At 64.6% G+C, this 113,778-nt stretch carries 105 protein-coding genes, 1 tRNA gene, 1 other RNA gene and 2 pseudogenes (1 of these 109 running past the window's edge); 61 read left to right on the forward strand and 48 right to left on the reverse strand.

Annotation, left to right across the window (positions count from 1 at the left end; genetic code table 11):
• Positions 1-504, forward strand: partial view of an Mrp/NBP35 family ATP-binding protein gene (locus tag FJW07_RS01570; protein ID WP_140854001.1) — the end only. Its footprint begins 672 nt before the window's first position; only the last 504 of its 1,176 coding nucleotides appear in the window; the start codon falls outside the window, past its left edge; it ends in the stop codon at positions 502-504.
• A gap of 23 nt (positions 505-527) precedes the next feature.
• Here the strand turns inward: FJW07_RS01570 and FJW07_RS01575 are convergent, their stop codons facing one another.
• Entirely contained in the window at positions 528-977 is a 450-nt protein-coding gene (locus tag FJW07_RS01575) for a carbon monoxide dehydrogenase subunit G (protein WP_140658335.1), read from the reverse strand.
• Between the two features lie 150 nt (positions 978-1,127).
• Here FJW07_RS01575 and FJW07_RS01580 point away from each other — a divergent pair, with 150 nt between their 5' ends.
• Both FJW07_RS01580 and FJW07_RS01585 read left to right on the forward strand, forming a co-directional pair.
• Positions 1,128-2,933 (forward strand): IlvD/Edd family dehydratase, encoded by a 1,806-nt coding sequence (locus tag FJW07_RS01580; protein ID WP_140854003.1) that lies wholly within the window; start codon positions 1,128-1,130, stop codon positions 2,931-2,933.
• A 127-nt stretch (positions 2,934-3,060) separates the two neighbouring features.
• On the forward strand, positions 3,061-3,459 hold the full coding sequence (locus FJW07_RS01585) for a hypothetical protein (RefSeq protein WP_140854005.1): 399 nt from the start codon (positions 3,061-3,063) through the stop codon (positions 3,457-3,459).
• Between the two features lie 217 nt (positions 3,460-3,676).
• On the opposite strand, the gene FJW07_RS01590 is transcribed toward FJW07_RS01585, so the two are convergent.
• Together FJW07_RS01590 and FJW07_RS01595 are read right to left on the reverse strand one after the other, a co-directional pair.
• Entirely contained in the window at positions 3,677-5,266 is a 1,590-nt protein-coding gene (locus FJW07_RS01590) for a trimethylamine methyltransferase family protein (protein WP_140854007.1), read from the reverse strand.
• 218 nt (positions 5,267-5,484) lie between these two features.
• Positions 5,485-6,978 carry a PLP-dependent aminotransferase family protein gene (locus tag FJW07_RS01595; RefSeq protein WP_140647084.1) on the reverse strand — a complete coding sequence of 498 codons (1,494 nt, stop codon included), beginning with the start codon at positions 6,976-6,978 and terminating at the stop codon, positions 5,485-5,487.
• A gap of 411 nt (positions 6,979-7,389) precedes the next feature.
• On the opposite strand from FJW07_RS01595, the gene pgi reads away from it, so the two are divergent.
• Both pgi and FJW07_RS01605 read left to right on the forward strand, forming a co-directional pair.
• Positions 7,390-9,033 carry a glucose-6-phosphate isomerase gene (gene pgi / locus FJW07_RS01600; protein WP_140854008.1) on the forward strand — a complete coding sequence of 548 codons (1,644 nt, stop codon included), beginning with the start codon at positions 7,390-7,392 and terminating at the stop codon, positions 9,031-9,033.
• 5 nt (positions 9,034-9,038) lie between these two features.
• The gene (locus FJW07_RS01605; RefSeq protein WP_140647086.1) at positions 9,039-9,764 is read left to right on the forward strand and encodes an HAD family hydrolase; all 726 of its coding nucleotides are present in this window, start codon (positions 9,039-9,041) and stop codon (positions 9,762-9,764) included.
• Here the strand turns inward: FJW07_RS01605 and FJW07_RS01610 are convergent.
• The 3 genes from FJW07_RS01610 to FJW07_RS01620 form a co-directional block, all read right to left on the reverse strand.
• Entirely contained in the window at positions 9,761-10,396 is a 636-nt protein-coding gene (locus FJW07_RS01610) for a 50S ribosomal protein L11 methyltransferase (RefSeq protein ID WP_140782605.1), read from the reverse strand. The two genes, FJW07_RS01605 and FJW07_RS01610, sit on opposite strands and share 4 nt — an antisense overlap.
• Positions 10,397-10,467: 71 nt before the next feature.
• Positions 10,468-12,444, reverse strand: coding sequence for a long-chain fatty acid--CoA ligase (locus FJW07_RS01615; RefSeq protein ID WP_140854010.1), 1,977 nt, complete (start codon positions 12,442-12,444; stop codon positions 10,468-10,470).
• Between the two features lie 107 nt (positions 12,445-12,551).
• A complete protein-coding gene (locus tag FJW07_RS01620; RefSeq protein WP_140854012.1) occupies positions 12,552-12,776 on the reverse strand; it encodes a hypothetical protein in 225 nt (74 codons plus the stop codon).
• A 128-nt stretch (positions 12,777-12,904) separates the two neighbouring features.
• Between FJW07_RS01620 and FJW07_RS01625 the strand changes: the two genes are divergently transcribed.
• Genes FJW07_RS01625 through FJW07_RS01645 form a run of 5 tightly spaced genes read left to right on the forward strand, consistent with a single transcriptional unit; the run spans position 12,905 to position 18,162 of the window.
• The gene (locus tag FJW07_RS01625) at positions 12,905-14,503 is read left to right on the forward strand and encodes an ABC transporter substrate-binding protein (RefSeq protein WP_140854014.1); all 1,599 of its coding nucleotides are present in this window, start codon (positions 12,905-12,907) and stop codon (positions 14,501-14,503) included.
• Between the two features lie 50 nt (positions 14,504-14,553).
• Positions 14,554-15,561 carry an ABC transporter permease subunit gene (locus tag FJW07_RS01630; protein ID WP_140702611.1) on the forward strand — a complete coding sequence of 336 codons (1,008 nt, stop codon included), beginning with the start codon at positions 14,554-14,556 and terminating at the stop codon, positions 15,559-15,561.
• Positions 15,562-16,470: an ABC transporter permease subunit gene (locus FJW07_RS01635; protein ID WP_140647090.1), complete on the forward strand. Its 909-nt coding sequence runs from the start codon at positions 15,562-15,564 to the stop codon at positions 16,468-16,470.
• Entirely contained in the window at positions 16,470-17,321 is an 852-nt protein-coding gene (locus FJW07_RS01640) for an ABC transporter ATP-binding protein (RefSeq protein WP_140854016.1), read from the forward strand. Before FJW07_RS01635 ends, FJW07_RS01640 begins: the two co-directional genes overlap by 1 nt.
• A gap of 13 nt (positions 17,322-17,334) precedes the next feature.
• Positions 17,335-18,162 carry a dipeptide ABC transporter ATP-binding protein gene (locus tag FJW07_RS01645; protein WP_140854018.1) on the forward strand — a complete coding sequence of 276 codons (828 nt, stop codon included), beginning with the start codon at positions 17,335-17,337 and terminating at the stop codon, positions 18,160-18,162.
• A gap of 211 nt (positions 18,163-18,373) precedes the next feature.
• Here the strand turns inward: FJW07_RS01645 and FJW07_RS01650 are convergent, their stop codons facing one another.
• The 5 genes from FJW07_RS01650 to FJW07_RS01670 all read right to left on the reverse strand — a co-directional run bounded on the left by FJW07_RS01650 (position 18,374) and on the right by FJW07_RS01670 (position 23,637).
• Positions 18,374-19,663 carry a cysteine desulfurase-like protein gene (locus FJW07_RS01650; protein ID WP_140854020.1) on the reverse strand — a complete coding sequence of 430 codons (1,290 nt, stop codon included), beginning with the start codon at positions 19,661-19,663 and terminating at the stop codon, positions 18,374-18,376.
• Between the two features lie 42 nt (positions 19,664-19,705).
• Complete coding sequence (locus tag FJW07_RS01655) at positions 19,706-20,380, reverse strand: amino acid ABC transporter permease (protein WP_140647094.1); 675 nt, start codon at positions 20,378-20,380, stop codon at positions 19,706-19,708.
• Between the two features lie 187 nt (positions 20,381-20,567).
• On the reverse strand, positions 20,568-21,365 hold the full coding sequence (locus FJW07_RS01660) for an ABC transporter substrate-binding protein (RefSeq protein ID WP_140854022.1): 798 nt from the start codon (positions 21,363-21,365) through the stop codon (positions 20,568-20,570).
• An 89-nt stretch (positions 21,366-21,454) separates the two neighbouring features.
• Complete coding sequence (locus FJW07_RS01665; protein ID WP_140854024.1) at positions 21,455-22,654, reverse strand: pyridoxal phosphate-dependent aminotransferase; 1,200 nt, start codon at positions 22,652-22,654, stop codon at positions 21,455-21,457.
• 221 nt (positions 22,655-22,875) lie between these two features.
• Positions 22,876-23,637 (reverse strand): HpcH/HpaI aldolase/citrate lyase family protein, encoded by a 762-nt coding sequence (locus FJW07_RS01670; RefSeq protein ID WP_140854026.1) that lies wholly within the window; start codon positions 23,635-23,637, stop codon positions 22,876-22,878.
• 122 nt (positions 23,638-23,759) lie between these two features.
• Between FJW07_RS01670 and FJW07_RS01675 the strand changes: the two genes are divergently transcribed.
• A complete protein-coding gene (locus FJW07_RS01675) occupies positions 23,760-24,851 on the forward strand; it encodes an LLM class flavin-dependent oxidoreductase (RefSeq protein WP_140854028.1) in 1,092 nt (363 codons plus the stop codon).
• Here FJW07_RS01675 and FJW07_RS01680 read toward each other — a convergent pair whose 3' ends face one another.
• The 13 genes from FJW07_RS01680 to FJW07_RS01740 all read right to left on the reverse strand — a co-directional run bounded on the left by FJW07_RS01680 (position 24,852) and on the right by FJW07_RS01740 (position 38,741).
• Positions 24,852-25,247 (reverse strand): RidA family protein, encoded by a 396-nt coding sequence (locus FJW07_RS01680; RefSeq protein ID WP_140854030.1) that lies wholly within the window; start codon positions 25,245-25,247, stop codon positions 24,852-24,854.
• A 43-nt stretch (positions 25,248-25,290) separates the two neighbouring features.
• Entirely contained in the window at positions 25,291-26,439 is a 1,149-nt protein-coding gene (locus tag FJW07_RS01685; protein WP_140854032.1) for an acyl-CoA dehydrogenase family protein, read from the reverse strand.
• A 237-nt stretch (positions 26,440-26,676) separates the two neighbouring features.
• Positions 26,677-27,489, reverse strand: a complete 813-nt coding sequence (locus FJW07_RS01690; protein WP_140854034.1) for an enoyl-CoA hydratase family protein — start codon at positions 27,487-27,489, stop codon at positions 26,677-26,679.
• A complete protein-coding gene (locus tag FJW07_RS01695) occupies positions 27,486-27,950 on the reverse strand; it encodes a MarR family transcriptional regulator (protein WP_140658297.1) in 465 nt (154 codons plus the stop codon). The genes FJW07_RS01690 and FJW07_RS01695 overlap by 4 nt, the downstream gene beginning before the upstream one ends.
• Positions 27,944-28,717, reverse strand: a complete 774-nt coding sequence (locus FJW07_RS01700) for an SDR family NAD(P)-dependent oxidoreductase (protein ID WP_140854035.1) — start codon at positions 28,715-28,717, stop codon at positions 27,944-27,946. Before FJW07_RS01700 ends, FJW07_RS01695 begins: the two co-directional genes overlap by 7 nt.
• Positions 28,714-31,008 (reverse strand): bifunctional salicylyl-CoA 5-hydroxylase/oxidoreductase, encoded by a 2,295-nt coding sequence (locus FJW07_RS01705; protein ID WP_140854037.1) that lies wholly within the window; start codon positions 31,006-31,008, stop codon positions 28,714-28,716. Before FJW07_RS01705 ends, FJW07_RS01700 begins: the two co-directional genes overlap by 4 nt.
• Positions 31,009-31,198: 190 nt before the next feature.
• Positions 31,199-31,798: a VOC family protein gene (locus tag FJW07_RS01710; protein ID WP_246680625.1), complete on the reverse strand. Its 600-nt coding sequence runs from the start codon at positions 31,796-31,798 to the stop codon at positions 31,199-31,201.
• Positions 31,799-31,873: 75 nt separating this feature from the next.
• Positions 31,874-32,704 (reverse strand): ATP-binding cassette domain-containing protein, encoded by an 831-nt coding sequence (locus FJW07_RS01715; RefSeq protein WP_140854039.1) that lies wholly within the window; start codon positions 32,702-32,704, stop codon positions 31,874-31,876.
• Positions 32,697-33,575, reverse strand: a complete 879-nt coding sequence (locus tag FJW07_RS01720) for an ABC transporter ATP-binding protein (RefSeq protein WP_140854041.1) — start codon at positions 33,573-33,575, stop codon at positions 32,697-32,699. Before FJW07_RS01720 ends, FJW07_RS01715 begins: the two co-directional genes overlap by 8 nt.
• The gene (locus FJW07_RS01725; protein ID WP_140854043.1) at positions 33,572-34,420 is read right to left on the reverse strand and encodes an ABC transporter permease; all 849 of its coding nucleotides are present in this window, start codon (positions 34,418-34,420) and stop codon (positions 33,572-33,574) included. The genes FJW07_RS01720 and FJW07_RS01725 overlap by 4 nt, the downstream gene beginning before the upstream one ends.
• A complete protein-coding gene (locus FJW07_RS01730; RefSeq protein WP_140832449.1) occupies positions 34,413-35,420 on the reverse strand; it encodes an ABC transporter permease in 1,008 nt (335 codons plus the stop codon). The genes FJW07_RS01725 and FJW07_RS01730 overlap by 8 nt, the downstream gene beginning before the upstream one ends.
• A 70-nt stretch (positions 35,421-35,490) precedes the next feature.
• Positions 35,491-37,020: an ABC transporter substrate-binding protein gene (locus FJW07_RS01735; protein WP_140854045.1), complete on the reverse strand. Its 1,530-nt coding sequence runs from the start codon at positions 37,018-37,020 to the stop codon at positions 35,491-35,493.
• Positions 37,021-37,166: 146 nt separating this feature from the next.
• The gene (locus FJW07_RS01740; protein WP_140854047.1) at positions 37,167-38,741 is read right to left on the reverse strand and encodes an NAD(P)/FAD-dependent oxidoreductase; all 1,575 of its coding nucleotides are present in this window, start codon (positions 38,739-38,741) and stop codon (positions 37,167-37,169) included.
• 120 nt (positions 38,742-38,861) lie between these two features.
• On the opposite strand from FJW07_RS01740, the gene FJW07_RS01745 reads away from it, so the two are divergent.
• The 6 genes from FJW07_RS01745 to FJW07_RS01775 all read left to right on the forward strand — a co-directional run bounded on the left by FJW07_RS01745 (position 38,862) and on the right by FJW07_RS01775 (position 46,141).
• The gene (locus FJW07_RS01745) at positions 38,862-39,653 is read left to right on the forward strand and encodes a cyclase family protein (protein WP_140854049.1); all 792 of its coding nucleotides are present in this window, start codon (positions 38,862-38,864) and stop codon (positions 39,651-39,653) included.
• A 306-nt stretch (positions 39,654-39,959) separates the two neighbouring features.
• Positions 39,960-41,531 carry an NAD(P)/FAD-dependent oxidoreductase gene (locus FJW07_RS01755; protein ID WP_140854051.1) on the forward strand — a complete coding sequence of 524 codons (1,572 nt, stop codon included), beginning with the start codon at positions 39,960-39,962 and terminating at the stop codon, positions 41,529-41,531.
• The gene (locus FJW07_RS01760) at positions 41,531-42,013 is read left to right on the forward strand and encodes a MarR family transcriptional regulator (RefSeq protein WP_140786253.1); all 483 of its coding nucleotides are present in this window, start codon (positions 41,531-41,533) and stop codon (positions 42,011-42,013) included. Before FJW07_RS01755 ends, FJW07_RS01760 begins: the two co-directional genes overlap by 1 nt.
• 41 nt (positions 42,014-42,054) lie before the next feature.
• Complete coding sequence (locus tag FJW07_RS01765) at positions 42,055-44,208, forward strand: indolepyruvate ferredoxin oxidoreductase subunit alpha (RefSeq protein WP_140854053.1); 2,154 nt, start codon at positions 42,055-42,057, stop codon at positions 44,206-44,208.
• A complete protein-coding gene (locus FJW07_RS01770; RefSeq protein ID WP_140854055.1) occupies positions 44,201-45,787 on the forward strand; it encodes an indolepyruvate oxidoreductase subunit beta family protein in 1,587 nt (528 codons plus the stop codon). The genes FJW07_RS01765 and FJW07_RS01770 overlap by 8 nt, the downstream gene beginning before the upstream one ends.
• An 84-nt stretch (positions 45,788-45,871) precedes the next feature.
• A complete protein-coding gene (locus FJW07_RS01775) occupies positions 45,872-46,141 on the forward strand; it encodes a hypothetical protein (RefSeq protein WP_140854057.1) in 270 nt (89 codons plus the stop codon).
• Between the two features lie 350 nt (positions 46,142-46,491).
• Here the strand turns inward: FJW07_RS01775 and FJW07_RS01780 are convergent, their stop codons facing one another.
• The 9 genes from FJW07_RS01780 to FJW07_RS01820 all read right to left on the reverse strand — a co-directional run bounded on the left by FJW07_RS01780 (position 46,492) and on the right by FJW07_RS01820 (position 52,673).
• Entirely contained in the window at positions 46,492-47,682 is a 1,191-nt protein-coding gene (locus FJW07_RS01780; protein WP_140854418.1) for a DUF1501 domain-containing protein, read from the reverse strand.
• Between the two features lie 69 nt (positions 47,683-47,751).
• Positions 47,752-49,209, reverse strand: a complete 1,458-nt coding sequence (locus FJW07_RS01785) for a DUF1800 family protein (RefSeq protein WP_140854058.1) — start codon at positions 49,207-49,209, stop codon at positions 47,752-47,754.
• A 93-nt stretch (positions 49,210-49,302) separates the two neighbouring features.
• On the reverse strand, positions 49,303-49,590 hold the full coding sequence (locus tag FJW07_RS01790; protein WP_140854060.1) for a hypothetical protein: 288 nt from the start codon (positions 49,588-49,590) through the stop codon (positions 49,303-49,305).
• Positions 49,591-49,702: 112 nt separating this feature from the next.
• The gene (locus tag FJW07_RS01795; protein WP_140854062.1) at positions 49,703-50,149 is read right to left on the reverse strand and encodes a periplasmic heavy metal sensor; all 447 of its coding nucleotides are present in this window, start codon (positions 50,147-50,149) and stop codon (positions 49,703-49,705) included.
• Positions 50,146-50,595: a hypothetical protein gene (locus FJW07_RS01800; RefSeq protein WP_140658262.1), complete on the reverse strand. Its 450-nt coding sequence runs from the start codon at positions 50,593-50,595 to the stop codon at positions 50,146-50,148. Before FJW07_RS01800 ends, FJW07_RS01795 begins: the two co-directional genes overlap by 4 nt.
• Positions 50,596-50,669: 74 nt before the next feature.
• Positions 50,670-51,209, reverse strand: a complete 540-nt coding sequence (locus FJW07_RS01805) for an RNA polymerase sigma factor (RefSeq protein ID WP_140854064.1) — start codon at positions 51,207-51,209, stop codon at positions 50,670-50,672.
• 45 nt (positions 51,210-51,254) lie between these two features.
• The gene (locus FJW07_RS01810) at positions 51,255-51,698 is read right to left on the reverse strand and encodes an acid-shock protein (protein ID WP_140854066.1); all 444 of its coding nucleotides are present in this window, start codon (positions 51,696-51,698) and stop codon (positions 51,255-51,257) included.
• Positions 51,699-51,855: 157 nt separating this feature from the next.
• Positions 51,856-52,044, reverse strand: coding sequence for a DUF2158 domain-containing protein (locus tag FJW07_RS01815; protein ID WP_140648157.1), 189 nt, complete (start codon positions 52,042-52,044; stop codon positions 51,856-51,858).
• A 553-nt stretch (positions 52,045-52,597) separates the two neighbouring features.
• A tRNA-Thr gene (locus FJW07_RS01820) sits at positions 52,598-52,673 on the reverse strand.
• A gap of 338 nt (positions 52,674-53,011) precedes the next feature.
• Here FJW07_RS01820 and FJW07_RS01825 point away from each other — a divergent pair.
• A complete protein-coding gene (locus FJW07_RS01825) occupies positions 53,012-54,205 on the forward strand; it encodes a hypothetical protein (protein ID WP_181182531.1) in 1,194 nt (397 codons plus the stop codon).
• A gap of 48 nt (positions 54,206-54,253) precedes the next feature.
• Here the strand turns inward: FJW07_RS01825 and FJW07_RS01830 are convergent, their stop codons facing one another.
• Entirely contained in the window at positions 54,254-55,855 is a 1,602-nt protein-coding gene (locus FJW07_RS01830) for a cisplatin damage response ATP-dependent DNA ligase (protein WP_140854070.1), read from the reverse strand.
• Positions 55,856-56,096: 241 nt separating this feature from the next.
• Positions 56,097-57,107: a ligase-associated DNA damage response exonuclease gene (locus tag FJW07_RS01835; RefSeq protein ID WP_140854420.1), complete on the reverse strand. Its 1,011-nt coding sequence runs from the start codon at positions 57,105-57,107 to the stop codon at positions 56,097-56,099.
• Between the two features lie 230 nt (positions 57,108-57,337).
• Here FJW07_RS01835 and FJW07_RS01840 point away from each other — a divergent pair, with 230 nt between their 5' ends.
• Both FJW07_RS01840 and FJW07_RS01845 read left to right on the forward strand, forming a co-directional pair.
• Entirely contained in the window at positions 57,338-58,282 is a 945-nt protein-coding gene (locus FJW07_RS01840) for a methyltransferase domain-containing protein (RefSeq protein ID WP_140854071.1), read from the forward strand.
• Positions 58,283-58,356: 74 nt separating this feature from the next.
• Entirely contained in the window at positions 58,357-58,731 is a 375-nt protein-coding gene (locus tag FJW07_RS01845; protein ID WP_140854073.1) for a hypothetical protein, read from the forward strand.
• 216 nt (positions 58,732-58,947) lie between these two features.
• Here FJW07_RS01845 and FJW07_RS01855 read toward each other — a convergent pair whose 3' ends face one another.
• The 7 genes from FJW07_RS01855 to FJW07_RS01885 form a co-directional block, all read right to left on the reverse strand.
• Complete coding sequence (locus tag FJW07_RS01855; RefSeq protein ID WP_140854075.1) at positions 58,948-59,889, reverse strand: glyoxylate/hydroxypyruvate reductase A; 942 nt, start codon at positions 59,887-59,889, stop codon at positions 58,948-58,950.
• A 40-nt stretch (positions 59,890-59,929) separates the two neighbouring features.
• Positions 59,930-61,558, reverse strand: coding sequence for an ABC transporter ATP-binding protein (locus FJW07_RS01860; RefSeq protein ID WP_140854077.1), 1,629 nt, complete (start codon positions 61,556-61,558; stop codon positions 59,930-59,932).
• Positions 61,555-62,694, reverse strand: coding sequence for an ABC transporter permease (locus FJW07_RS01865; protein WP_140854079.1), 1,140 nt, complete (start codon positions 62,692-62,694; stop codon positions 61,555-61,557). The genes FJW07_RS01860 and FJW07_RS01865 overlap by 4 nt, the downstream gene beginning before the upstream one ends.
• The gene (locus FJW07_RS01870; RefSeq protein WP_140645383.1) at positions 62,694-63,788 is read right to left on the reverse strand and encodes a microcin C ABC transporter permease YejB; all 1,095 of its coding nucleotides are present in this window, start codon (positions 63,786-63,788) and stop codon (positions 62,694-62,696) included. Before FJW07_RS01870 ends, FJW07_RS01865 begins: the two co-directional genes overlap by 1 nt.
• A gap of 30 nt (positions 63,789-63,818) precedes the next feature.
• Complete coding sequence (locus FJW07_RS01875; protein ID WP_140854081.1) at positions 63,819-65,696, reverse strand: extracellular solute-binding protein; 1,878 nt, start codon at positions 65,694-65,696, stop codon at positions 63,819-63,821.
• Positions 65,696-67,576, reverse strand: coding sequence for an extracellular solute-binding protein (locus FJW07_RS01880; RefSeq protein ID WP_140854083.1), 1,881 nt, complete (start codon positions 67,574-67,576; stop codon positions 65,696-65,698). The genes FJW07_RS01875 and FJW07_RS01880 overlap by 1 nt, the downstream gene beginning before the upstream one ends.
• 157 nt (positions 67,577-67,733) lie before the next feature.
• On the reverse strand, positions 67,734-68,396 hold the full coding sequence (locus FJW07_RS01885; protein ID WP_140854085.1) for a cytochrome c family protein: 663 nt from the start codon (positions 68,394-68,396) through the stop codon (positions 67,734-67,736).
• Between the two features lie 192 nt (positions 68,397-68,588).
• Here FJW07_RS01885 and FJW07_RS01890 point away from each other — a divergent pair, with 192 nt between their 5' ends.
• The gene (locus FJW07_RS01890) at positions 68,589-69,317 is read left to right on the forward strand and encodes a 3-deoxy-manno-octulosonate cytidylyltransferase (RefSeq protein WP_140854087.1); all 729 of its coding nucleotides are present in this window, start codon (positions 68,589-68,591) and stop codon (positions 69,315-69,317) included.
• Between the two features lie 23 nt (positions 69,318-69,340).
• Positions 69,341-70,204 carry a prephenate dehydratase gene (locus FJW07_RS01895; protein ID WP_140702706.1) on the forward strand — a complete coding sequence of 288 codons (864 nt, stop codon included), beginning with the start codon at positions 69,341-69,343 and terminating at the stop codon, positions 70,202-70,204.
• 276 nt (positions 70,205-70,480) lie between these two features.
• Here FJW07_RS01895 and FJW07_RS01900 read toward each other — a convergent pair whose 3' ends face one another.
• Genes FJW07_RS01900 through FJW07_RS01910 form a run of 3 tightly spaced genes read right to left on the reverse strand, consistent with a single transcriptional unit; the run spans position 70,481 to position 72,207 of the window.
• Positions 70,481-70,783, reverse strand: a complete 303-nt coding sequence (locus FJW07_RS01900; RefSeq protein WP_140656134.1) for a Dabb family protein — start codon at positions 70,781-70,783, stop codon at positions 70,481-70,483.
• Positions 70,784-70,793: 10 nt separating this feature from the next.
• Positions 70,794-71,735 carry an NAD(+) diphosphatase gene (gene nudC / locus FJW07_RS01905; RefSeq protein ID WP_140854089.1) on the reverse strand — a complete coding sequence of 314 codons (942 nt, stop codon included), beginning with the start codon at positions 71,733-71,735 and terminating at the stop codon, positions 70,794-70,796.
• A gap of 52 nt (positions 71,736-71,787) precedes the next feature.
• A complete protein-coding gene (locus FJW07_RS01910; protein ID WP_140645375.1) occupies positions 71,788-72,207 on the reverse strand; it encodes an HIT family protein in 420 nt (139 codons plus the stop codon).
• A 187-nt stretch (positions 72,208-72,394) separates the two neighbouring features.
• Here FJW07_RS01910 and ffs point away from each other — a divergent pair.
• From ffs to FJW07_RS01975, 12 genes are all read left to right on the forward strand, one after another.
• Positions 72,395-72,491: signal recognition particle sRNA small type (ffs, locus tag FJW07_RS01915), an RNA gene on the forward strand.
• A gap of 106 nt (positions 72,492-72,597) precedes the next feature.
• Positions 72,598-74,412, forward strand: a complete 1,815-nt coding sequence (locus FJW07_RS01920; RefSeq protein ID WP_140854091.1) for a DNA polymerase III subunit gamma/tau — start codon at positions 72,598-72,600, stop codon at positions 74,410-74,412.
• A 22-nt stretch (positions 74,413-74,434) separates the two neighbouring features.
• Complete coding sequence (locus FJW07_RS01925) at positions 74,435-74,758, forward strand: YbaB/EbfC family nucleoid-associated protein (RefSeq protein WP_140702714.1); 324 nt, start codon at positions 74,435-74,437, stop codon at positions 74,756-74,758.
• 217 nt (positions 74,759-74,975) lie between these two features.
• Positions 74,976-75,962 carry a cell wall hydrolase gene (locus tag FJW07_RS01930; protein ID WP_140854093.1) on the forward strand — a complete coding sequence of 329 codons (987 nt, stop codon included), beginning with the start codon at positions 74,976-74,978 and terminating at the stop codon, positions 75,960-75,962.
• A gap of 90 nt (positions 75,963-76,052) precedes the next feature.
• Entirely contained in the window at positions 76,053-76,658 is a 606-nt protein-coding gene (recR, locus tag FJW07_RS01935; RefSeq protein ID WP_040985994.1) for a recombination mediator RecR, read from the forward strand.
• Positions 76,659-76,849: 191 nt separating this feature from the next.
• On the forward strand, positions 76,850-78,127 hold the full coding sequence (locus FJW07_RS01945; RefSeq protein ID WP_140854095.1) for a lytic murein transglycosylase: 1,278 nt from the start codon (positions 76,850-76,852) through the stop codon (positions 78,125-78,127).
• A 271-nt stretch (positions 78,128-78,398) separates the two neighbouring features.
• Entirely contained in the window at positions 78,399-80,033 is a 1,635-nt protein-coding gene (locus tag FJW07_RS01950; RefSeq protein ID WP_181182551.1) for an ABC transporter substrate-binding protein, read from the forward strand.
• An 18-nt stretch (positions 80,034-80,051) separates the two neighbouring features.
• Positions 80,052-81,119 carry an ABC transporter permease gene (locus FJW07_RS01955; RefSeq protein WP_140854099.1) on the forward strand — a complete coding sequence of 356 codons (1,068 nt, stop codon included), beginning with the start codon at positions 80,052-80,054 and terminating at the stop codon, positions 81,117-81,119.
• Positions 81,116-82,036, forward strand: a complete 921-nt coding sequence (gene nikC, locus FJW07_RS01960; RefSeq protein ID WP_140645368.1) for a nickel transporter permease — start codon at positions 81,116-81,118, stop codon at positions 82,034-82,036. The genes FJW07_RS01955 and nikC overlap by 4 nt, the downstream gene beginning before the upstream one ends.
• Positions 82,033-82,869, forward strand: a complete 837-nt coding sequence (locus FJW07_RS01965; protein ID WP_140702720.1) for an ABC transporter ATP-binding protein — start codon at positions 82,033-82,035, stop codon at positions 82,867-82,869. The genes nikC and FJW07_RS01965 overlap by 4 nt, the downstream gene beginning before the upstream one ends.
• On the forward strand, positions 82,866-83,612 hold the full coding sequence (locus tag FJW07_RS01970) for an ABC transporter ATP-binding protein (protein ID WP_140854101.1): 747 nt from the start codon (positions 82,866-82,868) through the stop codon (positions 83,610-83,612). Before FJW07_RS01965 ends, FJW07_RS01970 begins: the two co-directional genes overlap by 4 nt.
• Positions 83,613-83,788: 176 nt before the next feature.
• Positions 83,789-85,066 (forward strand): 4-aminobutyrate--2-oxoglutarate transaminase, encoded by a 1,278-nt coding sequence (locus FJW07_RS01975; RefSeq protein ID WP_140854103.1) that lies wholly within the window; start codon positions 83,789-83,791, stop codon positions 85,064-85,066.
• A 23-nt stretch (positions 85,067-85,089) separates the two neighbouring features.
• Here FJW07_RS01975 and FJW07_RS01980 read toward each other — a convergent pair whose 3' ends face one another.
• The 3 genes from FJW07_RS01980 to FJW07_RS01990 form a co-directional block, all read right to left on the reverse strand.
• Positions 85,090-85,401: a type II toxin-antitoxin system RelE/ParE family toxin gene (locus FJW07_RS01980; RefSeq protein WP_140854105.1), complete on the reverse strand. Its 312-nt coding sequence runs from the start codon at positions 85,399-85,401 to the stop codon at positions 85,090-85,092.
• Positions 85,401-85,658, reverse strand: coding sequence for a type II toxin-antitoxin system ParD family antitoxin (locus tag FJW07_RS01985; RefSeq protein ID WP_140645362.1), 258 nt, complete (start codon positions 85,656-85,658; stop codon positions 85,401-85,403). The genes FJW07_RS01980 and FJW07_RS01985 overlap by 1 nt, the downstream gene beginning before the upstream one ends.
• 128 nt (positions 85,659-85,786) lie before the next feature.
• The gene (locus FJW07_RS01990; RefSeq protein WP_140854107.1) at positions 85,787-87,040 is read right to left on the reverse strand and encodes an FAD-dependent oxidoreductase; all 1,254 of its coding nucleotides are present in this window, start codon (positions 87,038-87,040) and stop codon (positions 85,787-85,789) included.
• Positions 87,041-87,461: 421 nt separating this feature from the next.
• Between FJW07_RS01990 and FJW07_RS01995 the strand changes: the two genes are divergently transcribed.
• The 27 genes and pseudogenes from FJW07_RS01995 (at position 87,462) to corA (ending at position 113,751) form a co-directional block, all read left to right on the forward strand.
• Entirely contained in the window at positions 87,462-88,751 is a 1,290-nt protein-coding gene (locus tag FJW07_RS01995; protein WP_140854109.1) for an imelysin family protein, read from the forward strand.
• Between the two features lie 59 nt (positions 88,752-88,810).
• Complete coding sequence (locus FJW07_RS02000) at positions 88,811-89,122, forward strand: (2Fe-2S)-binding protein (protein WP_140645359.1); 312 nt, start codon at positions 88,811-88,813, stop codon at positions 89,120-89,122.
• Positions 89,088-89,573, forward strand: coding sequence for a bacterioferritin (bfr, locus tag FJW07_RS02005; protein WP_140645358.1), 486 nt, complete (start codon positions 89,088-89,090; stop codon positions 89,571-89,573). The genes FJW07_RS02000 and bfr overlap by 35 nt, the downstream gene beginning before the upstream one ends.
• A 12-nt stretch (positions 89,574-89,585) precedes the next feature.
• A complete protein-coding gene (locus tag FJW07_RS02010; protein WP_140854111.1) occupies positions 89,586-91,190 on the forward strand; it encodes a di-heme oxidoredictase family protein in 1,605 nt (534 codons plus the stop codon).
• On the forward strand, positions 91,190-92,269 hold the full coding sequence (locus tag FJW07_RS02015) for an imelysin family protein (RefSeq protein WP_140854113.1): 1,080 nt from the start codon (positions 91,190-91,192) through the stop codon (positions 92,267-92,269). Before FJW07_RS02010 ends, FJW07_RS02015 begins: the two co-directional genes overlap by 1 nt.
• A 3-nt stretch (positions 92,270-92,272) precedes the next feature.
• On the forward strand, positions 92,273-93,385 hold the full coding sequence (locus FJW07_RS02020) for a DUF1513 domain-containing protein (protein WP_140854114.1): 1,113 nt from the start codon (positions 92,273-92,275) through the stop codon (positions 93,383-93,385).
• 136 nt (positions 93,386-93,521) lie between these two features.
• Positions 93,522-94,211, forward strand: a complete 690-nt coding sequence (gene tsaB / locus FJW07_RS02025) for a tRNA (adenosine(37)-N6)-threonylcarbamoyltransferase complex dimerization subunit type 1 TsaB (RefSeq protein WP_140854116.1) — start codon at positions 93,522-93,524, stop codon at positions 94,209-94,211.
• Positions 94,211-94,705, forward strand: coding sequence for an N-acetyltransferase (locus FJW07_RS02030; RefSeq protein WP_140854118.1), 495 nt, complete (start codon positions 94,211-94,213; stop codon positions 94,703-94,705). The genes tsaB and FJW07_RS02030 overlap by 1 nt, the downstream gene beginning before the upstream one ends.
• A 27-nt stretch (positions 94,706-94,732) precedes the next feature.
• Positions 94,733-95,533 (forward strand): lysophospholipid acyltransferase family protein, encoded by an 801-nt coding sequence (locus FJW07_RS02035; RefSeq protein WP_140854120.1) that lies wholly within the window; start codon positions 94,733-94,735, stop codon positions 95,531-95,533.
• Positions 95,534-95,640: 107 nt separating this feature from the next.
• Complete coding sequence (gene miaB, locus FJW07_RS02040) at positions 95,641-97,050, forward strand: tRNA (N6-isopentenyl adenosine(37)-C2)-methylthiotransferase MiaB (RefSeq protein ID WP_140854122.1); 1,410 nt, start codon at positions 95,641-95,643, stop codon at positions 97,048-97,050.
• Positions 97,051-97,133: 83 nt separating this feature from the next.
• Positions 97,134-98,126, forward strand: coding sequence for a PhoH family protein (locus FJW07_RS02045; protein WP_226892268.1), 993 nt, complete (start codon positions 97,134-97,136; stop codon positions 98,124-98,126).
• 11 nt (positions 98,127-98,137) lie between these two features.
• Positions 98,138-98,635: an rRNA maturation RNase YbeY gene (gene ybeY, locus FJW07_RS02050; RefSeq protein ID WP_140782223.1), complete on the forward strand. Its 498-nt coding sequence runs from the start codon at positions 98,138-98,140 to the stop codon at positions 98,633-98,635.
• Between the two features lie 27 nt (positions 98,636-98,662).
• Positions 98,663-99,739 carry a hemolysin family protein gene (locus tag FJW07_RS02055; RefSeq protein ID WP_140854124.1) on the forward strand — a complete coding sequence of 359 codons (1,077 nt, stop codon included), beginning with the start codon at positions 98,663-98,665 and terminating at the stop codon, positions 99,737-99,739.
• 12 nt (positions 99,740-99,751) lie between these two features.
• Positions 99,752-100,222, forward strand: a complete 471-nt coding sequence (locus FJW07_RS02060) for a VOC family protein (RefSeq protein WP_140854126.1) — start codon at positions 99,752-99,754, stop codon at positions 100,220-100,222.
• A gap of 176 nt (positions 100,223-100,398) precedes the next feature.
• Entirely contained in the window at positions 100,399-101,988 is a 1,590-nt protein-coding gene (gene lnt, locus FJW07_RS02065) for an apolipoprotein N-acyltransferase (protein WP_140854127.1), read from the forward strand.
• A gap of 140 nt (positions 101,989-102,128) precedes the next feature.
• Positions 102,129-102,551, forward strand: coding sequence for a helix-turn-helix transcriptional regulator (locus FJW07_RS02070; RefSeq protein ID WP_140645345.1), 423 nt, complete (start codon positions 102,129-102,131; stop codon positions 102,549-102,551).
• 164 nt (positions 102,552-102,715) lie between these two features.
• Positions 102,716-103,981: a methionine adenosyltransferase gene (gene metK / locus FJW07_RS02075; protein WP_140645344.1), complete on the forward strand. Its 1,266-nt coding sequence runs from the start codon at positions 102,716-102,718 to the stop codon at positions 103,979-103,981.
• On the forward strand, positions 103,978-104,688 hold the full coding sequence (locus FJW07_RS02080; RefSeq protein ID WP_140854129.1) for a tRNA (guanine(46)-N(7))-methyltransferase TrmB: 711 nt from the start codon (positions 103,978-103,980) through the stop codon (positions 104,686-104,688). The genes metK and FJW07_RS02080 overlap by 4 nt, the downstream gene beginning before the upstream one ends.
• 60 nt (positions 104,689-104,748) lie before the next feature.
• Positions 104,749-105,046, forward strand: a pseudogene (locus FJW07_RS02085) (DUF1778 domain-containing protein).
• Between the two features lie 3 nt (positions 105,047-105,049).
• Positions 105,050-105,217, forward strand: a pseudogene (locus tag FJW07_RS31950) (N-acetyltransferase); the annotation flags it as partial.
• Between the two features lie 185 nt (positions 105,218-105,402).
• On the forward strand, positions 105,403-106,035 hold the full coding sequence (gene rimP / locus FJW07_RS02095; protein ID WP_140702753.1) for a ribosome maturation factor RimP: 633 nt from the start codon (positions 105,403-105,405) through the stop codon (positions 106,033-106,035).
• Positions 106,036-106,081: 46 nt separating this feature from the next.
• A complete protein-coding gene (nusA, locus tag FJW07_RS02100) occupies positions 106,082-107,677 on the forward strand; it encodes a transcription termination factor NusA (RefSeq protein WP_140645339.1) in 1,596 nt (531 codons plus the stop codon).
• A 38-nt stretch (positions 107,678-107,715) separates the two neighbouring features.
• A complete protein-coding gene (locus FJW07_RS02105) occupies positions 107,716-108,366 on the forward strand; it encodes an RNA-binding protein (RefSeq protein ID WP_140645338.1) in 651 nt (216 codons plus the stop codon).
• Positions 108,363-110,942, forward strand: coding sequence for a translation initiation factor IF-2 (infB, locus tag FJW07_RS02110; RefSeq protein ID WP_140854131.1), 2,580 nt, complete (start codon positions 108,363-108,365; stop codon positions 110,940-110,942). The genes FJW07_RS02105 and infB overlap by 4 nt, the downstream gene beginning before the upstream one ends.
• Positions 110,943-111,066: 124 nt before the next feature.
• Positions 111,067-111,483 (forward strand): 30S ribosome-binding factor RbfA, encoded by a 417-nt coding sequence (gene rbfA, locus FJW07_RS02115; protein ID WP_140656233.1) that lies wholly within the window; start codon positions 111,067-111,069, stop codon positions 111,481-111,483.
• The gene (gene truB, locus FJW07_RS02120; RefSeq protein WP_140854133.1) at positions 111,484-112,443 is read left to right on the forward strand and encodes a tRNA pseudouridine(55) synthase TruB; all 960 of its coding nucleotides are present in this window, start codon (positions 111,484-111,486) and stop codon (positions 112,441-112,443) included.
• Between the two features lie 213 nt (positions 112,444-112,656).
• The gene (gene corA / locus FJW07_RS02125) at positions 112,657-113,751 is read left to right on the forward strand and encodes a magnesium/cobalt transporter CorA (RefSeq protein WP_140854135.1); all 1,095 of its coding nucleotides are present in this window, start codon (positions 112,657-112,659) and stop codon (positions 113,749-113,751) included.
• Positions 113,752-113,778: the final 27 nt, after the last annotated feature.

Genomic DNA, 113,778 nt, shown 5'->3' on the forward strand with positions numbered 1-113,778 from the left:
CTGACGCAAATGCTGCGCGAGGTCGAGTGGGGCCCGCTCGACGTGCTGGTGGTCGACATGCCGCCCGGCACCGGCGACGCCCAGCTGACCATGGCACAGCAGGTGCCGCTCGCCGGCGCCGTCATCGTCTCGACGCCGCAGGACCTCGCCCTGATCGACGCCCGCAAGGGCCTCAACATGTTCAAGAAGGTCGACGTGCCGCTGCTCGGCATCGTCGAGAACATGAGCTATTTCCTCGCCCCGGACACGGGCAAGCGCTACGACATTTTCGGCCATGGCGGCGCGCGCCGCGAGGCTGAGCGCCTCGGCGTCACCTTCCTCGGCGAGGTGCCGCTGGAAATGGGCATTCGCGAAAGCTCGGACGCCGGCACCCCGGTCGTCGCCTCCAAGCCGGACGGCGCAGAGGCGAAGATCTATCGCGATATCGCATTAAAGGTCTGGGAAAGGGTCCAGGAGGAGCGCGGCGCTGCCGAGGCCGCCGTGCCGAGCATCGTGTTCGAATAACCCCCTTTCCCTTGAGGGGAGGGTCAGGCGCCGACCTTCTCGCCGAACGTCGAGAAGAACTGTCCCGCAAGCTTCTTCGATGTTGACTCGATCAGCCGGCTGCCGAGCTGCGCGATCTTGCCTCCGACCTCGGCCTTGGCTGCGTATTTGAGCACTGTCGAGTCCGCCCCGTCGGCGGTCAGCGTCACGTCGGCGCCGCCCTTGGCGAAGCCGGCGATGCCGCCCTTGCCTTCGCCCTGGATGGTATAGGAATGCGGCGGCTTGAGGTTCTTCAGCGTGACTTCGCCGTTGAAGGTCGCCTTGATCGGGCCGATCTTCAGCACCACGGTCGCCGCCATCTCGGTGTTCGAGGTCTTTTCCAGACTCTGGCAACCGGGAATCGCCACTTTCAGGATTTCCGGGTCGTTGAGGGCTTCCCACACTTTCCCGATGGGTGCGGCGATCCGCTCCTCGCCTTCGATCACCAAAGCCATCAAGACCTCCCGGATTGCTGATGCTGGTCGGTCGTAGCGCGCGGCCCGAAACAAGTCTATCGCACCAAAGTCCGGGTCCCGGCAGCGCCTGCCTCTTGCCTGCATGGACGCATTGTCCTATCGATTTGTCATACAAATACGGAGACCACCATGGCAGGCGCCCCCACCAGGAAGAAGAAATTTCGCTCGCAGGAGTGGTTCGACAATCCCGACAATCCAGGCATGACGGCGCTCTATCTCGAGCGTTACCTCAATTACGGCCTGACGCGCGCCGAGCTGATGTCGGGCAAGCCGCTGATCGGTATCGCGCAGACCGGTTCCGACCTTTCGCCCTGCAACCGGCATCACATCGAGCTTGCCAAGCGCGTGCGCGAAGGCATCGTCTCGATGGGCGGCATCCCGTTCGAGTTCCCGTGCCATCCGATCCAGGAGACCGGCAAGCGCCCCACCGCCGCGCTCGACCGCAACCTCGCCTATCTCAGCCTCGTCGAGGTGCTCTACGGCTATCCGCTTGATGGCGTCGTGCTCACCATCGGCTGCGACAAGACCACGCCTGCGCTTCTTATGGCTGCAGCGACCGTCAACATACCGGCGATCGCGCTGTCGGTCGGCCCGATGCTCAACGGCTGGCACAAGGGCAAGCGCACCGGCTCCGGCACGATCGTCTGGGAATCGCGCCAAAGGCTATCAGCCGGCGAGATCGACTATGACGAGTTCATGGACATCGTAGCCTCCTCGGCGCCGTCGACCGGCTATTGCAACACCATGGGCACCGCCACCACCATGAATTCGCTGGCCGAGGCGCTCGGCATGCAACTGCCGGGCTCCGCTGCCATTCCCGCGCCCTATCGCGAGCGCGGCCAGATCGCCTACGAGACCGGCAAGCGCATCGTCGACATGGTGCATGAGGACCTGAAGCCCTCCGACATCATGACGCGCGAGGCCTTCGAGAACGCCATCGTCGTCAACTCGGCCATCGGCGGCTCTACCAACGCGCCGATCCACCTCAACGCCATCGCACGCCATCTCGGCGTGCCGCTCGACAATGACGACTGGCAGAAGATCGGCCTCGACATCCCGCTCCTGGTCAACCTGCAGCCGACGGGCGAGTATCTCGGCGAGGACTATCACCATGCCGGCGGCGTGCCGGCGGTGGTGGCCGAGCTGATGAAGGCCGGGCGCCTGCCGCATCCCGATGCCATGACCGCCAACGGCAAGACCATCGGCGACAATTGCAGCAGCGCCGTCAACGAGAATTCCGACGTTATCCGCAGCGTCGACAAGCCGTTGAAGGCCAATGCCGGCTTCATCAACTTCAAGGGCAATCTGTTCGATTCGGCGATCATGAAGATGAGCGGCATCTCGCCGGAATTCCGCGAGCGCTATCTGTCTAACCCGAACGACCCTGAAGCCTTCGAGGGCAACGCCATGGTCTTCGACGGGCCGGAGGACTATCACGCCCGCATCGACGATCCGGCGCAGGGCATCGACGAGCACACCATCCTGTTCATGCGCGGCGCCGGTCCGGTCGGCTATCCGGGCGGCGCCGAGGTGGTCAACATGCAGCCGCCGGCCTACCTCATCAAGAAGGGCATCCACGCCCTTGCCTGCATCGGTGACGGCCGGCAGTCCGGCACGTCGGGCTCTCCGTCGATCCTGAACGCCTCGCCTGAAGCCGCGATCGGCGGCGGGCTGGCGCTTCTCAAGAGCGGCGACCGCGTCCGCATCGACCTGAAGAAGGGCACGGCCAATATCCTCGTCAGCGACGACGAGATCGCCAAGCGGCGCGCCGCGCTGCAGGCCAACGGCGGCTATCACTATCCCAAGCACCAGACGCCCTGGCAGGAGATCCAGCGTGGCATGGTCGACCAGTTCTCGGCCGGCATGGTGCTGAAGCCGGCGGTGAAGTACCAGGACGTCGCCCATACCAGCGGCGTGCCGCGCGACAATCACTGAATTTCCGGCTTGGTGAAATCAAGGGGCGGCTTGCGAAGCGCAGCCGCCCCTTTCTTGTGCCCTTGTTTCAGCCGCCCGGTGCATCCAGATAGGCGTCGTACAAGCTGGTTGAGGACACAGGATCATCATGGCCAGGCGGCGCTCTTCCCTCGGCTTTCTCGGCATGTTCGGTCGCTCCGGCGACTTGCGCCAGCTCGACGACGCGTTGCGCGCGGCCGACCTGCATCCGGCCTTGGTGCCGGAAGGAGTGAAGCTTACCATCGTCAATCTGATGAACGACCGCTGGCCCGATGAGCAGCCGGCAGGCGCCTATCAATCCGTGGCGCAGCTCTGCGGCTATTGCGTCGCCGGGCCGCAGGTGTTCGAGCAGGCCAACGGCCGCGAGCCGACAGTGGCGGTCGAGCGCCGCATCGAGGCGGCGCTGGAGGCCGGCGACAGTTTCGACGCGCAGATCGTGCTGATGACGCTGCACGCCAAGCTGATCAACGCCGAGGTCGTCGAGCGCTTTGGGCTCAGTGTGGAGTGAACCGCTGGGTGGGATGCGTCTGGATTCAGGTCAGGCCGAGTCGAAAAAGGTGTTTTTCGAGAACCGGAGCGGAGCGTACTTACGTACGTGAGCACCGGCCTACGCCAGCCGTAGCTTTAACTTCCGCGCCGCCGCCCATGAGTGCTTCGGCCGGCGAAGGCCGGAAGCACAGGAAGCCGCCATTTGCAGGCCGGCCTCACCGGAATATCAATGCGTCCTAGCCGCCCATCTTGTTGCGCGGCAGCTTGATCATCTCGCCGAAGCGCGCGCGCAATTTGTCGTCGAGCAGGCGCGAGACGTGGCGCGGGAAGCGCTCGGCAAGCACGCGCTTCTTCTCCGCGATCGCCCGCGACAGGATGTCGGGCCGGCCCTTTTCGTTCCATTCCTTGGGCGAGAAACGGTCGCCGACGGCGGGATAGAAATACTCGGTCTGCATCAGCTTCAGCGTCTGATCGTTGCCGAGATAGTGTCCGGGACCCTTCATGCAGACATCGGCGATGGTGTCGATCGACAGCGCCTCGTCGGTCACCTCGATGCCGCGCACGCAGCGCAGGCAATGGCCGAGCATGTCGTTGTCGATGATCAGGCTTTCCAGGCAGAAGCCGAGCAGCGAGGCATGCATGCCGGCTGACTCATAGACGAGATTGAGGCCGGCAAGACCGGCCATCACGTCGGTGATGCCTTTTTCATAACCAGACTGGATGTCGGGCAGTTTCGAATCCGTCATGCCGGCGGCCGAACCACCCGGCAGGTCGTAATATTGCGCCATCTGCGCGCAGGCCGCGGTCAGCACCGCCTGTTCGGCCGAGCCGCCGGACATGGCGCCGGTGCGGAGGTCGGAAACGAAGGGCCAGGTGCCGAAGATCGCCGGATGCCCGGGCTTGATGGCATTGACATAGACCAGGCCCATCAGCACTTCCACCACCGCCTGCACGACGGCTCCGGCAATCGCCGCCGGCGCGGTGGCGCCGGCTTGGCCGGCCGACAGAAGCAGGATCGGAATGCCGCCTTCGACGCAGGCCTCGAGCACGCCGCAGGCGTCCTCGGCGAACTTCATCGGCGGCACGACGAAGCAGTTCGAGTTCGACACGAACGGCCGCGCCCGGAAATTCTCCTCGCCGCCGGCGATCGCATAGAGCATTTCCAGCGCCGGCTTGACGTTCTCGCGCACGGTGAACGAGGTGCCGACATGCTTGGATGTCCCCATCACGCAGGCATAGAGCGTGTTGAAATCCATATCGAGCGGATCGGGAATGTCGCGCGGCACCATGGTGCGCTGGAAGAAATGGATGTTGTCGAGCCCGTCGACGAGACGGGCGGCGTCGTAGAGATCCTGCAGCAGCGATTCGCGGTATTCGCGCTTCTCGACGTCGACCAGATGCACCGCCGCGCCCGCCGTGCCGTAATGCACGCGTTTGCCCTGGATCAGCATGTCGTGCTTCGGATCCTGGCCGTGGAGGGTGAAGTTGCGCGCGGCCTTCTTGATCGTGTCCAGCACCAGCGCGCGCGGCAGCCGGATGCGGCCGTCATCGCCATAGGTGCCGCCGACCCGGGTCAGCGCTTCGATACAGGATGGGATGGCGTTGGCGAAGCCGACCGTCTCCAGGAGCGTCAGCACCGCTTCGTGGATGCGCTCGCGATCGTTCTGGCTCAATGGCCCGTAGCTGCCGCCCTCGAGGCCTGCCCGCACCGGCCGGATGTCGTCGGCTAAAGGCGCTGCCCGCATTGCACGACGCGCTTCGCGCCCGCCGGAACGCCGCGAACGCTGGTCCGACGACGCTTCCTGCTTCTCGAGAGCCACTGACATGGAAGCACTCCACCTTTTGTCTTAATCTGCGAAGCTGACGCGGCGGTTGGTCCACCATCGGCCTGCCTCGTCCCCTTCTGGCCCCGACTATGCCGTCGGCATTGGTGCAGCCTATGAGCCAGCCAATCCCGTCGAATATGCCAGATTTCTAAAGCGATAAGGGCGCCCAAACAAAAAGGGCCGGCGCAGCGCCGGCCCTTTTTGGAAGTCTGTGGCGGTCAGGCGGCCGCGGGCCTGCGGCCGGCGGCGGTGGCGAGTTCGCGGATGCCCGGCTCGATATGCTGCAGCGAGATCGAGGAGATGCCCAAGCGCATGAAACGAGAGGGCTTTTCGCTGCGGTCGAAGAACCGGTCGCCGGGTTCGATGATGACGCTGCGCGAAGCGGCGGCTTCGGCCAGGCCACGTGAATCGGTACCGCGCGGCCCTTCCAGCCAGAGCGATGTGCCGCCCGCCGAGTCGGTCGAGCGCCATTCTGGCAGAAAAGCGGAAATCGCATGGACCAGACGCTTGCGCCGTTCGTCGAAGGCGGTGGAAAGCCTGCGCACCAGCGCCTCGTGATGGCCGAGCGACAGGAACAGCGCAACGGCGCGCTGGTTATTCGCCGGCGGGTGTCTGAGCATGAAGCGGCGCAGCGCGCGAAGCTCGGCGATCAGCCCGGCCGAGGCCACGATGTAGCCAAGTCTGAGACCCGGAGCCAGCGTCTTCGACATCGAGCCGACATAGATGACGCGGCCGGAGCGATCGAGGCTCTTCAGCGCCTGCTGCGGCGCCTCGTCGAGCAGTTGGCTGTCATAGCCGTCCTCGATGATGATCTGGTTGTTGCGGTTGGCGCGCGCCAGAAGATCCTGCCGCCGCTCCGCCGACAATGGCACCATGGTCGGGCAGTGGTGGCTGGGCGTGACGAAGACGAAGCCGGAATCGCTGGGGATCGACGAGGTCACGATGCCCGACTGGTCGACCGGGACCGGCTGGATATCGGCGCCGGCCAGCCGGAAGATCGAGCGGGCATCGGGATAGCCGGGGTCTTCCATCGCCACTTTCGAGCCCTTGGTCATCAAGAGCGTGGCCAACATATAGAGCGCGTTCTGCGCCCCCAGCGTCACGATGATCTCGTCCGGATTGGCGAAGATGCCGCGCCGCGGCAAAAGCCTGGCCTGGATCTGCTCGATCAGCAGCGGATCGTCGCGGTCCACCATGTCGGACGCCCAGTTGCGGATCTCGAGCACCGCCAGCGCCATGCGGTTGCACTCGCGCCATTCGGCGGTCGGAAACAGCGCCGGATCGAACTGGCCGTAGACGAACGGATAGGAGGACTTGATCCAGTTGTCGTGCTTGGCCGGCGGCGGCATGTCGCTTGCGGCGATCTGCCGGCGCGCCTTCCAGTCGATCTCGTTCTGCTGGTCCGGCGCCTTCTGGTGCGGCTTGGCGGGAGTGGCCAGCACGTCCGGATTGACGAAATGGCCGCGCCGTTCGCGCGCGACCAGGAAGCCCTGGTCGACCAGCTGCTGGAAGGCGAGCACCACCGTGCCGCGGGCAACCCCAAGTTTTTCCGCGAGAATGCGGCAGGACGGCAGCGGCATCGAGGCGGCGATCTGTCGGTCGAGAATGGCCGCGACGATCGCTTGGCGGATCTGCGCCTGAAGGGTTTGGCCGGATTCAGCCGAAATCCGGAACAGGCCGGACCATATGGCCGTGTCATTGCGCTGTGGCATGGGAAATCTTCCTCGGATGGCCAGCTGTTTTCACTTGGCTGGACCAGTGGAGTGTATGGGTGGCATAAGGGGTTGCGCCAATCAATTTTTCTGATCGCTGGGATTTATGCCAGTGATCTATCAAGCGCGACGCGGAGCGTCGTCGCCACACGTTAAGGCGCGACGCGCAGCGTCGTCGTGGCATCACCCCAAGCGCGATGCGCAGCATCGTCGCCTCGCGATGCGCAGGATCGTCGCGGCGAAATTCCCGCCTCCTCACCGTCCAATATCACCTCTCATCAAAGCGTGACGAGGTGCGTCATCGCCACCGCTTGAACGAAATGGAAATCGGCTCGATAGAATGACGCGCCGACACGCGCCGGAAACATCCGGCCTGTTAAAATGGTTTAAAAACCCGCCAGGAGCCCGCCAGTGGATCAGTCAAGCTTCGACAAGCAGGTCGCCGCTCTGCGTGAGCAGCGCGCGGCGGCCAGGGGCACCATGCGCGAGGCCTTCGCCGCCGATCCCAAACGCTTCGAGACATTCTCCGCCACCGATGGCGATCTTCTGCTCGATTGGTCGAAATGCGCCGTCGACGCAAGCACGATGGCGATGCTGGAAAAGCTCGCGGGCGCGGCCGATCTCGCGGAACGCCGCGCCGCGATGTTCGAAGGCAAGAAGATCAACATCACCGAGAATCGTGCCGTGCTGCACACCGCGCTGCGCAACCTGACCGGCAAGAGCGTGATCGTCGACGGTCAGGACACCAAGGCCGACGTGATTGCCGTGCTCGACGCCATGGGCGCCTTTGCCGACGCCATCCGCTCCGGCAAGGCGCCTGGCGCCACCGGCAAGAAGATCACCGACATCGTCAACATTGGCATCGGCGGCTCGGACCTCGGCCCGGCGATGGTGACGCTGGCGCTAGCGCCCTACCATGATGGGCCGCGCGCGCATTACGTCTCCAATGTCGACGGCGCCCATATCCATGACACGCTGAAGGGCCTGTCTCCCGAAACGACTTTGTTCATCATCGCCTCCAAGACCTTCACCACGGTCGAGACGATGACGAATGCGCAGACGGCGCGCGATTGGGTGCAGAAGGCGCTTGGCAAGGAAGCGGTCGGCAAGCATTTCGCCGCTGTCTCGACCGCCCTCGACCTCGTGGCGAAGTTCGGCATCGAACAAGACCGCGTCTTCGGCTTCTGGGACTGGGTCGGCGGCCGCTACTCGGTCTGGAGCGCCATCGGCCTGCCGGTGATGATTTCCGTCGGCCCGCGCAATTTCCGCGCTTTCCTCGATGGCGCGCATGAGATGGACGAGCATTTCCGCACCGCGCCGATGCAAAAGAACCTGCCGGTGCTTTTGGGGCTCATCGGCTGGTGGCATCGCGTCGTCTGCAAATATCCGGCCCGTGCCGTCATTCCTTACGACCAGCGCCTGTCGCGCCTGCCGGCCTATCTGCAGCAGCTCGACATGGAATCGAACGGCAAGAGCGTCACGCTGGACGGCACCGCGGTCGCCACGCCGACCGGTCCGCTTGTCTGGGGCGAGCCCGGCACCAACGGCCAGCATGCCTTCTTCCAACTCCTGCATCAGGGCACCGACTTCATCCCGGTCGAGTTCCTCGCCGCCGCCATCGGTCACGAGCCTGAACTGAAGCACCAGCACGATCTGCTGCTCGCCAACTGCCTGGCGCAGTCGGAAGCCTTCATGAAGGGGCGAACGCTGGAAGAGGCGCGCGCGCAGATGCTGTCCAAGGGCATGAAGCCGGCCGACGTCGATCGCATTGCGCCGCACCGCGTCTTCTCGGGCAATCGCCCCTCGCTGACCATTCTCTATAGAAAGCTCGATCCGCGCACGCTGGGTCGGGTCATCGCGCTTTACGAGCATCGCGTCTTCGTCGAGGGCACGCTGTTCAACATCAATTCCTTCGACCAATGGGGTGTTGAGTTGGGCAAGGAATTGGCGACCGGCCTGCTGCCTGTCGTGGAGGGTAAGGAGACTGCCGCAAAGCGCGACGCCTCGACTGCCGGACTGGTGGGACATATCCACCAATTGCGTGGCGCGGAGTAAAAGGATTGGCGGATATCAAGGGAATATTGTTCGACAAGGACGGCACGCTTGTCGACTTCAACACAACCTGGCTCGGCGTCGCCGACTTCATGGCGATGGATGCCGCCGAGGGCGACCGCTGGAAAGCGGATAGGTTGCTTGCCGCCGCCGGCTTCGACTTCGTCACGAAACGCTTCAAGCCCGATTCGATCTTCGCTTCCGGTTCGAACATGGACGTCGTCGAGCTCTGGTTCCCGCGTCTGTCCGAGGAGGACCAGATGCACGCCGTTTCCCGCTTCAACGAGATCACTTCGGTGCAGGGGTCGGCCATGGCGGTCGCGCTGCCGGGCGTCATCGACTCGCTGCGGACACTGCACAAACGATCCTATCGGATGGGCGTTGCCACCAACGATTCGACCAGCGGCGCCGAAAGGACGCTCGCTACGCTGGGCATCGCGCAGCTCTTCGATGCTGCCTTCGGCTACGACGCCGTTGCCAATTCCAAGCCGGCGCCCGACACGGTCGTCGCTTTCTGCGACCTGACCGGGCTAAAACCGGGCGAGATCGCCATGGTCGGCGACAACCGCCATGACCTCGAAATGGCGCGCGCCGGCGGCTGCGGCCTGGCGGTGGGCGTTCTCTCCGGCACCGGCACGCGCGACTCGCTGGCGCCGATGGCGGACGTCGTTCTGGATTCGGTTGCCGACCTGCCTGATTTCCTGGCCGCGCGGGTGAACGTTCCGGCGGGCTAACCACGTTCCGCCACGAAAGCGAACACGGCGCTGGGCCTGGGCTCGCTGCCGCCGTTTCCGCCGACATCCGGCACCTGGTATTCGCCGAGCAGGCAAAGCCGTGGCCTGGGCAGCCAGGCGCGGCCGGGGTCGCCGACCAGCACGTCGATGCCGGCGGCGAGGCAGCGGTCGAGGAACGGCATCATCCGCTGCCCCACGTCCTGCGCGTAGAAGACGTCGCCCGCCAGCACCAGCTCGACCGCCGGCGGCGGACCGGTGGTAATGTCCTTGCCGACGATCTCGATGGCGACGCCATTTGCTTGCGCGTTGAGGCCGAGCGCCACAGCGCCGTTGCGGTCTATCTCTGCCGCGATCACCGCGCGCGCTCCGGCCTTTGCCGCCGCGATGCCGACCAGCCCCGAGCCGGCGCCGAGGTCGAGCACCCGTTTGCCGGCGACGATCGACGGACGGTCGAGGATATAGCGGGCCAGCACCGCGCCACCGGCCCAGGCATAGGCCCAATAGGGTGGCTGTGGCTCGGTCGCGTTTCCGTCGCTGTCGTCGTCCGGTTCGAGCAGCCGCCGCAGTCCGCTGCCGGGATGCGCCTGATGGAGCTGGACCTCCGGCACTGACGGCACCGGCGCCAGCCGCATGTTCGCCTTGATGAATTCCGCCGGATCGAGCCGCTCGCCTCGCTCACGTGTCTTGCCGGCGGAGTGATCGCTCAAGCCTGGTCCCGCAGCGCCCGCCGCAGGATCTTGCCGACCGGCGTCTTCGGCAGCTCGGTGCGGAACTCGATGAATCTCGGCCGCTTGTAGCCGGTCAGGTTCTCGCGGCAATAGGCCATCAGCGCCTCGACGGTGAGCGCTGGGTCCTTCTTCACCACGAACAATTTAGGCACTTCGCCGGAATGCTCGTCCGGCACGCCGATCGCCGCCACTTCGAGCACGCCCGGGTGATGCGCCACCACCTCTTCCAGTTCGTTGGGATAGACGTTGAAGCCGGAGACCAGGATCATGTCCTTCTTGCGGTCGACGATCTTGGTGTAGCCGCGCTCGTCCATGAAGCCCATGTCGCCGGATTTGAAGAAGCCGTCCTTGGTCATCACCTTGGCGGTCTCGTCGGGCCGGTTCCAGTAGCTGGCCATCACCTGCGGGCCGCGGATGCAGATCTCGCCCACTTCGCCGAGCGGCACGTTGTTGCCGTCGTCGTCGCGGATGGCGATTTCGGTCGAAGGCAGCGGCAGGCCGATCGTGCCGGTGAAGTCGCTGGAGCTGAACTTGTTGGCGGTCGCCACCGGCGAGGTTTCGGACAGACCGTAGCCTTCGCTTACCGGGCAGCCGGTCAGCGCCTTCCAGCGTTCGGCGACGCCCTTCTGCACCGCCATGCCGCCGCCCAGCGTCAGGATCAGCGGCTTGAAGTCGAGCTTGCGGAACTCCTCATTGTTGAGCAGCGCGTTGAACAACGTGTTGAGGCCGGGAAAGATGTGCATCGGGTATTTCGCCAGTTCCTTGACGAAGCCCGGAATGTCGCGCGGGTTGGGGATCAGCACGTTTTGCGCGCCCTGCTGCATGCCCATCAGCGCGTTCACCGTCAGCGCGAAGATGTGATAGAGCGGCAGCGCGCAGATGAAGTTGAGATGCGCCGGCTTGGGCTTCACCGTATAGGCGTCCTCCACCCAAAGCGAATTCTGCGCGACGTTCGAAAGCACGTTGCGATGCAGCAGCACAGCGCCCTTCGAGACGCCGGTGGTGCCGCCCGTATATTGCAGGAAGGCGATGTCGTCGCCTGAGACCGTGGGGGGCTTGAAGGCGATGGTCGCGCCGGTCTTGAGCACCGCGTTGAATTTGACATGGCCGGGCAGCGACCATGCCGGAACCATCTTCTTCACCCGCCGCACGACGAGGTTGACGATGGCGCCCTTGAGGCCGCCCAGCATGTCGCCCATCGCCGCGACGATGACATGCTTGACCGGCGTCCTGGCGATCACTGCCTGCAGCGTGCCGGCGAAGTTTTCGAGGATGACGATCGCCTGCGCGCCGGAATCCTTCAACTGATGCTCCAGCTCGCGCGGCGTGTAGAGCGGATTGACGTTCACCACCGTGTAGCCGGCGCGCAGGACGGCCATCATCGCCACCGGATATTGCAGCACGTTCGGCATCATCAGCGCCACGCGCGCGCCCTTCTCCAGGCCTCTCGCCTGCAGGTAGGCGCCGAACGCGGCCGACAGCCGCTCGAGCTCGGCGTAGGTCATCGACTTGCCCATGCACACGAAGGCCGGCTGCCCACCGAATTGCTTGCAGGCGCCGACCAGGAAGTCGCCGATGGACTTGTAGGGCAGGGCGCCGATCTCGGCCGGCATGTTCTTCGGATAGCTTTTCAGCCATGGCTTTTCCGGCAGGCCGACAGTGAGCTCGGTGATCGCTTTCGGCAGGCCTTTCGAGGCAGGTCTGGCGGTGGTCGGCTTGGCGGCCTCCGCTTTTGCGGTTGCCGGCTTGTCCACTTTCGCGGCTGCGGCCTTGGACTTTGCCGCTGCGGGTTTGCCGGTGGCTGGTTTCGCGGCGGACTTGGCGGGCGCAGGCTTTGCTGCCGCCTTTGCCTTCGGCGCGGCTGCGGCCTTCATAGCCTTGGGCGCATCGCTTCCGGCGGCGGCCTTGGCCCTTGCTTTCGCCGCGGCTGTCGTCTTGGCTGCTTTTGCCACCTGTCTCTCCCTGTCGCCTTCTATCCGGGCGCCCGCCTCCAAACGAAGCGTCCTCCTCGCCGGTTGCGGATTTTCCGGAAATCCCGCCCATCGTCTATGTATTGCCTCTATCGGCGACCGTGCAAGCCTTGCCCCAGCGGCAATGCGGGGAAAGATTTGCCGTCGAAACGCTGTGCTTCGATCGCCTTCCGCATCGTGCTCGGACGGAGGGCAATTCCAGGCAGCCATGCCTGACGCCGCCATTTCGAAAGGCGGCCGATCAATAAAAAATCGCCATCGTTAATAATGTCGTGAGCAGAAAAAACTGCTAATTTTTTCTGCATTTGGAGCAAAAGCTAGATTCTTTTCCCGCTTCCCATGGGGTACGCAAACGAGGTGTTCCAAAGGCGAAGAAACGGTGCTTATATGCGCCCTTCGCGAGCCTGATAGAGGGGCTTGAGAGAACATCAGGGAGTGCTCAATGAAAAAGACAATGACTTTTGCAGCCGCGTTGCTGGCTGCAAGCGTCCTCAGCGGCATGGCCAGTGCTAAGACGCTCGTTTATTGCTCGGAAGCGTCGCCGGCCAATTTCGATCCGGGTACGACGACCGGCGGTAACGACTTCGACGCGTCTTCGCGCACCGTCTATTCGCGACTGGTCGAATTCAAGCACGGTGGCACCGAGATCGAGCCTGGTCTGGCCGACAAGTGGGAAATTTCCGACGATGGCCTGGTCTATACTTTCCATCTGCATCCGGGTGTGAAGTTCCAGACCACCGACTATTTCAAGCCGACGCGCGACCTCAACGCCGACGACGTCGTCTTCTCCTTCGATCGCCAGTTCAACAAGGAGAATCCATGGAACGGCGACAAGTATCTGCCGAACCTCACCTGGGACTATTACACCGGCATGGACATGCCGAAATACGTCGCCAAGTGGGAGAAGGTCGACGACCTCACCGTCAAGCTGACGCTGACCGAGCCGAACGCGCCGATGCTGGCCAATCTCGGCATGGACTTCGCCTCGATCGTGTCGAAGGAATATGCCGACCAGCTGCAGAAGGACGGCAAGATGGCCGACTTCTCGACCAAGCCGATCGGCACCGGTCCGTTCCAGTTCGTCGACTACCAGCTGGATTCGGTCATCCGCTATGCGGCCAATCCCGACTACTTCAAGGGCAAGGAAAAGATCGAGGATCTCGTCTTCGCCATCACGCCTGACGCGACCGCCCGCATCCAGAAGGTGCTGGCTGGCGAATGCGACATCGCGCCCTATCCGAACCCGGCCGACATCGCCACCATCAAGGCCAACAAGGACGTGACCCTGATGGATCAGGCCGGCCTGAACATCGGCTACATGAGCTACAACACCACGATCCCGCCGCTCGACAAACCGGAAGTGCGTCATGCGCTCAACCAGGCGATCGACCGGGAAGCCCTGATCAAGTCGCTGTTCCAGGACGCCGGCGCCACACCGGCCGAGAACCTCATCCCGCCGACCATGTGGTCGTGGGACAAGGACGTGAAGACCGACGCCTACAATCCGGATGAGGCCAAGAAGGTGCTTGAGGCTGCCGGGCTGAAGGAAATCCAGCTCTGGGCTGCCGATCGCGTTCGTCCCTACAACCCGAACTTCCAGCGCGCGGCTGAGCTGATTCAGGCCGACTGGGCCAAGGTCGGCGTCAAGGCGAACATCGTCAACTACGAGTGGACGAAGTATCGCGAGGAAGGCAAGAAGAAGGACCGTCCCGGCGCCTTCCAGATCGGCTGGACCGGCGACAATGGCGATCCGGACAACTTCTTCGCCACTCTCTTCGCCTGCTCCGCCATCGGCGTGTCGAACTACTCCAGCTGGTGCGACAAGGACTTCGAGGACCTGATCCAGAAGGCCAAGAAGACCAGCGACCAGGCCGAGCGCACCAAGCTCTATGAGCAGGCGCAGGTGATCTTCGCCAAGGAAGCGCCCGCCTTCCTGCTGGCGCACAGCCAGGTCTATTCGGTCGTTCGCAACAACGTCACCGGCTACAAGATGGACCCGCTCGGCATTCACCGCTTCGACGGCGTTGACAAAGCCGAATAAGATTGCGAACGGGGCGGCGTAAACTTTAGCGCCGCCCCATTCCATTCAAGATGCTCCGATATCTTCTCAACAAAATCGCCCTCCTGATCCCGACCCTTGTCGGCATCACCATCTGCGCCTTCGCGTTCGTGCGGCTGCTGCCCGGCGACCCGATCCTCGCCATGGCCGGCGAGCATGGCGTCGCGCCCGCCCGCTATGAAGAGCTGAAGCAACAGTTCGGCTACAATCTGCCGATTTGGGAGCAATACGCTCGCTATGTCGGTGAGGTCGCCACCGGCGATTTCGGCGTCTCCATTTCCTCCAAGCGTCCGGTGCTCGAAGAGTTCAAGACACTCTTCCCGGCGACGCTGGAGCTGTCCTTCTTCGCCATGATCTTCGCCATGGTCCTCGGCATCCCGGCCGGCATCTTTGCCGCCGTCAAACGCGGCTCCTGGTTCGACCAGTCGCTGATGGGCACGGCGCTTGTCGGCTATTCCATGCCGATCTTCTGGTGGGGCCTACTGCTCATCATCTTCTTTTCCGGCTATCTCGGCTGGACGCCCGTCTCGGGCCGCATTGGCCTGCAGTTCTTCTTCAAGCCGATCACCGGCTTCATGACGATCGACACCTTGCTCTACGGCAAATGGGACGCCTTCCGCTCGGCGCTCAGCCATCTCGTCCTGCCGGCGATCGTGCTCGGCACCATTCCGCTGGCGGTGATCGCGCGCCAGACGCGATCGGCCATGCTGGAAGTGCTGGGCGAAGACTATGTCCGCACCGCGCGCGCCAAGGGCCTTTCGGCGGGCCGCGTCATCGGCGTGCATGCGCTGCGCAACGCGCTGATCCCGGTCGTCACCACCATCGGCCTGCAGGTCGGCACACTGCTCGCCGGCGCCATCCTCACCGAAACCATCTTCGCCTGGCCGGGCATCGGCAAGTGGATGGTCGATTCCATCTTCAAGCGCGACTATGTCGTCGTGCAATCGGGTCTGCTGTTGATCGCCCTCATCGTCATGGCGGTGAACCTCATCGTCGATGTGCTCTACGCCGTCATCAACCCACGCATCAGGGCGGCATAAATGAGCCAGACCGAAATCGCCCCGATGGCCGCCGGCAGCCCGGATCGCCTCACCGGCCTCAAGACCTTCTGGCACTATTTCTCGGTCAACCGCGGCGCCGTCATCGGCCTGTTCGTCTTCATCCTGTTGGTGCTGGCTGCCCTCTTCGCGCCGCTGCTCGCGCCCTATGCGCCCGACGTGCAGGACAAGACCGCGTTCCTGCGGCCTCCGGCCTGGCAGGATGGCGGCTCGACGCAATATCTGCTCGGCACCGACCCGGTCGGCCGCGACATCCTCTCGCGCCTGCTTTACGGCGCGCGCTTCTCGCTGCTGATCGGCGCGGTGGTGGTCACGCTGGCTCTCACCGGCGGCATCACGCTCGGCCTGCTGGCGGGCTATTTCCGCGGCTGGGTCGACGTCGCGATCATGCGCGTCATGGACCTGATCCTGGCCTTCCCGTCGCTGCTCTTGGCGCTGGTGCTGGTCACCATCCTCGGCCCCGGCCTGTTCAACGCCATGCTGGCGATCGCGCTCGTCCTGCAGCCGCATTTCGCCCGCCTGGTGCGCGCCGCCGTGATGGCCGAGAAGAGCCGCGAATATGTCGTGGCGGCCAAGGTCGCCGGCGCCGGACATATCAGGCTGATGCTTGCCACCATCCTGCCCAACTGCCTGGCGCCGCTGATCGTCCAGGGCACGCTGTCCTTCTCCAACGCCATCCTAGAAGCCGCAGCGCTCGGCTTCCTCGGCCTCGGCGCCCAGCCGCCGACGCCGGAATGGGGAACCATGCTTGCCTCGGCGCGTGAATTCATCCTGCGCGCCTGGTGGGTGGTGACCTTCCCCGGTCTCGCGATCCTCATCACCGTGCTTGCCATCAACCTGGTCGGCGACGGCCTGCGCGATGCGCTCGATCCCAAGCTCAGGAGGTCATGATGGCGCTGCTCGACATCCAGAACCTCGTCGTCGAATTCCAGACCGCGTCCGGCCCGTTCCGCGCCGTCGACGGCGTCTCGCTCCATGTCGACGAGCGCGAGGTGCTCGCCATCGTCGGCGAGTCCGGCTCCGGCAAGTCGGTGTCGATGCTGGCCGTCATGGGCCTGTTGCCTTGGACCGCCACCGTCACCGCCGACCGTATGACCTTCAACGGCCGCGATATGTTGAAAATGAGCCCGACCGATCGCCGCAAGATCATCGGCAAGGATATTGCCATGATCTTCCAGGAGCCGATCGCCAGCCTCAATCCCTGCTTCACCGTCGGCTTCCAGATCGAGGAAGTGCTGCGCTTCCACATGGGCATGGACAAGGCCCAGCGCCGGGCGCGCGCCATCGAGCTTTTCAAGCAGGTCGGCATTCCGGAACCGGAGCAGCGGCTCAATTCCTTCCCGCACCAGATGTCGGGCGGCCAGTGCCAGCGCGTCATGATCGCCATGGCGATCGCCTGCAACCCCAAGCTCCTGATCGCCGACGAGCCGACCACCGCGCTCGACGTCACCATCCAGAAGCAGATCCTCGATCTGCTGGTCTCGCTGCAGGCCAAATACGGCATGGGCCTGATCATGATCACCCACAATATGGGCGTGGTGGCCGAGACCGCCGACCGCGTCATCGTCCAGTACAAGGGCCGCAAGATGGAAGAGGCCGACGTGCTGTCGCTCTTTGAATCGCCTAAGAGCAACTACACCCGCGCGCTGCTCTCGGCGCTGCCGGAGAACGCCGTCGGCGACCGGCTGCCGACCGTCTCCGACATGCTGTTCGAGCCGGCGCCCCAGGGAGCTAGTACATGACCGGAGCCGGGGCATGACCAAGGTCGTCGAAGGCAAGGACATCAAGCGCGACTACCATGTCGGCGGCGGCCTGTTCCGCGGCGCGCGCACCGTGCACGCGGTCAAGGGCGTGTCCTTTAGCGTCGAGAAGGGCAAGACGCTTGCCATCGTCGGCGAGAGCGGCTGCGGCAAGTCCACGCTAGCCCGCATCATCACGCTGATCGATCCGGCCACCTCCGGAGAACTCTTCATCGACGGCAACAAGGTCGACATCGCCAGGGATGGCTTGTCGAAGGAAATGCGCCGCAAGGTGCAGATCGTGTTCCAGAATCCTTATGGCTCGCTCAACCCGCGCCAGAAGATCGGCGACGTGCTCGGCGAGCCGCTCTTGATCAACACCGACAAGCCGGCCGAAGAGCGGCGCGACCTGGCAATGAAGATGCTGAAGAAGGTCGGCCTCGGACCGGAGCATTACAACCGCTACCCGCACATGTTCTCCGGCGGCCAGCGCCAGCGCATCGCCATTGCCCGCGCGCTGATGCTGAACCCGAGCTTGCTGGTGCTGGACGAGCCGGTCTCGGCGCTCGACCTTTCGGTGCAGGCGCAGGTGCTGAACCTGCTCGCCGACCTGCAGGACGAGTTCCAGCTCACCTATGTCTTCATCAGCCACGACCTCTCGGTGGTGCGCTACATCGCCGACGACGTGATGGTGATGTATTTCGGCGAAGCGGTCGAATACGGCCCGCGCGACGAGGTCTTTTCCGACCCCAAGCACGCCTACACCAAGACGCTGTTCGCCGCGACGCCGCGCGCCGACATCGCGAGCATCAAGGCGAGGCTGGCGAAGAAGCAGGCGGCGTAAGCCCGCAGGTCGCCACCACAGAGGCGATAGCCCAGAGGTCGTCACGCCGCTCTAAGATCCATTCCGTTACCTCAGCCGAAGCGTGCAGCGGAGCAGAATTCTGCACCGCTGCAACACGTTGAAGTCACGGAATGGATCCTCGGGTCTGCGCCGCGTCGCTTCGCTCCTTGCTTCGCCCGTGGATGACGACCCCGAGCTAATTGCGCTCCGCCTACGACAACTTCGCAATAATCGCCCGCAGCGCCGCGCCGAATTTGTGCACTTCCTCCACCGTGTTGTAATGCACCAGCGAGGCGCGGATGGCGCCGCTGTCCATCGACAGGTTGAGGCGCTTCATCAGCCGCGGCGCGTACATGTGGCCGTCGCGGATGCCGATCTGCATCTCGGCCATTTCCTCTACGATCCGTTGCGGCGACAGCGTGCCGATGTTGAAGCAGAAGGTCGGCACGCGCTCATGGATGCGGGCCTCGTCGCCGACGCCGTAAATCGTCGCGCCGCAATCCTTCAGCGCCTTCAGCATCTCGCGCGCTAGCATCAGCTCGTAGTCGCGGATGGCGTTCATGCCGGCGACGATGTTGTCGCGGCGCGAGCGGTTGTTTTCGGGCAGGAAATTGCGGCCGATCGATTCCAGATAGCGCACCGCCGCGTCCATGCCGGACACATTCTCGTAGATGAAGGTGCCGGCCTCGACCTTGTAGGGCGGCTCGTCGGGGATGAAATCCTCGCGGAACGTCGGCAGCCGCTTCAGCGTTTCGAAGCGGCCCCACAGGAAACCCATATGCGGCGAGAAATTCTTGTAGCCGGAGCAGACGAGATAGTCGCAGCCCCAGGCCTGCACGTCCATCAGTCCGTGCGGCCCGTAATGCACGCAGTCGAGGAACACTTCGGCGCCTGCCGCATGCGCGATCCTGGCCACCGAGGCGACGTCGACGATCGAGCCGATCGAATGCGCCGTCACCGTGCAGGCGACGAGGCGCGTGCGCTCCGACACCAGCGGCTTGAGATCGTCGACATGCAGATTGCCGTCCTCGCGCATGCGCCACCATTTGAACTTGGCGCCGGCGGATTCCAGTGCCAGCCATGTGGCGATGTTGGCGTCATGGTCCATGTCGGTGACGACGATCTCGTCGCGTCCCCCAACCGCGTCATTGGAAAGCATCTGGCCGATGCCGAGGCTGACCAGGCGGATGAACGATGTGGCGTTCATGCCGAAGCAGATTTCGGACGGGCAGTAGGCATTGATCAGCAGCGCGACGCTTGTCCGCGCCTCGGCCACCGACTGGTCGACGGTGACGCTGCGGCCATAGCGGCCGCCGCGCTGCACATTGTGCGACACCAGATGGTTGGTCACCGCGTCGAGCACGCTTTGCGGGATCTGCGCGCCGGCGGCATTGTCCATGAAGATGAAGTCGCCGGCACGCTGCAGCGCCGGGAACATCGCCCGAATCTTTTCGACGGGGAACGCGGCGGCGTTCGCATTGTCTGTCTGATGCTTGTTCACGGGTAAGCTCCTGCGAAGGACTTGGATGGGGACTGGTTGGCGTCAGCGCGTCTTCTCTGTCTGGAAGCGGCGCTCGAGCAGGCTGACCAGGCGAACCATCGGCCAGAGGAAGATGAGATAGACGAGCGCCGCGCCGATCAGCGGTGACGGGTTCGCGTAGAGCGACTGTGCATTGGTCGCTTCCTTCAAGAGTTCCGGCAGCGCCACGGTCGAGGCGAGCGAAGTGTCCTTGAACATCGAGACGCAATTGCTGGTCATTGGCGGGATGACCACGCGGATGGCTTGCGGCAGCACCACTTTGCGCAGAGTGAGCATGAACGGCAGGCCGAGCGCCTGCGCCGCCTCGAACTGGCCCTTCGGAATGCTCTCGATGCCGGAGCGGAACACTTCGGCCGAATAAGCCGACATGATGATGGCGAATGCCGTCACGGCGGACGCCCAGGACGACAGGCGGATGCCGAGGAAAGGCAGCGCGTAATAGATCAAGATCAGCACGACCAGCACCGGCAAGGCGCGGAAGATGTCGGTGTAGCCGATGGCGAGCCAGCGCAGCGGTTTTGGCGCGTAGAGCCGCACCAGGCTGATCGCCAGCCCCATGACGATGCCGATGACGATGCTCATAATTCCGAGCAGCAGCGTGTTGAGGAAGCCGCGCAGCAGCGCCGGCAGGCTCGACGCGATGACGTCGGGATTGAAGAAGGTGTCGATCAGCGACATGGGGTGTTCCCGAACCGTGTCAGAGCAATTCCAGGAAAAGTGTGAAAACGGTTTTCCGTCCGGAATTGCGTAAAAACGAGGGTAGAGGCCCGAAACATCAGATCAGCTCTGCCCTGGGGTTCCGGGAGAAAGGAAACGAGCCGTGCGGGCCTCGAAAGCCGACACGGCTCGTTTTTCGTCAGTCCGCTCAGGCCTTGGGCAGCGGCATTTCCTTGACCGTCGAGGAGTCGGCCGGCGCGTCGGTTCCGAACCACTTCTTGTGGATGGCGGCCAGCGTGCCGTCCTTCTTCATCGCCGTCAGCGCGTCGTTCAGCTTGCCGAGCAGCGGATGGTCCTTGGTCATCATCAACCCGTACTGTTCGCCGGTCTTGATGCGCTGCTTGACGACGAGGTCCTTCATCTTCTGGAAGGAGTACTGCATGCCGGGGACGTCGCTGACGGCGGCGTCGACGCGGCCGGCGCTGAGGTCGAGCAGAAGGTTCTGCTGCGTGTCGTAGCCTTTCACGTCGCTGAAGCCGTCGGCTGCCTGGTGGTCCTTGACCCAGGTCTCGCCGGTCGAGCCGGATAGCACGCCGACGACCTTGCCCTTGAGATCTGCCTCGGCGTTGATCGCGCTGTCGGTCTTGGTGGCGATGCCCATGTCGGAATCATAATAGGGCTGCGTGAAGGACTGCGACTTCAGCCGCTCGGCCGTGATGGTGATCGAGGAGATGGCGACGTCGATGCGCTTCGAGGTGGTGGCCGCGAACAGCGCCTGGAAGCCGAGATCGGCGATGTCGGTGGTCATGCCGATGCGCTTGGCCGCCTCGTTGACGATGTCGACCTCGAAACCTTCGAAAGTGCCGCTCTCGTTCTTGTATTCGAAGGGCGGGTTGGTCGGGTAGGCGCCGACATTGAGCACATCGGCGGCATAAGCGGTGGCGGAGCCGGCGGCGATGCCGATGGCGGCGGCCAGAACAAGCAGGTTGCGACGCGTAAAGCTCATTTGGTTTCCCTCTGGGTCTTCCCTCTGGTTGTTGATCGGGCAGGGCTGACCCCGCACGGTTTCTTGCCGTCCCACCTCCCAGCGGGGCGTCAATTCATGGCGGCGACCATACGGGTGAGCGCGGTCGCTATCTGGTCGCGGTCGCGGCAGACGCACATTCTGAGGAATGCCGTTGCCGAGCTTCCGAAGAGATGGCCGGGCGCCAACCCGACGCGGGCCGTCTCCAGGATCCTGGCGCAGGCTTGCCGGGCGTCGTTTTCACCCTCAAGCGCAAAGAAGGCATACATGCCGCCGCGCGGTTTGGTCGGCAGGATGATGCCTGGGATTTGCGCCAGCCTGTCATAGGCAAGGTCGAGGCCAGTCCTGATCCGCCGTCTGATTTCCTCGACCAGCGGCTCGCCCTGCCGGATCGCCGCCACGGCGCCGGCCTGCATCGGGGCCGCGGTGCCGCTGTTGATATATTGCGTCATCGCGCCGAGCTGGTCGGCAACGCCTGAAGGATGGGTCAGCCAGCCGATGCGCCAGCCGGTCATCGCCCAGGCTTTCGAGAAGCTGTTGACCGACAGCACCCGGTCGCCGTCCTCGGCGATCTGCAGGATCGACGGCGCGACGTCGCCGTCGAAATAGAGCCGGCCATAGACCTCGTCGGAGATGATCCAGATACCGGTGCGCCGGCTGAAGTCGAGCAGCGCCTGCATCTCTTCGCACGTCGCCGTCCAGCCGGTCGGGTTGGACGGCGTCGACAGGAAGATGGCGCGGGTGCGCGCATCGCAGGTGGCGAACAGCCGGTCGAGGTCGAGCCGCCAGTCATCCTTGAAGTTGAGCGAGAACGGCCGCGGCTCGCCGCCGATCAGGTGGATGGCGTTGTGAATGTTCGGCCATTGCGGCGCGACATAGACGACGTTGGTGCCGGTATCGACCAGCAATTCGAGCGCAAGGTACAGCGCCTGCATGCCGCCCGGTGTCACCGTGGTCCGCGCGATCGGGATCGAGCGGCCATGGATGCGCGTCTGGTACTCCGACAGCGCCTCGTTCAGCGGGCCGTGCCCGCGCATGTTGGGAACGTAGAAGGTCAGGCCCTCGTCGAAAGCGGCCTTCGCCGCGTCGCGGATGAAGGCGGGCGTCACCATGTCGCCCTCGCCGTACCAGAGTGCGATGACATCGCCGAGCTCTCGCGCGCGAACCGCTAGGTTTGCGATGTTTTCCGTGTGCAGGTCGCGAATTTGCGCCCGCACGCCATCGAAAGCATAGCGCGCGCTGGACGACGACTGGGGCAACACAAACGACAAGGACTGAAACCCCCTTCCACCAACGATGGACCGACCGGAAAAGCCCCTCCGCCACGGCAGTCGCATCAGCTTCGGATGCTATCCAAAGCGCGGCGCTTTTCAAGGCAAAAGTTTTAAGCTTAAAAAGTTGGCTGGCCTGTCGCTTCGCCGATACGCTTTTGACCGCGATCGGCATTAGGCGTGTTGAGGCCAGACCGGCATCACCTGAATATCAACATGCCTTAGCCCAGTTCGGCGCGCGCGGCGGTGCAGTTGGCCGCGGCGCCGGCGCCAAGAAACATCGTGTCGCTAGCCAGCACGAAGAAGCTCGCGCCGATGGCTGTCCATCGGCCGACATTCTGCGGGCTGGCGCAAAATATGCCGGCGGTCCTGCCATGCGCCACCGCCGCGCCGATGATTGTCCTGATCGCCTGGGAGAGCTTGTCCGCGCCCGCCGGTCCGACGGCATCGATCGACACCGAGAGGTCGCCTGGGCCGACGAAGACAACATCGATGCCGTCGACGGCTGCGATCGCCTCGATATTGGCCAGCCCCTCGGCGGTCTCGACCTGAATGGCAACGACAATCCGCTCATTGGCGGCGGCAAGATATTCGGGAATGCGATAGCCGTAGCCGGTGGCCCGGCCGGGGCCGACACCGCGCTCGCCGAGCGGCGGATAGCGCGAGGCCTTGACCGCCATCGCCGCCTGGGCCGCTGTCGAGACGCGCGGGATCAGCACGCCTTGCGCGCCGCTGTCCAGCGCCGCCTGGATCGCTTCCGGCGCATGGCCGGGAACGCGCACCATGGTCGGCACGCGGTGCACGTCAGCCGCGCGCAGCATGGTCTCGATCGTCTCGCGCGAAATCTGCGCGTGCTCCCAGTCGATGCAGAGGAAATCGAGGCCGGACGACGCCATCACTTCGATGGCGACCGGATGGGGGATGGCGGCGAAGGACCCGATGAGGTTCGCCTTGCCGATGCATTTCTGGCGGAATTCGCTCATGCCTGTCCCCTTTTCGTGTTGCCCAATGCATATCCGCAAACTGCGGTGAGGCGAAGCTGTTTCAGGCTTGAAATATTTTTCTCCGAGCCTAGCGTGTGGGTCTTCCGCCACGAGTTCCGGACATGATCAAAGCGCATCCCCTGCACGGCCCGAACAGACTGAAGCTCGGCGTCTTTTCCACCAACGCCGATGGCGGGCTGGCCATCACCGATGTGCCGGAACGCTGGACGGCAAGCTGGCAGGATAATCTGACGGCGGCGCAGATCGCCGATCGCGCGGGCCTCGAATTCATGCTGCCGATCGCCCGCTGGCGCGGCTTCGGCGGCCGCAACAAGGTGCGCGAATTCTCCTTCGAGACCTTCACCTGGGCGGCGGCGCTTGCCGCCGCGACCGAACAGATCGGCTTGTTCATGACCGTGCATGTGCCGCTGGTGCATCCGCTCTATGCCGCCAAGGCGCTGGCGACGGTCGACCATATCAGCCAGGGCAGGGCGGGGCTCAACATCGTCTGCGGCTGGAACCCGAAGGAATTCGGCATGTTCGGGACGCCGCTGGTTGAAAAGGGTTATGACCAGGCAGCCGAGTGGATCGAGATACTTGAACGGCTTTATGCTTCAAGCGAGCCGCTCGACTATGAGGGCGCTTACTATCGGCTGAAGGAAGCGGTGAGCCGGCCGGCCAGCCTGCAGGCGCCGCGCCTAGTGACGATGAACGCCGCTTTCGGCGCACCGGGCCGGGATTTCGCCGCCGCCAGATGCGACTATCTTTTCACGACCTTCTCGGAGATGAGCGATGCCGGCAAGCATATAACCGATATCGGCGAGCGCGCCGCCAAGGTGGGCCGCGACGTAGGCGTCTACACCGTGGCGCATGTGGTCTGCCGCCCGACCATGGAGGAGGCGCAAGCCTATTACACGCGCTACGCCGTCACGATGGCCGATCACGAAGCGGTTGATGCCCATATGGCCGGCAAGAAGGAATTCTCGCAGTCGCATGATCCGCATGCCTATGACCGCTACCGCCAGCGTTTCGCCGGCGGCGCCGGCACCTATCCGCTGATCGGCACCCCGGAAACGATCGCCGCCGACATGGCGGCGATCGCCGCGCATGGCTACCAGGGCATCGCGCTGTCCTTCGTCAACTACACCCAGGAACTGCCCTATTTCTGCGACCACGTGCTGCCGTTGCTAAGGCAGGCGGGCCTTCGCCAGTAGCTACTCGGGTATCACCGCCGTCGCTTGAATCTCCACCTTGGCCCGGTCCTCGACCAGCGCCACCACCTGCATGGCGGCCATCGCCGGGAAATGCCGGCCGATCACGTCGCGATAGGCTCCGCCGATGCCTTTGAGGTTGCCGACATACTCGGCCTTGTCCGTGAAGTACCAGGTCATCGAGGTGATGTGCCGCGGCTCGCCACCGGCTTCGGCGAGCACGGCGACGACATTGGCGAGCGTCTGGCGCACCTGGCCGACGAAGTCGTCGGTCTCGAATTTGCACTCGGCGTTCCAGCCAACCTGGCCGCCGACGAACACCAGTCGTCCCTGTGCGGCAACGCCATTGGCGTAGCCGACCGGCTTGGCCCAGCCTTCGGGCTGCAGGATCGTATGCATGTCTGGCCTCCCCCTATTTCAAATTTGGTCCGCAAGCATCGCGTCACGCCCCGCCTATCACCTGCCTGGCGATCACCACCTTCTGCACATCCGAAGCGCCCTCATAGATGCGCAGCGCCCGGATCTCGCGATAGAGGCTCTCGACGATGTGGCCCTTGCGCACGCCGTCGCCGCCATGCAACTGCACCGCCTTGTCGATCACTTCCTGCGCCTTGTCGGTGGCGAACAGCTTGGCCATCGCCGCTTCGCGCGTCACCCGCGCGGCGCCCATGTCCTTGGTCCAGGCGGCGCGGTAAATGAGCAGCGCGGCGGCATCCACATCCAGCGCCATGTCGGCGAGGTGGCCCTGCACCATCTGCAATTCCGCCATCGGCGCGCCGAACAGCTTGCGTTCGGCCGCTCTGCTGACGCTCTCGTCCAGCGCGCGTCGTGCGAAGCCGAGTGCCGCCGCGCCCACCGTCGAGCGGAAGACGTCGAGCACCGACATGGCGATGCGAAAACCATCGCCGGGCTTGCCGACAAGCGCGGAAGCCGGGACGCGGGCATTGTCGAAGGAGAGCCGCGCCAGCGGGTGTGGCGCGATGACCTCGAGCCGCTCGGCGACGCTGAGCCCCTTCGCGTCGCTAGGCACGACGAAAGCGGAAATCCCTTTCGCGCCGGGCGCCTCGCCGGTGCGGGCAAACACGACATAGAGGTCTGCGATGCCGCCATTGGAGATCCAGGTCTTTTCGCCGGAAAGCACATAGTCGCCGCCGTCGCGGACAGCGGTCATCTCCATGTTGGCGACGTCCGATCCCGAGCGCGGCTCCGACAGCGCGAAAGCCGAGATCGCCCGACCGGCCCGCGTCTTTTCCAGCCAGCGCTGCTGCTCCGGCGTCCCGAACAGCGAGATCGCGCCAGTGCCCAGCCCCTGCATGGCGAAGGCGAAATCGGCGAGCCCATCATGGCGCGCCAGCGTCTCGCGTGTAATGCAGAGCGTGCGCACGTCGAGCGGTCCGGGGTTGGCGGGGTCGAGCGCCGTTGGTTTCAGCCAGCCATCGCGGCCGAGCTTCGCCACCAGCGCGCGGCAGGCTGCGTCGATGTCGTGATGATCGACAGGGAGATTTCGTTGGCACCAGGCTTCGAGACGCTCGGCGAGCTCGCGGTGGCGGTCCTCGAAGAAGGGCCAGTCGAGGAAGGAGCGGTCAGGCATTCTCGCCTCCCCAGTTCTGCGAGGTTTGCACTCTACGGCGCCCCCCTCTGTCCTGCCGGACATCTCCCCCACTCGGGGGGAGATTAGCAGCTTGGGCGCCGCCGCTATTCTTGCGAGGGTGGAGATTGGCGAAAGCGGACGCGACATCTGATCTCCCCCCTTGTGGGGGAGATGTCCGGCAGGACAGAGGGGGGCGCTGTCCCGCCAGCATGTCCTTGTTAAGCGGACACAACATCCTCAATTCCCCTCGAACACCGGCTTCTGCTTCGCCACGAACGCCTGATACGCCCGTTCGAAATCGCCGGTCTGCATGCAGATCGCCTGCGCCTGCGCTTCCGCCTCGATCGCCTGGTCGAGGCCCATCGACCATTCCTGGTTGAGCTGCGTCTTGGTGATGCCATGCGCGAAGGTCGGGCCGGCGACGATGCGCGCCGCCAAATCGAGCGCATCGGCTTCGAGCGCCGCCGGCTCGACCAGCCGGTTGTAGAACCCCCAGCGCTCGCCCTCGGTGGCGCTCATGGTGCGGCCGGTGTAGAGCAACTCGGCCGCGCGGCCCTGGCCGATGATGCGCGGCAGGATCGCGCAGGCGCCCATGTCGCAGCCGGCGAGGCCGACGCGGGTGAACAGGAAGGCGGTCTTTGCCTCCGGCGTGGCGATGCGGATGTCGGAGCTCATGGCGATGATCGCGCCGGCGCCGACGGCCACGCCGTCGACCGCGGAAATGATCGGCTTGCCGCAGTTCAGCATCGCCTTGACGAAGTCGCCGGTCATGCGCGTGAAGGCGAGCAGTTCCTTCATGTCCATCTTGACCAGCGGTCCGATGATGTCATGGACATCGCCGCCTGAGCAGAAATTGCCGCCATTGGGCAGGAACACGACGGCATTGACATCGTCGGCATAGACCAGGTCGCGAAATGTGTCGCGCAGCTCGGCATAGCTGTCGAAGGTGAGCGGGTTCTTGCGCTCGGGACGGTCGAGCCGAACCTTTACGACCTTACCTTCGACCTCCCAGAGGAAATGCTTCGGCTTGAGCTTGGCCATGGCGCTCATTCGCGTCCCTCCCAATTGCTGCGGAACGATTTCAGCATGCCGGCCAGCCGCCGCGCCTCGTCCTCGCTGACATTGCCGAGCAATTCGCCGACCCAGCTCTCATGTGCGGCGGCGATCGCGGCGAAAGATTTCGTGCCTTCCTCGGTCAGCCGTACCATGGAGGTGCGCCGGTCGCCATTGCGCCGCGCCCGCGTCACCAGCCCTTCCGAAACCAGCCGGTCGACAATGCCGGTGACATTGCCGTTCGACACCAGCAGGAAGCGCGACAGGTCGCTCATCAGCATGCCTTCCGGCACGCGGTAGAGCGCCGCCATCACGTCGAAGCGCGGCAGCGTCGTGTCGAACTCCTTCTTCAGCCGCTCGCGCAGCTCGGCCTCGATGGTGCGCGAGGCGCGCAGCAGGCGTATCCACAGCCGCAGCCTGTCCTTGCCCGGTCCGGCGGACGTAGGTCCAGCTACCATGTCTCACCTCCCGAGACCGAGATTGCCTGCCCGGTGATCGACCGCGCGGCGCCGCTGCACAGCCAAAGCACCGCCGCCGCGACTTCCTCCGGCTGGATGAAACGCCCTTGCGGGTTCGTCGCCGCGAGGCTCGCGCGCGCCTCATCGGTGGAACGTCCCGTCTTCTCGACGATGCGCTGGACGGATTCCTCAAGCATGTCGGTTTCGACGAAGCCCGGGCAGACGGCGTTGACGGTGACGCCGGATTTGGCTGTTTCGGCGGCCAAAGCCCGCATCAGCCCGACCACGCCGTGCTTGGCGGCGACGTAAGGCGCGACATAGGCATAGCCTTTGAGGCCCGCGGTCGAGGCGATGAAGACAATCCTGCCCTGTTTGCGCCCCAGCATTCCGGCGAGCGTCGGCTTCACAGTCAGGAAGGCGCCGGTGAGGTTGGTGTCCAGCGTGCGCTGCCAGTCGGTCAGCGAAGTCTTGTGCAGCGGCGCACTGCCCGCCATGCCGGCATTGGCGACGACGATGTCGAATGGTCCGCGCGTGGCTTCCGCCTTCTCGTGGAGAGCCGCCATGTCGGCTTCGTTCGTGACATCGGCGGCGGCAGCAAAGATGCGGTCGCTTTCCTTTGCGACCTCGGCAAGGGCAGCTTCGCGCCGCCCGCAGATGGTGACGGCCAAACCTTCTGCCGCCAGTGCCAGCGCGATGGCCTTGCCGACGCCGGAACCGCCGCCGGTGACCAGCGCGTGCTTGCCGGTGATTTCGCGCGCGGCGCTCATACTTTGAGCCCCGCAGCCGCTTCGCGCTCGGCCAGCCGGTAGATCTGGTCGCGTCCGGGCAGATAGGGATCGGGCCATTTGACGCCGCGATCGCCGAGCGTCACCGCCGCGTGCAGCGTCCAGTAGGGATCGGCAAGATGCGGCCTGGCCAGCGCCACCAGGTCGGCGCGACCGGCCATCAGGATGGAGTTGGCATGGTCGGGCTCATAGATGTTGCCGACCGCCATCGTCGCCATGCCGACCTCGTTGCGGATGCGGTCGGAAAACGGCGTCTGGAACATGCGGCCATAGACCGGCCTGGCGGCGATCGATGTCTGCCCGGCCGATACGTCGCAAAGATCGACGCCGGCCTCGTGCAGCATCTTCGCGATCTCGACCGCGTCCGAAGGCGTGACGCCTTCGATGCCGACCCAGTCATTGGCCGAAATGCGCATCGAAATCGGCTTTTCGGCCGGCCACACCGCGCGCACCGCATGGAAGATCTCCAGCGGATAGCGCATGCGGTTTTCCAGCGAGCCGCCATAGTCGTCGGTGCGGCGGTTGGTCAGCGGCGTGATGAAGGCCGACAGCAGGTAGCCGTGCGCGGCATGGATCTCCAGCATGTCGAAGCCGCAGCGCGCGGCCATCTGGGCCGAGGCGACGAACTGGTCGCGGACCAGATCCATGTCGGCGCGGTCCATCGCCTTCGGCACCTGGTTCTTCGGCGACCACGCGACGGCCGACGGCGCCATCACCGGCCAGTTGCCGGTAGCAAGCGGCACGTCCGTTCCCTCCCAGCCGACACGGGTCGAGCCCTTGGCGCCGGAATGGCCGATCTGGGCGCAGATCTTTGCTTCGGTCTCGGCATGGACGAAATCGACCAGCCGCTTCCAGGCGATCTCATGCTCCGGTTTGTAGAAGCCCGGGCATCCGGGCGTGATGCGTCCTTCCGGGCTGACGCAGGTCATCTCGATGTAAAGCAGGCCGGCGCCACCTTTGGCGCGCTCGGCATAGTGCGTAAAATGCCAGTCGGTCGGGCAGCCGTTGATCGCCTTGTACTGCGCCATCGGCGAAACGACGATGCGGTTGGCTAAAGTCATGTCGCGCAGCTTGAACGGCGCGAACATCGGCGCGCGGCGCAGGCTGTTGCCGCCGGCGCCGGCCTTGCGCTGGAACCATTCCTCGGCGCCCGCCAGCCATTCGGCATCGCGCAGGCGAAGGTTCTCGTGGCTGATGCGCTGCGAGCGGGTGAGCAGCGAATAGTTGAACTGAACTGGATCGAGGCCGAGATATCGTTCGACTTCCTCGAACCATTCAAGCGAATTGCGCGCCGCCGATTGCAGCTTCAGCACCTCGGTGCGCCGCGCATCCTCATATTTGCGGAAGGCCGCTTCGAGGTCCGGCTCGGACTCGACATAATCGGCGAGCGCCACCGCGCTCTCCAGCGCGAGCTTGGTGCCGGAGCCGATGGAGAAATGCGCCGAGGCCGCCGCATCGCCCATAAGCGCCAGGTTCTTGTAAGACCAGCGCTCGCACAGCACGCGCGGGAAATTGATCCAGGCCGAACCTCTGATGTGGTTGGCGTTGGTCATCAGCGGATGGCCGCCGAGATGCTTTGCAAAGATGCGCTCGCAGATCGCGATCGATTCCTGCTGCGTCATCTGGCCGAAACCGAACGCGGCCCAGGTCTCTTCGCTGCATTCGACGATGAAGGTCGCGGTCTCGCTGTCGAACTGGTAGGCATGCGCCCACACCCAGCCATGCTCCGTCTTCTCGAAGATGAAGGTGAAGGCGTCGTCGAATTTCTGCGTCGTGCCCAGCCACACGAACTTGCATTTGCGGGTGTCGATGTCTGGCTTGAAGACATCGGCGAAGGCCGCGCGCGATTTCGAGTTCAGCCCGTCGGCGGCGACCACCAGATCATGCGTTTCCATGAAGGGTTTCGGGTCGGAAATATCGGTCTCGAACATCATCTTGATGCCGAGCTCGCGGGCGCGCCGCTGCAGCAGGACCAAGAGCCGCTTGCGCCCGATGCCGCAGAAGCCATGGCCCGAGGACACCGTGCGCACACCGTCATGGATGACGGCAATGTCGTCCCAATAGGCGAAATGCTTCTTGATCCAGACGGCGCTGACCGGGTCGTTCCTGGTCAGGTTCTCCAGCGTCTCCGCCGACAGCACCACGCCCCATCCGAACGTGTCGTCGGCGCGGTTGCGCTCATAGAGCGTCACCTCGTGCGCGGCGTCGCGCAGCTTGAGCGAGATGGCAAAGTAGAGGCCGGCTGGTCCGCCGCCGAGAACCGCAACCTTCATGTCTTGCGATCTCCTCCAGAGCAATTCCGGGAAAAGTAGCGGTTTTCCGTCCGGAATTGCGTGAAACGCTCTAAGGCATCGGGAACGCCGGCAATGCCGGCGATCTCAATTTTCAGTATTGCGCCGCGCGGCATTTATTTCAAGCTTAAAGTTTCATAATTGAATGATCGCCGCCGGCGCGTTTGGTTCTTCACTTGGTCGGATCCTTCGGGCTCCACAACACTGTCTCGGCGCCCTTTTCATAGGCCATCCCATCCGGGTAGCTGATCGCCTCCAACTGCAGCCCCCAAGGCGCCTGGAAATAGAGGATGGTCTGGCCGGCCGCCGGCCCTTCCTTGACCGGGAGCGGTCCCATCCTGGTCTTCACTCCCTTGGCCTCCAGATAGGCCTTCGCGGCGGCGACGTCGTCGACATAGAAGGCGATGTGGAAGCCGCCGATGTCGCTGTTCTTCGGCGTCAGGTCCTTCTGGTCGGGCGCCGTGTATTTGAACAGCTCTATGTTCGAGCCATAGCCGCAGCGTACCATGGTGATCTCCTCGATCACCGCCTTCGGATCGACGCCGAGCACGTCCTGCATGAACGTGCCCTTGTCGTCGGCGAACGGACCGAAGGACATCGCCTTCTTGCAGCCGACGACATTGGTGAAGAAGTCGACGGCCTGCTTCATGTCGGGCACGGTAAGGCCGGTGTGGTCGTGCCCGCGCATGCCGGGTATCGCATCCGCCGATGCGGCCCCCATTGAGCCGAACAGGATTGCGGCAAGCATCGCGCCGCGAGTTGCGTAGTTCATGTCACACTCCGTTGGCGGGCTCACTTGTCCTTGCGCACATCCGAGGCCCGCTGGTCGGCGTGCGGATAGCTCAGTTCATTCGGGCGCCTTCGCCGCTGGCTGCAGCCAGTCCGGATCGATCTCCGGCAGTGGAATGGCGGCGAGCAGGTCGCGCGTGTAGGTTTCCTTAGGGCTGGCGAACAGCGCGTCGGTGGCGCTGGCCTCGACGATCCTGCCTTCGCGCATGACGATGACCTGCTGGCAGAGCCGCCGGATCACCGAAAGGTCGTGGCTGATGAAGGCGACCGTCAGCCCCATCTCGGCCGCCAGTCTTTCCAGCAGCGTCAGGATCTGCGCCTGCGTCGAGACGTCGAGGCCTGAGACGATCTCGTCGGCCAGCACGAATTTCGGCGACAGCGCCAGTGCCCGCGCGATGCCGACACGCTGCCGCTGGCCGCCCGAAAGCTCGTGGCGGTAGCGGCTGGTAAAACTCTGCGGCAGGCCGACGCGCTGCAGGGCTTCCGCCACGCGCTCCTTCAGCCGGTCGCCAAGCCCGTTCTGCCTCAAGGGGGCGGCGATGATGTTGAAGATCGTATGCCGCGGGTTGAGCGACGACATCGGGTCCTGGAAGATCATCTGCAGGTCGCGGCGAAGCGGCCTCAGCTCGGCCTCTGAAAGATGGCCGATGTCGCGCCCATCGAAGCTGATCCTGCCGGCGCCCGGCTCGAGCAGTCGCACCAAGGCGCGTCCGAGCGTCGACTTGCCGGAGCCGGACTCGCCGACGATGCCGGTGACCGATCCCTTGGGCAGGTCGAAGTCCAGCCCTTTCAGGATTTCGGCCAGCGGCGCGCGGCCGATCAGCGGCTTGCGCGTCATGTCGGGCAGCGCCACCTTCAGCCCGCGCACGGAAAACAGCGGCTCAGCCATGGCCGGGCCTCCAGCCTTTGTCGGCGGCGGCGATCTCGGCCGCCAGCCCGGCAAGCACGCTCTCGTCCACCGGCTTCAGCGAGGCATACGGATCGGTGTAGCGCGGCGTCGCCGCGATCAGCGCGCGCGTGTACGGATGCTGCGGGGCCGCCAAAAGCTGCGCGGTATCGGCCTCCTCGACCACCTTGCCAGCATAGAGCACCGAAACCTTCTGGCTGATCTTGGCGACGACGCCGAGGTCATGGGTGACGAACAGGATCGCCGTGCCGTGATCGCGCTGCAGTTGCGCGATCAGCCGCAGGATCTGCTTCTGCACGGTGACGTCGAGCGCAGTCGTCGGTTCGTCGGCGACGATCAGCCTCGGCTCCGCCGCGAAGGCCGCCGCGATCAGCACGCGCTGGCGCATGCCGCCCGACAATTCGTGCGGGTAGCTTTTCAGCACGCGCTCGGGATCGCGGATCTGCACCTCGTCGAGCAGTTGCCGGGTGCGCTGGTCGGCTCTCTCGCCGCTCCAGCCGAGGATGCGCACCAGCCGGTCGGTCATCTGCGGGCCGATGCGCCGCGACGGGTTGAGCGCGGTCAGCGGATCCTGCGGGATCAGCGCCGTGCGCGCGCCGATCAGGTTCCGCCGCGCCTTGGGATCGAGCCGGCCGAGATACTCGCCCTCGATCAGCATATCGCCCTCGACGACGCGCACGCTTTTCGGCAGGACGCCGAGCACGGCCTTGCCGATCATCGTCTTGCCGGCGCCGCTCTCGCCGACCAGCGCGCGCACTTCGCCCGGCTGGACAGCAAGCGACACCGAGCGCAGCACGCGCTGGCCGTTGGGGAGCACGGCGCTCAAGCGGCGGATTTCGAGGCACGCGCTCATTGCAGCACCGGATCGAAGCGCGTCTTCAGCGCCTCGCCGAACTGGCTGAAGGAAAGCACGGTGAGGATCAGCGTGATCAGCGGGAACACCAGCACCCACCAGGCCTGATGGATCGACAGCCGGCCCTCGGCGATGATGCCGCCCCAGGTCGGATCGTCGGTCGAGATCGACAGATTGACGAAGGACAGGATCGCTTCGACGATCACCGCGATGCCCATTTCGAGCGACAACAGCGCCACCACCGACGGCAGCACATTGGGCAGCACTTCGCGCAGCATGATGCCCATGCGGCCATAACCGGCGATGCGCGCGCTCTCGACATAGTCCATGCGCGCCTGGCTCATCGCCTCGGCGCGGATGACCCGGCAGAAGCGCGTCCAGTCGATGATCGCGATGGCGAGGATGACGGAACTGAGTCCCGTACCCAGCACCGCGACCAGAAGGATCGCGAACAGCACCGGCGGGAACGCCATCCACACGTCGACGATGCGCGAGATGATGCGGTCGGCCCAGCCGCCGAAATAGCCCGCGATCAGCCCCAGCGCCGAACCGAGGAGACAGGCGGACGTCGCGGCGGCGAAGGCAACGATGAAGGCGATGCGGCCGCCGAAGATCAGCCGTGACAGCAGGTCCCGGCCGAGGCTGTCGGTGCCCAGCCAATAGCCCGGCTCCGCGCCGTCGAGCCAGAAGGGCGGCAGGCGCTCCAGCATCAGGTCCTGCGCCAGGGGATCCTGCGGCGCGATCAGCGGCGCGAAGATCGCCGCCAGCAGCGCCAGCACAAGCCAGCCGCCAGCCAGCCACAGCCGCGGGCTCAAGCCGCGTCGGGCGATGCGCGCGTCATCCATGGCGCAGCCTCGGATTGAGCAGCGCATACATCATGTCGACGGCAAGGTTGATCAGCACGAAGAGCAGCGCGAACACCAGCACGATGCCCTGGATCAGCGGCAGGTCGCGGTTGATGACGGCGTCGATCGCCATGTTGCCGAGGCCCTCATAGGAGAACAGCCGCTCGACGATGACCGTGCCGCCGATGAGGAAGGTGAACTGCACGCCGACCAGCGTCAGCGTCGGCAGCGCCGCGTTCTTCAGCGCCTCGCGCAGGATCACCTGCGTTTCGGAAAAACCCTTGACCCGCGCCAGCACGACATAGTCGAGGTCGAGCACTTCCTTCAGCGACTGTTTCAGGAGCTGCGCGATGATCGCCGCCAGCGGCAGCGCCAAGGCCACGGCCGGCATCAGCATGTGCTTGAGCAGGTCCCAGGTCAGGTCGAAGCGTAACCTGAGGATGCTCTCGACCAGATAGAACTGCGTGACGAAGGGCAAATCGAGCTGCGGCGAAACTCGCCCTGAAATGTCGAACACCGGCACCAGCACGCCAAACAGCAGGATCAGCACCAGGCCCCACAGGAAATCGGGGATGGAGAGCGTCGCGCCGCTGGCGATGTCGATGCCGGCTTCGACCGCCGTGCCGCGCGAGCGCGCGCCGAGGATCGCGGCCGTGGCGCCGATCGCGATCGCCATCAGCAGCGCCACGGTCGCAAGCTCCAGCGTCGCCGGCAGCCGGTTGAAGACCAGCCCGAGCACGTCCTGGCGCAACGAGATCGACGTGCCGAAATCGCCATGCAGCACGCCGCCGAGCCAGATGAAGAATTGCTGCACGATCGACTTGTCGAGCCCGTAGAGCGCGCGCAGCCGCGCAATGTCGTCATTGCTGGCGCCGGGCGGCAGCATCATGGCGATCGGGTCGCCGGGCGCCACGCGGATGACGACGAAGACGACGATGGCGACGCCGAACAGCGTCACCAGCATCGTCAGCAGACGAACGAGGAATCTCTGCAGCAGCATGCGCCCATATGCCTAGATGAAAATGCGCGCCGTCTTGCGGACGGCGCGCGTGGCAATCCAAGACCGACGATCAGGCGGCCGGCGTCATCAGCGCCGGCAGCAGCGCGCCGGACACATGCTGCACGACATTGACCTTCTTCGAGTGCACGATCGGCTGCGCGTATTGCATCAGCGGCAGCACATAGGCCTGTTCGGCGATGTATTTGTCGACGGCCTTCCAGCCGGCAATGCGCTTGGCCTCGTCCTTCTCGCCCCACAGCGGGTTGATCATGTCGATCAGGTCCTGGCTGTCCCACACCGAATGCGGGCTCGGGCCGTACATGGCGAAGCCGGTCGAGGTGGTCGGGTCGCCGATGGAATTGCCCCAGTTGTAGAAGGCGGCCGGTGCCAGCTTGTCGGCGGCGCGCAGCTCATAGTGCTTGGCGATCTCGTAGACCTCGATATTGGCCTCTATGCCGACCTTGCGCCACATGCCGACGATCGCCTGGATCATCTCATAGTCCTTGGGCTTGAAGCCCTTGGTCGTCTGGATGGTGAACTTCACCGGCTTATCCGGCGAGTAGCCGGAAGCGGCGAGCAGTTCCTTGGCCTTGTCGGGATTGTGCTCGACCTTGATCGAGGCATCGAAGGCCGTGTATTCCGGCGTCTCCAGCGTCGCGATCGGCTGGCCGTAGCCGCGCAGCAGCCGCTTCACCAGCAGATCCTTGTCCACCGCCATCACGGCCGCCTGGCGGACGTTCTTGTCCAGCATCGCCTCGATGTCGTTGAAGAAGATCATGCCGATGTCGGAAACGTTCTTGATCGAGCCGGCCAGCCCGTCCTTGGCGATCAGCCGGTCATATTCCTCATAGGGAATTTCGAGCGTCACCTGCGAGGAACCGGATTCGATCTCGGCGACACGGCTCGCCGCGTCGGTGACGAACTTGATCGTCACGTTCTCGAAGGCCGGCTTCGTGCCCCAATAGTTCGGATTGGCCTTCAGCCGCAGGAAGGCGTTACGCTCGAACTTGTCGACCATATACGGCCCGGTGCCGATCGGCGCCTTCTCGAAACCTTCGGCGCCGACCTTCTCGTAATAGGCCTTCGGCAGGATGTAGCCGGTCAGGAACGACATCCACTTGAAATAGACCGGGTCGAACTGCACGACGTCACCAGTGATCTTGTTGCCGTCGATCTTGAAATTGTTGACGTTCTTCCAGACGAACTGGATCGGGTTGCCGGTCTTCTCGTCGCCGGCCCGTGTCAGCGACCACACCACGTCTTCGGGTGTGAAGGGCGAGCCGTCATGCCATTTCACGCCCTCACGCACCGTCATCATCACCTTGGTGCGGTCGTCGTTCCAACCCCATTCGGTGAGCAGGCCGGGCGTGAAGGAAAGGTCCGGCTTTTGGCCGATGATTTGGTCGAACACCGACTGGTAGAGGCCCTGGATGGTCGGGTTCACCGCCGAGGGTCCGGTTGTCGGATCCCAGGAGGGCAGGTTGACATTGTAGGCGATGGTGAGCTCGTCCGCCGCCTTTGCCGCCCTCGGCAGGCCGAGCGTGGCGGCGCCAATCGCTGCCGCGCTATATCCGAGCAAGTCGCGTCTGTTGATGGTCATGGTCGTTCCCCTTGTTGGTTGTCATTTGTCCGCGCGGCGTTTTCATTCGGTGGTGGGCAACCGCGCTTGTCCATCCCGGAATTCTAGCTCTTTGTTGGAGCATGATCTTTCTCCGAAAACCGGTTCCCGCTTTTCGGGATCATGCTCTAGTTCCCTCCCAGCTGTTGGGCGAGCAGGAAGCCGGAGCCTGCGCCCGTACCGGCGCCGGGCCATGTCGCGGCGCCGGTGAGGAAGAGGTTCGATACCGGCGTGCTCCAGCGCGCGAAGCCGCGCGCCGGGCGGAAGAGGAAATTCTGCGCCAGATGATGGCTGCCGCAGATCTGGTCGCCGCCGACAAGGTTCGGGTTCTCGCGTTCCAGATCGAGCGGCGAGAACACCGCGCGGCCGAGGATTTTTTTACGCAATCCCGGCGCGTAGCTTTCGATGATGTCGAGCACGCGCTCGGCATAGGCGTCCTTGACCGCGTCCCAGTGAGCGGGCGCGATCTTGCTGGCTGCGTCGCCAAGGATCTCCGCCGGCAGCATGCGCACCTGCACCCACAGCACATGCTTGCCTTGCGGCGCGCGCGACGGATCGACCGCCGTCGGCTGGCCGACGACCAGCACCGGCTGGTCGGGCAGCAGGCCGGCGATCGCCTGCTGGTAGACACGCGACATGGCGTCGAGCGACGGCGCGAGATGCACATAGGCGAACTGGCGAAGTTCGGCGCCGGCGCTCCAGTCCGGCAGGTCGTCCAGCGCCAGGTGGATCATCATCGTGCCCGGCGCATGGCGGAATTTCTTCATCGCCGCATCGAAGCCGGCGTCGCCAGAGCCATTGGGCAGCAGCTTGCCCGGCAGCGCCTTCGGCGCGACACCGGCAATGACGGCGTTGGTCGCGCTATGGGTTTCGCCGGATGCCAGCCGCACGCCGGTCGCCATGCCGCCGGAAACCGCTATCTCGGCGACATCCGCGCCGGTCGTGATCTTGCCGCCGGCCGCCGTCACCATGCCGGCCAGCGCGCGGATGATGGTGTCGGCGCCGCCCTTGCCCAGCACCATGCCAAAACTCTGGTTGGCCATCGATTCCAGATAGGGGAACACGGCGCCGCCGGCGATGTCGGGCGCGAAGTCGAGATGCATGCCCCAGGCCGCGAGGGTCGTGCGCACATGCGGCGTCTCGAAATTTTCCTCGAGCCAGGCGCGAGGCGATGACAGCAGCAATCGAGCCGTATCGAGAGCGCCGGCGATGCCCTTCTTGCGCCACAGGTTCCAGCCCGTGCCAGCCAGCGCCTTTGCGCTCATCGGCGAGCCCAGCAGGCGGAACAAATGTTCGGCTTCCCCTGGAAAGGCGCCGACCAGGCGGCGCCATGCGGCTGCATCCGCCGACGAGAAGGCGGCCAGCCGCGACACCGTCTTTTCGAGGTCGTTGCTGACGCCAAACCATGTCCCGTCCGGAAAGGCGCTGGCGAAACAGTCGCCCACCGGCGCGAATTCCAGCCCGTGTCCTTTCAATTCATTTGCATATTTCCGGTGAAAGGCGGAGCCGGCGAAGAGGCTTAGGTTCATCGCGCCGAAATCGTGCCGGAAGCCGGGAAGCGTGTATTCGGCGGTCCGCACCGCGCCGCCGATTGCTTCGCTGCGCTCGAAAACCGCTATTTTCCAGCCCTTGAGCGCCAAATGCGCGGCGCATGCCAGACTGTTGTGGCCCGCCCCGACAAAGATGGCGTCGAACTCGCTCACGCCCCGCCCCAAAATGCTTTATGCTTAAAGATAATTGCAGATGCATATGTTTTCGTCTAGTAGGTATATTAAGGGCCGCAACGAGCCTTGATGATCACCGACAAGAGGGAACGAAAGACCATGGACACGCAGAAACTCCTCGGCGAGGTCGCCGGCCAGCTGCTCTCGGGCGCCATCAAAGTGGTCGACCTGACGGCGCCGCTCGGTCCCGATACGCCGCTGATCAAGCTGCCGCCGGAACTCGCCGTCGACACGCCGAAGGTCGAGATCCACGAGATCTCCAAATATGACAAGAACGGCCCGTGGTGGGCCTGGAATTGGCTGAAGCTCGGCGAGCATTCGGGCACGCATTTCGACGCGCCGCAGCACTGGATCACCGGCAAGGACTATCCGGACGGCGCCACCGACACCATTCCGGCGCAGAATTTCATCGGCCCGGTCAACGTCATCGACTGCTCCAAGGAGTCGGCGGCCGACCACGACTTCCTGCTCACCGTCGACCATATCAAGGCCTGGGAAGCCGAGCATGGCGCCATCAATCCCGGCGAGTGGGTGGTGATGCGCACCGACTGGTACAAGCGCAACGGGTCGGAAGCCGAGTTCCTCAACGCCAACGAGACCGGCCCGCACACGCCCGGCCCGACGGCGGAAGCCATCCAGTTCCTGATAGCCAAGGACATCAAGGGCTGGGGCTCGGAGACGATCGGCACCGACGCCGGCCAGGCCGGCGGCATGGAGCCGCCATTCCCGGCGCACACGCTGATGCACAAGGCCAACCGCTATGGGCTGGCCAGCCTCTGCAACCTCGACCAGCTGCCGCCGAAGGGCGCGATCCTGATCGCCGCTCCGCTCAAGATCGAGCGCGGCACCGGCAGCCCGATCCGAGCGCTGGCGCTGGTGGCGGGCAAATAGGCGAGGCGGCGGTCTTCGGGAGAAGATCATGGTCGCGGGCGATGGAATGATGACAGCGAGAGAGTGGCAGCCTGGCAAGGCCGGCGCTCTACGGCGCCCCCCTCTGTCCTGCCGGACATCTCCCCCACGAGGGGGGAGATTGGCTGTTTCGGCGCCCCGCTCAATCCTGCACCGTGGACAGTTGGCGAAAGCCGCGATGACGGCTGATCTCCCCCCTCGTGGGGGAGATGTCCGGCAGGACAGAGGGGGGCGCGAAGGAACTCGGCTTCACGCAATTGACGCTCCCTTACCCGCGAGCACCCTACAATGACCGCCGTCGATCACATCATCGTCGGCAGCGGCATCAACGCCCTGGTCTGCGCGGCGATGCTTGGCGCCAAGGGCGCCAAGGTGCTCGTGCTCGAGCGCAACGACCGCATCGGTGGCTGCATGCGCACCGAGGAGATCACAGCGCCAGGCTTCGTTCATGACGTGATGGCCACGACCTTCGTGCTGTTCATCACGTCGCCGGCTTTTGCCGCGCTCGGCAAGGACCTTGCGCGGCATGGGCTGGACTTCTGCCACACCTCCACGCCGACAGGCGTGCTCACGCCCGACGGCAGCCATGCCGTTATCACCACCGACCGCGCCGCCAACATCGCGGCGCTGAACCGAATCGCCTCCGGCGACGGCGACCGTCATGGCGGCGATGTCGGCGATATCGAGCGCAACGCCGGGCTGCTGTTCGGCCTGCTCGGCGGCGCGCTCTGGTCCTATCCGACAACGAAGCTCATCGCCGGCGAGGCCTGGCGGCGTGGCCCGCGCGACCTTGCCGCCTTCATGGGCGGGGCGCTGGTGCCCGCGCGGGGTTGGTTGGAAACGACTTACACATCCGACATCGTCCGCGCGCTCTGGGCGCCCTGGGTGCTGCATGCCGGGCTCGGCCCGGAAGACGCCTTCTCCGGCCAGATCGCCAAGGTCATCGCCTTCGCGCTGGAGGCCGCCGGCGCGCCGATTGTCAAGGGTGGAGCAAAGAACCTGCTCGCCGCCTTCGAGGCGCTGATCAGGGAACGCGGCGGCGAAATCCGCGTCAACGCCGACGTCGCCTCGATCGTCCAGACAGGCGGCCGCGCCAGCGGCGTCCGGCTCGCCTCCGGCGAAACCCTGAGCGCCGCGAAGAGCGTCATCTGTTCGGTCACGCCGACGCAGCTCTATGGCCGTCTGCTCGGAGGGGATGCCCCAAAGCGCGACGTTGAAGCGACGCACGTTTATCGCTACGGCAAGGGCAATTTCCAGATCCACTACGCGTTGAACAAGCCGCCGGCGTGGCGCGGCGAGGGACTCGACAAGGTGGCACTGCTGCATCTGACGCCGGGTTTGGATGGCGTCTCAAAAGCCTGCAACGAGGCAGTGCGCGGCCTGCTGCCGGAGGTGCCGACGATCTGCGTCGGCCAGCCTCATGCGCTCGATCCATCGCGCTGCCCCAAGGGCAAGGCGATCCTTTGGCTGCAACTGCCCGAGGCGCCGCGCCACATCAAGGGCGATGCCGCGGGCAAGCTCGAGGCGCCGGCCGACGGCCGTTGGAGCGAGGCGTTGCGCGAGGCCTACGCCGACCGCGTCGAGGCGATCCTCGCCAACCACATCGACGGTTTTCGCGCGAGCGTGATCGCGCGCCGCGCCTATTCACCGGCCGATCTCGAAGCGATGAACGTCAACCTGGTCGGCGGCGATCCCTATGGCGGCTCGTCGACCATCGACCAGTCCTTCCTGTGGCGGCCGTTCAAGGCCAGCCGCAACCATGAGACCGGCATCAAGGGCCTCTATCATATCGGCGCCTCGACCCATCCGGGCGCCGGCCTCGGCGGCGGCTCCGGCTTCCTTTTGGCGGGGAGGCTCTGATGGAACAGAAACTCGCCGAAAAACGCCAGCGCATCTCCACCCTCGGCCAGATCGGCCTGCAGCAGTTCGCGCCCTATCTGATGAACCGCATCATGGGCCGCTACAACGCCACGCTGCGCGACGACTTCCGCAAGCAAGGCCTGACCATTCCACAGGTGCGCACGCTCGCCGTGCTCTCGGTCACCGACGGCGTCACCGTCAACGACCTCTCGGTTTACACAGTGATCGAGCAGTCGACCTTGAGCCGCACGCTCGACGCGCTGGAAGGCCAGGGCCTGGCGCGGCGCGAGCAGGGCGTCACCGACAGCCGCTTCCGCCATGTGTTCCTGACCGATGACGGACGCGCGCTGTTCACGCGCGCCTGGCCGGCCATGCACGACGCCTTCGAGGCGATGTTCGACGGCATCGACGATGCCGAATATGCCGCGCTGATCGCTACATTGCAGAAGATGCTGAAGAACATCCGCAAGCACGAGATTTAGTTGTACGCGCCGCCGCTTGGCGGCAACGGAAGGAGGCAGAGATGGCCGAACGGTCTTTTGCCAAGGAAGTCGAAAAGCTCAGGCTTGGCGCCGGCGAGGAATTCGCAGGCGAAGGCATCCTCGCCATCACCAAGGCGCTGCTGCAATGCGGCGTCGGCTATGTCGGCGGCTACCAGGGCGCGCCGATCAGTCATCTGATGGACGTGCTGGCCGACGCGCAGGATATCCTGGGCGAGCTCGGCGTGCATTTCGAGGCGAGCGCTTCGGAAGCGACCGCCACCGCGATGCTCGCCGCTTCCGTGCATTACCCGATCCGCGGCGCCGCAACCTTCAAGTCGACCGTGGGCACCAATGTTGCTTCGGATGCGCTCGCCAACCTGGCGTCCGGCGGCGTCACCGGCGGCGCGCTGATCATCGTCGGCGAGGACTATGGCGAAGGCTCCTCGATCATGCAGGAGCGGAGCCACGCTTTCGCCATGAAGAGCCAGGTCTGGCTGCTCGACCCGCGTCCGAACCTGCCTTCGATCGTCAAGGCGGTGGAGGACGGCTTCGAGTTGTCGGAGGCCTCCAACACGCCGGTTATGCTGCAGGTGCGCATCCGCTGCTGCCACGTGCACGGCCACTTCATCGCCAAGGACAACAGGCGCCCGCCAATGTCGGTCGCCGATGCGCTTGCCGCGCCGCGCCGCGACACCGGCCGCATCGTGCTGCCGCCCGCTTCCTTCCTGCATGAGAAGGAGAAGGTCGCCAAGCGTTGGCCGGCGGCGGTCGATTTCATCAAGAGCCGCAAGATCAACGAGATGTTCGGGCCGGACCATGGCTCGGTCGGCATCGTCATGCAGGGCGGCATGTACAATTCCGTCATCCGCGCGCTGCAGCGGCTGGGCCTCGCCGACACCTATGGCGACACCGACGTGCCGCTCTATGTGCTGAACGCCGTCTACCCGCTGCTCGACGACGAGTTCCTGTCCTTCTGCGAAGGCAAGCAGGCGGTGCTGGTCGTCGAGGAAGGCCAGCCCAATTACATCGAGCAGGCCTTCGCCGCGATGCTGCACAAGGCCGGCCGCGGCACCAAGCTGGTCGGCAAGGAACATCTGCCGATGGCCGGCGAATATACCGGGCAGGTCATGCTCGACGGCATCGGCTCCTTCCTGCGGGCGCACGCCCCGCATCTGCTGCCGGGCGAGGTGCGCGCGCCGAACAAGCTGGGCGAGGGCGTCGATACGGCCGATCTCATCAATGTCGTTCCGGGCCGCCCGCCGGGCTTCTGCATAGGCTGCCCGGAGCGGCCGATCTTCGCTGCGACGAAACTGGTCGAACAGGAGCTCGGCAAGCACCACATCGCCTCCGACATCGGCTGCCATCTGTTCTCGATCATGCCGCCTTTCGAGCTCGGCGCCACCACCATGGGCTATGGGCTTGGGCCGGCTTCTGCCTCGGCCTTCAATTCGCCGGACGCAAAACGCCGCTCGATCTCCTTCGTCGGCGACGGCGGCTTCTGGCACAATGGCCTGACCTCCTCGATCGGCAATGCGGTGTTCAACAAGAATGACGGCGTCATCGTCATCGTCGACAACTTTTACTCGGCCGCCACCGGCGGCCAGGACATCCTGTCCTCGCGCGCCTCGAACCGCACCAAGTCGACCAAGCATCCGATCGATGAAGCGGTGAAGGGCATGGGCGTCAAATGGCTGCGCCACATCGACCGCACCTATGATGTCGGCAAGATGCAAGCCGCGCTGCGCGAGGCGCTGACCACCGAGGAGAAGGGGCCGAAAGTCATCGTCGCCTCGTCCGAATGCATGCTCAACCGTCAGCGCCGCGAGAAGCCGCTGGTCGACAAGGCGATCAAGGGCGGCGAGCGCGTGGTGAAGCCGAAATTCGGCGTCGACGAGGACATCTGCACCGGCGACCATGCCTGCATGCGGCTCTCCGGCTGCCCGTCGTTGTCGGTCAAGCCGCTCGACGATCCGCTGCGCGACGATCCGGTCGCCTCAATCGACCAGAACTGTGTCGGCTGCGGCAATTGCGGCGAGGTGGCGGATGCGGCCGTGCTATGCCCGTCCTTCTATCGCGCCGACGTCGTTCACAATCCGGGCCGCTGGGACCGTTTCCTGGAAAGCGCGCGCCGCGCCATGATCGGCCTGTTGCAGCGGCGCCGCGAGAGCCGCCGTTTGATGTTCGCCGATGCTTGACCACAACGCAGCGCTGCGCCCGAAGACGGGCGCTTCTGATGACGAGCGGGTGATAAAACTCGCCGTGCTCGCGGTCGGCGGCCAGGGCGGCGGCGTGCTTGCTGACTGGATCACCGACGTCGCCGAGCGCAACGGCTATATCGCGCAATCGACCTCCGTCGCCGGCGTCGCCCAGCGCACCGGCGCGACGATCTATTACATCGAGATGGCCCGCAACGCCGGCCGGCTGCCGGTCTTTGCCCTGTCGCCCTCGCAGGGTGACGTCGATATCCTCATCGCCGCCGAACTGATGGAGGCCGGCCGCGCCATCATCCGCGGTTTCGTCACACCCGAGCGCACGACGCTGATCACTTCCTCGCACCGCATCGCCGCCGTCTCGGAGAAGATCGAGCCAGGCGATGGCCGCGCCTCGTCGGAGAAGGTGCATGCGACGGCGCAAGCGGCGGCCAGGCGCTTCATCGCCTTCGACATGGAAAAGATCGCCGCCGACAACGGCACGATGATTTCCGCCAGCCTGCTCGGCGCGCTGGCCGGCTCCGATGCGTTGCCCTTCACCCGCGAAAGCTACGAACAGGCGATCGGCGCCGGCGGCCGTGGCGTCGGGCCAAGCCTCGCCGCCTTCGGCGCGGCTTGCGATCGTGCGCGGGGCATTGCTGCCGCTCCGGCGGGTGACGAGGCAGAGGCGAAACCTGCCATTGCTCAACCCAGGCCAACGGCGAGCGTCAGTGGGCCCGAAACCTTGCTGAAGGGCTGGCAGGAGCTTGCCGGCCGCGTCGCGGCACTGCCGGTGCCGGTGCGCGACATGGCCGAACGCGGGCTGAAGAAGGTCGTCGACTATCAGGACATCGCCTATGGCGGCGAATATCTCGACCGGCTGGACAAGGCCGTCGCGCTCGACAATGCGGAGCGCGGCTACGCGCTGTCGATCGCCGCGGCAAAGCATCTCGCCAATGCCATGTGCTACGACGACATGATCCGCGTCGCCGATCTGAAGACGCGCTCGACCCGCGACCGGCGCGTGCGCAAGGAAGTCGGCGTCAAGGAAGGTTCGGTCCTGCAGGTCACCGAATATTTCCATCCGCGCATCGAGGAGTTCTGCGACACGCTGCCGGCGGGGCTGGGCAGCTACATCGAAAGCCGGCCGAAGCTCGCCGCCTTCCTCGACCACCGCATCAATCGCGGCCGCCACATCCGCACCGACAGTTTCACCGGCTTCGCCATGCTGTGGTTCATCGGCGGCCTGCGCCGCTGGCGCCGCAGCCTGCTGCGCCACAGGGTCGAGGTCGAGCATCTGGAGCGCTGGTACGATCTGGCGCTCGGCTATGTGCCCCAGGACTACGCTTTGGCCACCGAAATCCTCAACTGCCGCCGGCTGATCAAGGGCTACAGCGACACCCATGCGCGTGCCCAGTCGAAATTCGACCGCGTGCTCTCGGCGCTGCCCATGCTGAAGGGCAGGGACGATGCCGCCGACTGGATCCGCCGCCTGCGCGAGGCGGCGCTGAAGGACGAGAAGGGCGAAATGCTGGACGGCGCGCTGAAGACCGTGGCGACGCTCGATGAAGGCGGCGCCCGCTAACGAAGACGTGATCCGCACCGCTCCGACGGAATTCGGCCCTGTCCCCCGTTTCAGGGAGGTAGGGAGAAATTACGGAGACAACGCATGTTCGCAAAATACTTTCTGCCTCTCGCCATGGCTGCCGGCACGTTGATGCTGTCCAGTGTCGGCTCGCAGGCCATGCCGATGGCCAAGCCGGATGCTGCGTCACCACCGGTCGAAACCGTCGGCTGGCGCTGCGGTCCCGGCCGGCACATGAACCGCTGGGGCAGATGCGTGCCGAACGGCCGGGTGATCATCCGCCCGATGCACGTACGCCATTGGCACCCCGGCTTCTGGTATCACGGCCGTTGGCATGCCGGTTTTTGGGGCTGATGATCCGTCGAGGGATCGACGCCCGCGCCGGAAACGGCGCGGGCGTTTTTCGTTGAGTTCCCATGCAGTTAATTCGGTGAGCCTTCGCGCCAGCGATCGTGATTGGCCGAAGCCCCTCAACTTCGTCATCCACGGGCGGAGCAAGGAGCGAAGCGACGCAGCGCAGACCTGAGGATCCATTCCGTGCCTTTGGCCGAGGGATGCAGCGGAGCAGAATTCTGCACCGCGGCGACGCCTCAACGTCGCGGAATGGATTCTAGGGTCTGCGCGCGTCGCTTCGCTCCTTGCTCCGCCCTAGAATGACGATGACAGCAGACCCCGCACCTGTCACCGATGGGCATAGCCGAGGCTCACGCCACCAGATCCCGCATCGGCTTCACCGCCGCCGACTCCGGAAACACCTTGTCGCCGAGCACCGCCGCCGACAGCCCGAACTGATCCGCCAGCAGCCCCTTCAGCACCGCGCGCACATCGCTTGTCGGCGCCAGGTCGCGCTGTTCGTAGAGCTGTGCCGGCTTCAACCCCGGCCAGTCGGCGATGACGCGGCCGCCCTTGATCGCGCCGCCGGCGAGCAGCACCACCGTGCCGGTGCCGTGGTCGGTGCCGACCGTGCCGTTGATGCGCGCCGTGCGGCCGAATTCGGTGATCGCGACGACCGACGTGTCGCGCCAACGCTCGCCGAGCCCCGTCTCGAATTCCTCGAAGGCGCCGTCGAGGCCTCCGAGCAGATTGGCGAGCCGCCCCGTGGCGCCGCCCTCGTTGACATGCGTGTCCCAGCCGTCGAAGGCGAGCGCGGCGATACGCGGCCCGTCATCGGCGGCCATCAGCCTCGCCGCGCCTTGCGCCGACTGACGCATGCCGGCGGCATTGTCGAGGCCGCCTCTGGGTTTCATCGTCTTGCCGTCGAGCTGGTCGCCCATCGCCATCCGGTCGGCGTCGAGGCCTTTCTGCAGCGCCGCCGCCAGCAAAGGATCGCGATGGTTGTAGAGGTCGAGCACGCGCTCCGCCAGCGCATCGCCAGGCGTCGGCAGGGCCTGTGGCGCCCAGCCGAGCACGGGTGCTGCGCCGCGGATCACCAGCGGCGTCGACGGTCCGACCGCGAGGCCGCCGAGTTTCGCCACGCGTTCGCCCGCCGGCAGGCTGGCCAATGCCCGGTTGAGCCAGCCGGTGGTCGCGTTGCCGGGACCGGGCAGGCCGCTTTCCAGCACGTTCTGGCCGTCGAAATGCGAGCGGTCGCGGTAGCCGGTCGCGGCCGCGTGCACGACGGCCGCCTGGCCTGCCTTGAACAGGCGCGCAAACACCGGCATTGCCGGGTTGAGGGCGAAGAAACCGTCAAGCGGCAATGCCGGGTTGGCGCCTGAGAGCGAAAGCGCGATGTCGCCATGCAGGCCGGCATAGTCTGGATCGCCAACCGGCCCGACCGTCGACAGCCCGTCCAGCGCGCCGCGCAGCACGATGACGATCAGGCGCGGGTCCCGATTGTCGGCCGCTCGGGCAAAGCGCGGCAGGTAGGCCCAGGCGAACAGCGCGCCGCCGGTCATCAAGACGGCACGGCGGGACAGGTTGGGAGTTTCGCAGAGAAGGCTCACGGGTTCATCTCCATTGCTAGGTCACCGTCGCTGGAATTCCGGCGCCATCAACAGCAGCGCCAGGCCCTGCTGCTTGGACTCCGCCCGCGAAATTGCCTGCCGTGTTTCGGCCGAGACGGACGCACCGATCAGCGACGCCAGCGCCTCGTCGGGGTCGCCGATGTCGTCCGCCTGCTTCGCCGCCTGCCAGGCGATGTCCAGCCGCGTCTTGAGACCCTCGGCGGAAGCCCATGCATCCGTCTGGTCGGGAAAGCCGTTCGGCCCCGGCGGTTGCCATAGCGGTTGGCCAAGCACGCTCAGCCAGCGAAGCGACCGTTGCGGCTCGTTGCCGGCGGTGGCGCCGACCGCGCGCCGCAGCGCCACGACAAAGTCCAATGGCGCGCGCAGCTTCGTCAGCGGCGTCGACCAGGCTTCGGGCATGTCGATCAGCGTCAAGGCGATCGCGCGCAGGTCGCCATCGGTCTTGGTGAAGACCGTGGCCAGACGGGCGACAGCCGCCGGCGGCGGATCGTCCGCGATGAAATGGCGCGCAAGCTTGGTGGCGATGTGCCGCGCAGTGGCCGGATGGCGGGCAATGTCGTTGAGCGCCGCCTCCGCCTGGCCCATGCCGCCGTCGGGATAGGTCTTGCCGAGCAGCACCGCCTTGCCCGGCTGATGCGCATTGGCGTTGAAGATGAAGCTTCCCGGCTCTCCCAGCCGCCCCTCGCGTCCAGCCATCATCCAGCCGGTCAGCATGCCGGCGAAGCTGGTGACGTCGGCTTGGGCATAACCGCTGCCGACGCCCAGCGTATGCAATTCCAGAACCTCGCGGGCGAGGTTCTCGTTGAGGCCGCGTCCGCGTCGCTTGCCGGCTCGGGAATCGGGGCCGATGGACTGCTGGTTGTCGAGATAGAACAGCATGGCCGGGTGGTGCTCGACCGCCAGCAGCATGTCGGCGAAGCGGCCGAGCACGAAAGGGCGGATCGCCTCGCGCTCGAAGGCGCCGGCGCACGCCCGCACGACCGGTGCCTTGGCGACGGAAACGCAGAAATGGTTCGACCAGAAGCCGACCAGCCTCTCGACGAAGCCCGGAGTCGCGGCCAGCGCCTTGTCGAAACGGGCCTGCGCTTCGTCGCGATAGATGTCGGCCTCGACACGCGGCACCGCGGGTTTGGCTTTTGGCCCGGTCGGGCCGGCCGGGTCTTCCGCGGCTGTCGGCTGCATCGCGGCCGCCGCCTTTTCATCCCGCGCCGCCTTGCGCTCCATGACCGCCGTCATGCTGGCCTGGATCGCCGCCGTGCTGTCCAGCAACCCGGCATTCTCCGGGTCGTCGGGGGAAATGAGCGCGATGTCCTGCTGCCTGATCTCGACCTTGAGGTAGCCGCGCGGATCGGCGGCGATCTTGCCGAGGTTGTCGCCAGTTTTTGCTCCGAAGCCGAAGCGATTGAGCGCGACCAGGGCGGGGTCCGGCGAGACGGAATTTGAGACCGGTGCGGCCAATGAAGCCTCCGTTCCGAACCGACGCTTCGGCCGGCAGGTTGCATGGATCGGGAAGGGCGCTCACGACGCCGGCCGCAGCACATGAGCGGGCCGTCACCAGCGGCGCCAGTGGTGCCAGCGGTGGTAAGGATGCCAGACCGGGCCGATATAGACGCGCGGTCCGCCCCAGTAATAATAGCCGGGATAGATCACGCGGCGATTGGGGACGCAGCGGCCCCAGTGGTTGGGATGCCAGCCCGGCCCGCAGCCCCAGGCGACACGCTCGATGAGCGCCGGCGCCGGCGCAGCCGATGCGATCGGCATCGCCGAGGCGGCGCTTGCGGCGGCCGTTCCGCCGATGGCGAGCGCTGCCGCGATCGAATATTTCGTCAGACTGTTCATGGGATACTCCCGAAAGTTTCGAGGTTGAAGAGAACCTGCCCGCCGCCGAAGGCGGTCACAGGCCTGTCCCTCTTTCCCTTGAACGGGGCGTGCTCGCCCTTTCCGTCGCCGCCTATGGCATTTTTTTTGCAGGCGCCGGCGGCTGCCTGCCGGCGCGCCGCATCAGGGCGTCCGCCAGCAGCTGGCGGTCTTCCGCCGATCCCGAGGCGGCGAATTCGATGATGCGTTGCTCAAGCCGCGCCCGCACGGTGACATCGGCATTGCGCGCGCGCTCGAGCGCCGCCGCAAGCGCGTTGCTGTCGAGCGTCGGCTGCTGCAGAAGGTTCGCCGCCTCGCGCCGAGCGGCCTGTCCGTCGAGGATCACGTCGCGGGACTCGCGACGCACCTCGCGCAGCGCCTGGCGGAAGACCTTGCGGTCGACGGCCGGCAGCCTGCCGCCGGCCGATTCCAGCGAAAAGCCCGGATTGGACTTGCCGATCAGCCAACCCGTCCCGCCGGCGAGCGCGCCGATCAGAAAGACATTCAGCACCAGGGATGCCGCGACGAGACGGGGGTTCATAGGTCCTCCTCGGCCTGGTCGGCGTCGGGACCGGCATCGCCGAACGACGTCGCATTGGCATCCATCACATAGTGGTCGGAGGGAGCGTCCGGGGCAACGACGGTCACCAGCGCCAGCCCAGCCACGGCGCCGGCCAGGCCGGCACCGGCAAGCCCGAAGCCCAGCCACCAGAACCGGCGGTGGCGGCCCTGCCTGACCTCGGTCGCGGCGCGGGCGACAATGGCGCGATGGAGCGCCGGGCCGGGTGCTTCGACGCGATGCCGGTCGAGCATGGCGTCGAGCCTGCCGGCGCGCGCCAGGATGGCCCGGCCCTCCTCGGTATCGGCAAACAGCATGGCGGCGGCCTGTTCGGCCGGCGGCCAGCGGTGCAATGCGCCGCCATAGGTATCCGCCAGCGCGGCGAAGCGCCCGGCATCCATCGGCCCGCTTGCGGTCTTCTCAGCCATCTCGTTCCCCCTTCCACCGTTTTGACGTGGCTCCCCACGCCGCAGTTCTCAAAATTCGCAGTCCCTTCGAGGTCTCAGTCATCGCCATCTCCCGCGAGCATGGCCTGCAAAGCGCGCCGGCCGCGCGCGAGCAGGCTTTCCAGCGCATCGACGCTGACCTGCATGGCGCCGGCGGCCTCGATGTTGGACAGCTCCTGATAATACACCAGCACGATCGCCTCGCGCTGGCGCGGCGCGATACGCTGCAGCGCCTGGCTGACCCTGCGCTCCTCGTCGCCCGGCATTGCATCTGGAAGCGGCGCTTCATCGGCCACCTCCGGCGGCTCGTCCGTCGTCCATTCGCGCCGGCGCCGCAACCGGTCGTAGCAGAGATTGAGCGCGACGCGGTGGATCCAGGTGTCGAAGCGCGCCTGCCCCTGGCGCCAGCCCGAGGCGTGGCGCCAGATGCGCACGAAGGTTTCCTGGGCGACGTCCTCCGCCTCCGCCGCGTCGCCGAGCATCCGGGCGGCCAGGGCCAGGATGCGCGGCAGCTTGCGCGCCACCATCGCCTGCACGGCGCCGGGGTCGCCGGCGCCGATGCGGCGTACCAGTTCCTCGTCCGGATCGGCGCCCATCAACCCGGGCGCTCGCGGCTGTCATTATGCGGCATAGCCTCTTGGTCATTGCTCCTGATTGGGAGCGGATTTGTGGCCCGGCCTCTCGTCGGCGCCAAGCACGCCGTCGCCGTTCTTGTCGAGCCTGGCGAAGCGCTTGGCGAGGAAGGCGTCGACCTCGCCCTTGTCGACGAAGCCGTCCTTGTTGGTGTCGATGCGCGCGAAGGATTTGGCCGGATCGCCCTTGGCCTTGCGGGCGGTCTGGAAAGCGGTCCATTCGGCGAGGCTGACCTTGCCGTCATTGTCCGTATCGGCCCTCATGAACGCCCTTTCCCGGCGCGCCTCGAACTTTTCCAGCGTCAGGCCGGATTTGGTTTGGTCAGACTTGGTGGCCGGAGCCGAGGTGCTCGGCGCCGTCTGGGCCGGGGCAGGGGTCGGCGTCGTTGTCTGGGCGACCGCGGCCGCGGTCTGCAAGCCAAGGGCAACGACAAATATCGTGGGGCGGATCATGCTCTCGTCTCCGGTTGGGCGCCGCCATTGGCGGCCACGCTTCAGCCGTTAAACGCGAGGCAAAGCAAAATCCGTCGGTCTTTTTTCGACCGGACAAAAAGTCCCCGGGATCCGGCCTGACCGGACCGGATCGTCCCTGAAGGACCGAAAGCGACGACTATCTCGGGTGGTCGACGGCCACCAGCTGGTCCGGCTTGAAGCCGGCATGCTGCGGGGTCCAGACGTCGCCTTCGCGGTTGAACCAGTGGCACAGATACGTGCCTGAGGCCGCGCCGTCGCTGATTGTCATTTCCGGGCCTCCGGATTTCAGCCTGACGACGTCTCCGGTCTTGAAACTGTTGGGCATTTCGACCTCCCATGCTGACAAGGCGAGTTTCCCACCAACAACGATTCCCGACAATGGCCGAGATGCGCCGATGACGTGGTGCAGGCGGGAAGGCGTGGAAAACTGGTGCCGCTAGCGTGATCCGCGAGGCAGCACCGTCATATCAAGGCTTTTGAGCTCCACTGATTGGCTGCCTTCTCCGCCCGGGAGGACGATCATGGACCTTTCTTCCGACAATTTGCGGCATGGGCGCACAGGTGGAAGCCCGGCTCGCTTTTTGTGGTTAGGATTTGAGGTCAGCAAGCCGGGCTATGCGCCGACCGATGGGCGGGGGGCTTGGGGTTATCAGCCGGCGCGATCGCGAGACTGTCTGATTTGCCTGCCAGCCCACAATCGACCGAGGTCCGTCCTGCCAAACGCATTGGTCCGAAAGGACCAAAGATATAGCCCCTTATTCCGTTGGGGCAGCTTGCCCGCCGGTGATCTTTTGTTACCTGCCCCCATTGCCCACGGTTAACGAGCAGACCGCTCACCGCCCGGCCTCCGTTAACAGTTTGGTTCTCGTGGAGAAACTTGGTGCCGCTTGCGTGACTCGAACACGCGACCCCATCATTACGAATGATGTGCTCTACCAACTGAGCTAAAGCGGCCCGGGAAGCGTCAGGCTTCCAGAATGGGCTGGGTGATAGACTCAACCGCTCGCTAATTCAAGATGGGCAGCGGTGAATTCCGGCCTCGTTGGCGGCAATTCCGATCTAGGGTTACCGCGCAACGGGCACAGGCGCGGCCCGTGGCGGGTGTGCGGGCCGCACGTCCTTCGCACCTGCCTGGCCGGCGCGACCGCGCCGGTGGTGACGAAAAATGTTGATTCTTAAACAAAAAATGCCGAAATGGCTTTGGCCGGCAAGGCAGCCGCTCGCCGTTGATCGATTGGTCGCCTGCGGCTGACGATCAGACAACCGTGAGCGAACGCGCAGAGGGAGCTCGCTTGGACCCCATCGAGAAAGCGATCCGCAATGCCTTCGAGAAAGGCAATGCCGAGGACCGGGCGTTCCGCGAGAAGGTCTATCGATCGGCCTTTGCCGCGCTCGACCGCGTCCTGCAGGCCAATCCGAACGTCACGGTCGAGGCCGCCATCAGCCGCCGCAAGGCGGTGCAAGCCAAGATCACCGAGATCGAATCGGAATTCCTGCCGGCCGTGCCCGATGTGACGCTGCCGCCCGAAAACGTCGCGTCGGCCGGCAATGGCGCGCCGGATCCCCGCGTCGAAGCGCCGGTGTCGGCCGCGCCGTCGGTCGACGCGCCGCTGCCGCCGTCGCAATCCGCGCCCTCGCCCTCGATCACCGTTGACGGCCCGGTGCAGCCCGATGCTTCGGACCAGCCGCGCTCGCGCGTGCTGCCGCGCGTGCCCGACATCATGCCGGACGAGACGGCGCTTCCCGACGCGCCGTCGCTCGACGATTCGCCGGGCGCTCCCGTCGGCAACGGCGCTGAGGTCGCGCCCGACCGCGACGAGCGGCGCATCAGGGGGCGGCGCCTGCCGCCGACCGCGATCTTCGTCGTCGCGACGCTGCTCGCGGCCGCCGGCATCGGCCTCTATTTCGCCAAGCAGACCGGCGTCTTCAAGACAGCGGCCGAGCTCGACACCGGCCCGCCGGAACCGACGCCGACGCTGGACGACGAGGATTCCTCGCCGCCGGCCGAACCCGGCTCGCCGCAGAAGCCGGGCGAGGCCGACCAGTCGAAGAACTGGATCAACGTCTTCTCGCCGGCCGATCCGACCCGTGTCAGCACGCCGTCCGACGCCGCCGCCGAGGTGATGAAGGACGACACCGGCCAGTTCCTGCGCATCCGCTCGGGCGCGTCAGGTTCGGCCATCGCCTTCGATGTCGGCCAGGGCGTGCTGGAGAAGCTTGCCGGCAAGCACGCCATGTTCGACATCGTCGCCCGCTCGGAAGAAGGCAAGGAGACGCAGATATCGGTCGATTGCAATTTCGGCGATTTCGGCGATTGCGGCCGCAAGCGCTACGCGGTCGGCCACGAGCGCAACGAATATCTGTTCGACGTGCAGTTCCCGGACAAGCATCCGGGCGCGGCCGGCACCATCGCGGTCAACTCCGACTTCGACCAGAAGGGCAAGTCCGTCGATATCTACGAGATCCGCGTTTCGATCGCGGAGTGATCGCGCCGCTCTGTCTGCAGGCGCCGGCGCGCCGGCGAGGGGTCGTCCCTAGCCGTCCAGCAGCGCCTGCAGCGTTTCGATGCGATCGGCTTCCGCGGCCGGCTTGTCCCAGCGCAACCGCGAGATGCGGGGAAAGCGCATCGCGACGCCCGATTTGTGGCGGGTCGAGCGGTTGAGGCCTTCGAACGCCACCTCCAGCACCAGGCCGTTCCCGCGGTCGGCGCGCACCGAGCGCACCGGCCCGAAACGCTCGATCGTGTTGTCGCGCACATATTTGTCGATCTCTCTCAGCTCCTCGTCGGTGAACCCGAAATAGGCTTTGCCGACCGGCACCAGCTCTTCCGAACCCTCGGGGCCGGACCAGACGCCGAACGTGTAGTCCGAATAGAAGCTGGAGCGCTTGCCGTGGCCGCGCTGCGCATACATCAGCACCGCGTCGATGGTGTGCGGATCGCGCTTCCATTTGAACCAGGGGCCCTTCGGCCGGCCGGCGAGGTAGGTCGAATCCCAGCGCTTCAGCATCACCCCTTCGATGATCGGATGCGGCGGCGCCTGGCGCAGCCGCTCCAGCATCTCCCAGTCGGAAAACGCGACCAGCTGCGAGAGATCGAAGCGGCTGGGATCGAGGGTTTTGACGAAAGCCTCGAGCCGCTTGCGGCGCTCGGCGAAGGGCAGCGCGCGCAGATCCTCGCCATTGATCTGCAGCGCGTCGTAGCAGCGCATGAAGGCCGGATATTGCTGCTGGATCTTTGGCGAGACGCTCTTGCGGTTCAGCCGCTGCTGCAGGTCGGAGAAGGTTCCGGTCGCCTCGCGCGGGTCGCCGACCAGCAACTCGCCGTCCAGCGCCGCCTCGAAATTCATGGCGGCGGCAAGGTCCGGGAAGGCGCCGGACACGTCATCGCCGGTGCGTGAATAGAGCCGGCGCACACCGCCTTCGCACACTGCCTGCACGCGGATGCCGTCCCACTTCCATTCCGCCGCATAATCGGCCGGATCGAGTTTTTCGAGGTCGTTGTCGCCAACGGCATTGGAAAGCATCACTGGCCGGAACAGCGCAAGTGCGGCGCTCCTCGGCTTTTCCGCCCGGCCCTCCAGCCAGGCGAACAGCTCGGTGTAGGGCGGCGCCAGACCGTGCCAGAGCTCCTCGATCTCGGCTACGTCGACTTGGCCGAGGTCGGCCAGCGCCTGCTTGGCGAGCCGCGCCGACACGCCGATGCGCAGGCCGCCAGTGACCAGCTTGATGATGGCGAAGCGCGCCGAGATGCTGGCGTCGTCGAGCAGCCGCGCCAGCACCTTCGGCCCGTCGGAGCGGCTGGCGGCCTGCAGCCTGCCGACCACCTCGGCAAGCGTCGGCACATGATTGGGGATATGGCCTTGCGGCTGCGGCCAGACCAGCGACACGGTTTCGGCGAAGTCGCCGACATAGTCGTAGGAGTAGCCGAACAGCACCGGGTCCATGCGCTCGACCACCAGCGCGCGCAGCATCGCCGGCTTCACCGCCGCGATGTTGAGATCGCCCGTGATCGCCGCCAGCGCCAGCCCGCGATCGGGGTCCTCGACGCTGCGGAAATAATCGGTGAGCAGCGTCAGCTTGCCGTTGCGCGACGGCGTCAGCACCAGACGGTCGAGGAGCTCGGCGAAGCGGTTCATGGGGATGTGCGCCCCGCCAATGGCGAAAGCCGGCGCGAGGCACCCCCCTCTGGCCTGCCGGCCATCTCCCCCGCACGGGGGGAGATTGGCAGTTTCGGCCCTGCCGCACATCCTGCAATGTCGATGATTGGCGAAAGCCGTCGCGACATCCGATCTCCCCCCTTGCGGGGGAGATGGCCGGCAGGCCAGAGGGGGGTGTGAAGGATCGCGGCGTTGCCAATTCCCGCATCAAGAATCGCCATCAATCGCCCTCGTCCTCATACCCCACCAGATGCAGCGGCCTCGCCGCAATGCCCTCCAGTTCGCACCAGCGCACCAGCGCCTCCTCGCGGCCATGCGTCACCCAGATTTCCTCCGCCCCCGTTTCCTTGATGGTGATGATCAGCTCGTCCCAGTCGGCATGGTCGGAAATGATCAGCGGCAGCTCGACGCCGCCCTGCTTGGCCCGCTGGCGAATGCGCATCCAGCCCGAGGCGAAGCAGGAGATCGGGTCCGGAAAACGCCGCGCCCAGCGGTCGGCGAAGGCCGACGGCGGTCCGACGACGATGGCGCCGGCGAAATCGGCCTTGCTGCCGCTCTCCACGGTTCCCGGCTCGAGTCTGCCGAGATCGATGCCCTGGCTCTGATAATATTCGCTGAGCTTGGCCAGCGCGCCGTGGATATAGATCGGCCTGTCATAGCCGGCGTCGCGCAACAGCCGCATCACGCGCTGCGCCTTGCCGAGCGCATAGGCGCCGATCAAATGCGAGCGCTCGGGAAACTGCGCCGCCGATTTGAGCACGCGCGCGATCTCCTCATGGTCGGGCGGATGCCGGAACACCGGCAGGCCGAAGGTCGCTTCGGTGATGAAAACATCGCAGCGGACAGGCTCGAACGGCAGGCAGGTCGCGTCCTTCTGCCGCTTGTAGTCGCCGGAGGCGACGATGCGCATGCCCCCATGCTCGACGCAGATCTGCGCCGAGCCCAGCACATGCCCGGCCGGATGGAAGGTGACGGCGACGCCGTTGATATCGATCGTCTGACCGAGAGTTGCCGCTTGCGTCGTTCCGGCGAAATCCTCGCCATAGCGCAGTCCCATGATGTCGAGCGTCTCTTGCGTCGCGAGCACCGAGCGGTGGCCGGATCGCGCATGGTCGGAATGGCCGTGCGTGATCAGAGCCCGCCCGACGGGCCGCACCGGATCGATGAAGAAATCGCCGGGCGGGCAGTAGAGGCCCTCCGGCCGGGATTTGAGCAGGTCGCTGGCGCGCATGGCTTTGAACATAGTAGCTAAATTTGCCGCGGGAAGCCCGTTGCAAGAGACTGCTGACTCGTCCTGGATCCCAATCGCGTTTCGTTGAAACGCCATCACGATCCAGCTCTTTGTTGGAGCAAGATCTCTCTCCGAAAACCGGTTCCCACTTTTTGCTTCGCTGACCTTTGGTTCGGGATCATGCTATGGAGCCAGCCGCCGGCCCGCCTCGCCGGTGGGATCCTTCACGAATGAAACCGCTCCAGGCCTCGTCGGGCGATTTGAATGCCGACCGTCACGCCGATTTCGCCGAGATGCTTCTCGCCTCGGGCGAGCCTGCGCAGGCGGCGGAGCTTTTGCTTGGCGCGCTGGAGCTGGCGCCGCGCTGGGCCGCCGGCTGGTTTCGCCTCGGCGAGATGCAGGAAGCGGCCGGCCTGCCCGACCAGGCCGCGCAGGCCTGGGCCATGGCGCTGAAGCTGGAGCCCGCGGATCGCCTGGGCGCCGCGCTCAAGCTTCAGCTGATCGGCAAGGCGGCCGCCGCGGCGGCGCCGCCCAGCGCCTTTGTCGAGACCTTGTTCGACCACTACGCCAACAGTTTCGAGGAATCGCTTGTCGGCAAGCTCGGCTACGGGCTGCCGGATTTTCTCGGGCGCGCCATTGGCAAGGCAAGGCCCGGCCGATTCGGGCTGGCCCTCGACCTTGGCTGCGGCACCGGCCTGATGGGCGAAAGGCTGCGCCCTTTCGTCGACCGGCTGGAGGGCTACGACATCTCGGCCGGCATGCTGAGGAAGGCGAGGGCCAAGGGCATCTACGACCGGCTGGCCAAGGCCGATCTTCAGCATTTCTCCCACACCGGCGACAGAGCCGACCTCGTGGTCGCGGCCGACGTGTTCATCTATGTCGGCGCGCTCGACCGTATCGTCGGCGCGGTTGCGAACATGCTTGCCGATGGCGGCATATTCGCCTTTTCGCTCGAGACGCTTGTCGGCGGCGGCGATTTCGCCCTTTTGCCGTCACGGCGTTATGCCCATTCCGAGGCCTATGCGCGGCACGTGCTTTGTGCCAACGGGCTTTCGGTCCTGTCGCTGGAAAGCATGGTTATCCGTCACGACCGGCGCGATCCCGTCGAGGGCCTAGCTATTGTGGCTGGCTTCCCTGCTACAGCTACCGAGGCGGGGAATCCGGCAACGGCATGAGGTCGACCTTGCTGCGAAAAAGCCTGAATGGCATGGTCCGGGTTGCGCGGGGCGGATACCACGAGGAGATATCCATGCGCTGGATCATGATTGCGTTGGCGTCCTGCCTGGCGGTGGCCGGATGTGTCGGCGGCACGTCGATGGCGGAGCGTCAGGATGAGGACGTCCAATCCTCATTGCAGTATGACGATGTGCCTTGCGATCAATTGCTGGCGCAGCGCAATCAACTGGCGCAGCAGAACAATCTGCCTGTCACCGCCAAGCCGAGCTTCTCCAATCCGGCGATGGGCTTCGGCCCGTTCACGCCGGACATGCGCTCCAAGGCTTCGCGCGACAGCAACAGGGCGAGCGGCGAGATCGACGCCATGAACCGCTCGATCGACCGGCGCGACTGCGGCAAGCCGAAGAAGAAGGAGACGTTCGGGCTGCCCGGCTCGAAGCCTTCCTGAGTATCCGATATTCGATATTCCGCTTTGCGATCGGTCGGGTCGTCGAGCTTTCGTGTTTGAAGGCCGCTATGAATCTCTCGGATCTCGGCAACCGCATCTGCATCCTGAGACCGTCCAACAGCGGCAAGTCCACTCTTTCCGACGCTATAGGGCGCAAGCGCGGCTTGGATCGCCTGGATCAGCTCTTTGCTTCCGCGATCGGAATTTGTCTCCCAACTAATATCCGGCCTCTCTGTCGACCAGGTTGTCCAGCTTTTCGCCGCGCTCGAAGGCGGCCATCTGGCGAAGCATGATCGGTACCAGATGGGCCGGGTCCGAGGTCGCCGCCGCATGCGGCGTGACGAATACTTTCGGGTGGCTCCATAACGGGCTGGTCTTCGGCAGCGGCTCGACCTCGAACACATCGAGGCTTGCTTCCTTCAGCGTGCCGTCGTCCAGCGCCCGGACGATGTCGGCGTCCTTCTGCAGGCGTCCGCGCCCGGCATTGATCAGCACGGCGCCGCCAAGCCCGTTGCGCCGGCGCAGTTCCTTGAGCAGCCCGTAATTGACGATGCCTTGGGTTTGCGGCGTGAGCGGCAACAGCACGACCAGGATGTCGGTGGCATTGAGGAACGGGATCAGCCCGGCCTCGCCGGCATAGGTCGAAACGCCCTTCATCGGCCGCTCGCTGCGCGACCAGCCATTGACGGCGAAACCGAGCGAAAGCAGCACCGAGGCCGCGGCGCGGCCGAGATGGCCGAGGCCCATGATGCCGACGGAGATGTCGCCGGCCGGCCGTTGCGGCGGCTCGTGCCAGGTCTTCTTCGCCTGCTGGCCGCGGTAGAGCATGCTCTGGCGGTGATGGTCGAGCACTCGCCATACGACATATTCGGTCATGTATTGGGTGAGATTGTCGGCGACGATCCTGACGATCGGCACGTCTGGCAGGCCGGGATCGGCAAAGATGTGGTCGACGCCGGCGCCGATCGAAAAGATGACGCGCAGATTGGGCAGCGACTTGAGAAGGTTGGGCTTCTGCTTCCACACCACCGCATAGGTGATCGACGGATCGTTGGCGCCGTTTGGCTCCAGCACGACCTCGCGCTCGGCCGAGAGCAACTCATGCCAGCGCTGCGGGTGGATGCCGGTGAGGGCAAGCAGGACTTTGCCTTTTTCCATTTGCGGATTTTTCTTCCCTGTTTCGCCGGTGCGGGTCCGATTACTCGCTGACCACGCCGGTCGGTGCCGTCTCGATCTTGAAGGCCGCCGCCATCAGCGCCCGCGTATAGTCGGTTTGCGGGCTGCTGAAAATCTGCGCGGAAGGTCCCGCCTCGACGATCTGGCCATTGCGCATGACGATGACGTCATTGGCAAGGGCGCGGACCACCTTGAGGTCGTGGCTGATGAAGAGATAGGCGAGATTGTGCTTGGCCTGAAGGCCGCGCAGAAGGTCGACCACTTGCGCCTGCACGCTCATGTCGAGCGCCGAGGTCGGCTCGTCGAGCATGACGAAGCGCGGGTTGAGCACCATGGCGCGGGCGATGGCGACACGCTGGCGCTGACCCCCGGAAAACTCGTGCGGGTAACGGTGGCGCGTCTCGGGATCGAGGCCGACCTCTTTCAGCACGGCGACCACCTTGTCGTCGCGCTGGTCGGCCGAGAGCCTGGGCTCGTGGATCTTCAACCCTTCCTCGATGATCTCCGAGACCGACAGGCGCGGGCTGAGCGATCCGAACGGATCCTGGAAGACGATCTGCAGTTCGCGCCGCAGCGGCCGCATGGCGCTGAAGGAGAGCTGGTTGATGTCGCGTCCGTTGAAACTGATCGTGCCGGTCGAGGAGATCATCCGGGCGAGCGCTAAGCCCAGCGTCGTCTTGCCCGAGCCGGATTCGCCGACGACGCCCAGCGTCTGGCCGGCGCGCACCGTGACGTCGATGCCGTCCACGGCCTTCACATGGTCGACGGTCTTGCGGAAGAAGCCCTTCTTGATCGGGAACCAGACCTTGATGTCCTTGCCGGTCATGACGGATTTGGCGCCCGGGTCGGCCGTGGGCGGCTTGCCCTTCGGCTCTGCCGCCAGCAGATGCTTTGTATAGTCATGCCGAGGATTGGCGAAGATTTCCCCGGTCGGGCCGCTCTCGACGATCTTGCCCTTGGTCATGACACAGACGCGGTCGGCGATCCTGCGCACGATGCCGAGATCGTGTGTGATGAACAGCAGCGACATGCCCTTGCGGGCTTTGAGCTTCGCCAGCAATTCGAGGATCTGCGCCTGCACGGTGACGTCGAGCGCCGTCGTCGGCTCGTCGGCGATCAGAAGCTGCGGCTCATTGGCCAAAGCCATGGCGATCATGACGCGCTGGCGCTGGCCGCCGGAGAGCTGGTGCGGATAGGCGTCGAGGCGTTTCTGCGGATCGCGGATGCCGACCTCGTTGAGCAGCTCCAGCGTGCGGGCGCGGGCGGCTTGATCGCGCATGCCCTGATGCAGCTGCAGCACCTCGACGATCTGCTGCTCGATCGTGTGCAGCGGGTTGAGCGAGGTCATCGGCTCCTGGAAGATCATGGTGATCTTGTTGCCGCGCACGCCGCGCAACGCCTTCTCGTTCATGGCGAGCAGGTCGGTGCCTCCGAACAGGATCTTGCCCGAGGGATGGCTGGCGGCGGGATAGGGCAGGAGCTTCAGCACCGACAGCGCCGAGACCGATTTGCCCGACCCGGATTCGCCGACCAGGGCAACCGTCTCGCCCTTGGCGATGTCGAATGAGATATGGTCGACGGCGATCGATTGCTTGCCGCCCTGCGCGAAGGCGACGCTCAGATCTTGGACGGACAGCAGGGCTTCGCTCATTTGAACGTCTTGCGCGGATCGAAGGCGTCGCGTGTCGCCTCGCCGATGAAGACCAGCAGCGACAGCATCAGCGAAATGACGATGAAGCCGGAGATGCCGAGCCAGGGGGCGTTGAGGTTGCGCTGCGCCTGTTTCAGCAGCTCGCCGAGCGAGGCCGAGCCTGGCGGCAGGCCGAAGCCGAGATAGTCGAGCGAGGTCAGCGTCGAGATGGAGCCCGAGAGCAGGAAGGGCAGGAAGGTCAGCGTCGCCACCATGGCGTTCGGCAACAGGTGCCGGAACATGATGGTGAGGTTCGGCACGCCGAGCGCCCGCGCCGCGTTGACATATTCGAAGTTGCGCGCGCGCAGGAATTCGGCCCGCACCACGCCGACCAGCGCCACCCATGAAAACAGCAGCATCAGGCTGAGCAGGATGAAGAAGCCCGGCGGCAGGATGGCCGAGACGATCAGCAGGAGGTAGAGCACCGGGATCGCCGACCAGATCTCGATGAAACGCTGGAAGAGGAGGTCGGTCCAGCCGCCGAAATAGCCCTGCACCGCGCCGGCCGCGACGCCGATCAGCGACGAGCCAAGCGTCAGGATCAGGCCGAACAGAACCGAGATGCGGAAGCCGTAGAGCACGCGCGCCAGAACGTCGCGCGCCTGGTCGTCGGTGCCCAGCCAGTTCCAGTTGCCGACGACGCAGTTCTCGTCGGCCTCTCCCTTCGGGTACTGACTGCAGCGTGTCTTCTTGTCGTAAAGCCAGGACGGTTTTGCCGGTGCCGGTTCCGGAATGGCGTTGTTGACCGTCTGGTAGGAGTAGCGAACCGGCGGCCAGATCATCCAGCCATTGGAATTGATCTCGTCCTGGATCACCGGATCGCGATAATCGGTGACGGCGTAGAAACCGCCGAACTTCTCTTCCGGATAGGCGACCAGAACCGGAAACAGGATCTCGCCCTTGTATGAGACGATGATCGGCCTGTCGTTGGCGATCAGCTCGGAAAACAGCGACAGCACGAACAGCAAAAGGAAGATCCAGAGCGACCAGTAGCCGCGCCGGTTGGCCTTGAAATTCTGCAACCGCCTCTGGTTGAGCGGCGACAGAAATGGCCTGCGAGGCCGCGCCGGCGCGCTTTCGATCGCGGCCTCGGCCATCAGATGTCTCTCCGCTCGAAGTCGATGCGCGGATCGACCCAGGTGTAGATCAGGTCGGACAAAAGGCCGACGAACAGGCCAAGCAGCGAGAAGATGTAGAGGGTGGCGAACACCACCGGATAGTCGCGGTCGATCACCGACTTGAAGCCGAGCAGGCCGAGGCCGTCGAGCGAGAAGATGTTCTCGATCAGCAGCGAGCCGGTGAAGAAGGCCGAGATGAAGGCGCCGGGGAAGCCGGCAATCACGATCAGCATGGCGTTTCGAAAGACGTGGCCGTAGAGCACCTTGTGCTCCGACAGCCCCTTGGCGCGCGCCGTCACCACATATTGCTTGCGGATTTCTTCAAGGAAGGAGTTCTTGGTGAGCAGGGTGGTCGTCGCGAAAGCTGAAAGCACGAGCGCCGTCAGCGGCAGCGTCATGTGCCAGAAATAGTCGGCGATCTTGCCCGGCCACGACAGCTGGTCCCAATTGTCCGAAACGATACCGCGCAGCGGAAACCAGTCCCAGAACGAGCCGCCCGCGAACAGCACCATGAGCATGATGCCGAACAGGAAGCCTGGAATGGCATAGCCGACGATGACGACGCCGCTGGTCCATACGTCGAAGGTCGAGCCGTCCTTCACCGCCTTGCGGATACCGAGCGGAATCGAGATCAGGTAGGATAAAAGCGTGATCCACAGGCCGATGGAGATGGAGACGGGCATCTTCTCCAGGATCAGGTTCAGCACCGAGATATCGCGGAAATAGCTGTCGCCGAAATCGAAGCGGCTATAGTTCCACAGCATCATGCCGAAGCGCTCGAGCGGCGGCTTGTCGAAGCCGAACTGCTTTTCCAGCTTCTTGATGAATTCGGGATCGAGCCCCTGCGCGCCGCGGTATTTCGAGCCGACATCGCCGGCCACGTCGAAATTGCCGCCGCCGGCGTCGCCGCCACCGCTGCCGAGGCGGTCGTTGCCGCCCTGGTTGGTCAGCCGTGCAATCACCTGCTCGACCGGGCCGCCCGGCGCGAACTGGATGACCGCGAAGGAAATCGCCATGATGCCGAACAGCGTCGGGATCATGAGAAGAATGCGGCGCAGGATATAGGCGCCCATCAGGCGTCCGGCCCCGCGCAAACGTTCATGTCAGGCTTTGCCAATCTTTGCCGCCTTGCCCTTGTCGACCCACCACAGCGCCTCGACCGGAAAGCCGAAATCGGGTTTCTGTTCGGGGAAGCCGAACATGTCCCAATAGGCGCTTCGGTGATTCGCCAGATACCAACTTGGAATCCAATCGCGCCGCGCGCGCAAGGCCCGGTCCAAGACGCGCATGGCGGTGGTCAGGCTTTCACGGTCCTTGGCGGCGCCGACGGCATCGATCAACGCATCGATGGCCGGGCTTGCAATGCCCGACAGGTTGCGCGAGCCCGATACGGCGGCGCTGCGCGAGTGGAAGAAAATTTCCAGATCGTCGCGGGTCGGCGTGGCGCTGAAATTGAAGGCGGCCGAGAGCAGGTCGAAATCGAATGTCGATTGCCTGAGCTGGTACTGTGCCGAATCCACCAGGCGGATCGAGGCATCGATGCCGATGGCTTTCATGTTGGCGACCCAGGGCGAATAGACCTGCACGAAGGTCTCGTCGTCGACCAGGAATTCGGCGGCCAGCCGCCCGCCCTTGTCATTGACCGCGAAGTCGCCGGAGCGCTTCCAGCCCGCCTGAGCGAGCAATTTCAGCGCCGCGCTCAGTTGCTTGCGGTCCCGCCCTGAACCGTCGGACGGCGGTTGCGTCACCGCTTCGCCGAATGTCTCCGGCGGCAGCTGGTCGCGCAGCGGCTCCAGCAGCGCCAGCTCCTGCGGCGTTGGCATGCCCGCGGCCCGGAAGTCGGATTTTTCGAAGCAGGATTGCGAGCGCTCATAGGAACCATAAAAGAAGTTGCGCCGCGTCCATTCGAAATCGAAGCAGAGCGCGATCGCCTGCCGCACGCGCGGGTCCTTGAATTGCTCCCGCCGCTGGTTGACGGCGGTGGCCTGCATGGAAGGCGTGGTTTCAGCCGGGAACTCATGCTTGATCACCTTGCCGGCGGTAAAGGCTGGAAAGTCGTAGGCCGTCGCCCAGACGCGCGACGTGAATTCCTCGCGGTAGAGTATCTCGCCCTTCTTGAAGGCCTCGAACCCGGCCGTGCGATCCTGGTAGAATTCGATGCGGATGCGCCCGAAATTGTTCTGGCCGCGATTGACCGGCAGGTCGTTGCCCCAGTAGTCGGCCACGCGCTCATATTCGATCCAGGCGCCCGCCGACCAGCGCCCGACCTTATAGGCGCTAGAGCCGAGCGGCGGATTGAGCTGCGAGGAATCGAATGGATTGGCCGTGTAAAAGGCCTTCGACAGGATCGGAAACCCGACGACGTTGAGGATGGTGCGGGCCGATTGCTTGCCGGAGAATTTGAGCTCGACGGTGTGAGTGTCCTTCGCCTCGGCATCTTCCAGATGCGTCAGCGACAGCGCGTAGTCCGGATGCCCTTTGTCTTTCAGCAGCTTGAAGGTGAAGGCAACATCGTCGGCGGTGAGCGGCGTGCCGTCATGGAAGCGCGCCTGCGGGCGCAGCGAGAATGTGAAGCCGTTGCGGTCGTCGGAGATTGTGACTCCGTCGGCGATCAGTCCATAGACCGCGTCTGGCTCGTCGAGTGCCCGCACCATCAAGGAATCGAAGCACATTTCCATGCGCTGCGGAGAATCGCCCTTGGCGACGAATGGGTTCAGCGTGTTGAAGGTCTGCGGGCTCTGGTTGGCGCCCCAGTTCGGCGGCGAGAAGTTGAAGATGCCGCCTTGCGGCGCATCGACATCGACATAGTCGAAATGGGTGAAATCGGGCTTGTATTTGAGGTCGCCGAAGGCCGACAGGCCGTGCAGCTTGACACCGGCCGGGGTGTCGGCAAAGGCCCGGCCGGGCAGCAGGGCGGCGGCTGTGGCCGCGGCGCCGAGCGCCAGGAAGTCGCGGCGAGGAAGCAAAATCCGCCGCCTCATCAATTGAGGCCCTTGTACTTGGCGGCCAGCGCCTTTTCCTTCTCGGGGTCGATCCACCAGGAATCGATATCGGCGCCGCGGTAACTTGGCTGCTTTTCCGGCATGCCGAACTTGTTCCAATAGGCAAGCCACACCACCGCGCGATAGAATTGCGGGACCACATAGTAGTTCCACAACAGCACCCGATCGAGCGCGTGGGTGGCCGCGACGAGGTCGTCCCGATCGGTCGCGAAGATGATGCGGTCGACCAATGCATCGACAACCGGGTCCTTGATGCCGGAATAGTTGCGCGATCCGGGCGCGTCGGCGGCCTTCGAGCTCCAGAAATCGCGCTGTTCGTTGCCCGGCGATTCCGACTGCTGCAGCAGGTTGGTGATGACGTCGTAGTCGAAATTGTTGACGCGGTTGACGTATTGGCTGGGATCGATGATCCGCAGCGTCGCATCGACGCCGATCTTGCGCAGGTTGGCGATATAATTGCCTGAGAGGATCTGGTCCGTGTCGGACGTGCCGAGGATCTCGAATTTGAACGGCGCGCCGGTCTTGGCGTTCACCATCTTGCCGCCCTTGATCACCCAGCCCGCCTGGGCGAAGAGGTCCACCGCCTGCTTCAGATACTTCCGTTCCGCCTGCGGCGAGTCATAGACCGGCAGCTTGAATTCCTGGGTGAACAATTCAGGCGGCAGCTTGTCTCGATACTTCTCCAGGATCTCGAGCTCCTTGCCTTGCGGCAGCCCGCTCGACGCCAATTCGGTGCCCTGGAAATAACTTTTCGTGCGCGTGTTGGAATTGAAGAACAGCGTGCGGTTCATCGTCTCGAAATCGTAAGGATAGGTCAGCGCTTCGCGCACGCGGCGATCCTGGAACAGCGGCCGGCGCTGGTTGAGCATGAAAGCCTGCATCGGCTCCGGCGAGGTGGTCTTGAATTCCTTCTTGATCACGTCGCCGGCGCTGATGGCGGGAAAATTATAGGCCGTGGCCCAACGTCTCGAGCTGTTTTCCGGCTTGATGTCGTCCAGCCCGCCCTTGGTGAAGGCCTGCCAGGCGGCGTTGTCGTCCAGTATGTAGGTAAAGCGCTGGGTGTCGAAATTCTCGCGGCCGACCTTCACCGGCAGCTTGGCGCCCCAATAGTCCGGCACGCGCTGCCAGACGATCTCCGAGCCCGGCTTGAAGCTGGCGATCTTGTAGGCGGCCGAGCCCAGCGGCGGCTCCAGCGTCGGCCTGGTGATGTCGCGCTTCTTGCCGCTGGCATCGGTGCCTTCCCACCAATGCTTCGGCAAAACGACGAGATCGCCGAGGATCTTGGGCAGTTCGCGGTTGCCCTTCTGGTTGAAATGGAATTCGACCTCATGGTCGGAGATCGCCACAGCATCGGTGACGTTCTCGAAATAGCGGCTGTATTGTGGGCTGTTGGCCTTGAGCACCTGGAAGGACCAGATCACGTCATCGACGGTGATTGGCTGGCCGTCATGCCATTTTGCCCGCGGATCGAGCCGGTAGGTGGCGGACGAATAGTCGGAAGGGTATTTGTAGGCATCGGCGACCAGCGGGTGGCTGACGCTGCCCTCGTCGGTCGCCTGGTCCATCAGCGTGTCGTAGAGCAGCCCGCCGCCGAAGCCGACCAGCCCCGCTGCCGGCGATCCCTGCACGATATAGGGGTTGAAGCTGTCGAACGTACCGGTGACGACGGAGTTGTAGGTCCCGCCTTTCGGCGCATCGGGATTGACGTAGTCGTAACGTTGGAAATTCTCGCCGTATTTTGAAGGCCCGATCAGCGACGACGTCGTGTGCCACTCATCGGCGAAGCCGGCCTGCAGGCTGGCGGCGAAGGCGAGCGCGAACGCCGATGCGAAAAGCGTGCGGAAGCGGCCAACCTTCATGCGTTCTCCTCGTCGCGAACTTTGCTCACCCGCAATCTAGATCATTTGACGCCGGTGGGAACCGCAAGTGCCGCCTTTGTCGCCGCCCATGCAGCTTTCCCAACAGAAAAGCCGGGACGAACCCGGCTTTTCCAAGGAAGTCTCTGCGACAAATTGTTTATTGAGCGGGCGCCGCGGGCTTGGCCGGAGCGGCTCCCTCGGCCGGCTTGGCCGGCGCGGCGCCTTCCGCCGGCTTGGCGCCTTCGGCGGGCTTGGCCTCGGCCGAAGCGCCCGGCTGCGGCAGCGGCTTCGGGTTGTCCGACAGCGTGCGCAGATAGGCGATCACATTGGCCCGGTCTTCATCCTTCGGCAGACCGGCGAAGCCCATCGCCGTGCCCTTCACGAACTTCTTCGGCGAGGTGATGAAGTGGTTGAGATTGTCGTAGGTCCAGTGCTCCTGGCCGCCTTTCGAAAAATCCTTCATGCCGGCCGAATAGGCGAAGCCTTCATGCTCGGCGACGGGGCGGTCGACGATATCCCAGAGATCCGGGCCGACCTTGTTCGGACCGCCCTTTTCGCCGGAATGGCAGGCCTGGCATTTCTTGAAGATCGCGGCGCCAGCCTCGGCATTGGCGGTGGCGAGCAGGTCGGCGATCGGCTTGGCTTCCGCCGCGGGAGCAGCCGGACCGCCTTCGGCCGGTTCCTGCGCTTCGATGGCGAAGCCGGGCTTTTCGGGCGCCGGCGAGGCAAACAATCCGTCCGAGACGAGGCCTATGGAAAAGACGAGGAAGCAGGTTCCCAGAAATCCGCCGAGCAGCTTGTTGACTTCGTTGGAATCCATACGCCCCTTGCTCCCTTTTCCGGCGGACCGTCCCGTCCACTCCGTCCGTCGGTATCGCGAACTGCCTCGAAAGGCCAGTCAAATCGGGCGGAAACTAGGTCTTTTGCTCAGGCGTTGCAACACCTATAAGGGCGCTTCCAGTGAGACCTTTTGCCACTTTCCATCCGCTTTTTTCGACCGCCCTGAAATCCGATGTCAACCTTGATCCTGATCCCCGCCCGCATCGCCTCGACGCGTCTGCCGGGCAAGCCGCTGGCCGACATTGCGGGCGCGCCGATGATCGTCCATGTCGCCCGCCGGTCCGCCGAGGCCGGGCTTGGCCGCGTGGTGGTGGCGACCGATACCGAAGCCGTCGCGCAAGCCGTGCGGGCGCATGGCTTCGAGGCCGTCATGACCCGCGCGGATCACGAATCGGGCTCCGACCGCATCTTCGAGGCGCTGACGGCCCTCGACCCCGAAAAGCAGGTGGAAACGATCGTCAACGTCCAGGGCGACCTGCCGACCATCGATCCCGAGATCATCGGCGCGTCGCTGCGGCCGTTTGAGAACAAATCGGTCGATATCGCCACGCTGGGCGTCGAGATCGTGCGCGACGAGGAGAAGACCAACCAGAACGTGGTCAAGATCGTCGGCTCGCCGCTTTCGGCGACACGGTTGAGAGCGCTCTATTTCACCCGCGCCACCGCGCCCTGGGGCGAGGGGCCGCTCTACCACCACATCGGCCTCTACGCCTATCGCCGTGCGGCGCTGGAACGCTTCGTGGCGCTCAAGCCGTCGCCGCTGGAGCGGCGCGAACGGCTGGAGCAGCTGCGCGCGCTGGAAGCCGGCATGCGCATCGACGCCGAGATCGTCAAATCGCTGCCGCTTGGCGTCGACACCCCCGACGACCTCGAGCGGGCGCGAAAAATCCTTTCAAACTGAGACAAGATAGAGACATTTGGGGCATGGCTGAAAAGACCAACAGAATTTCCTTCCAGGGCGAGCCGGGCGCCAACTCCGACACGGCTTGCCGCAACATGTTCCCGTCGATGGAACCGTTGCCTTGCCCGACCTTCGAGGACGCTTTCAACGCGGTCGAGACCGGCAAGGCCGAACTCGCCATGATCCCGATCGAGAACACGATCGCCGGGCGCGTTGCCGACATCCACCACCTTCTGCCGGAATCGAAGCTGCACATCGTCGGCGAGTATTTCCTGCCGATCCATTTCCAGCTGATGGTGCTGCCGGGGGTGAAGCGCGAAGAGATCAAGACCGTGCACAGCCACATCCATGCGCTCGGCCAGTGCCGCAAATATATCCGCAAGAACGGCTGGAGGCCGGTGATCGCCGGCGACACGGCGGGTTCGGCCAAGATGGTCTCGGAGGTCCGGGACCGCACCATGGCCTCGCTGGCGCCGGCTTTGGCCGCGGAGTTCTATGGGCTCGATATCATCGAGAAGAATGTCGAGGACACCGATTCGAACGTCACCCGCTTCGTCGTGCTGACCAAGAACAAGCAATGGGTGGAACGTCCCGCGCCGGACGCCAAGATGATGACCACCTTCATCTTCCGTGTCCGCAACGTGCCGGCCGCGCTCTATAAGGCGATGGGCGGCTTCGCCACCAACGGCATCAACATGACAAAGCTCGAGAGCTACCAGCTCGGCGCCTTCACCGCGACGTTGTTTTATGCCGACATCGAGGGCCACCCGGACGATCCGCTGGTCAAGCTGGCGCTGGACGAGTTGCGCTTCTTCTCGCGCGAGATGCGCATCCTGGGTGTTTATCCGGCCAGCGCCTCGCGTGATGAGTGGAAGGTGGCGGATTGACCGGTTAGTCGGAGCTCACGACCTTCGAGATTGGGGGAGTCTTCGCGACTTCGTCATCCACGGGCGGAGCGACGCGAAGCGGAGCGCAGACGCGAGGATCCATTCCGTAACCTTGATCGTAGAGCGCGGCGGAGCAGAATTCTGGACCGTCGCAACGCGTCGAAGTCACGGCATGGATCCTCGGGTCTGCGCGCGTCGCTTCGCTCCTTGCTTCGCCCGTGGATGACGAAGCACGAAGGCCTTCGCCAATCTCCGACGTTTGCACTCAACCCGATATCACCCCCAGCCGAGCGGCACGTAGTCGATCTCCATGAACTTATCGACCTCGGGCACCCAGCGGTCGCGCACGAAGGCGACATGGTCCGGGTGCTCGTTGTAGCGCGTGTAGGCTGCCTGGTCGGCGAACTCCATCGAGAAGCCGAACTGGTAGTCGTTCTTCGGGCTCACCTGCCGCAGCTGCTCGAAATGCGCGACGCCCTTGATCCCGGTCAGGATCTTCTTCGCGTCGTGGAGGAAGCGCTTCGTCTCCAGCGACTGCAGCGGGTGCTTCAGCGTGAACACGACGGTGTGACGGATCATTCTTCTGCTCCTATTCGCTGTCGACCCAGGCGCGGATGAGGTGATGGGCGATTGCCCCTTTCGGCGGTGTAATCAAGCCGTCGGCATGCGTCCTGTCCAGCATCGTGCGCACCTCGTCGCGCAAAAACCAGCGGCAGTCCTCCAGCTCGTTGAGGTCGGCCTGGATATCCTCGTTGAGCGGCTCGCCGAAGCAGCCGATCATCAGCGAATAGGGGAACGGCCAGGGCTGGCTGGCGTGATAGACGACGCGGCCGAGCCGGATGCCGGCCTCTTCAAGCGTCTCGCGCCGCACCGCCGCCTCGATCGTCTCGCCCGGCTCGATGAAGCCGGCAAGCGCGGAATACATGCCCGGCGCGAAATGCTTGCCGCGCCCGAGCAGGCATTTTTCATGCGTCACCGTCAGCATGATCGCCACCGGGTCGGTGCGCGGGAAATGGTCGGTGCCGCAGACCGGGCAATGCCGCCGGTAGCCACCGGCCCGCATTTCCGAGCGGTTGCCGCATTTCGAGCAGAAGGCATGGCTGGCGTGCCAGGCGAGCAGCGCCGCGCCTTGCGCCAGCGCGCCGGCCGCCGCCTCGTCAACCAACCCCTGCATATAGACGGAGCGGTAGTCGATCGCCTTGATCGTCTCGGGCAGCTTTTCCGACTCGACGCCAGCGGGCGCCGCCAGCACAGGGCCTTCCTCGGAAAAGCCGAGCAGCACGCCTTGGCCGAGCGAAACCTCGAAGGCCTGGCTTTCATCCGCCTTGAACCAGGGATCGAACTTGCCGTCGTCGAGTTTGAGGTAAAGCCGCCCGGCATGCATCAGCATCAGCCGCGCGGTGCGGTCGGCCAGCGCTTTTTCGACCGCGTCGTCGGCACGGTTCTCGGACTGCCGGTCGATCCGGTTGCCGGCGAAACCGACGAATTGACTGGGCTCGCGCAAGGGCGCGTCGAACAGGCGAAAGCTCATGGGGACTCGGGTGGGCTGAGGACTCGGGGGTGCGGAATGGACACTGGTCAGCTTATAGCGCTGCCTTGATCGTTTCGGCAAACCGCCTCATATCGGAGCGCTGGTAGGGCTCGCGCATGCCGTGCCCCCAGACCGGTCCCGGCCAGCCGGGATCGCCCTCGGAGCGGGCGACGACATGGACATGCAGCTGGCGCACGATGTTGCCCAAAGCGCCAGTGTTGATCTTGGTGCAGCCGGTCACCCGCTTCAGCGCTTGCGCCACCATATTGGTCTCGAAGGTGAGCATCGCCTGGTCGAGCGGCGTCATTTCGTGGCTTTCCTCGACACCCGGCCGCTGCGGCACCAGCACCAGCCATGGCCAGCGGCGGTCGTTCATCAGCCTGAGCTCACAAAGGCCAAGCCACATAAGCTGCTCGCTATCCGCCTCCAGCCGGGCGTCCAGCGTGAATCCGGCCTTGAGGCCAGGCAGCATCGGCGTTTCCTTCACTTCTGTTATTTGTGAGCATTTTCCAAACCCGGGACGCTAGAGCGGCGGAAAGGTGGCTGCAAGCGATTCATTGACCGCCGCCATCGATTTGAAGGACTTTCCGCCTTCGATGTGGTCATGGGTTCCGGCTCGGCCCTTGCATTTCGCCGCCGAATTGCCGATATGGAACGCGGGAGGTTGGTGGTGGACGATCCACTCGCCAACCGGGTCAGGTCCGGAAGGAAGCAGCCCTAACGAGCCCGGAACGGGTCATTGTTCCAGCCTCCCACCTCTTCGCCTCTCTCCCGCGACATTGACGGCCCCGAGCCGTGCGGGTGAGACTATGCGTAGGAATCGGCCGCCTTCCGTCGCGGTCCTGGGAGCTTTTGACGGCGAATGAGCGAAGCCGGAAATTTGGGGCCAGAAAGCCTGGAAACAGGTAAGGCCGCCGCTTATCGCGTCCTGGCGCGCAAATATCGCCCTTCGAATTTCTCCGAGCTGATCGGCCAGGAGCCGATGGTCCGTACGCTGACCAATGCGTTCGCCACCGGCCGCATCGCCCAAGCCTGGATGCTGACCGGCGTGCGCGGTGTCGGCAAGACGACGACCGCGCGCATCCTGGCGCGCGCGCTGAACTACAAAACGGCGACCGTCGATCAGCCCTCCGTCGACCTTTCGATCCCCGGCGAGCATTGCCAGGCGATCATGGAAGGCCGCCATGTCGACGTCATCGAGATGGACGCCGCCTCTCACACCGGCATCGACGACATCAGGGACATCATCGACCGCGTCCGCTACGCGCCGGTCTCGGCACGCTACAAGGTCTACATCATCGACGAAGTGCACATGCTCTCCACACAGGCCTTCAACGGCCTCCTGAAGACGCTGGAAGAGCCGCCGCCGCACGTCAAATTCATCTTTGCCACCACCGAGATCCGCAAGGTGCCGATAACGGTGCTGTCGCGCTGCCAGCGCTTCGATCTGAGGCGCATCGATGCCAGCGCGCTGGTCGGGCATCTGTCCTCGATCGCTGCCAAGGAAGGCATTGCCGTCGACGACGAGGCCCTGGCGATGATCGCGCGGGCCGCCGAAGGCTCGGCGCGCGATTCGCTTTCCATCCTCGACCAGGCGATCGCCCACGGCAGCGGCACGGTGAGCGCCGAGGCGGTGCGCGCCATGCTCGGCCTTGCCGACCGCGCCCGCATCATCGACCTGTTCGAGCATGTCATGAAGGGCGACGTGGCGGCCGCGCTCGCCGAGTTCCGCGCGCAATACGACACCGGCGCCGATCCGGCCGCCGTGCTTACCGATCTTGCCGAGTTCAACCACCTCGTCACCCGCCTGCGCTTCGTGCCGGCAGCCGCCGACGATGCGTCGCTTTCCGAGGACGAGCGCCGGCGCGGTGCCGAATTCGCCGGCACGCTTTCGGTGCGCGTGCTGTCGCGGACCTGGCAGATGCTGCTCAAGGGCATTCCCGAGGTGCAGTCCTCCAACCGCCCGGTCAGCGCCAGCGAAATGGTGCTGATCAGGCTGGCGCACGCCGCCGACCTGCCGACGCTGGACGAGGCGCTGAAATCGCTGGAGGGCGCGGGCCCGCTGCCGAATGGTGCGCCGCGCGCCAACGGAACGCCGGCCGGCAATGGCGGCGGCGCGAGCCCCGTCGCGCAGACCCGGATGCCTGCTTCCACCGGTGGCGGCGCCCAGACGATGCGCCTGGTCGAAACGCAGCCCGCGCCCGCCGCCTTCGTTCCGGCGCCGGAGCCGGTCGCCGAGGCCCCCGTCGTTCCGGTCAAATCGCTGGCCGACATCGTTGCGCTTGCCGACGCCAATCGCGACATGGCCTTCAAGGTGCTGCTGAAACGCTGCGTGCGGCCGGTACGCATCGAGCCCGGCCGGCTCGACGTCACCTTGACCGACGACGCGCCGAAGATGCTGCTCAACGACCTCACCGCCAAGCTGCGCGCCTGGACCGGCCGCAACTGGCTGGTGTCGCTGTCGAAGGAAGAGGGCGGCCAGACATTGGCCGAGATGGAGACGACGAAGCGCGAGAACGCCTTCTCCGACGCCAAGAGCGACCCGACTGTCGCGGCCATACTCGCCCGTTTCCCTGGCGCCAAGATCATCGATGTGCGCATCCCGGACGTGCCGGACGTGGAAGAAGCCGAGGCCGACCTGCCGGTCGAGCCGGCGGCCGATGACGACGAGACCTGAAACATTTTTAGAGGACCAACCGATGAAAGATCTTCTCGGCCTGATGGGCAAGGCGAAGGAAATGCAGGCCAAGTTCCAGGCCATGCAGGACGAGATCGCCACGCTTGAAGCCACCGGCCAGGCCGGCGGCGGTCTGGTCAGCATCACGCTTTCCGGCAAGTTCGAAATGAAGACGCTGAAGATCGATCCGTCCTTGATCAAGGCGGACGAAGCCGAGATCCTCGAGGACCTCATCCTGGCCGCCCACAATGACGCCAAAAATAAGGTCGAGCAGATCATGCAGGAGAAGACCAAGGCGCTCACAGCAGGCTTGCCGATCCCGCCCGGAATGAAATTGCCGTTCTGAGGCCGTGTCCGCCAGTTAATTGATTATGAACGGAAATTGAGTCCGGGCTGCAATATTAACTATTTTGCCGGCAATGCTCACGGGCACATTTCGCGACATTCATAAAGTTTTACCCAAGTCCAGAAGTTGCTAACCCTCTAGCCATCTTTTTGCCCGAAAGAGTCTCATTCTTGCCACATCTCGGGGCGGGCTGGCATCTGGACATGAGGCTTTTTTGGTGATCGCGACGCGATGGAAGACGCCGCTGCTGCTTATCGGCATCGTCACTTCCCCCTTGCTCCTGGCCGGCTGCAGCCAGACCACTTCCTCGCATGGCATGTCGGTGTCGGGTCTGACCGATGCCCTTACGCCGAGCTTCCTCACGCGTTCCTCCAGCCATTCGCTGAAGGACAAGGAATGCTTGCAACGGGCAATGTTCTTCGAATCCAACCGGTCGAGCCGCGACGGCATGATCGCGGTCGGCACGGTCGTCATGAACCGGCTTCGCTCGGGCCAGCACGGCAACACCATCTGTCAGGTTGTCGGCGAGCCAGGCCAGTTTGCTCCGGGCGTCATGACTCGGCCGATGAACTCGAAGGCACTGCCGGATGTCGAGGAGGCGGCCGATGCGGTGCTGAGAGGCGAACGCAAGGCCAAGCTCAAGAACACGATGTATTTCCACACCGCCGGCCTGCGCTTCCCCTACAAGAACATGCATTACACCATGGTTGCCGGCGGCAACGCCTTTTATGAGAAGCGCGGCCGCAACTGGCAGCCGCTGCCGGACGAGCCGATGGTCGCCATGAACGTGGACGGCCAGCAGAAGTCTGACCGGCAGAAACCGGCGGCCGACGCTCCGGTGCTCGTGGCTTCCGCCGAGCCGATCGTCAAGACGATCGTCCGTCCGGACCCGGCAAAGCAGGCCGCATTGGCCGCGGCCGCGCGGACCGAAGATGCTTCCGCCGAACAGACCTATGTGACGGCTTCTGTTGCGCCTTCTGCCAAGTCCGGCCGTCTGGCGCAGAAGCAGATGGTCGTGGCGATGCAGGAGCCGATGGCCGAACCGGACGCCTCGCGTTTCGGCGGCACCCTCAAGGGCCGCTACATCACTTCGGTGCCCAATGCGCCGCAGGAAGCGGCGATGGGCTTCCAGTCGACGCCTGAGAACACCGACGCCATCGGCGCGATGATCGTCAGCCAGAACCGGCCGCTCGAAGCCAACTGAACCCGATTGCATCCAACGCAAGGCCCGCCATGCCAGCATGGCGGGCCTTGTGCCGTTGCTGGCTGTCCTGAAAAATCCTAGATCAAGGCGATGTCGAAGAGAATCGCCGGTCCGGAAATCGAACGCCTGATCCAGCTCCTGGCCAAGGTGCCGGGGCTTGGGCCGCGCTCGGCCAGGCGCGCCGCGCTTCATCTCATCAAGAAGAAGGAGCAGCTGCTCGAGCCTCTGGCCGCCGCCATGGGCGAAGCGGTCGACAAGGTGCGCATCTGCTCGACCTGCGGCAATGTCGATACATCCGACCCTTGCATGATCTGCACCGACCCGCGCCGCGACGCCGGCACGCTGATCGTCGTCGAGGACGTCTCGGACCTCTGGGCGCTGGAACGCGCCGCGGCCATGAACGTGCGCTACCACGTGCTTGGCGGCACGCTGTCGCCGCTCGACGGCATCGGTCCGGACCAGCTCAACATCCGCTCGCTGGTCGACCGTGTCGCCGGCGGCGAGGTGAAGGAAGTCATCCTTGCCGTCAATGCCACCGTCGAGGGGCAGACGACAGCGCATTATCTGACCGACCAGTTGTCTGGCTTCGAGGTCAAGGTGACGCGGCTCGCGCATGGCGTGCCGGTCGGCGGCGAGCTCGATTACCTCGACGAAGGCACGCTGGCCGCTGCGCTGCGATCGAGGACGGCGTTTTGAAGTTGGCGGGGAGGGCGCGCGTGACAGATGTTATTCCTCGAGATTCCGCGCTCCGTCACACCCCCCTCTGCCCTGCCGGGCATCTCCCCCGCAAGGGGGGAGATTGGCAGTTTCTTTGCCGGCGCTTTTATCCCCACGTCGGCGATTGGCGAAAGCCTGCGCGACATCTGATCTCCCCCCTTGCGGGGGAGATGTCCGGCAGGACAGAGGGGGGTGTGAAGGAACGCCAGCATTTCAGGTTGGCTATTCTTTCCTTCCTAGCGACGCTTCTCGCTCTCTTCATTACCACCCCCACCCATGCCGCCCCCATCGACGACCAGTTCCAGGCTTGGCTCCAAACCGACCTCTGGCCCGAAGCCAAGTCCAAAGGCATCTCGAAAAAAACCTTCGACGCTGCCTTCCTCGGCGTGAAGCCGAACCTCAAGCTGCCCGATCTCGTCCTGCCCGGCGAGAAGCCGACGACACCTGAGAAGCAGCATCAGGCCGAGTTCGGCCCGCCGGCCAACTACTTCGCCGAGAAGATCATTCGGGCCGTCACGTCGGGCGGAAGGACGCGCGAGAGCGCCAACGCCCGGACGCTCGGGCTGATCGAGAAGCGCTACGGCGTTCCGGGCGAGATCGTGCTGGCGATCTGGGGCCGCGAGACCGGCTTCGGCGCGGCCAAGATGCCGTACGACGCGTTCGAGGTGCTGGGCACCAAGGCGTTCATGTCGACCAAGAAGGACTTCTTCCGCATCGAGGTGCTGGCGGCGCTCGGAATCGTCGAGCGCGGGCTGGCGCCGGTCAATGCGATGAAGTCCTCCTGGGCCGGCGCGCTCGGCCAGCCGCAATTCATGCCGACCTCGTTCTTGAAGCACGCCGTCGATTTCGACGGCGACGGCCGGCCCGACATCTGGAACTCGACGCCCGACGTGCTCGCCTCGATCGCCAACTACCTCGTCCATTATGGCTGGGTGAGGGGGCGCGGCTGGGGGACCGAGGTGACGGTTCCGGCAAATGTCTCTTGCTCGCTCGAAGGACCCGACCAGGGCAAGAAGATCTCCGACTGGGTGACGATGGGCATCAGGCGCGTCGACGGCAAGGCGTTTCCGGCGAGCGAATTGAAGGCGGAGGGTTTCCTGCTGATGCCGGCCGGGCGCAGCGGCCCGGCCTTCGTCGTTACGCCGAACTTCTATGTGATCAAGCAATACAACAACAGCGATCTCTATGGCCTGTTCATCGGCCATGCCGCCGACCGCATCGCCAAAGGCGACGCCGCCTTTGCCGGCACCTGGGGCGCGGTCGGCGATCTCCATCGCTCCGATATCGCCACCCTGCAGCGGGCGCTGGAGGCCAAGGGCTACGATGTCGGCAGCGCCGACGGTCTGCCCGGCTTCAAGACCCGCCGCTCGATCGGCATCTGGCAGGCAAAGAACGGCAGGCCCGCCACCTGCTTTCCCGATGCCGCACTGGTCGCGCAACTGAAATAGCGGCTGTCTCCCGAAAGCATGACCCCTGGCAAATTTTTGCGGATCGGCGGCTTCAATCGGCTGGCGCATGGGTCGACTCATGGCGGCTCGTCTGGTCCGATACGGTGTCTCGCAGAGCGCGCGTTGCCGCTTCGTGCGCCGTCGAATAGGGAGTTGACCAACTGGACAAAAAACACGACGGTAAGCGGTCAAAGCCGCTGCTGGCCTTGCAAAGAACAATACAGCCCTGAGCCGGGAACTCAGGTCAACAAGACAGGGAACGATCACCATGATGCTGGAAAAGTTTGCTCTCCGCTCTCGCGCCTTGCTTGCGGGCGCCGCGCTGTCCGCGCTGCTCGTCGCGCCCGCCTTCGCGGTCACGCCCGCCGATACGCTGGTCGAGGGCTTTGCCATCGACGACATCATCTCGATGGACCCGGGCGAAGCGTTCGAGTTGTCGACGGCCGAGGTCACCGGCAACACCTATGATCTCCTGGTTCGTCTCGACCTCAGCGACACGTCCAAGGTCAAGGGCGACCTTGCCGAGAGCTGGACCGTTTCCGACGACGGCCTGACCTACACATTCAAGCTCAAGCCCGGCATGAAGTTCGCGTCCGGCAATCCGATCACCGCGGCCGATGTCGCCTATTCCGTCGAACGCGCCATCAAGCTCGACAAGAGCCCGGCTTTCATCATCAACCAGTTCGGCATCACCGGCGACAATGTCACCGAAAAAGCCAAGGCCGTCGACGACACCACCTTCCAGTTCGTCGTCGACAAACCCTATGCGCCGAGCTTCGTGCTGAACTGCTTGTCGGCCACGGTCGCCTCGGTCGTCGACGCCAAGCTGGTCAAGGAACATGTCGCCGCCGTCACGCCGAGCGCCGACTACAAATGGGACAACGACTTCGGCAATGCCTGGCTGAAGACCGGCTATGCGGGCTCGGGCCAGTACAAGCTGCGTGAGTGGCGCGCCAACGAGGCCGTCGTCATGGAGCGCAACGACAATTACAACGGCGAGAAGGCCAAGCTTGCCCGCATCATCTACCGCAACATGAAGGAAAGCTCGGCGCAGCGCCTGGCGCTCGAGGCCGGCGATATCGACGTCGCCCGCAACCTCGAGCCGAACGATCTCGACGCCATCGCCAAGAACGCCGATCTCACCACCACCAGTGCGCCGAAGGGCACGGTCTATTACATCAGCCTCAACCAGAAGAACCCGACGCTTGCCAAGCCGGAGGTGCGGCAGGCGTTCAAATATCTGGTCGACTACGATGCGCTGGGCTCGACCATCCTCAAGGGCATCGGCGAAATCCACCAGTCCTTCCTGCCCAAGGGCGACCTCGGCGCAATGGATGACAATCCCTTCAAGTTCGATGTCGCCAAGGCCAAGGAATTGCTCGCCAAGGCGGGCGTGCCGGATGGCTTCAAGGTGACCATGGACGTGCGCACCGGACAGCCGACCACGGGCATGGCGGAATCGATCCAGCAGACGCTCGGCCAGGGCGGCATCCAATTGGAGATTATTCCCGGCGATGGTAAGCAGACGCTGACCAAATACCGCGCCCGCAACCACGACATCTATATCGGCCAATGGGGCCAGGACTATTTCGATCCGAACTCCAACGCCCAGACATTCGCCTCGAACCCGGACAATTCCGACGACGCCAAGATCAAGACGCTGGCCTGGCGCAATGCCTGGGACATCCCGGACCTGACCAAGGAAACCGAGGCGGCGCTGCTGGAGAAGGATTCGGGCAAGCGCGCCGATATGTACAAGGACCTGCAGCAGAAGATCCTCGACACCAGCCCGTTCGTCATCATCCATCAGCAGCTGGAAGTGGCCGGGCTGCGCAAGAACCTCAAGGGCTTTGCGCTCGGCCCGAGCTTCGACACCAATTTTGTCGGCGCGGTTTCCAAGGAATAGCGTCGGCGGATCCGCCGCGTGAGCGTAGCTGACAATCAGGTGGTGGCGGGGCGCGGCAGCGCCCGCGCCGTCGCCGTCCTATCGTCGCTCGGCCGCTTCCTGGTCATCGCGGTGACGACCTATCTCGGTCTTCTCGCGGTGACCTTCTTCATCGGCCGCGTCATCCCGATCGATCCGGTTCTGGCCGTCCTCGGCGACCGTGCGCCCACGGCCGTCGTCGAGCGCACGCGCCGCGAAATGGGCCTCGATCTGCCCTGGATCGAGCAGTTCTACATCTATGTCAAAAATGCGCTGAGCGGCGACTTCGGCACTTCGGTGCTGACCACCAATCCGGTGATGTCCGATATCCGCCGCGTCTTCCCGGCGACCATCGAGTTGGCGACGCTGGGCACGATCATCGGCGCCGTCATCGGCGTGCCGCTCGGCGTGCTGGCCGCGGTCAAGCGCGGCAGCCTGATCGACCAGGTCGCGCGCGTCGTCGGTCTCATAGGCTATTCGGTACCGATCTTCTGGCTTGGCCTGCTCGGGCTGGTGCTGTTCTACGCCAACCTGCAATGGATCGCCTTTCCGGCGCGGCTCGACGTCGTCTACGAATACACATTCACGCCGATTACCGGCTTCTACCTGCTCGATGCCGCGATCCAGGGGCAGTGGGACGTCTTCTACGACGCCTGGCGCCACATCGTCCTGCCGGCCGCGCTGCTTGGCTATCTGTCACTCGCCTATATCAGCCGCATGACCCGCTCCTTCATGCTGAACGAGCTGGCGCAGGAATACATCGTCGCGGCGCGCGCCAAGGGCCTGTCGGAAGGTCGCATCATCTGGGGCCACGCGCTGCGCAACGCTGCCGTGCCGATGGTGACGGTGATCGCGCTTTCCTACGCCAACCTGCTCGAGGGTTCGGTGCTGACCGAGACCGTCTTCTCCTGGCCGGGCATCGGCCTCTACATCACCAATTCGCTGCAGAACGCCGACATGAACGCCGTGCTCGGCGGCACCATCGCCATCGGCTCGGTCTTCATCGCCATCAACCTTCTGTCCGATCTGCTCTACCGGCTGCTCGATCCAAGGACGAAGGCCGGATGAGCGCTGAAACCATCCAATCCAGGCGCGCGTGGCTGCTCAGCGACCGGCCGGCCTCGCGCCTGCAGGCAAGGCTCGGCCGCGCCTATGTCGCCTGGCGGCGCTTCTCCGCCAATCGGCTGGCGCTGGTCGGCATGCTGATCATCATCGCGTTGCTGGTGGTCGCCGCCTTTGCCGATGTGCTGGCGCCCTATTCGCCCACCATCGGCGATCTGAAGAACGCCCGCCTGCTGCCGCCCGGCGCCGAGCATTGGTTCGGCACCGACGACCTCGGCCGCGACATCTATTCGCGTATCGTCTATGGCTCGCGCTGGACGCTTTATGTGGTGATCCTCGTCGCCATCATCGCCGCGCCCATCGGCCTGCTGGTCGGCACGATCGCCGGTTATGCCGGCGGCTGGACCGACACGATCCTGATGCGCATCACCGATATTTTCCTGGCCTTTCCGAAGCTGGTGCTGGCGCTCGCCTTCGTCGCGGCGCTCGGACCCGGCATCGAGAACGCGGTAATCGCGATCGCTATCACCTCCTGGCCGCCTTACGCGCGCATTGCCCGTGCGGAAACGCTGACGGTGCGCAACTCCGACTACATCAAGGCGGTGCAGCTGATGGGCGCTTCGCCCTTCCGCATCGTGCTGCGCCACATCATGCCGCTCTGCATCTCCTCGCTGATCATCCGCGTGACGCTCGACATGGCCGGCATCATCCTGACTGCCGCCGGCCTTGGCTTCCTCGGCCTCGGCGCGCAGCCGCCGCTGCCGGAATGGGGCGCGATGATCGCGTCCGGCCGCCGCTTCATCCTCGATCAGTGGTGGGTTGCCGCCGCACCTGGTGCCGCGATCCTTGTCGTCAGCCTCGGCTTCAACCTGCTGGGCGACGGTCTTCGCGACGCGCTCGACCCCCGGAGCGGCGACCAATGAGCGACACGCTTCTCGACGTCGACGACCTGCGCGTCACCTTCCCGACCCGCACCGGCCTCGTGCAGGCCGTGCGTGGCGTCTCGTTCTCGCTCGGCCGCGAGCGGCTGGGCATCGTCGGAGAGAGCGGCTCCGGCAAATCGCAGACCGGCCGCGCCATCATGGGCCTCACCCCGCCGCAGGCCGAGGTTTCGGCGAAGAAGCTCGCCTTCGACGGCATTGATCTGCTCTCCATATCGCCCCGCCAGCGCCGCGCGCTGCGGGGAAACCGCGTCGCCATGATCCTGCAGGATCCCAAATATTCTCTCGATCCGGTGATGACCATCGGGCGCCAGATCGTCGAGACGCTGCGCACGCATGAAAAGGTCTCCAGGGCCGAGGCGCGCGAGCGCGCGCTGGAAATGCTGCGGGCGGTGCAGATCCGCGACCCGGCCCGCGTCTTCGACCTCTATCCGCACGAGGTCTCGGGTGGCATGGGCCAGCGCGCCATGATCGCCATGATGCTGATCGCCGGGCCGGAGCTGATGATCGCCGACGAGCCGACCTCGGCGCTCGACGTCACAGTGCAGCTCGACGTGCTCAAGATCCTCGACAAGCTCGTCGCCGAGCGCGGCATGGGCCTGATCTTCATCTCGCACGATCTGCGCCTGGTCTCCTCCTTTTGCGACCGCGTCGTCGTCATGTATGCCGGCAAGGTGGTCGAGCAGATCAAGGCTTCCGAACTGCGCGACGCCCGGCACCCCTACACGCGCGGCCTGCTCAACTGCATGCCGAGGATCGGCTTCGAGCGCCACCCGCTGCCGGTGCTCGACCGCAAGCCGGAGTGGGCAGCATGACGGCTTCCATCGCTGTCGAAGGGCTGGAAGTGGTCTTCGACCGATTTCGCGCGCTGAAGGGCGTAAGCCTCGAAGTGAGGGAAGGCGAATCCTACGGTCTGGTCGGGGAGAGCGGTTCCGGCAAGTCGACGCTGCTGAGAGCCATCACCGGCCTGGCGCCGGTTTCTTCCGGCACCATCTCTGTCAACGGCAAGCCCCTTGGCAAGACCCGCGACAAGGCTTTTTACCGCGATGTGCAGATGGTGTTCCAGGATCCCTATGGCTCGCTGCATCCGCGCCAGACGGTCGACCGCCTGCTGCAGGAGCCCCTCGCGATCCATGGCATTGCCGACGGCGAGAAGCGCATCGAGCGCGCGCTGGACGAGGTCGGCCTCGGCAATGGTTTTCGCTTCCGCTACGCGCACCAGCTGTCCGGCGGCCAGCGCCAGCGCGTGGCGATTGCCCGGGCGCTGATCCTCGAACCCTCGATCCTTTTACTCGACGAGCCGACCTCGGCGCTCGACGCGTCCGTGCAGGCAGAGGTGCTGAATCTTCTGGAAGAGGTGCGCCGCCGTCGCAAGCTCACCTTCCTGATGGTCAGCCACGACCTCGCCATCATCACCCATATGTGCGAGCGGCTGATGGTGATGCAGAATGGCGAGGCGGTGGAGACGCTGACCGCGAGCCAGCTGATCGGGCATCGCGTCAGTGCGGACTATACGCGCAATCTGCTCAGGGCGAGCGAGGGGTTTGTAAGGGTCTAGCTCTCAATTGCCAAGCCGCGTTCCTGCCCAGGTGTTATCGGGGTCTGGGGCAGGCCCAATCGACTGGGCCATGGTGCCGACTTGAGCAAAACGTGAAATAAGGTCAGAAGAGGCCTGCAGCGGCACCAACAAGAACGGGCCAGTCTCGATGAAGGATGGCCCGATTGAGGGATGAGATGAAGAATTCAGCCATTTCCGAACGCAAGAACCAGTCGATCTCGCGCGGCGTCGGCATGACGACGCAGATCTATGCCGATCGCGCCGAGAATTCGGAAATCTGGGACGTCGAGGGCCGGCGCTATATCGACTTCTCTTCCGGCATCGCCGTGGTCAACACCGGCCACCGTCATCCGAAGGTGATCGAGGCCGTGAAGGCGCAGCTCGACCGCTTCACCCACACCTGCCACCAGGTCGTGCCTTACGAGAGCTATGTGCATCTCGCCGAGCGGCTGAATGGCATGCTGCCCGGCAAGTTCGACAAGAAGACCATCTTCGTCACCACCGGCGCCGAGGCGGTCGAGAACGCCATCAAGATCGCCCGCAGCGCCACCGGCCGTCAGGCGGTCATCGCCTTTTCCGGCGGCTTCCATGGCCGCACCTTCATGGGCATGGCGCTGACCGGCAAGGTCGTGCCCTACAAGGTCGGCTTCGGCGCCATGCCTGCCGATGTCTTCCACGCGCCGTTCCCGGTCGCGCTGCACGGCGTTTCGGTCGCCGATTCGCTCGCCGCGCTCGACAAGCTGTTCAAGGCCGATGTCGATCCGGGCCGTGTCGCGGCCATCATCGTCGAGCCGGTGCAGGGCGAGGGCGGCTTCTACGAGGCGCCGCGCGACTTCATGACGGCGCTGCGCAAGATCTGCGACCAGCATGGCATCCTGCTCGTCGCCGACGAGGTGCAGACCGGCTTTGCCCGCACCGGCAAGATGTTTGCCATGCATCATCATGACGTGGCGCCCGATCTCACCACCATGGCCAAGAGCCTCGCCGGCGGCTTTCCGCTCTCGGCCGTCACCGGCCGCGCCGAGATCATGGACGCGCCTGGCCCCGGCGGGCTCGGCGGCACCTATGGCGGCAGCCCGATCGGCGTCGCCGCGGCGCACGCCGTGCTCGACGTCATCGACGAGGAAAAGCTCTGCGACCGCGCCAATGCCCTTGGCGCCAGGCTGAAGCAGCGGCTGGACTCGATCCGTGACGACGTGCCGGAGATCGTCGACATCCGCGGTCCGGGCTTCATGAACGCCGTCGAGTTCAACGACGTGAAGAAGGGCCTGCCGTCGGCGGAGTTCGCCAACGCGGTCAGGCTGAAGGCGCTGGACAAGGGCCTCATCCTGCTCACCTGCGGCGTCTACGGCAATGTCATCCGCTTCCTGTCGCCGATCACCATCCAGGACGGAGTCATGACCGAGGCGCTGGATATCCTGGAAACCTCGATCCGCGACGCACGGGCGGCCTGATCGAAGTTGTCAGAGTGTCGGCTTCAACTATCCTTGGGCATTTTCCTTTCATCGAAAATGCCCTGGATGTCGCGCGAGCCATGCAGGATGCGCTCAACGCGCACATTGGTACGCTCGACGGTATAGAAGATGACATATCTCTGGAACGCGACGGAACGCAGGCCGCGCCAGAGTTCGGAACGGGGAGCGCCACCACGTGGTGCATCCAAGATGGTGTCGCATCGCACTCGAAGTGCCGCTATCAAGCGGCGGGCGGCCGCCGGATTTTCAGCTTGGATGTAATCGCCAATCTCTTCGATGTCCTGCACGGCGGCAGGCGCGAAACTGAGAGCCATTATTTGCGGCTTTCCGCCGCGTATCTTTTCTCCAGCCGATCGAAAACGTCGTCGGCTGTTATAGCTGGTCCGCTCTCTACACCCTTGCGGATGTCTTCACGCAGTGCAGCAAGCTTCGCCTGCCGGTGCTCTTCACGCTCCTCCAGCAGGCGCAGACTATCGCGCACGACTTCGCTTGCACTGGCGTAGCGGCCACTCTCGACAAGCTCGCGCACGAATGCCTCGTAGCGGGAGCCAATGCTGTAGCTTGCAGGCACGGAGCAAATCTTTCGCTTTATCCGAAATTATCAATTTATGATAATTCGGCGATCGCCTTTTGCCAAGGCTTGGTGGGTGCGTCCTTTCGCGCCCCCGAGCGTTGTTATCATCATATTGGATTGAACAATCAGCCCGCCGCCCTGGTCGGTTCGTCCTGACTGAAGTCCGCGAGCGCCGCCTTCAGCGCATCTGGCCCGCCTGCCACCGTCTGCGGCGCCGGCGAGAAGCCGGCGCCGAGCATCTTGCGGCCGAGCATGTGGTCGGCCGGACGGTTGACGGATTCGATGCCGAGCAGCCGGTCGCCGGCATAATGGTAGATCGAGAACTTGTTGTCGGCGAGATCGCCGAGCACAACGTGGCTGTCCCCGCCTTGCGTCAGCCCCACCATCTGCAGCTTCATGTCGCCGATATCCGACCAGAACCACGGCACGGCCGAGAACGGCTCGGCATGGCCGAGGATGGTGCGCGCGGCAAGCCTGGCCTGGTCGGTGGCGTTCTGCACCGATTCCAGCCGCACGTCGCCGCCTGTGAACCAGTGCCTGTAGGAGGCCGCGTCGCCGATGGCGAGGATTTCGGGAACGGAGCTTTGCATATGCTTGTCGACGCGGATGCCGTTGGCGGTGGTGACTCCGGCGGCCTCCGCCAGTTCGACATTGGGCACCACGCCGATGCCGATGATGACCATCTGCGCCGGCAGGCGCTCGCCGCCGGACGTGATCGCGGCCGAGACGCGGCCGTTTTCGCCCTCCAGGCGGGCGATGGTGGTGCCGGTCAGGATGCGCACGCCGATCGCTTCCAGGCGCTGACGCGCATGCGCGGCGATGACAGGCGCCACGGCGCGGCCAAGCAGCCGGTCGACGGCCTCGACGACGGTGACGTTGCGGCCGGCGGCCCTTAGCGTCGCCGCGATCTCCAGGCCGATGAAGCCGCCGCCGAGAATGACCACATCCTCGCTTTGCGCGCTGAGCTCGCGGATCAGGCGCGCATCGGCCAGCGAGCGTAGCGAGATCACGCCGGCAAGGCCGGCGCCGTCGAGCTTGAGCAGGCGCGGCCGCGAGCCGGTGGCAAGCACCAGCCGGTCGAAGGCGAGCGTTCCACCGCCTGCGACATTCAGCTGGCCCGCGCGGGCATAGATGCTCTCGATGCGCACGCCCGGCCGGTAATCGATGTTGTTGCCGGTGTAGAACGCTTCGCCGCGCAGGGGCTGCGGCTTGGCCTCGGCGTCCTTGATGAAGGTCTTGGACAGCGGCGGCTTGTGATAGGGCAGTTCCTTCTCGTCGCCGATCAGGATGACAGGCCCTTCATAGCCCTCATCGCGCAGGCTGGCTGCGGCCTGCACGCCGGCATGGCCGGCACCGACAATCACAACCCCGTTCGTCATCGCAATCCTTTTGTCTTGGAACTCTAGGCTCCTGCGCCAAGTGGCGATTGTCTGCCGCCGCCGCAAGGGCAGGCGTCCGGGTCGCACCCAGAACGGCTGCCTGTCAATCCGGTCTCCCGGTCGGGCGATCGTCTTAAAGTTGATAATCCTAGTTTAGAATAATTCTAAACTATTGTTTCAATTGAATTTTTTCTGCCGCGCCAGTTGACTCCAGGCCTCTCCATCGCTTTATGGAGAGCTGCGCGCGAAGCGCATCCCTTTGATGGCTGGGCCTTGAACCCTTTCGATTGGAGGCAAGTGGGTGTCTTTTTATCGCGAACCGCGCATCGGCGCGGCCACCATTTTTCCCGGCATGCTCATGCCTCGGCGCGGGTGGACACATGCGCCTATTGTTGAATTTCCAAGGAACTGGAGAAGGATAATGACGGCACGTAATGGCGGCAGGCTGGCTGCGATCTGCGCCACGGCTGCACTGACGGCGGCGGTTTTCGTGTTGCCGGCGAAAGCCGAGACCGACGCGAAGGCGGTGATCAAGACCTATGCCGACATCGCACTGGCCAAATACGAGGATTCGCTGACCACGGCGCAGGCGCTGGACAAGGCGGTGGACGCACTCATCGCCAGCCCCTCGGCCGACACGTTGAACGCCGCGCGCGAAGCCTGGAAGGCCGCGCGCATTCCCTACCAGCAGACCGAGGTCTACCGCTTCGGCAACAAGATCGTCGACGACTGGGAAGGCAAGGTGAATTCGTGGCCGCTGGATGAGGGCCTGATCGACTATGTCGCCAAGAGCTATGGCAGCGAGTCGGACGAAAACGCGCTCTATACGGCCAACGTCATCGCCAACAAGGAAATCGAGATCAACGGCAAGAAGGTCGACGCCTCGAAGCTGACGCCCGAGTTCCTTTCCGGCACGCTGCAGGAGGCCGGCGGCGTCGAGGCCAATGTCGCGACCGGCTATCACGCTATCGAATTCCTGCTCTGGGGCCAGGACCTGCACGGCACAGGCCCGGGCGCCGGCGAGCGGCCCTTTACCGACTACGATCTCAAGAACTGCACGGGCGGCAATTGCGACCGTCGCGCCGAATATCTGAAGTCGGCGAGCGATCTTCTGGTGTCCGACCTGCAGGAAATGGTCGGCAACTGGAAGGAGGACGGCGCCGCGCGCAAGAACCTCACCGACGGCGACGCGAATGCCGGCATCTCCACCATCTTCACCGGCATGGGCTCGCTCTCCTATGGCGAGCTTGCCGGCGAGCGCATGAAGCTCGGCCTTTTGCTGCACGATCCGGAAGAGGAGCACGACTGCTTCTCCGACAACACCTACATCTCGCATCTCTATGACGCGGTCGGCATCCGCGACGCCTACCGTGCCAGCTACAAGCGGCTCGACGGCTCCGTGGTTTCGGGTCCGTCGGTGTCCGACATGGTGAAGGCCGCCGATCCGGCGATCGACAAGGAACTGTCGGGCAAGCTCGACACCACCGTCGCCAAGATGGAGGCCATCCAGGCGCGCGCGCTGGCCGGCGAGGCCTATGACCAGCAGATCGCCGAGGGCAACACCGAAGGCAACGCTACCGTCCAGGCGGCAATCGACGCCTTGATCGACCAGACCAAGTCGATCGAACGCGCCGTCGGCTCGCTCAAGCTGAACCAGATCGCCTTCGAGGGCTCGGACAGCCTGGACGCCCCCGACAAGGTGTTCAAGTAGGACTAGACACATCCCAGCCAAGCGGCGCCGTGGCCGGCGCCGTCAGCCAGAGCAAGTGAATGCTGATCTGCCATTGCAACATCATCACCGAGAAGGAGATCGAGCAGACGATCGTCGGCCTGCTGGATGAGGATCCCTGGCAGCTGATCGTGCCCGCGAAGGTCTATCATGCGATGCGCAAGCGCGGTCGCTGTTGCGGCTGTTTCCCAAATGTGGTGGAAACGATCATTCGGGTCACCGAGAACTACCACGCCCGCTCAGAGGTGGGCGGCGTGGACATCGTTTCACACCTGGACCGCGTGAGAGGCTTGCGCGTCCAATACGGGAGCAGACCCCATGAAAGGCGAACCGCAGGTCATCGGGCGGCTTAATGAAGCTCTGTTTCTGGAGCTTGGAGCCGTCAACCAGTACTGGGTGCATTATCGTCTGCTCGAGGATTGGGGCTACACCAAGCTGGCAAAGAAGGAGCGGGCGGAATCGATCGAGGAAATGCATCACGCCGACAGGCTGATCGCGCGCATCATCTTCCTCGAAGGCCATCCCAATCTGCAGTCCGTCGCGCCGTTGCGCATCGGCCAGAACGTTAAGGAAGTGCTGGAATCCGATCTGGCCGGCGAATATGACGCGCGCACCGCTTACAAACGCTCGCGCGAGATCTGCCACGAGGAAGGCGATTTCGTCTCGATGAAGCTGTTCGAGGACCTTTTGACCGACGAGGAAGGACATATCGACTTCCTGGAAACGCAGCTCGACCTGCTTGCCTCGATCGGCGAGGAAAAGTACGGCCAGCTCAACGCCGACTCGGCCAACGAGGCGGAGTAAGGACATGCGGGAATGCGGCGCCCCGTAGATCATTTTTCGCGCCGCGCGCTGCGGGCAACAATCGACGGCCTGCCGCTTCGGAAGACCCCACGATACCGGATCGGCAGCGGGGCGTCGCTTTTGCTGGCGGTCATGCTTTCCGCGCCCGCCATGGCCGGTGAGCCAGCCGCTCTCCCGACGAGCCGCACCGACCTGACGCCGAAGGATCAGGCGCGGGTTCTGGCAGTCATCAGGCCAACGACCGACTTTACCAGGCCCGAACCGTTCGAGCTGATGCAGGGCGGCGCCGGCACGTCGCGGAAGGACGTCAACCGCGATGCCTTTTCGCAATCCTCCGCCAACATCACCTTTGAGGAAGAGGGCAGCTTCAAGCTCGGCAACGCGCTGTTCCGCAAGAACTGGGTGTCGTCGCCATCCTCGACCCAGGCTTCGGACGGGCTCGGCCCGCTGTTCAACGAGCGCGCCTGCCAGAATTGCCATTTGAAGGACGGGCGCGGCCGTCCGCCGGAAGGCGATGCCGGATCGACGTCTATGTTCCTGCGGCTGGCGCGCGACGCCGCCAGCGCCGAGGAAAAGGCCGCGCTTGCCGACCACAAGGTGCTGAACTTTCCCGACTCCATCTATGGCGCGCAACTGCAGGATCTTGCGGTTCCGGGCCTCAAAGGCGAAGGCCGGATGCGCGTCGATTACCAGGAGCAAAAAGTGACGCTCGGCGACGGCGCTGTTGTTGCGCTGCGCAAGCCAAGCTATTCCGTCGAAAATCTCGGTTACGGCCCACTCGATCCGCGCACCACGCTCTCGCCTCGGCTGACGCCGCCGATGATCGGGCTCGGCCTGATCGAGCAGATTGCGCCAGCCGATATTCTCGCCCATGCCGATGCGGATGACCGCGACGGCGACGGCATTTCGGGCCGGCCGAACATCGTGCGCGACGAACTGAGCGGCGCGGTGACCTTGGGCCGCTTCGGCTGGAAGGCGCAGACCGCCTCGATCCGCCAGCAGGCGGCCGATGCCTTTGCCGGCGATATCGGCATCTCCACGCCGGAAATGCCGAAGCATTGGGGCGATTGCACCAGGGCGCAGACGGATTGCCTTGCCATGCCGGACGGCGTGCAGCAACGCCTCGGCACGGCCGAGGCGCCGTCCCCTGTCATGGACCTCGTCACCTTCTATTCGCAGAATTTGGCCGTGCCGGCGCGGCGCGACATCGCCACACCGCAAGTGCTCGCCGGCAAGAAGCAGTTCTACGAGATGGGCTGCATTTCCTGCCACACGCCGAAATTCGTCACCATGCGCGGCACGCCCAACAAGGCGCAGGCTTTCCAACTGATCTGGCCCTATTCCGACTTCCTGCTGCACGACATGGGCGAGGGCCTCGCCGACGGGCAACGGGTAGGCGAAGCGAGCGGCAGCGAGTGGCGCACCCCGCCGCTCTGGGGTATTGGGCTCACCGCGACAGTCAACGGCAACAGCTTCTATCTGCACGACGGCCGCGCCCGCACGCTTGCCGAGGCGATCCTGTGGCATGGCGGCGAAGGCCAGACGGCGCGTGATCGCTTTGCCGGGGCCGCCGCGGCCGATCGTGACGCGCTGATTAAATTCCTGGAGTCGCTTTGATGTCGAAACGCCTGGCCGCCGCCCTTGCCCTTCCGCTTTTTCTGGCGATCTCCCTGCCGGCATCGGCCGCGGTCAAGGCCTCCGATGTCATCGGCCGCGCGATCGATGACTTCGTCCGCCCAGCCTATGCCAGCCTCGACGAGCATGCGGCGGGCCTGACCAAGGCGATGCACCAGCTCTGCGAAACGCCGTCCGAAAAGAATCTCGAAGCGGCGCGCGCGGCGTTTTCCGGCACGGTCGAGGCCTGGTCGGTGGCCGAGATCATCGCCTTCGGACCGATCAAGGAGAACAACCGGCTGGAGCGCATGCTCTATTGGCCGGACCGCAAGAGCATCGGCCTGAGGCAAGTGCAGGCCACGCTGGCATCCAAGGATCCGTCAGCCACCGATCCGGCGCAACTGGCGCAAAAGAGCGTCGCCATGCAGGGCCTCGGCGGGCTCGAATATGTGCTTTACGGCGACGGCGCCGAAACGCTCGCCAGGAAGGACGATCCCTATCGCTGCGCTTATGGCTCGGCTGTCGCCGGCAACGTCGAAACGATGGCTGGCGAGGTGCGTGACGCCTGGCAAAACCCCGACGGCTTTGCGTCGCTCTGGGCCAACCCAGGACCGAAGAACCCGCTCTACCGTGACGGCAACGAAGCGGTGACGGAACTGGTCGGTGTCTTTATCAACGAGCTGGACATGATCCGCGATGTGCGGCTGAAAGGTTTTCTCGGCGCCAGGCCCGATGCCGACAAGCCGAAGCAGGCGATCTACTGGCGCTCGCGGAACACGACGGCTTCGCTGGCCGCAAACCTGTCCGGCATCGACCAACTGTTCCAGGCTTCCAAGCTCGGCGATGCGCTGCCCGCCGATGCGCAATGGATGGCCGAATCCATCCACATCCAGCTCACTAACGGCGTGGCGACGGCGAAGTCGATCACCGGTCCGATCGACAAGGCGCTCGCGGACCCAGCGCTGCGCGGCAAGCTCGAGCATTTCGCGCTGATCACGTCGAGCCTGTCGACCTTGATCGGCACCAGGATGACCGCCGAGTTCGGTCTGACCGCCGGCTTCTCGTCGCTGGACGGAGATTGATCGATGGCGTGGAGTACAAAGCTCATCGATCGCCGCGATTTCCTGCGCGCCGCGGGCGCCGGCTTTGCCGCCGCCATGGCGCCGCGTGCCTGGGCCGACACGCTTGCCGCGGACGCGGTGTTTGCCACGGCCTTCGTCAAGCGTGACGGCAGCTTCGGCGCCGCCGTGCTCTCCGAGGCGGGAAAAATCCTGCATACGGTCGATCTGCCCGATCGCGGCCATGACGTCGCCTTCGATCCGGTGTCGAAGCGTTCGGTGGTCTTCGCCCGTCAGCCCGGCACCTTCGCCGTCGTCTTCGACCAAGCCGGCCGCGACAAGCCCTTGACCATCGCCAGCATCACCGGCCGGCATTTCTTCGGCCATGGCGTGTTCTCGCCCGACGGCGCCTTGCTCTATGCGACCGAGAACGATTTCGACAATGCGGCAGGTGTCGTCGGTGTCTACGATGCGCGGGAGAAATTCAATCGCATCGGCGAATTCCCGACCTATGGCATGGGGCCGCATGAGCTGCTCCTGCTCGGCGATGGCCGCACTTTAGCCATCGCCAATGGCGGCATCGAAACCCATCCCGACTATGGCCGGGCCGAGCTCAACATCGCGACGATGAAGCCGTCCTACACGCTGGTCGACCGCGTCACCGGCGACCTCATCGAAAAGCATGAATTGCCGCCGGCGCTGCACCAGCTGTCGATCCGCCACATGGATCGCGACCAGGCGGGCACCGTCTGGTTCGGCTGCCAATATCGCGGGCCGGCGACCAACCGCCCCGCGCTGGTCGGCCGCGCCACGCGCGGCAAGGACCTCGAGCTCTTGGAGATGCCGCAGGATGTGCTCTCCGGCTTCCGCAATTATATCGGCTCGGTCGCCGCCAATGCCGCCACAGGTACGGTCGCCATCACTTCGCCGGAAGGCAATTCGCTGGCCGTCCTCGATGCCGCCAGCGGACGCGTGGTCGCGACCAGATCGCTGGTCGAGGTCTGCGGCCTCGCGCCCGACGGCGCTGGCTTCATGGCAACGACCGGCGCCGGCGAGATCGTTGGCGGCGCCGGCTCGACTCGTTCCGAGCCGGACTATGTCTGGGACAACCACATGCTGCGCATCGCGGTCTCTGCCTGACAACAAGGTCCTGGCGCTGCCGGAAAGCAAAGCCGCTTAACATTTCTCCGCCCTGGCTCTTGCGGCGGCGGCCTATGCCGGGCAGAGGGAATTGTGTTTCGATCCAGTTCATTAATGGCCATATGAAGTTGCCTATATGAAGCTGCTCGCCATCGACTGCGCCGCCAGTCTCTGCGCTGCCTGCGTCTATGATGCAGACGCGGGGAAGGAGCTTGGCCGTGAGGTGCGCGACCTCGGCAAGGGGCATGCGGAGCATCTGATGGCCGTCATCGAGACGGCCCTGCAAGCCGGTGGGGTCGATTACCCTGACCTCAACGCTGTTGCCGTCTCGATCGGACCGGGCTCTTTCACCGGCCTGCGCGTCGGCGTATCGGCAGCGCGCGGCCTGGCGCTGGCGCTGAAAATCCCGGCGATCGGCGTGACGACGCTGGAAGCCCTGGCGGCGGAGGCTGCGAATGCGTTTCCCGGGCGCGCGGTGCTTGCCGCGCTCGATGCCGGCCGCGAGGAAATCCATGCGGCGCTCTATGATAAAGCGTTAGTCGAGACTTACGGACCTTCCGTAGCTGCGCTTTCCGATGCAGTGACCATGGCCATCGGCGCCGACGCGGTCCTGGTCGGGACCGCCGCGCCGCAGATTGCCAAGGCGGCGGGTCGTGCCTTCGAAACTGGTCCGGTTGCCGCCACAGCCGACATCGCGACCTATGCCAGGCTGGCCTCGGCCAGGGAACCGGGCGAAAAGCCGAAACCGCTTTATCTGCGCGACGCCGACGCCAAGCCGCAGGCGGGTTTCATTCTGCCAAGGCAGGACAGGGGAAACGATTCCTGATGCGCATACCGTTCTTTCAGCCGCGCCGCAGGGACTATGCGCTGGAACCGTTGACGGTCGCCGACAGCGCCGCTGTTTCGGTGCTGCATCGCGAGGATTTCGTGCGGCCCTGGACCGACGGCGAATTCGCAGCACTGCTCGAGCAGGACACGGTCTTCGGCTATGCCGCGCGTGAGACCGGCCAAGGCTCCAAGCCGCCGGTCGGCTTCGTGCTCGCGCGGCTTGCGGCCGGCGAGGGCGAGATCCTGACGGTGGCCGTCGCCCGCACGCATCGCCGCCAGGGCCTTGGCTGGCAATTGATGGACGCGGTGCTGCGCGAATTGCATGCGCAGCGCGCCGAGGCGCTCTTCCTCGAGGTCGACGAGACCAATGCGCCGGCGATCGGGCTTTACCGCAGGCTTGGCTTCCGCCAGGTCGGCCATCGGCCGAACTATTATCGCTCGACCGAGCACGGCCCGACCGGCGCGCTTGTCATGCGCCGCGATCTTCGCTAGCCAGTCCGCGCGATAGGGCCGGAGCGAATGATCAAGAAATTGCGGATTTTCCTGGCGCTCGCCTATGTCGTCGTCTGTTCGCTGGTGCTGGTGCCGCTGCAGATGCTGTCGATGAAGACGGGGCTGTGGCCCGAAACGTTCATTCTCAAAATCTGGCACAGCATGGTCCTGCGGGCGCTCGGCATGCGGGTGCATGTGAAGGGCGCGCTGGCCAGGGAACGTCCGCTGCTTGTCGCGGCCAACCACATTTCCTGGACCGACATCATGGTGCTCGGCTCCTTCGTCGATGTGAAATTCATCGCCCGGGCCGACATGGAGGGCTGGCCGCTGATCGGCATGCTGTCCAAGCTGCAGCGCACCGTCTACATCGAGCGCGAGCGCAAGCGCACCTCCGGCGACCAGGCAAGCCAGATTGCCAGGCGCATGGCCAAGGGCGATGCCATGGTGCTGTTCGCCGAAGGCTCGACCGGCGACGGCAACCTCGTGCTGCCGTTCAAGAGCACGCTGTTCGGCGCGGCCTCCATGGCGATTTCGGAAGGGGCGGCCGAACAGGTCTTCATCCAGCCCGTGGCGATCGCCTACACGCGACTGCACGGCATGCCTATGGGGCGCCGCCATCGGCCGATGACCGCCTGGATCGGCGACCAGGATCTGATGCCGCACCTGAAAACCTTGCTTGCCGAAGGGGCGATCGATGCCGAGGTGCATTTCGGCGAGCCGGTGCCGTTCTCCAAGGGTTCGAACCGCAAGGAGACGGCAAGGTTGATGGAAGCCAAGGTGCGCGAGATGATGCAGGCCATCCTCGCCGACCCGGCAAAGAGCCGCTGATTGGTATGTCGCCCAAGGGCCTGTAGCGATTTTGGAACAAGGCGGCGCGACGCGCCGCGGGCAGAATCGTCTGTTTTTTGTCACGGAAAGGCGCTAGAAGCCGCCCGATGGAATTGAACACGATTGAAAGCCACGGCATCGGCACTGCGGCCGAGCACTCGGCCGGCACTGTCCGCGCGGCGAAAAAGGTCTTCGTCAAGACCTATGGCTGCCAGATGAATGTCTACGATTCCCAGCGCATGACCGATGCGCTGGTCGCCGACGGCTATGTCGCCACCGACGCCGTCGAAGACGCCGATCTGGTGCTGCTCAACACATGCCATATCCGCGAAAAGGCGGCGGAAAAGGTCTATTCCGAGCTTGGCCGCATCCGCGACATGAAAGCCGAACGCGCCGTGGCCGGCCGCGAGCTCTTGATCGGCGTCGCCGGCTGCGTGGCGCAGGCCGAAGGCGCCGAGATCATCCGCCGTGCGCCGGCGGTCGATCTGGTCATCGGCCCGCAGACCTATCACCGGCTGCCCGACGTGCTGGCCCGGGTCCGCGGCGGCGAAAAGATCGTCGAGACCGAATACGCCATCGAGGACAAGTTCGAGCATCTGCCGCAGCCCAAGCGCGCCGAATTGGCAAAGCGCGGCGTCACCGCCTTCCTGACGGTGCAGGAGGGGTGCGACAAGTTCTGCACCTTCTGCGTCGTGCCTTATACGCGCGGCTCCGAGGTTTCGCGCCCGGTGGCGCAGATCGTCGCCGAGGCCGAGCGCCTGGCCGAGGCGGGCGTGCGCGAGGTGACCTTGCTCGGCCAGAACGTCAACGCCTGGCATGGTGTCGGCGAAAATGGCAAGGAATGGGGGCTCGGCCGCCTGCTGTTCCGCCTGGCGGAAATCCCCGGCCTGGCGCGGCTGCGCTACACCACCAGCCATCCGCGCGACATGGACGACGAACTGATCGCCGCGCACCGCGATCTGCCGGCGCTGATGCCCTATCTGCATCTGCCCGTGCAGTCCGGCTCGGATCGCATTCTCAAGGCGATGAACCGCCGGCATACGGCGCGCGACTATCTCGCGCTTATCGAGCGCATCCGCGCCGCCCGAACCGACATCGCCATGTCCGGCGACTTCATCGTCGGTTTCCCCGGCGAGACCGATGCCGACTTCGAAGCGACGCTGCAGCTGGTGCGCGAAGTGAACTATGCCTCGGCTTTCTCGTTCAAATATTCGCCTCGCCCCGGCACGCCGGGCGCTGAGATGAGCGACCACGTGGCCGAGGCGGTGAAGGACGAACGGCTGCAACGCCTTCAGGCGCTGCTCCTGAGGCAGCAGCAGGATTTCGGCTTGAGCCTGGTCGGCAAGACCATCGGCACGCTGATCGAGAAGCCTGGCCGACAGGCCGGCCAGAAAGTAGGCCGTTCACCGTGGCTGCAGCCGGTTATTGTTGACGACAAGGCCGGCGGAATCGGTGACATTATCGACGTACGAATCACAAGGACGGGCTACAACAGCCTGTTCGCCGAATTGGTCTGACGACCTCGGCAGATGAGGAGAGACGGTTGAGCGCTGCTGAACTGAAGAATCCGCCCCAGAACCAGGCGTCCGGGGCCTCCGACATGGCGCACATCGTACTGACCTTCGACAACAACAAGCTAGCCAGCGCCCTTTACGGCCAGTTCGATGAGAACCTCGCCCGGCTCGAGCAGAAGCTCGGCGTCGACATCCGCTCGCGCGGCAATCAGCTGACGATTAAGGGCTCCGCCGCCGCCGCCGAACAGGCGCGCCGCGCGCTGGACACCCTCTACGGCATCCTGCAGAAGGGCGTCGACATTGGCCAGTCGGATGTCGACGGCGCCGTACGCATGGCGATTGCCGCCGACGACCAGCTGACCCTGCCGACGATGGAGCGCAAGGGCAAGGTTTCGGCCGCCCAGATCGCGACACGCAAGAAGACGATCTATGCCCGCTCGCTCAACCAGGATGCCTATATGCGGGCGCTGGAACGCTCCGAAATGGTGTTCGGCATCGGTCCCGCTGGCACCGGCAAGACCTATCTGGCGGTGGCGCATGCGGCGATGCTGCTAGAACGCGGCATGGTCGAGCGCATCATCCTGTCGCGTCCGGCCGTCGAGGCCGGCGAGCGGCTGGGCTTCCTGCCCGGCGACATGAAGGAGAAGGTGGACCCGTATCTCAGGCCTCTCTACGACGCGCTCTACGACATGATGCCGGCCGACAAGGTCGAGCGGGCGATCGCGGCCGAGGTGATCGAGATCGCGCCCTTGGCCTTCATGCGCGGCCGCACGCTGGCGCATGCGGCGGTGATCCTCGACGAGGCGCAGAACACCACGCCGATGCAGATGAAGATGTTCCTGACCCGTCTCGGCGAGAACTCCCGCATGATCGTCACCGGCGATCCGACCCAGATCGACCTTCCGCCCAACACCAAGTCTGGCCTGGTCGAGGCGCTGCGCGTCCTCGACGGCGTGCCCGGCATCGTCACCGTCCGCTTCAACGAGGGCGATGTGGTGCGCCACCCGCTGGTCGCCGAGATCGTCAAGGCCTATGACCGCGACGGCAAGCTGGCGCGAGGCTTGGGCGCCGAAAGCTGACCATAGGCCCTATGGCTCAAAATCCGGAATTTGGCGGCGAAGCGCCGGTCGACATCGATATTTTCGTCGAGGCAGGCGCTTGGCCCGCGGAAGCCGAATTGACACGCCTCGTCGATCGCGCCGTTGCGGCCGCTTTTGCCGAAACCGGCGCGGGCGGCGCCTCCGAGCTCAGCGTCGTCTTTTCCGACGATGCCCATATCCGGACGCTCAATGCCGAGTGGCGCGGCAAGGACAAGCCCACCAACGTCTTGTCTTTCCCGGCTTTTTCCTTTCCGAAAGGCGGCGAGCTGCCGCCGATGCTGGGCGATATCGTGCTGGCTTCCGGGACGGTTGCGCGCGAGGCCGCTCTGGAAGACAAGCCGATTGAAAACCATATCACCCATCTCGTTATCCATGGCCTGCTGCATCTTTTGGGCCATGATCACGAGACCGACGCCGAGGCGGAGGAGATGGAAGCGATCGAGCGCGCGGCGCTTGCGAGGCTTGCCATTCCCGATCCCTACGCGTAACAAAAAAGCTCAATTGACCCGATGGCGATGAACGACACACCAGAAACTGCCGCCCGTCCGGACGCCGGCAGTGCTGCCAAGCCTTCCGAGAAGACGGAAGAGGGCTCCAGTCCGAGTATTCCCGCCGGCAGCGCGGCCGCAGAGCCGACGCATGCCGGTCCTTCGCTCTTCGACCGCGTGCTCGGCCTGTTCCGGCACCGCAACGGCACCAGCCTGCGCGAGGAGATTGCCGGCGCGCTCGCCGAAACGGCGACCGACGCCGGCGCCTTCTCGCCCGGCGAACGCGCCATGCTCAACAACATCCTTCGCCTGCGCGAAGTGCGTGTCGAGGATGTCATGGTGCCGCGCGCCGATATCGAGGCGGTCGAGATCAACACGACGCTTGGCGATCTGCTCGGCCTGTTCGAGCAGTCCGGCCATTCGCGCATGCCGGTGTATTCCGAGACGCTGGACGATCCGCGCGGCATGGTCCACATCCGCGACGCGCTCGCCCACATCACCAAGCTCGCTCGCGTCAAGAAGGGCCGCAGCAGAGCGAAGACGCCGGCGTCGACCGCGCTCGACCTTGCCCAGGTCGACCTTGCGCGTACCATCGGCGATCTCAGCCTAATCCGCCCGGTGCTGTTCGTGCCACCCTCCATGCTTGCCTCCGACCTGATGGGGCGCATGCAGACGAACCGCACGCAGATGGCGCTGGTCATCGACGAGTATGGCGGCACCGACGGTCTCGCCTCGCTGGAGGATATCGTCGAGATGGTGGTCGGCGACATCGAGGACGAGCATGACGACGACGAGCCGATGGTCACGCAGACCGGCGACGGCGTCTTCGTCGTCGACGGCAAGGCCGAGATCGACGAGGTCGCCAAGATGATCGGCGAGGATTTCGCCGCCGGCGAGCACGGCGAATATGTCGACACCATCGGCGGCATGATCTTCAACACGCTCGGCCGCGTCCCCGCTCGCGGCGAAGTGGTGCAGGCCATTCCCGGTTTCGAGTTCCACGTGCTCGACGCCGACCCGCGCCGCGTCAAGCGCGTGCGCATCGTGCAGAGCCAGAAGGGCGAGCGCCAGCGCCGCCGCGCGGCCCGCACCGAACAGGCCTGATATCGCCGTCCGATGGCGATAGACGATCCGTTCAAGCACGCGGTTCTGGGTTCGGGTGTTTTCTACAAGGATCCACGCGCGGCCCTGGCCTGGCTGCAGGCGGCCTTCGGCTTCGAGCCGAGCATGCTGGTGAGCGATGCCGACGGTCGGCTGGTGCATGCCGAAATGCGTTTTGGCGACGGCTATATCATCGTCGATTCCGAATGGGATGAGCATATCGCCAGCCCGGCCTCCGTCGGCGGCAAGAACACGCAGGCCGTCTATGTGCGTCTGCAACAAGATATCGACGCGCATTGCGAGCAAGCGCGCGCGGCGGGCGCGCAGATCGTCGAGGAGCCCGCCGACCATTTCTACGGCGAGCGCCAATACCGCGCTCGTGACCTCGAAGGCCATGTCTGGACATTCACCCGCACCGTGCGCGTTGTCCCCAAGGACGAGGCTGAGCGACTGAGTGGCCTGCGCATCCAGGGCTGGCACCGCTGAGCTTTTGCAACCAAGCGGAACCGCTTGGCGTTGCAGAAATGCCGCTAAACAAAGGGCTATGGCGGGATTCCCGCGATAGCGCGACCGTGTGTCAGGCCGCGCTTATCTGGGTTTGGAACGCCGGGCCCAGCCTGTTAAACCTCTAGCTCCCTGATTCGCGCGACTTGGGAAGCTGGATGCAGCGCTTTGCCGGCCGGATAATTCTGCTGTGGGGGTGGCGGCGGGCGCTGGTGGCGTTTGCCGCCGGAGCGCTGGCGGTGCTTGCCCAGGCGCCTTACGATTTCTTCGCCGTCTGCTTCGTTTCGTTCCCGGTCCTCGTCTGGCTGCTCGACGGCGCCACCGGCGAGGCTTCCGATGGCTGGTTCCGGCGCCTGCGGCCGGCTTTCGCAACAGGCTGGTGGTTCGGCTTCGGCTACTTCCTCGCCGGTCTCTGGTGGATCGGCCAGGCCTTGCTGGTGGAGGCCGACAATTTCGCCTGGGCCTTGCCCTTCGCCGTCGTCGGCATCCCCTTCGCGCTGGCCTTTTTCTATGGCTTTGCCACCGTGGTGGCGCGGCTGTTCTGGAGCAGCGATATCGGCCGCATCGCCGCCCTTGCCTTCGGGTTCGGCCTTGCCGAATGGTTGCGCGACTTCCTCTTCACCGGCTTTCCCTGGAACGCCGTCGGCTACGCGGCGATGCCTGTGCCGCTTCTGATGCAGAGCGTGTCGGTGACCGGCATGATCGGCATGAACGCGCTCGCGGTCTTCCTGTTTTCGCTGCCGGCGCTGGTGGCGGCGCGCCGGCATCTGAGGCTGGGCGTTGCCCTGTTCGTCGTCCTCGCCGCCGCCCATGTCGGCTTCGGCTATTTCAGGCTCGCCATGCCCGCCGAGCCGGCGACACGATCCATCGACGTCCGCATCGTCCAGCCCGCGGTCGACCTCAGCGAAAAGTGGGACGCCTCGGTGCGCGACCGCATCTTCGCGACTTTGCTGGGGATATCGGGGAAAGCACCCGAAGAAAGTCACGCCAAGCCCCAGCTCATTCTGTGGCCGGAGACATCGGTGCCGTTTCTCTTCACCGAGCGTCCGGACGCGCTGACGGCACTGGGCGACATGCTGGCCGACGGCCAGATGCTGATTGCCGGTGTCGTGCGCGAGGAGGGCGGATCGGCGAATGCCGGCAGCCGTTATTACAATTCCGTGGTGGCGATCAACGACAAGGGCGAGATCGTCGATGCGGTCGACAAGGTGCATCTGGTGCCCTTCGGCGAATATCTGCCCTTCGCCGACCTGTTCGAACGCTTCGGCATAGGCCAGCTCGTCGCCGGACCGATGAATTTCGCCGCCGGCAACGAGCGCCATCCGATCGCCGTGCCGGGCGGCCTGCGTGCCGCGCCGTTCATTTGCTACGAGGTTATCTTTCCCGATCTCGTCGCCGCCGACTCTGCGTCATCTGACGTAATCGTGAACGTCACCAACGACGCCTGGTTTGGCGACACGCCAGGCCCGTATCAGCACTTCAGGCAGGCGCAGATTCGGGCAGTGGAGAATGGATTGCCGCTGCTGCGCGCGGCCAACAATGGCATCTCCGCAGTCGTCGATTCGCGCGGGCGCATTATCGATGCGCTTACCGTCGACGCGCGCGGCGCCATCGACGCGCATGTGCCGGTTTCTGGGCGCGCCCTCATGTCAGCGAAACAGCGGCGCATTAACGGATTGCTGATCATGTTGCTGTTAGCGCTGATTGCCCTCACATTGAATGTAAGGCAGCGGCTACGGGTGAATTGACAGTCGGCACATTAGAAACTCATACTGTAACGCCTAAAATTTTCTCGAAGTCGGTTGGAGGGTTCTGTTGGGGCAGGTGGCTCCGGCTTCATATGGGCGGAACAAAATAGAAAAAGCCGGAAAAATTCGGCGAGGAAAAAATGACAGAAGAGAACAAGAAGAAGCCGAATCCGATCGACATCCATGTCGGGAGTCGCATCCGGCTGCGTCGCAATATGCTTGGAATGAGCCAGGAAAAGCTGGGTGAAAATCTCGGCATCACCTTTCAGCAGATCCAGAAGTACGAAAAGGGCACGAACAGGGTTGGCGCCAGCCGTCTGCAGGCGATCGCCTCCATCCTGAGCGTTCCTGTCGCCTTCTTCTTCGAGGATGCCCCGGGCGAGGAGGCCGGCGGCGGCAATCGAGGATTTGCGGAAGACTCCTCGATGGCGTTCGCCATCGAATTCTGCGGCAGTCCCGAGGGGCTTCAGCTCAACCGGGCTTTCGTCAAGATCGGCGACGTCAAGGTGCGCCGCCGGATCATCGATCTGGTCAAGGCGCTCTCCGCGGAAGACGCCGATTGATTTTACCGATGCCACCGGCGGCGCTCTGCCGCCGGTGGCATAGCCGGCCTTACCTACATTCATGCCAGATCCGTCGCGCCGCTTGACGAGCGGCGCCCGGCACCGCTAACACGTGGCGCGCCAAAATCGGCAGCCTGCCGATCTTTTTTCAAGAGGGGACACCCGTGACGCGGCAGAATTATCTCTTCACCTCGGAATCCGTCTCCGAGGGTCATCCCGACAAAGTTTGTGACCGCATCTCCGACGAGATCGTCGATCTGGTCTATCGCGAAGCCAAGAAGACGGGCATGGATCCGTGGAAGGTGCGCGTCGCCTGCGAGACACTGGCCACCACCAACCGTGTCGTCATCGCCGGCGAGGTCCGCGTCCCCGACACGCTTTTGAAGAAGGACAAGGCGGGCAACGTCCTCAAGGATGCGTCCGGCCACCCTGTGGTCAACCCGGCCAAGTTCAAGTCGGTTGCCCGCAAGGCGATCCGCGAGATCGGCTACGAGCAATCCGGCTTCCACTGGAAGACCGCCAAGATCGACGTGCTGCTGCATGGCCAGTCGCCCGACATCGGCCAGGGCGTCGACAATGCCGCCGACCGCCAGGGCGAGGAAGGCGCGGGCGACCAGGGCATCATGTTCGGCTACGCCTGCCGCGAGACGCCCGACCTCATGCCGGCGCCGATCTATTACAGCCACAAGATTCTCGAACTGCTGGCGGCGGCACGCCATGAAGGCAATGGCGAGGCGGGCAAGCTCGGCCCGGACGCCAAGAGCCAGGTCACCGTGCGCTATGCCGACGGCAAGGCGGCGGAAGTCACGCAGATCGTGCTCTCCACCCAGCATCTCGATACGAGCTGGGACTCCAAGAAGGTCCGCAAGGTGGTCGAGCCCTATATCCGCGAGGCGCTTGGCGACCTGAAGATCGCCGAGGACTGCAACTGGTACATCAACCCGACCGGCAAGTTCGTCATCGGCGGGCCTGACGGCGATGCCGGCCTCACCGGCCGCAAGATCATCGTCGACACCTATGGTGGCGCGGCGCCCCATGGCGGCGGCGCCTTCTCGGGCAAGGACACCACCAAGGTCGACCGCTCGGCCGCCTATGCGGCGCGCTACCTTGCCAAGAACGTGGTGGCGGCCAAGCTTGCCGACCGCTGCACCATCCAGCTCTCCTACGCCATCGGCGTCGCCCAGCCGCTGTCGGTCTATGTCGACCTGCACGGCACCGGCAAGGTGGACGAATCGAAGCTCGAGGATGCGCTGCGCAAGGTCATGGACCTGTCGCCGTCGGGCATCCGCCGTCATCTGGACCTCAACAAGCCGATCTATGCAAAAACCTCGTCCTACGGCCATTTCGGCCGCAAGGCCGGTCGCGACGGCTCCTTCTCCTGGGAAAAGACCGATCTCGCCAAGGCGCTCAAGGACGCCGTCGCCGCCTGACGCCAGCGGACGCAAAGGACAGGCCAAGCCGGGCGACCGAAGGCTTCTTCGGTCGCCGGCACGGCAAGACTATACGCCCTCAGCAGGCGATCGCCCTCGAAGGCGGCCTGCGCGAATACCGGGTCGACCTGACGGCGCAAGCGCCGGCTGATCTCAGGATCTTGTTCAAGACACAGGTTTCGGCGCTCCAGCTGGAAATCGGCTTCGGCGGCGGTGAGCATCTGTTGCATCGCGCCGCGGAAGCGCCGGCAACCGGCTTCATCGGCGTCGAACCCTTCGTCAACGGCATGGCCAAGATGATGACGGCGCTTGGCAAGACGCCGCTTGCCAATCTGAGAGTCTATGACGACGACGCCACGCGCCTGCTCGACTGGCTGCCGGAAGCCTCGCTCGACGGCATCGATCTGCTCTATCCCGATCCATGGCCCAAGAAGAAGCATTGGAAGCGACGCTTCGTCGGCGCCGCCAATCTCGGCCGCTTCGCCCGGGTGCTGAAAGCCGGCGGCAGGTTCCGCTTCGCCTCCGACATCGACAGCTATGTGAACTGGACGCTGCTTGCCTGCCGCGCCAGTGGCGCCTTTGAATGGCAGGTGCGGGATGCCGCCGATTGGCACCGGCCCTATGAAGGTTGGCCCGGCACGCGCTATGAGGCCAAGGCCATCCGCGAGGGGCGGCGGCCGGCCTATCTGACGTTCATCCGGAAGTAATCGGGCGATCTGTATTGCATATAGAGCTACAGATCGCTGCATTGCAGGCAGGAGACAGCTATGGCCGCCTCGGTTGAACGCAAGGAATATCCGATCTCGATGCGCCTGCCGGAAGCGGACGTGGCGATGATCGATCGTGCCGCCACTCCGCGCGGCCGGTCCCGCACGGATTTCGTGCGCGATGCCGCCGCGCGCGGCCGAGGATGTGCTGATGGATAACCGCCTTTTCCGCATGAGCCCGGAAGGGTTCGCGGAGTTCATGGAAGTTCTGTCGGCCCCGGCCGCGCCGGTCCCCGACATGGTGGAATTGGCAAAGCGGTCAGCGCCTTGGGAAGCTGGTTATACGACGAAGCGCTGACCAGTGGCCTTATCGGCGCCCGAACCGCTTGCAGCAGTTCACGACGTGTCCGGATTTTCCTGTGGGAAGCCTGCCCTTGATCACTGGCTAAAAACCCACGCGCTTTCCAATCAGGAGAAGGGCTTAACAGCCGTTCTCGGTGTCCATGAAGCCGGCCGAGTGATCGGATATTAGGCCCAGCGATGGCCGCGCCAGTTGTAGACACCGCCGCCAGCCTTTGCCTGCAGGCTTGAAACACAATTCGGGATCGTCTATATCAATCTCAAATTCTTGGTCGGTATGACGAAGAGTGGGTCCACCCGGTCCCGCTCTTTTTTATTACCTGCCGGCCGGAAGTGAAAAGCGACAGGGATCTGATGACTGCAGCGGCAAGCGAGGCCGACGACCGTATCATCCGCGAAAGCGGCATCGATGCGCGCATTGCGCTGATCGTGCAGCCGGTGCTCAAGGCCATCGGCTTCCGGCTCGTGCGGGTGCAACTGACCGGCCAGAACGGGCTGACGCTGCAGATCATGGCCGAACGCGAAGACGGGACCATGACAGTCGAGGATTGCGAAGAGGTGAGCCGCGCCGTGTCGCCGGCGCTCGATGTCGATGATCCGATCGAAAAAGCGTATCATCTCGAAGTTTCGTCGCCAGGCATCGACCGGCCGCTGGTGCGCAAGTCGGATTTCACCGCCTGGACCGGACATCTGGTCAAGCTGGAGACATCGGTTCTTGTCAGCGATCGCAAGCGCTTCAAGGGCAAGATCGCCGAGGCGGATGCCGACGGTATCCTGATCGAGCGCGACAAGGCGGCCTATGGCGAAGAGCCGACGGTGCGCGTGCCTTACGACGCGATCGCAGAGGCCCGGCTGGTGCTGACCGACGATCTAATCCGCGATGCCCTGTCGAAGGACAACCGGGCGCGCAAGGAAGCCAGGAAGCGCCGCGGCGAAGCGGAAGACGCCGCCGCCGGCGAGGAAAATGAAACCGAACAGGAAAGTTGATTGAGTAGCCGGGCTGTATGCCCGGCGCGAAATCGGGAGAAAGACAATGGTTGTAAGCGCCAACAGGCTTGAACTGCTGCAGATCGCCGATGCGGTCGCGCGTGAAAAGTCGATCGACAAGCAGATCGTCATCGCCGCCATGGCCGATGCGATCCAGAAGGCGGCGCGCTCTCGTTACGGCCAGGAGACCAACATCCGCGCCGACATCAACCCGAACACCGGCGAGATGAAGCTGCAGCGGCTGATGGAGGTGGTCGAGGCGGTCGAGGACTACGCGACGCAGATCGCGCTTTCCACGGCCCGCGAGCGCAATCCCGATGCCCAGGTCGGCGACTTCATCGCCGAGCAGCTGCCGCCGATGGATTTCGGCCGCATCGCCGCCCAGTCGGCCAAGCAGGTCATCGTGCAGAAGGTGCGTGAGGCCGAGCGCGATCGCCAGTATGACGAATACAAGGATCGCATCGGCGAGATCGTCAACGGCACCGTCAAGCGCGTCGAGTACGGCAATGTCATCGTCGATCTCGGCCGGGGCGAGGCGATCATCCGCCGCGACGAGCTGATCCCGCGCGAGAACTACAAATATGGCGACCGCGTGCGGGCCTATGTCTATGACGTGCGCCGCGAGCAGCGCGGGCCGCAGATCTTCCTGTCGCGCACGCATCCGCAGTTCATGGCCAAGCTCTTCACCATGGAAGTGCCGGAAATCTACGACGGCATCATCGAGATCAAGTCGGTCGCCCGCGATCCGGGCTCGCGCGCCAAGATCGCCGTCATCTCACGCGACAGCTCGATCGATCCGGTCGGCGCCTGCGTCGGTATGCGCGGCAGCCGCGTCCAGGCGGTGGTCGGCGAATTGCAGGGCGAGAAGATCGACATCATTCCGTGGTCGCCATCGGCCGCGTCCTTCATCGTCAACGCGCTGCAGCCGGCCGAGGTCGCCAAGGTGGTGCTCGACGAGGATGCCGAGCGCATCGAGGTGGTGGTGCCGGACGACCAGTTGTCGCTGGCCATCGGCCGTCGCGGCCAGAACGTGCGGCTTGCCTCGCAGCTCACCGGCTGGGATATCGACATCCTGACCGAGCAGGAGGAGAGCGAGCGTCGCCAGAAGGAATTCGTCGAGCGTTCCGCACTCTTCATGGAAGCTCTCGACGTCGACGAGATGGTCGGCCAGGTGCTCGCCTCCGAAGGTTTCACCAGCGTCGAGGAAGTCGCTTATGTCGACTCGGGCGAAATCGCCTCGATCGACGGCTTCGACGAGGACACCGCTTCGGAAATCCAGACCCGCGCCCGCGAATATCTGGAAAAGATCGAGGCCGAGCACGACGAAAAGCGCAAGGCGCTGGGCGTCCAGGACGAGCTGCGCGAGATCCCCGGCGTTACCACCGCCATGATGGTGACGCTCGGCGAGGACGGCGTGAAGACGATCGAGGACTTCGCCGGCTATGCCGCCGACGATCTGACCGGCTGGAAAGAGCGCAAGGACGGCGAGACCAAGGTCTATCCGGGCGTGCTTGCCAGCCACGGTGTCTCGCGCGCCGATGCCGAGCAGATGGTGCTCGCCGCCCGCAAGCAGGCCGGCTGGATCACCGAAGACGAGCTTGCAGCCGAACAAGTCGCGGCTGACGAAGCCGTTGGTGCGTGAGGTGAACCCGCATCGCACACAACCCGCCCCAGGACGAGATGAACGATCGCACTTGCATCGTTACGCGCAGGCAGGCCGAACCGGATGAACTGATCCGTTTCGTCGTCGGCCCGGATTCGGCCGTCGTTCCGGATATCAAGAGAAACCTGCCCGGCCGTGGTTGTTGGGTGAGCGCTGACCGCCTACATATCGAGAAGGCAGCGGCGAAGAACCTGTTTGCCCGCGCCTTCAAGGCGCAGGTGACCGTGCCGACCGATCTTGGCGGCATGGTTGACGGGCTGCTCTCCAGATCCGCTCTGGGTATGCTTGGCCTTGCCCGCAAGGCTGGCGCTGTCGTTCTTGGCGCCGCCAAGGTCGAGGGTGCGGTGCGCGACGGCCAAGCGCTTCTGGTGCTGCATGCGACCGAGGCTTCGGACGACGGTGTCCGCAAGATCAGTCAGGCACGGCGGGCAACCGTCCATCTCGGCGGCCCGGCCATCCTTGCCTACAAACTTTTCCCTGAAGCCGAGTTGAGCTTGGCATTGGGGGGTACAAATGTGATACATGCTGCCGTCCTCGCGCAGGACGCGGGACAGGCGGTTGAGAAGCGCGTTGTTGCGCTCGACCGATATCGGGGCGGTACCCCGAACGATCTGGCAATGCTTGCGGCCGTTGCTGACGAAGATGATGCCGCAGAGGATATGGAATGAACGATACGAAATCGGGCGACGACAAGACGTTGAGCGTTACGCCGAAGAAGACCTTGACGCTGAAGCGCCCCGGCCTCGAGCAGGGCACCGTGCGCCAGAATTTCTCGCATGGCCGCACCAAGTCGGTCGTGGTCGAGACCAAGAAGCGCAAGTTCTCGCTGCCCGGCGACAAGCCGGAGCCGGTGGCTGCGTCCGTCTTCACGCCGAAGCCCGCCCCTGCCCCTGTTGCCGCCGCCCCTGTCGTGCAGGAAGCACCGAAGGCGCCGCCTCCGCCGCCGGAGCGTTCCGGCATGGTTCTGAACGAACTCTCGCGCGGCGAGATGGAAGCGCGTCGCAAGGCGCTGGAAGGTTCCAAGGTCCGCGAGGCCGAGGATCGCCAGCGCGCTCAGGAAGATGCCAAGCGCCGCACCGAGGAAGAAGAACGCCGCAAGCGCGAGCGTGACGAATCCGCGCGCCGTCAGGCCGAGGAGGAAGCACGCCTGCAGACTGAGGCCGAGGCCCGCCGGCGCGCCGAGGAAGAGGCTCGCCGCCGCGCGCCGCTGGCGGCGGATGTCGCCACGGCTGACGACGAGGAAGAGGCCAAGCCGAGGCGTACCGGCGCCGGCGCCGGGGCGAGTGCGCCGCCGCGCCGTCTTGCGACGCCGGAAGTGGCGCGGCCGGCCAAGCCGACAAAGGGCGAGGAAGATCGCCGCCGTGGCAAGCTGACGCTGAACTCGGCGCTGTCGGATGACGACGCGCGCGCCCGCTCGCTGTCGTCGATGCGTCGCCGCCAGGAAAAATTCAAACGCGCGATGCATAACGAGCCGCGCGAGAAAGTCATGCGCGAAGTGATCCTGCCCGAAACCATTACCATCCAGGAATTGGCGCAGCGCATGTCCGAGCGCGCCGTGGACGTGGTCAAGTTCTTCATGAAGCAGGGCCAGATCCTCAAGCCGGGCGACGTCATCGACGCCGACACGGCCGAGCTGGTCGCCTCCGAATTCGGCCACACGGTCCGCCGCGTTGCCGAGTCCGACATCGAGGAAGGCCTGTTCAACATCGCCGACCGCCCGGAAGACCTGGTGTCGCGTCCGCCGGTCGTGACCATCATGGGCCATGTCGACCACGGCAAGACCTCGCTGCTCGACGCCATCCGCAACGCCAATGTCGTCTCCGGCGAGGCCGGCGGCATCACTCAGCATATCGGTGCCTACCAGATCGAGAAGAACGGTCAGAAGATCACCTTCATCGACACGCCCGGCCACGCCGCCTTTACAGCGATGCGCGCCCGCGGCGCGCAGGTCACCGACATCGCCGTGCTGGTGGTGGCGGCCGACGACAGCGTGATGCCGCAGACGATCGAATCGATCAATCACGCCAAGGCGGCCGGCGTGCCGATCATCGTGGCGATCAACAAGATCGACAAGCATGACGCCGACCCGCAGAAGGTGCGGACCGAACTGCTGCGCCACGAAGTGTTCGTGGAATCGATGGGCGGTGAGGTGTTGGACGTCGAGGTTTCGGCGACCAAGGGCACCAATCTCGACAAGCTGCTGGAAGCGATCCTGCTGCAGGCCGAAGTGCTCGACCTCAAGGCCAATCCTGACCGCACCGCCGAAGGCGCGGTCATCGAGGCGCAGCTGGACAAGGGACGCGGGCCTGTCGCCACCGTGCTGGTGCAGACCGGCACGCTGATGCCGGGCGACATCATCGTCGCCGGCAACGAGTGGGGCCGTGTGCGCGCGCTCGTCAACGATCGCGGCGAGCACGTTCCGGAAGCGCCGCCGGCAATGCCGGTCGAGGTGCTTGGCCTCCAGGGCACGCCGCAGGCGGGCGACCGCTTCGCCGTCGTCAACAACGAGGCGCGCGCCCGTGAGATCACCGAATACCGCCAGCGCCTGGCGCGCGACAAGGCGGTGGCCAGGCATGCCGGCCAGCGCGGCTCGCTCGAGCAGATGATGTCGCAGCTGCAGACGAGTGGATTGAAGGAATTCCCGCTGGTCATCAAGGGCGACGTGCAGGGCTCGATCGAGGCGATCAATGCCGCACTTGAAAAGCTCGGCAATGACGAGGTGCGCGCGCGCATCGTCCATGCCGGTGCCGGCGGCATCACCGAAAGCGACGTCTCGCTCGCCGAGACGTCCGGAGCGGCGATCATCGGCTTCAATGTCCGCGCCAATGCGCAGGCGCGTGCGGCCGCGGTCGCGGCCGGCATCGAGATCCGCTACTACTCGATCATCTACAACCTCGTCGATGACGTGAAGGCAGCGCTTTCCGGTATGCTTTCGCCGGAGCGGCGCGAGACCTTCATCGGCAATGCCGAGATCCTCGAGATCTTCGACATCTCCAAGGTCGGCAAGATCGCCGGCTGCCGTGTCACCGAAGGCAAGGTCGAGCGTGGCGCGGGTGTTCGCCTGATCCGCGACAACGTCGTTATCCACGAAGGCACGCTGAAGACGCTGAAGCGCTTCAAGGACGAGGTTTCGGAAGTGCCGGGCGGCCAGGAGTGCGGCATGGCCTTCCAGAACTACGAGGACATGCGTGTCGGCGACGTCATCGAGTGCTTCCGCATCGAGATGGTAACCAGAACGCTCTAATTCAGGTATACTTGCCGAATAATAACGGGCGGCGGCCGAAAGGCTGCCGCCCAGACCCCTTATGCATGTTGAGACATGTGGCGCGGTCCCATCCCGCGCCTCACGATTTCAGGACCAGAGAAAAATGCCCCGTTCGACACCGTCAGGCCCCTCCCAGCGCATGCTGCGCGTCGGCGAGCAGGTGCGCCATGCCCTTTCCGAGACCTTGCAGCGCGGTGAAATCATCGATCCGGTGATCGAGAACAGCGTCGTCTCGGTCTCCGAGGTGCGCATGTCGCCCGATCTCAAGATCGCCACCGCCTTCGTCTCGCTGCTTGGCGCGGGCGACGACGGCGCCGTGATCGAGGCGCTCAACAGGCACGCCAAGTTCATCCGCGGCCGTGTTTCCGGCGCGCTCAGGCAGATGAAGTACATGCCGGAGTTTCGTTTCAGGCTTGATACCTCCTTCGACAATTTCGCGAAGATCAATGAACTGCTGAAGTCGCCCGAAGTCGCGCGCGATCTCGGTGACGGCAAGAACAACGATAAGGACGAGGAATAGGTGGCGCGTCGCGGCAAGAAGAAGGGGCGGCCGGTCTCCGGCTGGGTGGTGTTGGACAAGCCCGTCGGCATGGGTTCGACCGAAGCGGTCTCCAAGATCAAATGGCTGTTCCAGGCCGAGAAGGCCGGCCATGCCGGCACGCTCGATCCGCTGGCCTCCGGCATGCTGCCGATCGCCTTGGGCGAGGCGACCAAGACCGTTCCTTACGTGCAGGACGGCGCCAAGGTCTATCGCTTCACCGTCGCTTGGGGGCAGGAGCGCTCGACCGACGACCTCGAAGGCCCGGTGACCAACAGTTCCGACCGTCGGCCGGACGAGGCGGAGGTGAGGGCGCTGCTGCCGAAATACACCGGCGTCATCATGCAGACACCGCCGCAATTCTCGGCCATCAAGATCGCCGGCGAACGCGCCTATGACCTTGCCCGTGAAGGCGAGACGGTCGACATCCCGGCGCGCGAAATCGAGATCGGCCGCCTCGACATCGTCGAGCATGATGCCGGCAAGACCGTCTTCGAAGTCGAGTGCGGCAAGGGCACCTATGTGCGCTCGCTGGCCCGCGACATGGGCCGCGACCTCGGCTGCTTCGGCCACATCGCCGAATTGCGCCGCGTTGAGGTCGAGCCGTTCACGCCGGATGATTTCGTCACGGTCGCCGAGCTGGAAGCGGCCCGCCTTGGCGAAAAGAATGGCGACAAATCGGACGAAATGGATGCCCCGATCGATTTCAGCGCCATCGATGCGCTGCTCGTCGAAACGGCGGTGGCGCTCGACTGCTTGCCGCAGGTCGCGGTCAGCGACGATGCGGCGACGAAGATCCGCCTCGGCAATCCCGTCATCATTCGCGGCCGCGACGCACCGGTCGAGGCCGAGGAGGCCTGCGCCACAGCACGCGGCAAGCTCGTCGCCATCGGCGCCATCGAGCAGGGCATGTTCAAGCCCAAGCGGGTCTTTGTCGGCTGAATCCGGTCTAAAGCGCGACGCGCTGAAACGGATTCAGGCGCCGCGCTTTAAGTCTTTGTTTTGATGCATGTCGTTGTCCCAGAACCGCTGCGCACTTCTGGGCGACATGCACTAAGTGTTTGTTATTTACGCAATTCCGGACAGAAAACCGCTGCGCAGTTTTCCTGGAATTGCTCTAATCTCGGCCGAAATGCTGAGTCCCGAGGATATCTCATGGCCAAGGCTGATGCAGGCAAGAAGCGGGCATCGCTGAAAACCCGCCGGCCACCGGTCGGGGCGTCGCCCGGCACGCTTATCGCCGATCCGGCGGCGCGACGCAGCGAGCTTCGGCTGACGCTGATCTCGCCCGAGAAATACAAAACCATCGACAATGCCTCGATCGACGATCTCAACGCCCATTGCGGGAAATGGCCCGTCGTCTGGCTGGATTGCACCGGACTTGCCAATATCCCGCTGATCGAGGAGATCGGCCGCATCTTCAATTTGCACCCGCTGGCGCTGGAAGATGTCGTCAACACCGGACAGCGGCCCAAGGTGGATTTCTTCGAGGACCACGCCTTCGTCGTCATGCGCATGATCGACGATGTCACCTCGCATCGTTACGAGCAGATGTCGCTGTTCTTCGGCGGGAATTTCGTCGTCACCTTCCAGGAGCGCGAGGGCGACCCGTTCGATCCGGTGCGCAAGCGCATTGCGGGTGCGATGCCCAACCGACTGCGCTCGCGCGGCGCCGACTATCTCGCCTATGCGCTGATCGATGCTATCGTCGACAGCTATTTTCCCCCGATCGAAGCGGCGAGCGAAGCGGTCGACGGCATCGAGGACGAGATGCTGAACAAACCGCACAAGCACCAGATGCAGCAGCTGCATGAACTCAGGCGCGACGCCAACGTGCTCAAAGGCGTGCTGTGGCCGATGCGCGACGCGCTGGCGACGCTGATCCGCAACGACGTGGCTTTCGTGAAGGCGGAGACCAAGATATTCTTCAACGACACGCTTGACCATTCGCTGCGGCTGATCGAACTGGTCGAGAACCAGCGCGACATGCTGACCGGCCTGATCGAGATGCATGTGTCGCTGACCCAGGCCCGCACCAACGACGTCATCTCCTATCTGACGATCGTCTCGGTGATCTTCATGCCGCTGACCTTCCTGGTCGGCGTCTGGGGAATGAATTTCGATCCGGAAAGCTCGCCCTGGAACATGCCGGAGCTGAAAACCTATTACGGTTATCCGGCGGCAATTCTGTTCATGGCGATTGTCGCTGCCGGACTGATCTTCTTCTTCAAATGGAAGAAGTGGCTATAGCCGCTGAACCCTTTGTTTTCGTGGCAA

Source organism: Mesorhizobium sp. B3-1-9, assembly GCF_006439595.1.
Taxonomy (GTDB): domain Bacteria; phylum Pseudomonadota; class Alphaproteobacteria; order Rhizobiales; family Rhizobiaceae; genus Mesorhizobium.

What these genes read in the sequence shown, in the direction of transcription:
- FJW07_RS01575 (WP_140658335.1), bottom strand. Translation starts at nt 977, where the DNA reads ATGGCTTTGGTGATCGAAGGCGAGGAGCGGATCGCCGCACCCATCGGG.
- FJW07_RS01580 (WP_140854003.1), top strand. Translation starts at nt 1,128, where the DNA reads ATGGCAGGCGCCCCCACCAGGAAGAAGAAATTTCGCTCGCAGGAGTGG.
- FJW07_RS01585 (WP_140854005.1), top strand. Translation starts at nt 3,061, where the DNA reads ATGGCCAGGCGGCGCTCTTCCCTCGGCTTTCTCGGCATGTTCGGTCGC.
- FJW07_RS01590 (WP_140854007.1), bottom strand. Translation starts at nt 5,266, where the DNA reads ATGTCAGTGGCTCTCGAGAAGCAGGAAGCGTCGTCGGACCAGCGTTCG.
- FJW07_RS01595 (WP_140647084.1), bottom strand. Translation starts at nt 6,978, where the DNA reads ATGCCACAGCGCAATGACACGGCCATATGGTCCGGCCTGTTCCGGATT.
- FJW07_RS01610 (WP_140782605.1), bottom strand. Translation starts at nt 10,396, where the DNA reads ATGCGGCTGGCGCCGGTGCCGTCAGTGCCGGAGGTCCAGCTCCATCAG.
- FJW07_RS01625 (WP_140854014.1), top strand. Translation starts at nt 12,905, where the DNA reads ATGAAAAAGACAATGACTTTTGCAGCCGCGTTGCTGGCTGCAAGCGTC.
- FJW07_RS01630 (WP_140702611.1), top strand. Translation starts at nt 14,554, where the DNA reads ATGCTCCGATATCTTCTCAACAAAATCGCCCTCCTGATCCCGACCCTT.
- FJW07_RS01635 (WP_140647090.1), top strand. Translation starts at nt 15,562, where the DNA reads ATGAGCCAGACCGAAATCGCCCCGATGGCCGCCGGCAGCCCGGATCGC.
- FJW07_RS01640 (WP_140854016.1), top strand. Translation starts at nt 16,470, where the DNA reads ATGGCGCTGCTCGACATCCAGAACCTCGTCGTCGAATTCCAGACCGCG.
- FJW07_RS01645 (WP_140854018.1), top strand. Translation starts at nt 17,335, where the DNA reads ATGACCAAGGTCGTCGAAGGCAAGGACATCAAGCGCGACTACCATGTC.
- FJW07_RS01655 (WP_140647094.1), bottom strand. Translation starts at nt 20,380, where the DNA reads ATGTCGCTGATCGACACCTTCTTCAATCCCGACGTCATCGCGTCGAGC.
- FJW07_RS01660 (WP_140854022.1), bottom strand. Translation starts at nt 21,365, where the DNA reads ATGAGCTTTACGCGTCGCAACCTGCTTGTTCTGGCCGCCGCCATCGGC.
- FJW07_RS01670 (WP_140854026.1), bottom strand. Translation starts at nt 23,637, where the DNA reads ATGAGCGAATTCCGCCAGAAATGCATCGGCAAGGCGAACCTCATCGGG.
- FJW07_RS01675 (WP_140854028.1), top strand. Translation starts at nt 23,760, where the DNA reads ATGATCAAAGCGCATCCCCTGCACGGCCCGAACAGACTGAAGCTCGGC.
- FJW07_RS01680 (WP_140854030.1), bottom strand. Translation starts at nt 25,247, where the DNA reads ATGCATACGATCCTGCAGCCCGAAGGCTGGGCCAAGCCGGTCGGCTAC.
- FJW07_RS01685 (WP_140854032.1), bottom strand. Translation starts at nt 26,439, where the DNA reads ATGCCTGACCGCTCCTTCCTCGACTGGCCCTTCTTCGAGGACCGCCAC.
- FJW07_RS01690 (WP_140854034.1), bottom strand. Translation starts at nt 27,489, where the DNA reads ATGAGCGCCATGGCCAAGCTCAAGCCGAAGCATTTCCTCTGGGAGGTC.
- FJW07_RS01695 (WP_140658297.1), bottom strand. Translation starts at nt 27,950, where the DNA reads ATGGTAGCTGGACCTACGTCCGCCGGACCGGGCAAGGACAGGCTGCGG.
- FJW07_RS01700 (WP_140854035.1), bottom strand. Translation starts at nt 28,717, where the DNA reads ATGAGCGCCGCGCGCGAAATCACCGGCAAGCACGCGCTGGTCACCGGC.
- FJW07_RS01705 (WP_140854037.1), bottom strand. Translation starts at nt 31,008, where the DNA reads ATGAAGGTTGCGGTTCTCGGCGGCGGACCAGCCGGCCTCTACTTTGCC.
- FJW07_RS01710 (WP_246680625.1), bottom strand. Translation starts at nt 31,798, where the DNA reads ATGAACTACGCAACTCGCGGCGCGATGCTTGCCGCAATCCTGTTCGGC.
- FJW07_RS01715 (WP_140854039.1), bottom strand. Translation starts at nt 32,704, where the DNA reads ATGGCTGAGCCGCTGTTTTCCGTGCGCGGGCTGAAGGTGGCGCTGCCC.
- FJW07_RS01720 (WP_140854041.1), bottom strand. Translation starts at nt 33,575, where the DNA reads ATGAGCGCGTGCCTCGAAATCCGCCGCTTGAGCGCCGTGCTCCCCAAC.
- FJW07_RS01725 (WP_140854043.1), bottom strand. Translation starts at nt 34,420, where the DNA reads ATGGATGACGCGCGCATCGCCCGACGCGGCTTGAGCCCGCGGCTGTGG.
- FJW07_RS01730 (WP_140832449.1), bottom strand. Translation starts at nt 35,420, where the DNA reads ATGCTGCTGCAGAGATTCCTCGTTCGTCTGCTGACGATGCTGGTGACG.
- FJW07_RS01735 (WP_140854045.1), bottom strand. Translation starts at nt 37,020, where the DNA reads ATGACCATCAACAGACGCGACTTGCTCGGATATAGCGCGGCAGCGATT.
- FJW07_RS01745 (WP_140854049.1), top strand. Translation starts at nt 38,862, where the DNA reads ATGGACACGCAGAAACTCCTCGGCGAGGTCGCCGGCCAGCTGCTCTCG.
- FJW07_RS01755 (WP_140854051.1), top strand. Translation starts at nt 39,960, where the DNA reads ATGACCGCCGTCGATCACATCATCGTCGGCAGCGGCATCAACGCCCTG.
- FJW07_RS01760 (WP_140786253.1), top strand. Translation starts at nt 41,531, where the DNA reads ATGGAACAGAAACTCGCCGAAAAACGCCAGCGCATCTCCACCCTCGGC.
- FJW07_RS01765 (WP_140854053.1), top strand. Translation starts at nt 42,055, where the DNA reads ATGGCCGAACGGTCTTTTGCCAAGGAAGTCGAAAAGCTCAGGCTTGGC.
- FJW07_RS01770 (WP_140854055.1), top strand. Translation starts at nt 44,201, where the DNA reads ATGCTTGACCACAACGCAGCGCTGCGCCCGAAGACGGGCGCTTCTGAT.
- FJW07_RS01775 (WP_140854057.1), top strand. Translation starts at nt 45,872, where the DNA reads ATGTTCGCAAAATACTTTCTGCCTCTCGCCATGGCTGCCGGCACGTTG.
- FJW07_RS01780 (WP_140854418.1), bottom strand. Translation starts at nt 47,682, where the DNA reads ATGACCGGCGGCGCGCTGTTCGCCTGGGCCTACCTGCCGCGCTTTGCC.
- FJW07_RS01790 (WP_140854060.1), bottom strand. Translation starts at nt 49,590, where the DNA reads ATGAACAGTCTGACGAAATATTCGATCGCGGCAGCGCTCGCCATCGGC.
- FJW07_RS01795 (WP_140854062.1), bottom strand. Translation starts at nt 50,149, where the DNA reads ATGAACCCCCGTCTCGTCGCGGCATCCCTGGTGCTGAATGTCTTTCTG.
- FJW07_RS01800 (WP_140658262.1), bottom strand. Translation starts at nt 50,595, where the DNA reads ATGGCTGAGAAGACCGCAAGCGGGCCGATGGATGCCGGGCGCTTCGCC.
- FJW07_RS01805 (WP_140854064.1), bottom strand. Translation starts at nt 51,209, where the DNA reads ATGGGCGCCGATCCGGACGAGGAACTGGTACGCCGCATCGGCGCCGGC.
- FJW07_RS01810 (WP_140854066.1), bottom strand. Translation starts at nt 51,698, where the DNA reads ATGATCCGCCCCACGATATTTGTCGTTGCCCTTGGCTTGCAGACCGCG.
- FJW07_RS01815 (WP_140648157.1), bottom strand. Translation starts at nt 52,044, where the DNA reads ATGCCCAACAGTTTCAAGACCGGAGACGTCGTCAGGCTGAAATCCGGA.
- FJW07_RS01830 (WP_140854070.1), bottom strand. Translation starts at nt 55,855, where the DNA reads ATGAACCGCTTCGCCGAGCTCCTCGACCGTCTGGTGCTGACGCCGTCG.
- FJW07_RS01835 (WP_140854420.1), bottom strand. Translation starts at nt 57,107, where the DNA reads ATGCGCGCCAGCGACCTGCTCAAATCCCGGCCGGAGGGCCTCTACTGC.
- FJW07_RS01840 (WP_140854071.1), top strand. Translation starts at nt 57,338, where the DNA reads ATGAAACCGCTCCAGGCCTCGTCGGGCGATTTGAATGCCGACCGTCAC.
- FJW07_RS01845 (WP_140854073.1), top strand. Translation starts at nt 58,357, where the DNA reads ATGCGCTGGATCATGATTGCGTTGGCGTCCTGCCTGGCGGTGGCCGGA.
- FJW07_RS01855 (WP_140854075.1), bottom strand. Translation starts at nt 59,889, where the DNA reads ATGGAAAAAGGCAAAGTCCTGCTTGCCCTCACCGGCATCCACCCGCAG.
- FJW07_RS01860 (WP_140854077.1), bottom strand. Translation starts at nt 61,558, where the DNA reads ATGAGCGAAGCCCTGCTGTCCGTCCAAGATCTGAGCGTCGCCTTCGCG.
- FJW07_RS01865 (WP_140854079.1), bottom strand. Translation starts at nt 62,694, where the DNA reads ATGGCCGAGGCCGCGATCGAAAGCGCGCCGGCGCGGCCTCGCAGGCCA.
- FJW07_RS01870 (WP_140645383.1), bottom strand. Translation starts at nt 63,788, where the DNA reads ATGGGCGCCTATATCCTGCGCCGCATTCTTCTCATGATCCCGACGCTG.
- FJW07_RS01875 (WP_140854081.1), bottom strand. Translation starts at nt 65,696, where the DNA reads ATGAGGCGGCGGATTTTGCTTCCTCGCCGCGACTTCCTGGCGCTCGGC.
- FJW07_RS01880 (WP_140854083.1), bottom strand. Translation starts at nt 67,576, where the DNA reads ATGAAGGTTGGCCGCTTCCGCACGCTTTTCGCATCGGCGTTCGCGCTC.
- FJW07_RS01885 (WP_140854085.1), bottom strand. Translation starts at nt 68,396, where the DNA reads ATGGATTCCAACGAAGTCAACAAGCTGCTCGGCGGATTTCTGGGAACC.
- FJW07_RS01890 (WP_140854087.1), top strand. Translation starts at nt 68,589, where the DNA reads ATGTCAACCTTGATCCTGATCCCCGCCCGCATCGCCTCGACGCGTCTG.
- FJW07_RS01895 (WP_140702706.1), top strand. Translation starts at nt 69,341, where the DNA reads ATGGCTGAAAAGACCAACAGAATTTCCTTCCAGGGCGAGCCGGGCGCC.
- FJW07_RS01900 (WP_140656134.1), bottom strand. Translation starts at nt 70,783, where the DNA reads ATGATCCGTCACACCGTCGTGTTCACGCTGAAGCACCCGCTGCAGTCG.
- nudC (WP_140854089.1), bottom strand. Translation starts at nt 71,735, where the DNA reads ATGAGCTTTCGCCTGTTCGACGCGCCCTTGCGCGAGCCCAGTCAATTC.
- FJW07_RS01910 (WP_140645375.1), bottom strand. Translation starts at nt 72,207, where the DNA reads ATGCTGCCTGGCCTCAAGGCCGGATTCACGCTGGACGCCCGGCTGGAG.
- FJW07_RS01920 (WP_140854091.1), top strand. Translation starts at nt 72,598, where the DNA reads ATGAGCGAAGCCGGAAATTTGGGGCCAGAAAGCCTGGAAACAGGTAAG.
- FJW07_RS01925 (WP_140702714.1), top strand. Translation starts at nt 74,435, where the DNA reads ATGAAAGATCTTCTCGGCCTGATGGGCAAGGCGAAGGAAATGCAGGCC.
- recR (WP_040985994.1), top strand. Translation starts at nt 76,053, where the DNA reads ATGTCGAAGAGAATCGCCGGTCCGGAAATCGAACGCCTGATCCAGCTC.
- FJW07_RS01945 (WP_140854095.1), top strand. Translation starts at nt 76,850, where the DNA reads ATGTCCGGCAGGACAGAGGGGGGTGTGAAGGAACGCCAGCATTTCAGG.
- FJW07_RS01950 (WP_181182551.1), top strand. Translation starts at nt 78,399, where the DNA reads ATGCTGGAAAAGTTTGCTCTCCGCTCTCGCGCCTTGCTTGCGGGCGCC.
- nikC (WP_140645368.1), top strand. Translation starts at nt 81,116, where the DNA reads ATGAGCGCTGAAACCATCCAATCCAGGCGCGCGTGGCTGCTCAGCGAC.
- FJW07_RS01965 (WP_140702720.1), top strand. Translation starts at nt 82,033, where the DNA reads ATGAGCGACACGCTTCTCGACGTCGACGACCTGCGCGTCACCTTCCCG.
- FJW07_RS01970 (WP_140854101.1), top strand. Translation starts at nt 82,866, where the DNA reads ATGACGGCTTCCATCGCTGTCGAAGGGCTGGAAGTGGTCTTCGACCGA.
- FJW07_RS01975 (WP_140854103.1), top strand. Translation starts at nt 83,789, where the DNA reads ATGAAGAATTCAGCCATTTCCGAACGCAAGAACCAGTCGATCTCGCGC.
- FJW07_RS01980 (WP_140854105.1), bottom strand. Translation starts at nt 85,401, where the DNA reads ATGGCTCTCAGTTTCGCGCCTGCCGCCGTGCAGGACATCGAAGAGATT.
- FJW07_RS01990 (WP_140854107.1), bottom strand. Translation starts at nt 87,040, where the DNA reads ATGACGAACGGGGTTGTGATTGTCGGTGCCGGCCATGCCGGCGTGCAG.
- FJW07_RS01995 (WP_140854109.1), top strand. Translation starts at nt 87,462, where the DNA reads ATGACGGCACGTAATGGCGGCAGGCTGGCTGCGATCTGCGCCACGGCT.
- FJW07_RS02000 (WP_140645359.1), top strand. Translation starts at nt 88,811, where the DNA reads ATGCTGATCTGCCATTGCAACATCATCACCGAGAAGGAGATCGAGCAG.
- bfr (WP_140645358.1), top strand. Translation starts at nt 89,088, where the DNA reads ATGAAAGGCGAACCGCAGGTCATCGGGCGGCTTAATGAAGCTCTGTTT.
- FJW07_RS02010 (WP_140854111.1), top strand. Translation starts at nt 89,586, where the DNA reads ATGCGGCGCCCCGTAGATCATTTTTCGCGCCGCGCGCTGCGGGCAACA.
- FJW07_RS02015 (WP_140854113.1), top strand. Translation starts at nt 91,190, where the DNA reads ATGTCGAAACGCCTGGCCGCCGCCCTTGCCCTTCCGCTTTTTCTGGCG.
- FJW07_RS02020 (WP_140854114.1), top strand. Translation starts at nt 92,273, where the DNA reads ATGGCGTGGAGTACAAAGCTCATCGATCGCCGCGATTTCCTGCGCGCC.
- tsaB (WP_140854116.1), top strand. Translation starts at nt 93,522, where the DNA reads ATGAAGCTGCTCGCCATCGACTGCGCCGCCAGTCTCTGCGCTGCCTGC.
- FJW07_RS02030 (WP_140854118.1), top strand. Translation starts at nt 94,211, where the DNA reads ATGCGCATACCGTTCTTTCAGCCGCGCCGCAGGGACTATGCGCTGGAA.
- FJW07_RS02035 (WP_140854120.1), top strand. Translation starts at nt 94,733, where the DNA reads ATGATCAAGAAATTGCGGATTTTCCTGGCGCTCGCCTATGTCGTCGTC.
- miaB (WP_140854122.1), top strand. Translation starts at nt 95,641, where the DNA reads ATGGAATTGAACACGATTGAAAGCCACGGCATCGGCACTGCGGCCGAG.
- FJW07_RS02045 (WP_226892268.1), top strand. Translation starts at nt 97,134, where the DNA reads ATGGCGCACATCGTACTGACCTTCGACAACAACAAGCTAGCCAGCGCC.
- ybeY (WP_140782223.1), top strand. Translation starts at nt 98,138, where the DNA reads ATGGCTCAAAATCCGGAATTTGGCGGCGAAGCGCCGGTCGACATCGAT.
- FJW07_RS02055 (WP_140854124.1), top strand. Translation starts at nt 98,663, where the DNA reads ATGAACGACACACCAGAAACTGCCGCCCGTCCGGACGCCGGCAGTGCT.
- FJW07_RS02060 (WP_140854126.1), top strand. Translation starts at nt 99,752, where the DNA reads ATGGCGATAGACGATCCGTTCAAGCACGCGGTTCTGGGTTCGGGTGTT.
- lnt (WP_140854127.1), top strand. Translation starts at nt 100,399, where the DNA reads ATGCAGCGCTTTGCCGGCCGGATAATTCTGCTGTGGGGGTGGCGGCGG.
- FJW07_RS02070 (WP_140645345.1), top strand. Translation starts at nt 102,129, where the DNA reads ATGACAGAAGAGAACAAGAAGAAGCCGAATCCGATCGACATCCATGTC.
- rimP (WP_140702753.1), top strand. Translation starts at nt 105,403, where the DNA reads ATGACTGCAGCGGCAAGCGAGGCCGACGACCGTATCATCCGCGAAAGC.
- nusA (WP_140645339.1), top strand. Translation starts at nt 106,082, where the DNA reads ATGGTTGTAAGCGCCAACAGGCTTGAACTGCTGCAGATCGCCGATGCG.
- FJW07_RS02105 (WP_140645338.1), top strand. Translation starts at nt 107,716, where the DNA reads ATGAACGATCGCACTTGCATCGTTACGCGCAGGCAGGCCGAACCGGAT.
- infB (WP_140854131.1), top strand. Translation starts at nt 108,363, where the DNA reads ATGAACGATACGAAATCGGGCGACGACAAGACGTTGAGCGTTACGCCG.
- rbfA (WP_140656233.1), top strand. Translation starts at nt 111,067, where the DNA reads ATGCCCCGTTCGACACCGTCAGGCCCCTCCCAGCGCATGCTGCGCGTC.
- corA (WP_140854135.1), top strand. Translation starts at nt 112,657, where the DNA reads ATGGCCAAGGCTGATGCAGGCAAGAAGCGGGCATCGCTGAAAACCCGC.